115 protein-coding genes, 3 pseudogenes and 1 riboswitch (1 of these 119 only partly in view) are annotated in these 115343 nt (G+C 48.3%); of the genes and pseudogenes, 72 read left to right on the top strand and 46 right to left on the bottom strand.

Features of this window, described 5'->3' with window-relative positions; all coding sequences use genetic code 11:
* The first annotated feature begins 329 nt into the window (after positions 1-329).
* Positions 330-737: a TM2 domain-containing protein gene (locus MJO57_RS25680; RefSeq protein ID WP_252019842.1), complete on the top strand. Its 408-nt coding sequence runs from the start codon at positions 330-332 to the stop codon at positions 735-737.
* 142 nt (positions 738-879) lie between these two features.
* Here the strand turns inward: MJO57_RS25680 and MJO57_RS25675 are convergent, their stop codons facing one another.
* The 5 genes and pseudogenes from MJO57_RS25675 to MJO57_RS25655 all read right to left on the bottom strand — a co-directional run bounded on the left by MJO57_RS25675 (position 880) and on the right by MJO57_RS25655 (position 4606).
* Entirely contained in the window at positions 880-1809 is a 930-nt protein-coding gene (locus tag MJO57_RS25675) for a phage integrase N-terminal SAM-like domain-containing protein (protein ID WP_252019840.1), read from the bottom strand.
* Positions 1746-3107, bottom strand: a complete 1362-nt coding sequence (locus tag MJO57_RS25670; RefSeq protein ID WP_252017318.1) for an ISNCY family transposase — start codon at positions 3105-3107, stop codon at positions 1746-1748. Before MJO57_RS25670 ends, MJO57_RS25675 begins: the two co-directional genes overlap by 64 nt.
* Before the next feature lie 647 nt (positions 3108-3754).
* Positions 3755-4018, bottom strand: a pseudogene (locus tag MJO57_RS25665) (transposase); the annotation flags it as partial.
* 101 nt (positions 4019-4119) lie between these two features.
* Positions 4120-4347: a hypothetical protein gene (locus MJO57_RS25660; RefSeq protein WP_252017334.1), complete on the bottom strand. Its 228-nt coding sequence runs from the start codon at positions 4345-4347 to the stop codon at positions 4120-4122.
* Positions 4348-4438: 91 nt separating this feature from the next.
* Positions 4439-4606 (bottom strand): transposase, encoded by a 168-nt coding sequence (locus MJO57_RS25655; protein WP_252019838.1) that lies wholly within the window; start codon positions 4604-4606, stop codon positions 4439-4441.
* A gap of 81 nt (positions 4607-4687) precedes the next feature.
* Between MJO57_RS25655 and MJO57_RS25650 the strand changes: the two genes are divergently transcribed.
* The 9 genes from MJO57_RS25650 to MJO57_RS33470 all read left to right on the top strand — a co-directional run bounded on the left by MJO57_RS25650 (position 4688) and on the right by MJO57_RS33470 (position 11899).
* A protein-coding gene (locus MJO57_RS25650) for an IS3 family transposase (protein ID WP_252017319.1) occupies positions 4688-6258 on the top strand; the annotation gives its coding sequence in 2 pieces (ribosomal slippage) (positions 4688-5162 and positions 5162-6258; 1572 coding nt in all).
* A 214-nt stretch (positions 6259-6472) separates the two neighbouring features.
* Positions 6473-7486 carry a hypothetical protein gene (locus tag MJO57_RS25645; protein WP_252019836.1) on the top strand — a complete coding sequence of 338 codons (1014 nt, stop codon included), beginning with the start codon at positions 6473-6475 and terminating at the stop codon, positions 7484-7486.
* 105 nt (positions 7487-7591) lie between these two features.
* A complete protein-coding gene (locus MJO57_RS25640; RefSeq protein ID WP_252019834.1) occupies positions 7592-8002 on the top strand; it encodes a hypothetical protein in 411 nt (136 codons plus the stop codon).
* Between the two features lie 48 nt (positions 8003-8050).
* Positions 8051-8755, top strand: coding sequence for an IS4 family transposase (locus tag MJO57_RS25635; RefSeq protein ID WP_252019832.1), 705 nt, complete (start codon positions 8051-8053; stop codon positions 8753-8755).
* A 95-nt stretch (positions 8756-8850) separates the two neighbouring features.
* On the top strand, positions 8851-9108 hold the full coding sequence (locus tag MJO57_RS25630; RefSeq protein WP_252019830.1) for a hypothetical protein: 258 nt from the start codon (positions 8851-8853) through the stop codon (positions 9106-9108).
* Positions 9109-9282: 174 nt separating this feature from the next.
* Entirely contained in the window at positions 9283-9480 is a 198-nt protein-coding gene (locus MJO57_RS25625) for a hypothetical protein (protein ID WP_252019828.1), read from the top strand.
* Between the two features lie 34 nt (positions 9481-9514).
* Entirely contained in the window at positions 9515-10780 is a 1266-nt protein-coding gene (locus tag MJO57_RS25620; RefSeq protein ID WP_252019826.1) for a transposase, read from the top strand.
* Positions 10781-10859: 79 nt separating this feature from the next.
* On the top strand, positions 10860-11303 hold the full coding sequence (locus MJO57_RS25615) for a winged helix-turn-helix domain-containing protein (protein WP_252019824.1): 444 nt from the start codon (positions 10860-10862) through the stop codon (positions 11301-11303).
* An 8-nt stretch (positions 11304-11311) separates the two neighbouring features.
* Positions 11312-11899 (top strand): IS630 family transposase, encoded by a 588-nt coding sequence (locus MJO57_RS33470; protein ID WP_371924917.1) that lies wholly within the window; start codon positions 11312-11314, stop codon positions 11897-11899.
* A 304-nt stretch (positions 11900-12203) separates the two neighbouring features.
* Here the strand turns inward: MJO57_RS33470 and MJO57_RS25605 are convergent, their stop codons facing one another.
* Positions 12204-13637, bottom strand: a complete 1434-nt coding sequence (locus tag MJO57_RS25605; protein ID WP_252019822.1) for a hypothetical protein — start codon at positions 13635-13637, stop codon at positions 12204-12206.
* A 147-nt stretch (positions 13638-13784) separates the two neighbouring features.
* Here MJO57_RS25605 and MJO57_RS25600 point away from each other — a divergent pair.
* The 5 genes and pseudogenes from MJO57_RS25600 to MJO57_RS25580 form a co-directional block, all read left to right on the top strand.
* Positions 13785-14105, top strand: a pseudogene (locus MJO57_RS25600) (DUF6444 domain-containing protein); the annotation flags it as partial.
* Positions 14080-14520 carry a transposase gene (locus tag MJO57_RS25595; RefSeq protein WP_252019820.1) on the top strand — a complete coding sequence of 147 codons (441 nt, stop codon included), beginning with the start codon at positions 14080-14082 and terminating at the stop codon, positions 14518-14520. The pseudogene MJO57_RS25600 and the gene MJO57_RS25595, both read left to right, overlap by 26 nt.
* A complete protein-coding gene (locus MJO57_RS25590) occupies positions 14447-14911 on the top strand; it encodes a transposase (protein ID WP_252019819.1) in 465 nt (154 codons plus the stop codon). The genes MJO57_RS25595 and MJO57_RS25590 overlap by 74 nt, the downstream gene beginning before the upstream one ends.
* A complete protein-coding gene (locus tag MJO57_RS25585) occupies positions 14880-15215 on the top strand; it encodes a transposase (RefSeq protein WP_252019818.1) in 336 nt (111 codons plus the stop codon). The genes MJO57_RS25590 and MJO57_RS25585 overlap by 32 nt, the downstream gene beginning before the upstream one ends.
* An 892-nt stretch (positions 15216-16107) precedes the next feature.
* Entirely contained in the window at positions 16108-17385 is a 1278-nt protein-coding gene (locus MJO57_RS25580) for an IS4 family transposase (protein ID WP_256491693.1), read from the top strand.
* A 128-nt stretch (positions 17386-17513) separates the two neighbouring features.
* On the opposite strand, the gene MJO57_RS25575 is transcribed toward MJO57_RS25580, so the two are convergent.
* From MJO57_RS25575 to MJO57_RS25550, 6 genes and pseudogenes are all read right to left on the bottom strand, one after another.
* Positions 17514-17855 carry a hypothetical protein gene (locus tag MJO57_RS25575; protein WP_252019817.1) on the bottom strand — a complete coding sequence of 114 codons (342 nt, stop codon included), beginning with the start codon at positions 17853-17855 and terminating at the stop codon, positions 17514-17516.
* Positions 17856-18324: 469 nt separating this feature from the next.
* Positions 18325-19437 carry a plasmid pRiA4b ORF-3 family protein gene (locus tag MJO57_RS25570; protein WP_252019816.1) on the bottom strand — a complete coding sequence of 371 codons (1113 nt, stop codon included), beginning with the start codon at positions 19435-19437 and terminating at the stop codon, positions 18325-18327.
* A gap of 51 nt (positions 19438-19488) precedes the next feature.
* Positions 19489-20529 carry an IS1595 family transposase gene (locus MJO57_RS25565; RefSeq protein WP_252017335.1) on the bottom strand — a complete coding sequence of 347 codons (1041 nt, stop codon included), beginning with the start codon at positions 20527-20529 and terminating at the stop codon, positions 19489-19491.
* Between the two features lie 789 nt (positions 20530-21318).
* Positions 21319-21891, bottom strand: a complete 573-nt coding sequence (locus MJO57_RS25560; RefSeq protein ID WP_252019815.1) for a hypothetical protein — start codon at positions 21889-21891, stop codon at positions 21319-21321.
* A gap of 74 nt (positions 21892-21965) precedes the next feature.
* Positions 21966-22343, bottom strand: coding sequence for a hypothetical protein (locus MJO57_RS25555; protein ID WP_252019814.1), 378 nt, complete (start codon positions 22341-22343; stop codon positions 21966-21968).
* Between the two features lie 132 nt (positions 22344-22475).
* Positions 22476-22862 (bottom strand): annotated as a pseudogene (locus MJO57_RS25550) (transposase); the annotation flags it as partial.
* Between the two features lie 199 nt (positions 22863-23061).
* Here MJO57_RS25550 and MJO57_RS25545 point away from each other — a divergent pair.
* The 6 genes from MJO57_RS25545 to MJO57_RS25520 all read left to right on the top strand — a co-directional run bounded on the left by MJO57_RS25545 (position 23062) and on the right by MJO57_RS25520 (position 26509).
* Positions 23062-23304, top strand: coding sequence for a DUF6444 domain-containing protein (locus MJO57_RS25545; RefSeq protein WP_252019812.1), 243 nt, complete (start codon positions 23062-23064; stop codon positions 23302-23304).
* 377 nt (positions 23305-23681) lie between these two features.
* A complete protein-coding gene (locus tag MJO57_RS25540) occupies positions 23682-23831 on the top strand; it encodes a hypothetical protein (RefSeq protein WP_252019811.1) in 150 nt (49 codons plus the stop codon).
* Positions 23791-23928 carry a hypothetical protein gene (locus MJO57_RS25535; protein ID WP_252019809.1) on the top strand — a complete coding sequence of 46 codons (138 nt, stop codon included), beginning with the start codon at positions 23791-23793 and terminating at the stop codon, positions 23926-23928. The genes MJO57_RS25540 and MJO57_RS25535 overlap by 41 nt, the downstream gene beginning before the upstream one ends.
* A gap of 578 nt (positions 23929-24506) precedes the next feature.
* Entirely contained in the window at positions 24507-25193 is a 687-nt protein-coding gene (locus MJO57_RS25530; protein ID WP_252019807.1) for a reverse transcriptase domain-containing protein, read from the top strand.
* Positions 25118-25771, top strand: a complete 654-nt coding sequence (locus MJO57_RS25525; RefSeq protein ID WP_252019806.1) for a group II intron maturase-specific domain-containing protein — start codon at positions 25118-25120, stop codon at positions 25769-25771. The genes MJO57_RS25530 and MJO57_RS25525 overlap by 76 nt, the downstream gene beginning before the upstream one ends.
* 27 nt (positions 25772-25798) lie before the next feature.
* The gene (locus tag MJO57_RS25520) at positions 25799-26509 is read left to right on the top strand and encodes a transposase (RefSeq protein ID WP_252019805.1); all 711 of its coding nucleotides are present in this window, start codon (positions 25799-25801) and stop codon (positions 26507-26509) included.
* Here the strand turns inward: MJO57_RS25520 and MJO57_RS25515 are convergent.
* Together MJO57_RS25515 and MJO57_RS25510 are read right to left on the bottom strand one after the other, a co-directional pair.
* On the bottom strand, positions 26496-26945 hold the full coding sequence (locus MJO57_RS25515) for a hypothetical protein (protein ID WP_252019804.1): 450 nt from the start codon (positions 26943-26945) through the stop codon (positions 26496-26498). The genes MJO57_RS25520 and MJO57_RS25515 overlap by 14 nt on opposite strands.
* 118 nt (positions 26946-27063) lie before the next feature.
* Positions 27064-27597, bottom strand: coding sequence for a transposase (locus tag MJO57_RS25510; protein ID WP_252019803.1), 534 nt, complete (start codon positions 27595-27597; stop codon positions 27064-27066).
* Positions 27598-27735: 138 nt separating this feature from the next.
* On the opposite strand from MJO57_RS25510, the gene MJO57_RS25505 reads away from it, so the two are divergent.
* Complete coding sequence (locus MJO57_RS25505; RefSeq protein WP_252019802.1) at positions 27736-29058, top strand: transposase; 1323 nt, start codon at positions 27736-27738, stop codon at positions 29056-29058.
* Positions 29059-29264: 206 nt separating this feature from the next.
* Here MJO57_RS25505 and MJO57_RS25500 read toward each other — a convergent pair whose 3' ends face one another.
* The 3 genes from MJO57_RS25500 to MJO57_RS25490 all read right to left on the bottom strand — a co-directional run bounded on the left by MJO57_RS25500 (position 29265) and on the right by MJO57_RS25490 (position 30730).
* On the bottom strand, positions 29265-29939 hold the full coding sequence (locus tag MJO57_RS25500) for a transposase (RefSeq protein WP_252019801.1): 675 nt from the start codon (positions 29937-29939) through the stop codon (positions 29265-29267).
* A gap of 276 nt (positions 29940-30215) precedes the next feature.
* Positions 30216-30491, bottom strand: coding sequence for a type II toxin-antitoxin system RelE/ParE family toxin (locus MJO57_RS25495; RefSeq protein WP_163370563.1), 276 nt, complete (start codon positions 30489-30491; stop codon positions 30216-30218).
* Positions 30488-30730 carry a CopG family ribbon-helix-helix protein gene (locus MJO57_RS25490; protein WP_252019800.1) on the bottom strand — a complete coding sequence of 81 codons (243 nt, stop codon included), beginning with the start codon at positions 30728-30730 and terminating at the stop codon, positions 30488-30490. The genes MJO57_RS25495 and MJO57_RS25490 overlap by 4 nt, the downstream gene beginning before the upstream one ends.
* A 391-nt stretch (positions 30731-31121) precedes the next feature.
* Here MJO57_RS25490 and MJO57_RS25485 point away from each other — a divergent pair, with 391 nt between their 5' ends.
* Both MJO57_RS25485 and MJO57_RS25480 read left to right on the top strand, forming a co-directional pair.
* The gene (locus MJO57_RS25485) at positions 31122-31712 is read left to right on the top strand and encodes a nucleotidyltransferase domain-containing protein (protein WP_252019799.1); all 591 of its coding nucleotides are present in this window, start codon (positions 31122-31124) and stop codon (positions 31710-31712) included.
* Positions 31709-31909, top strand: coding sequence for a hypothetical protein (locus MJO57_RS25480; RefSeq protein WP_252019798.1), 201 nt, complete (start codon positions 31709-31711; stop codon positions 31907-31909). The genes MJO57_RS25485 and MJO57_RS25480 overlap by 4 nt, the downstream gene beginning before the upstream one ends.
* Positions 31910-31919: 10 nt before the next feature.
* On the opposite strand, the gene MJO57_RS25475 is transcribed toward MJO57_RS25480, so the two are convergent.
* Complete coding sequence (locus tag MJO57_RS25475; RefSeq protein ID WP_252019797.1) at positions 31920-32294, bottom strand: type II toxin-antitoxin system VapC family toxin; 375 nt, start codon at positions 32292-32294, stop codon at positions 31920-31922.
* 42 nt (positions 32295-32336) lie between these two features.
* Between MJO57_RS25475 and MJO57_RS25470 the strand changes: the two genes are divergently transcribed.
* Positions 32337-33395, top strand: a complete 1059-nt coding sequence (locus MJO57_RS25470) for a transposase (RefSeq protein WP_252017920.1) — start codon at positions 32337-32339, stop codon at positions 33393-33395.
* 52 nt (positions 33396-33447) lie between these two features.
* On the opposite strand, the gene vapB is transcribed toward MJO57_RS25470, so the two are convergent.
* The 3 genes from vapB to uppS all read right to left on the bottom strand — a co-directional run bounded on the left by vapB (position 33448) and on the right by uppS (position 34843).
* Positions 33448-33699 carry a type II toxin-antitoxin system VapB family antitoxin gene (vapB, locus tag MJO57_RS25465; RefSeq protein ID WP_305881897.1) on the bottom strand — a complete coding sequence of 84 codons (252 nt, stop codon included), beginning with the start codon at positions 33697-33699 and terminating at the stop codon, positions 33448-33450.
* Between the two features lie 134 nt (positions 33700-33833).
* A complete protein-coding gene (locus MJO57_RS25460; RefSeq protein WP_252019796.1) occupies positions 33834-34109 on the bottom strand; it encodes a hypothetical protein in 276 nt (91 codons plus the stop codon).
* Positions 34110-34135: 26 nt separating this feature from the next.
* Positions 34136-34843 carry a polyprenyl diphosphate synthase gene (uppS, locus tag MJO57_RS25455; protein ID WP_252019794.1) on the bottom strand — a complete coding sequence of 236 codons (708 nt, stop codon included), beginning with the start codon at positions 34841-34843 and terminating at the stop codon, positions 34136-34138.
* Between the two features lie 816 nt (positions 34844-35659).
* Here uppS and MJO57_RS25450 point away from each other — a divergent pair.
* Positions 35660-36304: an amino acid ABC transporter permease gene (locus MJO57_RS25450; protein WP_252019792.1), complete on the top strand. Its 645-nt coding sequence runs from the start codon at positions 35660-35662 to the stop codon at positions 36302-36304.
* 136 nt (positions 36305-36440) lie between these two features.
* Complete coding sequence (locus tag MJO57_RS25445; RefSeq protein WP_252027112.1) at positions 36441-37163, top strand: amino acid ABC transporter ATP-binding protein; 723 nt, start codon at positions 36441-36443, stop codon at positions 37161-37163.
* 35 nt (positions 37164-37198) lie between these two features.
* On the opposite strand, the gene MJO57_RS25440 is transcribed toward MJO57_RS25445, so the two are convergent.
* Positions 37199-37669 (bottom strand): VanZ family protein, encoded by a 471-nt coding sequence (locus MJO57_RS25440; protein WP_252019790.1) that lies wholly within the window; start codon positions 37667-37669, stop codon positions 37199-37201.
* The gene (locus MJO57_RS25435) at positions 37630-38286 is read right to left on the bottom strand and encodes a pseudouridine synthase (protein WP_252019789.1); all 657 of its coding nucleotides are present in this window, start codon (positions 38284-38286) and stop codon (positions 37630-37632) included. Before MJO57_RS25435 ends, MJO57_RS25440 begins: the two co-directional genes overlap by 40 nt.
* Before the next feature lie 92 nt (positions 38287-38378).
* Here MJO57_RS25435 and MJO57_RS25430 point away from each other — a divergent pair, with 92 nt between their 5' ends.
* Positions 38379-39827, top strand: a complete 1449-nt coding sequence (locus tag MJO57_RS25430) for a DASS family sodium-coupled anion symporter (protein ID WP_252019787.1) — start codon at positions 38379-38381, stop codon at positions 39825-39827.
* A 125-nt stretch (positions 39828-39952) separates the two neighbouring features.
* Here MJO57_RS25430 and MJO57_RS25425 read toward each other — a convergent pair whose 3' ends face one another.
* Positions 39953-40150 carry a DUF2788 domain-containing protein gene (locus MJO57_RS25425; RefSeq protein ID WP_252019785.1) on the bottom strand — a complete coding sequence of 66 codons (198 nt, stop codon included), beginning with the start codon at positions 40148-40150 and terminating at the stop codon, positions 39953-39955.
* Between the two features lie 231 nt (positions 40151-40381).
* Between MJO57_RS25425 and MJO57_RS25420 the strand changes: the two genes are divergently transcribed.
* Together MJO57_RS25420 and MJO57_RS25415 are read left to right on the top strand one after the other, a co-directional pair.
* Positions 40382-40744, top strand: a complete 363-nt coding sequence (locus tag MJO57_RS25420; RefSeq protein ID WP_252019783.1) for a hypothetical protein — start codon at positions 40382-40384, stop codon at positions 40742-40744.
* 113 nt (positions 40745-40857) lie between these two features.
* Positions 40858-42840 carry a hypothetical protein gene (locus MJO57_RS25415; RefSeq protein WP_252019782.1) on the top strand — a complete coding sequence of 661 codons (1983 nt, stop codon included), beginning with the start codon at positions 40858-40860 and terminating at the stop codon, positions 42838-42840.
* Between the two features lie 47 nt (positions 42841-42887).
* On the opposite strand, the gene MJO57_RS25410 is transcribed toward MJO57_RS25415, so the two are convergent.
* From MJO57_RS25410 to MJO57_RS25395, 4 genes are all read right to left on the bottom strand, one after another.
* Entirely contained in the window at positions 42888-43505 is a 618-nt protein-coding gene (locus MJO57_RS25410; RefSeq protein ID WP_252019780.1) for a DUF416 family protein, read from the bottom strand.
* 74 nt (positions 43506-43579) lie between these two features.
* Positions 43580-44110 (bottom strand): hypothetical protein, encoded by a 531-nt coding sequence (locus MJO57_RS25405; RefSeq protein WP_252019778.1) that lies wholly within the window; start codon positions 44108-44110, stop codon positions 43580-43582.
* A gap of 305 nt (positions 44111-44415) precedes the next feature.
* On the bottom strand, positions 44416-44982 hold the full coding sequence (yeiP, locus tag MJO57_RS25400) for an elongation factor P-like protein YeiP (RefSeq protein WP_252019776.1): 567 nt from the start codon (positions 44980-44982) through the stop codon (positions 44416-44418).
* 112 nt (positions 44983-45094) lie between these two features.
* Positions 45095-45307: a hypothetical protein gene (locus tag MJO57_RS25395; RefSeq protein WP_252019774.1), complete on the bottom strand. Its 213-nt coding sequence runs from the start codon at positions 45305-45307 to the stop codon at positions 45095-45097.
* Between the two features lie 275 nt (positions 45308-45582).
* Here MJO57_RS25395 and MJO57_RS25390 point away from each other — a divergent pair, with 275 nt between their 5' ends.
* From MJO57_RS25390 to MJO57_RS25360, 7 genes are all read left to right on the top strand, one after another.
* Positions 45583-46161, top strand: a complete 579-nt coding sequence (locus tag MJO57_RS25390; protein WP_252019772.1) for a hemerythrin domain-containing protein — start codon at positions 45583-45585, stop codon at positions 46159-46161.
* Between the two features lie 206 nt (positions 46162-46367).
* Positions 46368-48116, top strand: a complete 1749-nt coding sequence (gene ggt, locus MJO57_RS25385; protein WP_252019770.1) for a gamma-glutamyltransferase — start codon at positions 46368-46370, stop codon at positions 48114-48116.
* Between the two features lie 61 nt (positions 48117-48177).
* Positions 48178-48792, top strand: a complete 615-nt coding sequence (locus MJO57_RS25380) for a cob(I)yrinic acid a,c-diamide adenosyltransferase (protein WP_252019768.1) — start codon at positions 48178-48180, stop codon at positions 48790-48792.
* A gap of 108 nt (positions 48793-48900) precedes the next feature.
* A riboswitch (cobalamin riboswitch) is annotated at positions 48901-49080 on the top strand.
* A gap of 137 nt (positions 49081-49217) precedes the next feature.
* Entirely contained in the window at positions 49218-50288 is a 1071-nt protein-coding gene (locus MJO57_RS25375; protein WP_252019766.1) for a cobalamin-binding protein, read from the top strand.
* A 13-nt stretch (positions 50289-50301) separates the two neighbouring features.
* Positions 50302-52215 carry a TonB-dependent receptor domain-containing protein gene (locus MJO57_RS25370; protein WP_252019764.1) on the top strand — a complete coding sequence of 638 codons (1914 nt, stop codon included), beginning with the start codon at positions 50302-50304 and terminating at the stop codon, positions 52213-52215.
* Between the two features lie 133 nt (positions 52216-52348).
* Positions 52349-52570, top strand: coding sequence for a hypothetical protein (locus MJO57_RS25365; RefSeq protein ID WP_252019763.1), 222 nt, complete (start codon positions 52349-52351; stop codon positions 52568-52570).
* A 6-nt stretch (positions 52571-52576) separates the two neighbouring features.
* Entirely contained in the window at positions 52577-52906 is a 330-nt protein-coding gene (locus MJO57_RS25360) for a hypothetical protein (RefSeq protein WP_371924915.1), read from the top strand.
* 55 nt (positions 52907-52961) lie between these two features.
* Here the strand turns inward: MJO57_RS25360 and MJO57_RS25355 are convergent, their stop codons facing one another.
* The 3 genes from MJO57_RS25355 to MJO57_RS25345 all read right to left on the bottom strand — a co-directional run bounded on the left by MJO57_RS25355 (position 52962) and on the right by MJO57_RS25345 (position 57923).
* Positions 52962-56048: an efflux RND transporter permease subunit gene (locus MJO57_RS25355; protein WP_252019761.1), complete on the bottom strand. Its 3087-nt coding sequence runs from the start codon at positions 56046-56048 to the stop codon at positions 52962-52964.
* 3 nt (positions 56049-56051) lie between these two features.
* Positions 56052-57104, bottom strand: a complete 1053-nt coding sequence (locus tag MJO57_RS25350) for an efflux RND transporter periplasmic adaptor subunit (protein WP_252019759.1) — start codon at positions 57102-57104, stop codon at positions 56052-56054.
* Between the two features lie 102 nt (positions 57105-57206).
* Complete coding sequence (locus tag MJO57_RS25345) at positions 57207-57923, bottom strand: TetR/AcrR family transcriptional regulator (protein ID WP_252019757.1); 717 nt, start codon at positions 57921-57923, stop codon at positions 57207-57209.
* Positions 57924-58213: 290 nt separating this feature from the next.
* Here MJO57_RS25345 and MJO57_RS25340 point away from each other — a divergent pair, with 290 nt between their 5' ends.
* Positions 58214-59197 (top strand): CNNM domain-containing protein, encoded by a 984-nt coding sequence (locus MJO57_RS25340; RefSeq protein ID WP_252019755.1) that lies wholly within the window; start codon positions 58214-58216, stop codon positions 59195-59197.
* Between the two features lie 280 nt (positions 59198-59477).
* Here the strand turns inward: MJO57_RS25340 and MJO57_RS25335 are convergent, their stop codons facing one another.
* Positions 59478-61160 (bottom strand): hypothetical protein, encoded by a 1683-nt coding sequence (locus MJO57_RS25335; RefSeq protein WP_252019753.1) that lies wholly within the window; start codon positions 61158-61160, stop codon positions 59478-59480.
* 9 nt (positions 61161-61169) lie between these two features.
* Positions 61170-63875 (bottom strand): hypothetical protein, encoded by a 2706-nt coding sequence (locus tag MJO57_RS25330; RefSeq protein ID WP_252019751.1) that lies wholly within the window; start codon positions 63873-63875, stop codon positions 61170-61172.
* Positions 63876-64059: 184 nt separating this feature from the next.
* On the opposite strand from MJO57_RS25330, the gene MJO57_RS25325 reads away from it, so the two are divergent.
* The 3 genes from MJO57_RS25325 to MJO57_RS25315 are packed head-to-tail and all read left to right on the top strand — an operon-like array spanning position 64060 to position 66779.
* Positions 64060-65334: an FAD-dependent oxidoreductase gene (locus MJO57_RS25325; protein WP_252019750.1), complete on the top strand. Its 1275-nt coding sequence runs from the start codon at positions 64060-64062 to the stop codon at positions 65332-65334.
* A complete protein-coding gene (locus MJO57_RS25320) occupies positions 65331-66164 on the top strand; it encodes an aldo/keto reductase (protein ID WP_252019748.1) in 834 nt (277 codons plus the stop codon). The genes MJO57_RS25325 and MJO57_RS25320 overlap by 4 nt, the downstream gene beginning before the upstream one ends.
* 33 nt (positions 66165-66197) lie before the next feature.
* Positions 66198-66779 (top strand): isochorismatase family cysteine hydrolase, encoded by a 582-nt coding sequence (locus tag MJO57_RS25315; RefSeq protein WP_252019746.1) that lies wholly within the window; start codon positions 66198-66200, stop codon positions 66777-66779.
* A gap of 5 nt (positions 66780-66784) precedes the next feature.
* Here the strand turns inward: MJO57_RS25315 and MJO57_RS25310 are convergent, their stop codons facing one another.
* From MJO57_RS25310 to MJO57_RS25290, 5 genes are all read right to left on the bottom strand, one after another.
* The gene (locus tag MJO57_RS25310; RefSeq protein ID WP_252019744.1) at positions 66785-68164 is read right to left on the bottom strand and encodes a phosphatidylinositol-specific phospholipase C domain-containing protein; all 1380 of its coding nucleotides are present in this window, start codon (positions 68162-68164) and stop codon (positions 66785-66787) included.
* A gap of 178 nt (positions 68165-68342) precedes the next feature.
* Positions 68343-69794: a bifunctional D-glycero-beta-D-manno-heptose-7-phosphate kinase/D-glycero-beta-D-manno-heptose 1-phosphate adenylyltransferase HldE gene (gene hldE / locus MJO57_RS25305; RefSeq protein WP_252019742.1), complete on the bottom strand. Its 1452-nt coding sequence runs from the start codon at positions 69792-69794 to the stop codon at positions 68343-68345.
* A 271-nt stretch (positions 69795-70065) separates the two neighbouring features.
* Positions 70066-70914 carry a hypothetical protein gene (locus MJO57_RS25300; protein WP_252019741.1) on the bottom strand — a complete coding sequence of 283 codons (849 nt, stop codon included), beginning with the start codon at positions 70912-70914 and terminating at the stop codon, positions 70066-70068.
* A gap of 289 nt (positions 70915-71203) precedes the next feature.
* Positions 71204-73024 (bottom strand): lipid A export permease/ATP-binding protein MsbA, encoded by a 1821-nt coding sequence (gene msbA / locus MJO57_RS25295; protein WP_252019739.1) that lies wholly within the window; start codon positions 73022-73024, stop codon positions 71204-71206.
* Between the two features lie 575 nt (positions 73025-73599).
* Complete coding sequence (locus tag MJO57_RS25290) at positions 73600-74877, bottom strand: IS4 family transposase (RefSeq protein WP_256493378.1); 1278 nt, start codon at positions 74875-74877, stop codon at positions 73600-73602.
* A 472-nt stretch (positions 74878-75349) separates the two neighbouring features.
* Here MJO57_RS25290 and MJO57_RS25285 point away from each other — a divergent pair, with 472 nt between their 5' ends.
* From MJO57_RS25285 to MJO57_RS25275, 4 genes are all read left to right on the top strand, one after another.
* A complete protein-coding gene (locus MJO57_RS25285; protein ID WP_252019735.1) occupies positions 75350-75523 on the top strand; it encodes a hypothetical protein in 174 nt (57 codons plus the stop codon).
* 80 nt (positions 75524-75603) lie between these two features.
* Entirely contained in the window at positions 75604-75726 is a 123-nt protein-coding gene (locus tag MJO57_RS32900; RefSeq protein WP_256492297.1) for a hypothetical protein, read from the top strand.
* Between the two features lie 27 nt (positions 75727-75753).
* Positions 75754-75948 (top strand): hypothetical protein, encoded by a 195-nt coding sequence (locus MJO57_RS25280; RefSeq protein ID WP_252019733.1) that lies wholly within the window; start codon positions 75754-75756, stop codon positions 75946-75948.
* 215 nt (positions 75949-76163) lie between these two features.
* Entirely contained in the window at positions 76164-79652 is a 3489-nt protein-coding gene (locus tag MJO57_RS25275) for a hypothetical protein (protein ID WP_252019732.1), read from the top strand.
* A gap of 4 nt (positions 79653-79656) precedes the next feature.
* Here the strand turns inward: MJO57_RS25275 and MJO57_RS25270 are convergent, their stop codons facing one another.
* Positions 79657-79929 carry a hypothetical protein gene (locus tag MJO57_RS25270; RefSeq protein ID WP_252019730.1) on the bottom strand — a complete coding sequence of 91 codons (273 nt, stop codon included), beginning with the start codon at positions 79927-79929 and terminating at the stop codon, positions 79657-79659.
* Positions 79930-80168: 239 nt separating this feature from the next.
* On the opposite strand from MJO57_RS25270, the gene typA reads away from it, so the two are divergent.
* A complete protein-coding gene (gene typA, locus MJO57_RS25265; protein ID WP_252019728.1) occupies positions 80169-81986 on the top strand; it encodes a translational GTPase TypA in 1818 nt (605 codons plus the stop codon).
* 74 nt (positions 81987-82060) lie between these two features.
* Here the strand turns inward: typA and MJO57_RS25260 are convergent, their stop codons facing one another.
* Positions 82061-83092 (bottom strand): hypothetical protein, encoded by a 1032-nt coding sequence (locus MJO57_RS25260; RefSeq protein WP_252019726.1) that lies wholly within the window; start codon positions 83090-83092, stop codon positions 82061-82063.
* 301 nt (positions 83093-83393) lie between these two features.
* Between MJO57_RS25260 and pip the strand changes: the two genes are divergently transcribed.
* The 3 genes from pip (at position 83394) to dtd (ending at position 85202) form a co-directional block, all read left to right on the top strand.
* On the top strand, positions 83394-84347 hold the full coding sequence (pip, locus tag MJO57_RS25255) for a prolyl aminopeptidase (RefSeq protein WP_252019724.1): 954 nt from the start codon (positions 83394-83396) through the stop codon (positions 84345-84347).
* Positions 84348-84440: 93 nt separating this feature from the next.
* Positions 84441-84755: a hypothetical protein gene (locus tag MJO57_RS25250; protein WP_252019723.1), complete on the top strand. Its 315-nt coding sequence runs from the start codon at positions 84441-84443 to the stop codon at positions 84753-84755.
* Between the two features lie 9 nt (positions 84756-84764).
* Entirely contained in the window at positions 84765-85202 is a 438-nt protein-coding gene (gene dtd / locus MJO57_RS25245; RefSeq protein WP_252019722.1) for a D-aminoacyl-tRNA deacylase, read from the top strand.
* 147 nt (positions 85203-85349) lie between these two features.
* Here dtd and MJO57_RS25240 read toward each other — a convergent pair whose 3' ends face one another.
* Together MJO57_RS25240 and argS are read right to left on the bottom strand one after the other, a co-directional pair.
* Positions 85350-85934: a hypothetical protein gene (locus tag MJO57_RS25240; protein WP_252019721.1), complete on the bottom strand. Its 585-nt coding sequence runs from the start codon at positions 85932-85934 to the stop codon at positions 85350-85352.
* Positions 85935-86100: 166 nt separating this feature from the next.
* Positions 86101-87843 (bottom strand): arginine--tRNA ligase, encoded by a 1743-nt coding sequence (argS, locus tag MJO57_RS25235; RefSeq protein WP_252019720.1) that lies wholly within the window; start codon positions 87841-87843, stop codon positions 86101-86103.
* A 205-nt stretch (positions 87844-88048) separates the two neighbouring features.
* Between argS and MJO57_RS25230 the strand changes: the two genes are divergently transcribed.
* The 14 genes from MJO57_RS25230 (at position 88049) to MJO57_RS25165 (ending at position 99392) form a co-directional block, all read left to right on the top strand.
* The gene (locus MJO57_RS25230; RefSeq protein WP_252019719.1) at positions 88049-88672 is read left to right on the top strand and encodes an SPOR domain-containing protein; all 624 of its coding nucleotides are present in this window, start codon (positions 88049-88051) and stop codon (positions 88670-88672) included.
* 108 nt (positions 88673-88780) lie between these two features.
* Entirely contained in the window at positions 88781-89323 is a 543-nt protein-coding gene (gene hslV / locus MJO57_RS25225) for an ATP-dependent protease subunit HslV (protein WP_066014130.1), read from the top strand.
* Positions 89324-89351: 28 nt separating this feature from the next.
* A complete protein-coding gene (gene hslU, locus MJO57_RS25220; RefSeq protein ID WP_252019718.1) occupies positions 89352-90689 on the top strand; it encodes an HslU--HslV peptidase ATPase subunit in 1338 nt (445 codons plus the stop codon).
* A 99-nt stretch (positions 90690-90788) separates the two neighbouring features.
* Positions 90789-91160 carry a DUF971 domain-containing protein gene (locus tag MJO57_RS25215; protein ID WP_305881934.1) on the top strand — a complete coding sequence of 124 codons (372 nt, stop codon included), beginning with the start codon at positions 90789-90791 and terminating at the stop codon, positions 91158-91160.
* A 186-nt stretch (positions 91161-91346) separates the two neighbouring features.
* Positions 91347-92114: a bifunctional demethylmenaquinone methyltransferase/2-methoxy-6-polyprenyl-1,4-benzoquinol methylase UbiE gene (ubiE, locus tag MJO57_RS25210; RefSeq protein WP_252019716.1), complete on the top strand. Its 768-nt coding sequence runs from the start codon at positions 91347-91349 to the stop codon at positions 92112-92114.
* Positions 92114-92797 carry an SCP2 domain-containing protein gene (locus MJO57_RS25205; protein WP_252019715.1) on the top strand — a complete coding sequence of 228 codons (684 nt, stop codon included), beginning with the start codon at positions 92114-92116 and terminating at the stop codon, positions 92795-92797. Before ubiE ends, MJO57_RS25205 begins: the two co-directional genes overlap by 1 nt.
* An 18-nt stretch (positions 92798-92815) precedes the next feature.
* Positions 92816-94435, top strand: a complete 1620-nt coding sequence (ubiB, locus tag MJO57_RS25200; RefSeq protein ID WP_371924913.1) for a ubiquinone biosynthesis regulatory protein kinase UbiB — start codon at positions 92816-92818, stop codon at positions 94433-94435.
* Positions 94436-94753: 318 nt separating this feature from the next.
* Entirely contained in the window at positions 94754-94969 is a 216-nt protein-coding gene (locus MJO57_RS25195; RefSeq protein ID WP_252019714.1) for a hypothetical protein, read from the top strand.
* Between the two features lie 302 nt (positions 94970-95271).
* A complete protein-coding gene (gene hisI / locus MJO57_RS25190) occupies positions 95272-95679 on the top strand; it encodes a phosphoribosyl-AMP cyclohydrolase (RefSeq protein WP_252019713.1) in 408 nt (135 codons plus the stop codon).
* Positions 95680-95720: 41 nt separating this feature from the next.
* A complete protein-coding gene (locus MJO57_RS25185) occupies positions 95721-96056 on the top strand; it encodes a phosphoribosyl-ATP diphosphatase (RefSeq protein ID WP_252019710.1) in 336 nt (111 codons plus the stop codon).
* A 122-nt stretch (positions 96057-96178) separates the two neighbouring features.
* Positions 96179-96436 (top strand): Sec-independent protein translocase subunit TatA, encoded by a 258-nt coding sequence (gene tatA / locus MJO57_RS25180; protein WP_252019708.1) that lies wholly within the window; start codon positions 96179-96181, stop codon positions 96434-96436.
* A 226-nt stretch (positions 96437-96662) separates the two neighbouring features.
* Entirely contained in the window at positions 96663-97082 is a 420-nt protein-coding gene (gene tatB, locus MJO57_RS25175) for a Sec-independent protein translocase protein TatB (protein ID WP_252019705.1), read from the top strand.
* 6 nt (positions 97083-97088) lie between these two features.
* A complete protein-coding gene (tatC, locus tag MJO57_RS25170) occupies positions 97089-97886 on the top strand; it encodes a twin-arginine translocase subunit TatC (RefSeq protein ID WP_252019703.1) in 798 nt (265 codons plus the stop codon).
* 243 nt (positions 97887-98129) lie between these two features.
* Positions 98130-99392 carry an ankyrin repeat domain-containing protein gene (locus MJO57_RS25165; protein ID WP_252019700.1) on the top strand — a complete coding sequence of 421 codons (1263 nt, stop codon included), beginning with the start codon at positions 98130-98132 and terminating at the stop codon, positions 99390-99392.
* A gap of 861 nt (positions 99393-100253) precedes the next feature.
* On the opposite strand, the gene MJO57_RS25160 is transcribed toward MJO57_RS25165, so the two are convergent.
* Complete coding sequence (locus MJO57_RS25160) at positions 100254-101312, bottom strand: transposase (protein ID WP_252017920.1); 1059 nt, start codon at positions 101310-101312, stop codon at positions 100254-100256.
* Positions 101313-101418: 106 nt separating this feature from the next.
* Between MJO57_RS25160 and MJO57_RS25155 the strand changes: the two genes are divergently transcribed.
* Positions 101419-102129 carry a 16S rRNA (uracil(1498)-N(3))-methyltransferase gene (locus MJO57_RS25155; RefSeq protein WP_252019698.1) on the top strand — a complete coding sequence of 237 codons (711 nt, stop codon included), beginning with the start codon at positions 101419-101421 and terminating at the stop codon, positions 102127-102129.
* 131 nt (positions 102130-102260) lie between these two features.
* Positions 102261-103028 carry a DUF2059 domain-containing protein gene (locus MJO57_RS25150; RefSeq protein WP_252019696.1) on the top strand — a complete coding sequence of 256 codons (768 nt, stop codon included), beginning with the start codon at positions 102261-102263 and terminating at the stop codon, positions 103026-103028.
* A 20-nt stretch (positions 103029-103048) separates the two neighbouring features.
* On the opposite strand, the gene MJO57_RS25145 is transcribed toward MJO57_RS25150, so the two are convergent.
* Positions 103049-105391 (bottom strand): primosomal protein N', encoded by a 2343-nt coding sequence (locus MJO57_RS25145; protein ID WP_252019694.1) that lies wholly within the window; start codon positions 105389-105391, stop codon positions 103049-103051.
* A 231-nt stretch (positions 105392-105622) separates the two neighbouring features.
* Between MJO57_RS25145 and rpmE the strand changes: the two genes are divergently transcribed.
* The 6 genes from rpmE to MJO57_RS25115 all read left to right on the top strand — a co-directional run bounded on the left by rpmE (position 105623) and on the right by MJO57_RS25115 (position 111028).
* Positions 105623-105838 carry a 50S ribosomal protein L31 gene (gene rpmE, locus MJO57_RS25140; RefSeq protein WP_083232440.1) on the top strand — a complete coding sequence of 72 codons (216 nt, stop codon included), beginning with the start codon at positions 105623-105625 and terminating at the stop codon, positions 105836-105838.
* A 165-nt stretch (positions 105839-106003) separates the two neighbouring features.
* Positions 106004-107260 carry a malic enzyme-like NAD(P)-binding protein gene (locus MJO57_RS25135; protein ID WP_252019691.1) on the top strand — a complete coding sequence of 419 codons (1257 nt, stop codon included), beginning with the start codon at positions 106004-106006 and terminating at the stop codon, positions 107258-107260.
* 47 nt (positions 107261-107307) lie between these two features.
* Positions 107308-108645, top strand: a complete 1338-nt coding sequence (locus MJO57_RS25130; protein WP_252017304.1) for a transposase — start codon at positions 107308-107310, stop codon at positions 108643-108645.
* Positions 108646-109052: 407 nt separating this feature from the next.
* Complete coding sequence (locus MJO57_RS25125) at positions 109053-110348, top strand: cytosine permease (protein WP_252019689.1); 1296 nt, start codon at positions 109053-109055, stop codon at positions 110346-110348.
* Positions 110349-110350: 2 nt separating this feature from the next.
* On the top strand, positions 110351-110518 hold the full coding sequence (locus MJO57_RS25120) for a hypothetical protein (RefSeq protein WP_252019686.1): 168 nt from the start codon (positions 110351-110353) through the stop codon (positions 110516-110518).
* Positions 110519-110548: 30 nt separating this feature from the next.
* Positions 110549-111028: a nucleoside deaminase gene (locus MJO57_RS25115; protein WP_256492266.1), complete on the top strand. Its 480-nt coding sequence runs from the start codon at positions 110549-110551 to the stop codon at positions 111026-111028.
* A 41-nt stretch (positions 111029-111069) separates the two neighbouring features.
* On the opposite strand, the gene MJO57_RS25110 is transcribed toward MJO57_RS25115, so the two are convergent.
* Both MJO57_RS25110 and MJO57_RS25105 read right to left on the bottom strand, forming a co-directional pair.
* Positions 111070-111948, bottom strand: coding sequence for a LysR family transcriptional regulator (locus MJO57_RS25110; protein WP_252019681.1), 879 nt, complete (start codon positions 111946-111948; stop codon positions 111070-111072).
* A gap of 152 nt (positions 111949-112100) precedes the next feature.
* Positions 112101-114584, bottom strand: coding sequence for a penicillin-binding protein 1A (locus tag MJO57_RS25105; RefSeq protein ID WP_252019680.1), 2484 nt, complete (start codon positions 114582-114584; stop codon positions 112101-112103).
* A gap of 298 nt (positions 114585-114882) precedes the next feature.
* Between MJO57_RS25105 and MJO57_RS25100 the strand changes: the two genes are divergently transcribed.
* Positions 114883-115343, top strand: partial view of a pilus assembly protein PilM gene (locus tag MJO57_RS25100; protein WP_252019679.1) — the start only. The gene runs 604 nt beyond the window's last position; only the first 461 of its 1065 coding nucleotides appear in the window; it begins with the start codon at positions 114883-114885; its stop codon lies off the right edge, out of view.

Genomic DNA, 115343 nt, shown 5'->3' with positions numbered 1-115343 from the left:
AAACATGAGCAAAAAATACCTCGGAAATCTGTTCGATGGTACTATTTATTGTCTATGCAGCTGCACATAAACTGTCGTACAAATCATAACTGCCTCAATACTCTAGGAAATGGAATAGAGGGGCGGTAGCGTGGGTGTGCTTCAGGGAGTGGTTTTATCATTTTCTGATTTAAGCTTCCGGATAAGGGAAGCATAAACCCTGTTGTTTCTGTTGAGAAAATAGGGTTTTAAACATCAGACTTGTCTCGCATCATTTTGTTCCCTCCGTCAAGGAGCCTGTCGGACTTAAGGCTCTTCAATTACCATAGTCAATGGTTCAGGTGCTAACAATGAACGACACTCATAGTAAAGTTATCGGTTATATTCTTTGGATTTTTGGGTTTCTTGGGGCACACCGTTTTTATTATGGCAAGCCCGTAACAGGCACTATCTGGTTATTCACACTTGGTCTCTTTGGTATTGGCTGGCTGATTGATCTTTTCCTTATCCCGGCAATGGATCGGGAAGCAGATCTTCGTTTCCATAGTGGTCAGTATGATTACTCTGTTGCCTGGATATTACTGACATTCCTTGGGGTATTCGGTGTTCACCGTATGTACCTGGGGAAATGGATATCCGGAATTTTGTATCTGTTTACCATTGGCTTTTTCGGTCTTGGTGTCATTTACGACTTTTGGACGCTAAACAACCAGATTTCCATTGAAAACTGCCAAAATAGTTCTGTATCAGCAAGCTGAAACAACCGAAAACCAGGTTGCAAAATTCGAGTGAAAGAATGTAAGAATAGGCTTTTCGTCTTGGATGCCTTCGAGATACAAGAACCACCTCCGGTTTCCCGATTTCCTCAGGATTCAAAATCTGGCCCACGTTTTTCGGTTTTCATCCGCGATCAACAGGACTTAAAACTGCTTTTCCAGCATTTGGGTATTTTCTGGCCAATGCATGTGGAAGGTGAACAAAGCAGGTACCTTCTTCAAGTGCTTTTTGGTGCAGCAACCTGGATGATTCAATCTGAGCCCGTAATGCTTCAACCGACACCTTGGGCAACAAAGTCATTCTGTCTTTTCCACCCTTACCATGGCGAACGGTAATTTCCATACGCCCAAAATCAACATCCTGAACCCTGAGACGGAGAGCTTCCTTCAGCCGAAGACCGGCACCGTACATTAACTGGGCGACTAATAACGGTGTCCCTTTGAGATAAGACAAAACAGAGGTAGCTTCCGTAACCGACAACACAACAGGAAGTTTTTTGGGGCGTTTTGCTTTTAGCCAGTCATTAATCGTTAAGCTGTCGCGCCCGAGTACTTGTTTGTACAAAAAGACCAGGGCACTCAATGCCTGCTGCTGAGTACTGACAGCAACGTGCTTTTTCATTACCAGGTGGGTGAGAAAATCACGAACATCATCGCCAGTTAATAAATCGGGATGGCGCATTTTATGAAATTTTATAAAGCGTTTAGTCCAGTCCCAGTAGCTGCGCTCGGTGGACAGAGAATAACCGGCAGACCGAATGGCAATTTGAAAACGTTCTTGTAATCTAGTTCTCGTCCAAAAACGCATCAGGCAATCATAATTAGATTGTACGTGCGTTTTGATATTTCCTGAAATTCCAGAGAGCCGCAAAAACTCTTCCCTTTTTTTCTCTAATCTGGGACGGATATTGGAGAAAAACGCGAAAAGCAGGCAGAAAACATCCTCCCACCATGCTGGAAAGGTACTTTCATGTAGCGTGGAGGTGGCTATCAGGATGGTGCCGGGTGTCTGGCCAGAATCACCAGGTTGTAACAGACCACCGATAACCAGCAATGAGAATCAAAACGCTCAGAACCCTTGCAGTGGCAACGTGATAGCCCAAAACATCTCTTTAGCCACGAAATTCCCGCTTCAATACCTGCCCGGAAGCGAAAGAGCGTTTTATACACATACTGACTTTTAGTCATCTCTTCGACTTCAAGTCCGCGCTTCTTATTAAAAGCTACATCGCTGATTCCCATGGCCTTGGCTTTTTCCAAATTAGCGCGACACGCGTATCCGCCGTCACCGCTTGTCTGGCGAGGTACACGACCATAAATTTCTTTTTGTCTTTCCATCATCGGAATGAATTGGTCCGAATCCGCTGGGTTACCTTCCTCAATAACCAGGTCCAGGATCAATCGACTTTTTCCCTGAACCAGGTTCAGTTTATGGCCATACTGTACTTGCCGCCTGTCTTTTACGATGATATCCGTATGGGGTTCATACAGGCTAACCACTTTTTCCTGGGCTGGCACCTTTTCACCCTTAAAGACCCTGCGCTCTGTCTGGGAGACTATTGCATCCACCAGGGGTAACAGGTGATCCACATCGGCCTGCCACTTGTCGGCATCATCAGCCAGGAGACACTGCCCCTGCTGACGGGCGTTTGCTAGCGTGACAGTAGCTTCGATAAGTACCTTCCGGGATTTTCGGGTCAACTGCAGCAGTTTTTTATAATGCTGATGCCGCTCTTCTTTGCCAGCGTAGATGCATTTTCTGGCCGCATCTTTTACGGCTCGGTTGTGATGGGTATATTCATAAAGCGGTGTCGCTGTCAGTGTTTGTCCCCGTTCCAGCAGCCGACAAATTTCTTTAACGGAACTGGCTAAAAGATCACTGTCGCAAGGAGGTTTGATATCCGATTCGGTGACTGTGCTGTCAATAGCCACAGTGCGCCCTTTTTCAATACCCTGATCTTTAGCGGTCATTAGCTGACAGTTATTAATCCGTTCCCATGTAGATGCAGTAAGAAGGCTGATGAGCCCATGCAAACTGGAGCGACTGGGGCGCTGGTTTGGTTCGAGGCGACAAAAGTCTCGAAAGAGCATGGAGTCCATCAAAACAAACGACAAGTAGTCATAATCACAATTCAAATACTGTTTCAGGAGTGCCGCACGAAGAACGGATTCTGCTGATAGTCCGTTCCGCCCAGTGTTCTGTTTATCACCAGAACTTAAGTCCTCATAAATCCAGTCATTGAACTGTGGATGGGCGTCAAGCCATTGCGAGATACCGGAAAGCTGGGAGCAGATTTCATGAGGTACGTAATGGAGTTCCATACTACACTGCGGGTTGCGTTTTTTGCGCATTTGGAGTCCTCTGTTTTTGGCAATCCCTTATGTTTCTTGCTCTTGGGAAGTTTAGTCGCCAGATAGCAGTAGGGCTCCACTTAATTTTTCAGGATAAAATCTACAGTTTTCAATTGGTTGTGTTTTTGGACGAGAACAATCTAATATAAGTCCTACTTAATACTGTTTTTTTATACAGTATAAGTTAGTTCGTATATGCAGAAAATCAACTGAATGGTTAACCTGTTGTTTTAAATGACAATAAATCAATCTGTAATCACACAGATTGTTTGACCGAAAAATATGCGAATCACAAAATGCGAATCAGAAGAGGCTCTTTTCCAATTCCAGACTGCTATGTAACCAGCAAGTTGACTAAGGGCTGAAGAAGACTTTTGCCTCTTCGGCCAATATTATGCAAAAACTCAAAAAAGCCAAGGTAAAGGGGTAGGCTCTTTTCCAATTCCAGACTGCTATGTAACCAGCAAGTTGACTAAGGGCTGAAGAAGACTTTTGCCTCTTCGGCCAATATTATGCAAAAACTCAAAAGGCTCTTGTAGGATTTCAGACTGCTACTGGGTTGAACATTGCTGAAGCCCTTTATCTACAAAGGTTGTCAGCATATTGTCCGGTAATGTTGCTCAATCCTTGTTTTTCGTGACCTACAGTCAGTTTTCACTGTAGAGCAGTTCGTAATCAAAATAGAGCCACTCAAAAAAGCCAAGGTAAAGGGGTAAAGCCTCTTGGGATATTCCCCTGTGAGGCCTTAGCCACGAGCGTAGAAGTGACCAAAACCCCTCCATAGTATTAACATGCACCTCGTAAATACCGTCTTTGTCATCATCACGAGCATACTCACCTTTGCCGTGACAGACCGTTTTATGTCTGAAGCCCCAGCTTTCAAGGTCATCATAGATGTTGTATTCATCGGTATACGTTCGACAGCATGTTGATAATGACCTGACCTCCCCTTTGAATCATTCCCAATACCGGCGGTTTGTCTTTTTCCAGAGTCCCACGGCCCGGAGCGCCTTTAAGCCTTCTTTTTCTCGGTGGACGATCCAGATTTTTTTAATGCTTCAGGGTGTCCCTTGTGACCAGCTACAATGTAGACCTCGTCGAATTCAACTTCGCCATCAAGAATCACTTCTGGCTTTCGGTCAACAACACCATTTCGTAAGACTGTGGTCATATGGTGTGCATCACTGACACACAGATCAAGTTCCTGAGCTATCTGGCTGTTGGAGACGTTCAGCCCCATTAAATAGAGACAGGCAATCCAGACTTTGAGTGGTCGGTGGTGTCCTGCGAAAACCGTATTTGTCAGGTCATCGAAGTAGCGCTTACAGGACTTACAGTAAGTGCTGGCACTCTACCTGCACATTGTCGTGTCCATTCTTTTTGACATTCTCAGAATCACAGTGCGGACAGAGAACAGTGCCATCTGGCCAGCGGTTCTCACGGATCATCTCAAAGCAGGTGTCATTACTGATGAGATCTGAGATTCGGCCTATATTCATGGTCAATGCCCCCTGTGTCAGCATAGTTGTCGCCTCTCCTGAAATTAGAAATCTCAACAGGGGGCGGTCTATGAGTAATCAATGGCCCGCTATTCAGAAGAGTTCAAAGAGTCCATCATTCAGAAGATGATGCCACCCAATAATGTGCCAGTTTCGCAGTTGGTACGTGAGACTGGTATCTCTGATGTGACCCTGTACACTTGGCGAAAGAAAGCAGTATCTAAAGGAGTGCCTGTGCCGGGCGACGGAAAGAATCCAGATCAATGGACAACTGAAAACAAGTTAGCCGTAATCATTGAAACGGCTGCGTTAAATGAAGCAGAAATGGCTGAATACTGTCGTAAAAAAGGTCTGTTTGCTGAACAAATTCAGCAGTGGAAGGCTGCCTTTATTAACAGTGTTTCTGTCCAGCCTGAAAGTCAGTCAAAACAGCGTAAGGCGCTGTCTGACGAACACAAAAAAGATAAGAAAACCATCAAAAAGCTTGAGCGTGAACTCAATCGCAAGGACAAGGCGTTAGCAGAAACTGCTGCCTTGCTGGTACTCACAAAAAAGGCCCAAGAGATCTGGGGGGCGCCAGAGGACGATTAGTCTCTCTCCCGGATCGACAAAATGCTGTTAGCCTGATTAAACAGGCAGTTAAAGATGGGGCTCGTCAGTCAAAAGCCTGCAAAGCCCTTGGTCTTACAGAAAGAACTGTACAACGCTGGATGCAGGGTGATGACGTGCGCGCAGATAATCGCAAAAATGCTGACAGGCCAGAACCGGTTAACAAGTTTTCTGAAGCTGAGCGACAGGCGATTGTTGACGTCTGTAACAGCGAGCGGTTCAAAAGCCTTCCGCCCAGCCAGATTGTGCCCACATTGTTAGATGAAGGTCTCTATATGGGGTCTGAAAGGACATTTTACCGGGTGTTGGAGGAAACAGGGCAACAGCATCATCGGGGCAGTGCTGCCAAGCCAAACAGGTATAAGCCAACGTCCTGGTGTGCTACCGGACCCAACCAGGTCTGGTCCTGGGATATTACCTATCTGCGCTCTCCGATACGGGGGCAGTTTTATTACCTGTACCTGGTGATAGACATCTTTAGTCGTATGATTGTTACATGGGAAATTCATGAAACCGAATCAGCTGAGCATGCATCAGAAATGATCACTAAAGCCTGTATCAAACAGGGAATTGCAGCCTTGGAGTGGCCACTGGTTCTGCACTCAGATAATGGTAGTCCCATGAAGGGTGGCACTATGCTGTCAACACTGCAGCGTCTTGGGGTCGTGAGCTCATTCAGTCGTCCCCGGGTCAGTGATGATAACCCCTTTTCCGAGGCCATATTCAGAACCCTGAAATACCGCCCTGGTTATCCGCGCACGCCATTTGCTGATCTTGAAGCAGCACGTAGCTGGGTGCATGGTTTTGCCCAATGGTACAACGAAGAGCACAAGCACAGTGGGCTGAAATTTCTGACACCCGGGCAAAGGCATCGTGGTGAAACCAAGGTGCTTATGGCTAACCGCAGAAAGGTTTATGAACAAGCCAAAGAACGTCACCCAGAGCGCTGGGGAAAGAGGTCAACAAGGAACTGGGATCTGGCTGATGAAGTCTGGTTGAATCCCGACAGACCTGCTGATGATCAACTAAGCAAAGCCGCTTAAGTTGAGGCGACAACTATGTTGACAAACACCGGAATCAACTGTCCAATACAGTGTTTAGACCATTTTTTTATAGGCAAGTTCAATAAACTGGGAAATTAGTACAGCTAAACAAACCCATTGACATAGTCCATGACAGGGTGTGTGGGTTTTGTCAGGAAGGAACTTTATAATGAAGGAGTGGTCTTAAGCTGCAATTCAATAATTGAATAATTCAATGGAACCCTCAACCAAGTTGCCGTTATTCGATCTTGCTTTATCTGATCATTGTTTGGGATTATCTGATTCATTAGGGCAAACGCACAGATTTGGACTCAGTGAGCAACAAGTTACGTATAATGGAATGTCTGTTCAGACGGTGGACTCTTCTTCTGTTTACCATAACCAATCAGTTACACCCAAAGATAATGCTGATTCTTTTAACTCATTGAACGACCTTGATATTGAACATCTAACACTTTCCGGTACAAATGACTTTATCGGTGCTGATATTCCTAACATATCAGAATCCATACTTGATGAATATATACCCTGGAACCCTGAAAATGGACCCGTAAATGATACGCAGTCATCAATTCCAGACATGCCTTTTATTCTGCAGGTATGCTTACCGGGGAGTGAGCCTGAAATCAGTGCGCCAACAATAGTGAGTCATTTGAATCCGGATGATCAGTTAATCAATCTTTCTGTCGAATCCACTCACCCACAAGCTTTACGACCAGCAACTGTAGTTAATCCCCTAAACCTGGACCAAAGGCCCCAGGCCGAAGAAATTGATGGTAACGCTTTGGTTAAGTGCCCAAGTCAGGGTTGTCGTGAGGATTGTCGTGAGGATTCTGACTACGTAGGGCGACGAAGGGAGTACCGAAGAAAGTACCAGAGAAAGTACCAAAGGGAGTACTACCATAACAATCCCGATTATGCAGAGCGCCGAAGGCGACGCAGAACGGAGCGTTACAAGAATGATTTCGATCACGCAGAGCGGGAAAGAGAGAACCAAAGAAAGTACCAAAGGGAGCGCTACCATAACGATCCTGATTATGCAGAGCGCGAAAGGGAGCGCAAAAGAAAACGCCAAAGGGAACTTCGTAAAGATCCCATTTACGTTGAGGGGCAAAAAATCTATACACAAACTTACAATAGAGTTATTAAACAAAGCCTTAACAAAGAAGAAGCTGCAAAGCAAGCTGGCATTGCAAAGAGGCGGTACCTTCAATTCATCAAGAGATAACCTGTCTTACCCTGAGAGAACGGTGAGCAATCAGAAGGTAAGGTATGTACTCAAAAACTAATATTTTGAGGAAAATACCGTCTCTACAGTCTACCTTTCAGGTTCATGAATACATCGCTTGATAACCTTTCTACTGAAAAGCTGCTTACCTTCATAACTCAGCAGCAGGAACACATTGTTCAGCTCCAGGAACGGATAAAGATTCTGGAAAACGAAATCACTCGCTTGAAAAAGCTGAACCCAAAGCCCGATATAAAGCCAAACACCAAACCATCTGATAAGCACGACGATAGCGGTAATAATAATGATGACTCACAGAGTCACGATCATGAGTCAGATGAAGAACCAGAGTCTGATGACTCCGAACTATCTGATGGAAAAAGTGATGTCGATAAACCCAACCACCATACTAAACGACAAAGCACTAAACCGGATAAACCACCTGTTACTGAAGAAGCCGTGATCGCTCCGGATTCCATTCCAGAAGGTTCTACTCGTCATGGGCCTGTCTCTTGATCACAAATAGCTACCTTGTTCTATCATTTCTCACTGATAAAACAGGTCATGCTTCCACTTTCTCCTAAACCATGGTCAGAACTAACTTTTGGATGTGCTGATTTGGGTGATACTCGACGTACAAAACGACTTGTCAAAGTTGCTGCCGAGCTTTCAGCTCATACCGGTAATTCTTTGTCATCTTCATGCGAAGGTTATACCGCACTGGTAACTGGAGCTTACCGGCTGATTGAGAATGAGGCCGTAAAGCCTGAAGCAATAGCTGAGGCAGGCTTTCAGGCAACTGCCAAAATAGCGAGACAGTCTCGCCTACTTCTGGCTCTCGAAGATACAACAACCCTGGGTTATAAACATGCTGTCAGATCCGAGCTTGGTGATCTTGGAGGTCCTGAAGGCTCTAAAACCAGAGGATTCCACGTCCATCTGTCTTCTTGGTTGATGCGGATACAGAGCGAAGCATTGGGCTTATTGATCAAGAGACGATGGGTTAGAGAGGACGTTCAGCGGGGGAAAAAGAACCAACGTCGTCAGCTACCTTACGAGGGAAAGGAAAGCTTTAAGTGGCAAAGAGCCTCTGAAAACACAGAACAAAGGATGGGGGGTAAAATGCCTGACATCATCAGTGTTTGCGACCGGGAGGCGGATATATACGAATATATGCACTACAAACTGGATAACCGACAGCGGTTTGTTGTAAGAGCTACACAAAACAGAATCCTGGTGGATGCGAACTCTTTATTATTGATTCCTTAGCTCAGACTGAAGTGTTGGGGAAATAATACGATAGTGGTTCCTCAAAAAGGAGGTAGAAAGAACGAAAGGCAACGCTGCAGGTCAAAAGAAAGAAGATGACAATACAGGCGCCGCAAAGGCCAGGCGGCAGGCCGGAACCGGTAACTATGAATATTGTGTCGGCTGAAGAGATTGGCATGACTCCGAAGACCGTTTGCACTGGGTACTATTGGACAACTGAAGATATTGAAACATTCGAAGACTGTCGCTCTATCATTCGATTTTACGAGCTCCGATGGCGAATAGAAGAGTTCCATAAGGCTTGGAAATCGGGAGCAGGAGTAGAAAGGCTTCGTCCTGCAATCTCCGGATAACATTGAACGACTTGCGGTCATATTAATGTTTGTCGCTGTCAGACTAATGCAAATCCGTGAAGCATTAATGTTACCGAATGACAGGCAGCACAAAGACAGAAAGCTTTGGAGTGAAAAAAACACTCGCGAATGAGGTGGTCAGTGATGATGAATGGCAGGTTCTCTGGCTAACCTATGAAAAAAAAAGCGTTGCCCGATAAGCCGCCAACAGTCACTTGGCTGCTTCAAACGATTGCTCGGCTTGGTGGTTGGGGTGATTCAAAGCATACAGGGCAGCCCGGCTGGTTAGTGGTATGGGAAGGCTGGGCGAAATTGCAGGATCGGGTAAAAACCTGGCAGATAGCCCGGCAGTTCAGCGCTGGAGAGATGTGATCAAGAGTCAGGTCATGGGCGGGATGCGTTTTATGTGCAGGAGCTGGAGCTTCACTCCAAAACGATCTGTTACTGGCTTGAGAAGTGGGTGACTCCCGACGGTAAAGTCATCAGCGGTCTCCCGCCGAGCGCTCTTAATGGTCATCATTTCGGCCCGCAACTCCGAGCATTCATTTTGCATCAGTATTTCGCCTGTGGCGTAACACAGCCACAGCTACTGGAGTTTCTATGGGATATAGGTGTTTCTATCTCGTCAGGGGAGCTCAGTAACCTGATTACCAAAGGCCACGAATCATTCCACCAGGAAAAAGACGATCTACTGGCGACAGGCATCCGTTGTTCCCGTTACCTGCAGACAGACGACACCGGGGCGAGACATCAAGGACAAAACGGTTACTGTACTGTCATTACCAATGAGTTGTTTACCTGGTTCGGTACCACAGAGAGCAAAAGCAGGGAAAATTTCCTGGCATTACTGCATCGCCCGTACCGGACCTATGTGCTGAATGCAGAAGCCATCGGCTATCTCAGGGAGCATAAATTCGCAAAGAAATGGCAGCGTGTACTGGCGCAATATCAGGATGTCCACTTCCTGAGTGAGAAAGCCTGGAAAGCCTTTATGAACGACATCGGTCTCACAGGCTCCAGGAATCGCCAAAGAGCCAGTGAAGCCATGTTATACGGAAGCCTGATCAGCCACGGGTTCAATCTGGTGACATTCAGCGACGGAGCCGGTCAGTTCAATGTATTTGCCCATGCCCAGTGCTGGGTACACGCTGCCAGGCCAATGGAGAAAGTTATTCCGGTCAATCGCCAGCAGGTCAATGCCCAATACTGGTGCCTGAGCTGGTTCTGGAACATTTACCGGGATCTAAAGGCCTTTAGAGAATCTCCTTCGGGTGAGAAGGCAGCAGAGATAAGAGTCGCTTTCAAAAGTCTGATCCAGACACAAACCGGTTGCTCAGGTCTACAGGAAGCGCTGGCAGGTCTTGCTGTAATTGAACAGGAATTGTTGATGGTTCTGGATAACCCGGTACTGCCTCTTCATAACAACCTCAGCGAAAGCCAGATAAGAGAACACGTCAAACGGCGTAAAATCAGTGGTGGCACCAAAAGTGAGAGCGGCCGACGGAGCAGAGACACCTTTGCAAGCCTCAAGAAAACCTGTCGACAATATGGGCTTTCATTCTGGCACTATTTAACAGATAGGCTTACAGGTAGCGGAACATTCCCGAGATTGGCTCAGAAAATCGAGAGTGCTGCGCAATGGTTGTCGTGTGGATCAAGTACGGCTTTTTGAGTACATATTGTTGATCTGCGACAATTATAGGTAACTATTGACGTATGGTATTATCCGCTACCTTATAAATGAGGTAGTAATGAACAACATTGACGGACGCAGACTTTCCGATTCCATCAGGGAAGAAATTCGATTCAAAGCCATAAAAGACTGGCATTCTGGCATGAATCCTACAAATCTTGCTCGAAAGTATGGCACCTCAAGAAAAATCGTCTATCAATGGATTGATCGTTATAACCAAGAAGGCTGGGATGGCCTGAAAACCCGGACAGGTAAAACTGGACCCAAGCCCAGGCTATCGCAAGAGCAGGAACAGCAGCTTAAGATATTACTGAGAACTCGAACTCCTATTGATTATGGTTACCAGACGTCACTGTGGACGAGCCAAATCATCACCACTCTGATTGAAAAGACCTTTCAGGTTAAATACGTTCCTTCTGGAGTTGCCAGGCTCTTGAAACGCTTGGGCTTCTCTCCACAAAAGCCTCGCTGGGGAGCGTGGGAACAGGATAAAAGAAAGTAGAAGAATGGCTGAACGTCCGTTACCCGGCGATACTCCAGCAGGCAGAAGAGCAAGATGCAATCATCTTCTTTCTTGAAGAATCTACAGCAAAATCCGAGTGTCACCGTGGTCGAACCTGGGGCATAAAAGGTCTAACCCCAGTTGTAAAAACAACAGGCTCCAGGCATCGGTTAAACCTTATTTCAGTTGTGAGTTCAGAAGGTTGCCTGAGGTACAAGACATTCACCGGGAAAATGGATCGGTTTATGTTTGTTAAATATCTAAAGTCACTGGTTCGCAGCGTTGATAAGCCAGTGATCATAATCACTGATGGACATCCTGCACACCGAGCGAAGTATACGAAAGATTACGTAGAACAAGAGCCGAAGTTGCTGGGCCTACACTTGCTGCCAAGCTATTCCCCGGAGCTGAATCCTGATGAACAGGTCTGGAATCACCTGAAAGAAAAGCTTGGAAAAACCGCTTTGAAGACCAAAGCTGACTTTATAGATTTCATTCGCAGCAAAATGAGAGCACTGCAAAAAATGCCAGAAGCGGTAAAAGGTTTCTTCAGGTTGCATAACACAGGTTATGCCTGCAGGCAGTGTTACCTATAATAGTCATAAATCAATACAAGGTAAGAAGATATTTGTTGCTGTCCTCCAGACAGGCAAACAGTAAATAATTAATAGTCATAGCAATTTTTTATGTTTGTTTGCTATAAATATTGAATGGGTGTTCAAAGGAGGAACTTTTATAAGAAACTACAGCCAGTAACTGCAATTCAGTAACTCAGTAATTTAATGGATCACTTCAGTAACGTGACTTCAATCAAATCACCTGATCATGGTCTTCATTCTGGCTCAGTAGCTTTATCAGAATATTCGTTTCAATTGGGTGAAAGTCTCATATTGATGAGTACTAACGTTCAAGATCACCCTTCCCTGATGAAAATGGAATCACATTATCACTGACCATATTTACCTTAGCCCGGTACGTTACCGACAGCAGCATCCAGCCACAGTCGAACCAACCACTTTGAATTAGTGACCTGAGTGTCAGAATGCCTTGCCCCCCGGGACACCGCCAACGCATTCCCGAACACTTCATTCGCTGTGTAACCAGCGTTTTACAGGACGCCTCAATGACCCCTGAGCCTATGGGCAGGTTGCGCGACAGGTGTTCTGCATAATTCATCCGTAACCGGTTTTTTCTGAAGTACTTTAACTCTGTCTTTAATTTCGATCGGCGGGGATGCTTGCTATGCTGGTAAGCCAGTGCCTTGATTATTTTTTCAACCCCACCCGGCTCCTCCTTCAGGATATGTCGGTAGGTGCTGAATTTCTCTTTGGACTTCGCGCTATTTTCACCGTAAGCCAGGTCAAATGCCTTCTTCAGGTGTTCTGCCGCATGGTAATAATCAACAATTTCTTCTCCCTCCGGTAGCTCTTTGGTGAAGTATGTCCAATTGTCCCGGGCTCCATCTGCCACTTTGACCAGAGTCAGATTTGGCTTTTGCTGAAGCACCTTATCCAGAAGGTTTGAAAGGGATTTTTTCAATGTCGCTTTCTTGCTTTCAGGCATTCGTCCCATCCTGATCGTAGAGAGGCGATCTCCCTGGTCATCGTAAAACGACAGTGTTCCACAACTGGCCTCCTGACAACCTGCTGGCCCTCGGGTACGTTTGCCATCAGCAACACTCTTTTCACGTTTCTCCTGACGCTTGCCGTCTTTCATTGGTAGCATCACACCGTCAAGGGAAGCAGCTACCGTCACCGCGTCAGGCGGTACTGTGAGATTCTCCGCGAGAAGGGTCTCGAAAGGGTCAAGGTGCTGCTCCCATTGTTCGTTGAGTTTTTTGGGAAGACGTGCCAGAGAGCTGGTTGAGGGTGACATATTCCCCATTAGATCGAGTAAGCTTTTTACGTCCGCGGGCGGCAACTGGGCAACCATCCATGCTGCTTGCTTCGCAGCCTTTGGTAACCAGTAGCCTTCTACAACGCCAGCCTTGAGCTCTAAAGGGACAATGCACTTATCCCCGGCATTGCGGTAGAGGCTGCGCAATACCCGGACAGGTCCTGCTGCTGACTGGTAGGTTTGATAGCTGCGTAATGCCTGGTGATACACGACCCCATTCACTTCGATAGAAGCTTTATTGATGTCTAATTTTTGCAGTTCTTCTGCCAGTATTTCTCGCTCCGCCTGAATAAAGAGGGAGTGAATCTCGTTTTCATGATCCTCAAAATGCTGGATTGGATTATTGGACTGACGAAGGAGGGTCAGTTTTTGCTGCAGTTGGTCAATAGCAGGACAGGAATCATTGGCGACTTTGGTTAGTGGCTGACATACTTCCATCGGAGCGGCCTCTCACAGTTGACTCTTTGTTTGCTGTTAGAATCATAGCTGTGTTTGGCTGCTCTCCATTCAGTTTGAAAAATTTGGTGTTACGTCTGTTTGCTGTAGCTCAAGGCCTGTGGGTGTGATCAATATGAGACTTTCACCCAATTGGAAGAAAGGGTTAGCAAGAACAGTCAAAACAGCAGTAAGCCACCATCGTCTGATGGTTACCAAAAACCTTGTAAAAGCAGTGATTCCACAGATAATCCCGCCGATACCGATGAAGGTGCTGATGCATCAAATAATGACAAACCCAATCCAAAAAGTCTGAGACAGTCTTCCGACAATAAATCCGGTGGACAGAAAGGGCATCAGGGAACTTGCCTCAAGCAGGTCGATAACCCTAATTATATTGAGTTCCTTCAGGTTAAAGAATGCCATAAATGTCAGGTTTCTCTCCTTGATAAGGAGTCGGTCATATATTGAGCGACAGGTGTTTGAGCCAGGAAAGCTTGGTGAATTTGAAGTAACTGCCTATAAATCTGAGGTCAAAATCTGCACATGTGGTTGCAAAAATCAGGCTAAATTTCCCGAAGGTGTAACTGCAGCCGTGCAATATGGCCCAGCTACTCAGGCTGTGGCCGTCTATCTTAACCAATATAATTTCGTACCGTATAAGCGTGTGTCAGAGTATTTTAATACGCTCTATAAGATGAGTGTCAGCGTTGGAACGGTAGCCAATTTTGTGGCCAGGACCCATGAAAACCTGGCCTCTACTGAGGATGTCATTCGTGACGCCTTGCAGGAAACGGCAGTTGCCGGAGTCGATGAAACTGGCATGCGGGCCGAAGGCTCTCTTTGCCGAAGGCTCTCTTTATTGGTTACACGTTATGCGGGATGACCAATGGACACTTTACTACCTGGCTGAAAAGCGGGGTCGTGAAGCCATGGATGCGATGGGCATACTACTTACATTTGTCGGCGTTCTGGTTCATGATCATTGGAAATCCTACTTTTCATATGCGGCAGTTCACGTTCTTTGCAATGCCCATCACCTGAGGGAGCTTTTGGGCATTGTTGACCGGGACGGCAATCAACTGGCGTTACGTCTGATGAAATTGCTCAGGCTTTCCTGGCATTATTTCAAGGGCTTTAAGACCATCGGTATGCTACAAATGCCGGGTGTTATCCATGAACGTATTGAGAAGATTTATGACCGCTTACTTCAGCGGGCATTAACGAAAAAAGTCGCCTACCTATATGGAGAAACAGCGGCAAGAGCTCGGCCGTAAGAAAGTCAAAAATACCAAAGCCTACAACCTCTTCAAACGACTCATTGAGTTCAAAACTGAAACACTGCGGTTCATGTCTGATTTTACAATCCCCTTCGACAACAATGGTAGTGAACGGGATATTCGCATGGCCAAGTTAAAGCGGAAAATCTCAGGCTGCTTCAGGAGTGCGGACGGAGGTGCTTTTTTTGCACGGATTCGGAGCTATCTGTCGTCAGCTAGAAAACAGGGTATGGATATATACCAGTCACTACTTAGAGCTGTTCAGAATTACAGCAATATGCCTTTGCTGGGTGCTGAATAGTTACGAATTAACAGATGATACCGTTGAATCCGTAATGCGAGGAGGTCGTTGTAGATGGCGCATTGAAAATTAAACGTTTAATACCCTGAAAAATCAAGGCTATCAACTTGAGCACAATTACGGTCATGGCGAAAAACATCTGGCTACGAATTTCGCCTACCTCACTTTTCTGGCATTCCTGGTTGATCAGATACAGGAACTGGCTTGTCCAAAATTTCAACAGGCTTTAAATAAGCCAAAGAAGCCTACACGCAAGCGATTATGGAGAAAGATCACCAGTTTCTTTCTCACGTTGATGATTGATAGCTGGGACAGTTTGTTTAAAGCGATTGCCCATGGTGCTAAAGCACAGAAGATAGCTTTTGACACATTATGAATACACCGGTTTTCAGGTTAGGTCCTCTGACGTGTATTCGTCGGGAGTCGCTGCCACCTTTAAAGACGAAGCCGAAGCACCGGAGCATTACCAGCAGACGAAAAACCTGCTGGTAAGTTACGATATCAATCCCCTGGGCTTTTTCTGATCCATAAATCAATTGCCGGTTGACGTTTATTCAGCCGGCGTTTATCAACCCTGTATTCTAAACAGGTGACCCTGCCGATAACCGTTATTACTATCATTTATTAAGACGCCAAGCCATGTCATGATCGACAGGCTTTTGGATCAGGGAGAGTAATAACGATGACCACTCAATTCTCCAGCCATCTTACTCTGGATGATGTGTCGTATAGCGTTACCGATGCTGAGCCTCTTAGGGTAGACATTAAGCTCAAAAAAGGTTCGTTTCCGGCGGCAGAACCCACCTTGAACAGCCACAATAAAGCTTCGAAACCATTATCAATGGCTGAACAAGATGAGTACTGCAAATAGTAGATTAGTTGAAAAAAACTGTTGACCTGTTTCGACCGGTCAGAACTCCTAAGTATGGCGGAACAGCTTGGTTTTACTATACGACAGCGAGATATCCGTCCTTTGGATTTTATCCTCTCACTGATCGATGCCCTCGCTGGTGATGGAAACTGCGATACCCAGGCGGATCTACACCGTAAATTTAACGAGTTGACGGGGCTGAATGTCTCTTATCGTTCTTGGGCAAATCAAGCTAAAAAGGACGCGCTGCCTACTCTTATCCTGTGGCTATGGGTGCAGTGTCTGGAAATATTTTCCCGCAAAGTCATGGCGTTTGATGAAGACAGTCCATTTTCAGAGTTTGAGCACATTCTGATTCAGGACGGTTCGTCACAAGCTGTCTATGATGCCCTGAAAGAAGCATTTCCCGGCAGGTTCTCAACGGTCAGTCCTGCTGCCGTCGAGCTTCATACGACAATGGATCTTCTCACCAACAACCTGGTGCGGGTGCAGCTGACTGAAGATACCCGTTCAGAAAGAGACTGTCTGCCACCACTGCCAACATCCATGGCCTATATCCTGATGCTAATGGATGCCGGTTATTTTGAGCTGGAACTCTTTGCCGCTATTGATGACAGGGAGGGTTCTTTTATCTGCAAGGCACCTCAGAGTATCAACCCGACGATACTCAGCGCGGTACGGGAGGATGGCAAGAATCTCAATCGCTACAAAGGACAAAAACTGAAGGATGTACTGTCTGGCTTCCCCAAAGACCAGTGCCTCGACCTGGATGTAGAATGGCCGGGATTCAAAGCCTGGCCATTCCGCTTGGTTGTCCGCTGGAATGACAAAAAACAGAAGTGGGTTTTCGTTGTGACCAACCTGAACCGGGTGGAGTTCACCTTGAGTGATGTGCTCCAGGCCTATCGTCTACGGTGGCAGATAGAGCTGATTTTCAAAGAGATCAAATCCTATTCAGGGTGGCATCGTTTTAACACCAAATCAGCGACACTGGTGTTTAGCCTGATTCTGATGTCCTTTGTGGTTGTGACGTTGAAAAGGTACCTTGCCCATGCTGCACAGGCGAACCTCTGTGAAAGTGGGAGCATTGAGGAAATCTCGACGCACAAGGTGATGAAAAGTGGGACTCACCTGTTTGGTAATGTGATTTCATCGTTGATGAATGCAGGAAAGTCATTGGTCTCATGCATTAAAAAGCTACTGGACTTCTGGGGAAATAATGCGAAACGAGAACACCCTGCACGGGATGGTTGTTCAGGGCGTACAAGATTAGGCCTTTGTGCGGTGGGTGGGGCTTAATGTCTACCTTAAGAGTATCCACTACCTCTCCCAGGTACTGGCGGGCTGTGGGTCTTCATGAATTTCCCGTGGACTTTCACCCATAGGATTGGTGGGTTCCCGCATGAAAACCCGACACATATCCCTGGTTAATAAGGTGGGTACGCCAGCAGTCCCGCCTTTAATGCACCTTCTACTGTTCCATTCACGTACTCTTCACCGGGAAAGAATATTTCCTCACTGTCGTATCGTTCAGAGGAGTATTTATAAATCGCAAAAGACCAGTCATCTTCTCCGCCGTTGAACTTCAACCGGCAAACCTGTCCAGGTCCATGGGTGTCAATTTTATCGAGATACAGATATTCCCCCCGGTATCTTTCCTGATACTTACAACCATTCTCATTGTTGAACCTGTCAATAATATTCGCAACATTGTTCTTTATGGTTTGGGGGATTTTCACTACCGCCTCCAGATCATTGTTCGCCGACACCAGAATCAAATGTAAGACAGATTCGAAGCATTGCAAATCCTGTTATTACTGATCAGGAACTGAAAGTGACAACCGCTCTTTCTCCAGAGCGTTGATACGTCGTTTCAGCTTGCGAATCTCCCGGTCAATATCATCCTGTCTTTTCTTCAACTCTGGATATCGGGCATTGGGTCATACCTTGGCAAAAATGATTTCAACGGATGTTTGAGAGTCGGGCTTCCTCTTTGAATGAGCCCCAGAATAAACACGCGCCCTCACTTTTTCCAGAATAAGTCTGTGGATAAGTTGTTGGCAGGTTGTGTTTACACTGTCAGTAGTTCGTTATAACCCGTTGCAGTACGTGCCTGTCGAATTATTACCCCCTGTTTCAGTTATCCGGAATTTGTGTGGAAAAGATTGTGGATAAACGGTTAGGGAATAAAGGCAGCCTTTCAGACAGGCGGGGTAAGAATAGCTGGTTAAATATTGATCAATCAAAATCCTCATATTCCGGATACTGCTCCGGCGCTTCACCTTTACGTTCGATCACCTGGATATCAGGCGTACTCTCCTCACTGCCGTGCATGACCACGATGTCAAACTCCCAGTTATCACCATAATCAAAGACAAAGGTGATCTTCATTCCGGGAACCGGCTCAAGTTGACGCAGCCGGGTTTCAGTCACGCAGGCATCGCAGAAATCCACTGCAGGATGACCAATCATCCGGTCGGCACCAAATGGGCTCAGATACTGAAAGTGGTAAAGGTGGTCACAATCAAAGTCAAAGGCGTCAAGGATGGCTTCTGCCAGATCTTCAAGCAGGATGTCAGCGGATACTTTCAGTGTACGGGTGCACTGACTCCCCAAAGCAACGGACAGGACATAACTGGCAGCAATCATCGGCTCCGGTAGTTCCAGGTTTTTTTGAACATCTGGCCGAATTGCTTTTATCGCGGGCAGCAGATTGATGTGTTCATAGTCGTCTTCATATTCATCGTCTTTCAGCGAGTCGATAAACCCTCGCCGACAGGCGTTTAAAAACAACTGCCCCCAGGGCGTTAATTTCAGGAAATGGATTTCCCGGTTGCTATCCTCAAGCTGAAATTCAGCCATCCCGGCCATTTTGAGAATGGTCAGGTTGAACGCCTTACCCCTGCGTAACCAGAAGCCCGGATCCCTGGCCGCTTTGCCTCGCCATAGATCGGTCTCGCCGTACATCATCATAAAGCCGGGCAGAAAGCGATCATCAATCGAGCTGATGCGCTCCCCGACACTGATGGCATAACCCCGATTAATCCACGCTTCCAGCAGGGAAAAATATCGTTCCATACCATTCATGCCCTGCCAATGCTGGTAAAGCGCCTCGTTGATATGAAGTACTGTATTTCCCCTGCTATCTGGTCGAAGGGTGGCCAGCCCCGAACTGCGACTCAGCAATAAGAGCCCCATGAGCCGGGCATAATTAGTTGTCATTGGTCGTTTCAAGGTCAGTACTTCGGGACTGGAGAGCAAACCGTTCAGTGGCTCAGCCCATTTAACCGGAGGCAGGTTCTTGCTTTTCGAAACCTGAACCGGATTTTTCACCAGGTAATCCAGAAACACATCAACATCCCGGAAGAATACCTGGTGATGGTCCGACAGGGTAAATGCCGGCTAAGTTACCGTTAATGGTTGGAAGCACCAATGTTCAGTAATTCTGCTGATCAACCGGCCAACAGTTAATTTTTTTGCTGCCGTCAGTTCTCGCCTCCAGGCCAGATAATGGGGAAGGTAACGAGTTGCAACCCCTTGGAATACGCCGCCAATCCAGCGTTTTAAATGACTGTGATAAGAATTTACAGTCTGGATGTGGTAGATGCCTTCAACAACATGTTGACCTGCTGATGTCACCAGCTCCTTGAAGACAAATCCAAGCTTGTCAGCAAGTTTTTCGTGAGCGAGGTGTGCATCCGCACAGACCGTGGCCTGTATCGATATGCGGCCATTTAAATGCCTGCACAATTCATTAGCACTTTCGTTTTCTAATACACCGTCAACGGTATTTCGATTACGGTCCCGAGCCACCATTACCGGGACTTTTCGGGCTTTGTTGGGATCATTACCCCGCTTTCGGGTTGGCCGTGGAAGGCCTTCTCTTTGCCCTTTGAAGGATTCACGGAAAAATGTTTCATCAAGCTCAGTAATGCCACAAAGCTCTTCTGCTTGATCATTATTAATCACTTCAAGAAAGCGGTGACGCCAGCGGAACGCAGTTTTCAAGTCAATGGCATTCTCAGCAGCAGCTGGTCGCAAGACCATAGAGTGAGTCATACCTGCGAGGTACTTGTTCCATTTTTCAGGGTGCCTGAGCCTTGCCAAAGGCGTTCCACTAAAGGCGTTAAACGTTGAGTCGCAAGTCTTGCAGTGGTAGCGCTGTCGGCCATTTCGTATGCCCCAGCGACCAACGCTATGGCTTTTGCATTTGGGGCACCTGGGGTTTTCGGCAAATTGGGCAAGTATGCTCTTTTCTACGTCAGGTGTTGCATTATCGTTATTGGGTATAGATTCACTGTAAACAGGTTCAGAGTCAGTGGTTTCTACTACCTCGGTAACCTCTATTTGAGTACTAAGGAGCGAGTTGTTAAGAATGTCTCGCTGTTCACTGGTTAATGTTGAAATGGAATCAATAAAATTCTGGAAGAGTTCAGATTGCATATCACTCCCCTACAACGTAGATTTTATGGGAGTTTAGCTGATTCAACCATTAACGGTAACTTAGCCGTAAATGCCGCTATGGCTTCTGCCGTTTTTGGTTCAAATAACATTGGCTTCATTCTTATTGCTAACTCAGTTTTGTTGACGTAGATCAATTATTTAATTGCGGTAAATACGTAGTCTGTGCTCATTCATTGAGTGATTGCCGAAGTCGGTAACGATTGTTTCGGGGCTTGGTAATAAGAACACCAAATACTCACTCTCTGCCTAAGAATAAATACCCTTAATTCCCGCTTAAGAATGGATAGCTGATCGGATACTCTGTACCAGAAGCAAATTTGTACAGTTTTCATACAGGGTCGATAAAATGCTATCCAAATCAGCTCGTATTCATGGTGCAACCTGTGTGTTTTGCGTTCAATTATCACCCTTTAGGTAAAGCAGGGCTCCACAGCACTCTGTGTTATTCGTCAAGTCGGCAATCTTGGACTGATCAGCTGCAAATCGGCGGAGGCTTCATGTCCAGCCTGTTGCTGATCTCCAACAGCCATCCAAGATCTGCAGCCGTTTTGACGAACCACAATGTCCACTTTTTACCGCTATAGGTTAACCGGCCCACTGACCGGATCACTTTCCTGATCAGCGGGCGAATACCATGTCTTCTCTCTTTCTCTGGCAAAGCCTTGTACTGCAAAGCTCTCAGTAAAATCTGTGCCATTTGACCACAGGCGTAAAAAGCCTGATTGGCGTGAAATGAGCGACAGGGTGGATGGTGCAAATCCAGATCAATCAGTGGACCTTTCTGGGCATTCTCCTGCCCCTGCTTCTCCCGTGGCGACGCACCAGTTCTGCCAACGGCAGATCAGAGCGGCTGACCAGTATCACTGAGTAGCGGGGCACTGCCAGCCACTGTTTTCCGTCATGCCAGCGGCGGGTCACGACATACGTCTGCTGACGGTTCCACCCGGCAGGCTGGTGATAAGACAGGATCGCCTCTTCTGTGTTGTCACTGCGGATAGGCGTCCAGGCACTTTTGGGTAAACCCTCAATACAATCGAGTACTGGACGGCAGTAGTTGTCATTGGTGACGCTGATAGAGAAGTCCCACGGACGGGCTTCAAACCATTCCACAATCTGTTTTCTGTAGTAGGCATTGTCCATTCTGGCCCAAACGGGGATGTCGTCACTCACCAAAGGCACGACATCATTCTCAAGCTGCTCTTGCCAGCCATAACAAACGTCAGAAGCCCCCGGGTTGAGGCGGGCACTGGCCCACAGGTGCCCGATAAAAATACTGTGGAGCCAGTACTGCCGACTGCCGCTGTAGCCGACTTTAGCTTCCTGAAACAGATGGCCATCCACCTCAATCTCCGTTCCATCAAGAAAGATCGGAAGGTAACTTTTCTCCTTAACGACGTGTTCAATAACATCGGGGGCTACCTGTCGGCAGAGATCACGATAACGCCGTACAACGCCTTCACAGAATCGGCCTTGAACCGGGAAAGGTACTCTCCCATTCGCCTTGAGCCTCTGACATCTTCGAGGCCAAGCAGACTGACGGTTGGCCTGTCTTTTTGCAGAATATCCATATCAGAAAGGTGTCCGTTACCCGCACAGAAGTTGTAAATCAGTCCCAGCAGGCTGTCTTTATCATCACAACCTCGGTTACGTTTTTTGAGCTGGATATGGGTTGATAACTGCTCAGGCAATTTGAAACGACGGGCAAGGCGGGCGATAAAAAGAGCCCCAGCCATACCGGTTAGTTTAGCGTCAGTGAATTCGATCTCGATTTTTTCAGGCTTGGGAATTATCATCGTACTGCGTCCCTGTGTTGCACCTCGCAGGTGCTTCGTTGTTTGCACAGATATTTTACCTGAACAGCACAGAGGGCGCTCCTTCCAGCCGACACAGCCTTTCATTTTCAAATCATTAAGCGGGACTTAAGGATTAAAAGCTACATCGCTGATTCCCATGGCCTTGGCTTTTTCCAAATTAGCGCGACACGCGTATCCGCCGTCACCGCTTGTCTGGCGAGGTACACGACCATAAATTTCTTTTTGTCTTTCCATCATCGGAATGAATTGGTCCGAATCCGCTGGGTTACCTTCCTCAATAACCAGGTCCAGGATCAATCGACTTTTTCCCTGAACCAGGTTCAGTTTATGGCCATACTGTACTTGCCGCCTGTCTTTTACGATGATATCCGTATGGGGTTCATACAGGCTAACCACTTTTTCCTGGGCTGGCACCTTTTCACCCTTAGAGACCCTGCGCTCTGTCTGGGAGACTATTGCATCCACCAGGGGTAACAGGTGATCCACATCGGCCTGCCACTTGTCGGCATCATCAGCCAGGAGACACTGCCCCTGCTGACGGGCGTTTGCTAGCGTGACAGTAGCTTCGATAAGTACCTTCCGGGATTTTCGGGTCAACTGCAGCAGTTGTAACTGTTCAGCACCCCCACATAAATCTGGAATTTTCTGATTTTTATACCATCCTCTTAAGCACCATTTTTCCACAATATTCGCCAGCATGATTCCAGAACTACCCGCAACTATGTCGGCTGAGATTCTCTTGAAAGAGAATGCAGAGCTGCGGATGAGAGTTGCCTGTCTGGAAGAGCGATGTCGAGAATTGGAAGAAAAGGTTGGCAAGAACAGTCAAAACAGCAGCAAGCCGCCATCGTCTGATGGTTATCAAAAACCTTGTAAAAACAGTAATTCTCCAGATCATTCTGACGACCTTTCCGCGATAAGGTACCGATCCATCGGATGAAAAACCCAATCCTAAAAGTCTGAGACAGTCTTCTGGTAATAAAGCCGGTGGAAAGAAAGGGCATCAGGGCACTTGTCTTAAACGGTCGATATCCCTGACTATATTGAGTACCTTCCGGTTAAAGAATGCAATAAATGTCAGGCGTCTCTTCTTGATAGTGAGCCGGTCAAATATATTGAACGACAGGTGTTTTGAACCAGGGAGACCGGTGAATTTGAAGTAACGGCCCATAGAGCTGAAGTAAAAATCTGCACTTGTGGTTGTCGGAATCAGGCTGAATTCCCGGAAGGTGTTACCGCTGCCGCACAATATGGGCTCAGCCACACAGGCTATGGCCGTCTATCTTAACCAATACCATTTTCCTGCCTTTTAAGCGCGTGTCAGAGTATTTTAATACTCTCTATAAAATGAGTGTAAGTGCAGGCACTGTCGCCAATTTTGTGGCCAGAACCTATGAAAATCTGGCTTCTACTGAAGAGGTTATTCGTGACGCCTTGCGGGAATCGTCCTGTTGCCGGAGCCGATGAAACGGGTATGCGGGCCGAGGGCTCTTTGCACTGGCTACACGTTATGCGGGATGAACAATGGACGCTCTACTACTTGGTACGCCCGGCATGGGCATGAACTGATGGGGTGAAAGTCCCCTGTGGGAGAACCTACATCTGACTGGCGGTAAAGACGCCTGCTGATGACAACCACTAGCTTAAGGCAAGTGCAGTCCCGCGAGGGGCTGTGCGGAGGCAGTCTGAGTGCAAAGGTGCGAGCCGACGTACAGAAATCGCATATAAGGCTGAGTCTCTGGGCGAGTGAGCCAAGGATCACAAAGCCCTATGGTTCGTGAGACACGGTAAATGCGGCGGTTGTGCACTGAAAGTTCATGTCCTTATCCGGGGAGATCTGTTCAACATGCGATTGGTAATTCCCAGTTCTCAGCCACTGGTTACAACAGGCTCGGCGAACAGGTCTCATCATCCTGTTCGAGCAAACCCGATGGCAACCAATAGCGCCAGCAGAGGTAACTCCGCGTGGTGATTGGACAGAAGTCAGCAGAGGCCATAGTAGCTGTACGACAGAAGCCATTAACGGATGGGAAGTCGTTAGCGAAGGGCCGAACATCGACGACAAAGAGGAGACTGATTCCCTCAAGGCGATGCAGCCGTCCGGCGACTCACCGTACTTGGCGACAGAATCTTTAACCAGCTTTGAACCATGATCTACTAAATTGCGTACTTGAACCGGCTAATCTGGCAAGTGCATGGAAACAGGTCAAAAGCAACAAGGGTGCTCCGGGTATTGATGGAGTCACTATTGAAGCTTATCCAGACTTTGCCAAACAGCATTGGCCTTCAGTGCGTCAAGCCTTATTGGACGGAACCTACCAGCCATCACCCGTGCGCCGACATGTTATAGAAAAGCCGGACGGCGGTGAGCGTTTGCTGGGAATCCCTACCGTGATGGATAGGGTCATACAGCAGGCCATTGTGCAGGTGCTGACCCCTGTCTTTGATCCGGGTTTCTCTCCAAACAGCTTCGGCTACCGACCGGGACGGTCAGCACACGACGGAGTCCGTCAGGTTAAGCAGTTGATCAACCGGGGGCTTCATTACGCTGTTGACGTTGATCTGAGTAAATTCTTTGATACGGTTAATCACGACGTTTTGATGTCGAGGGTCTCCCGTAAGGTCCGCGACAAACGCCTTCTGAAACTGATTGGTAGCTACCTGCGCTCCGGTGTCATGATTGAGGGCAATGTCTACCCGACCAGGGTTGGCATGCCACAGGGTGGGCCTTTATCACCCTTGCTGTCTAATGTGTGGTCCTCGACGAACTCGACAAGGAGCTTGAATATCGGGGTCATTGCTTTGCAAGATACTGTGATGATTTTGTGATTCTCGTCAAAAGTCAGCGTGCAGGGGATCGGGTGATGCACAGCATTACCCAATTCATTGAACGCAAATTGAAACTGAAGATTAACTCCCGGAAAAGTAAAGTTGTGAAAGCAACAGAAAGCGAATTCCTGAGTTTCACCTTCACAGGGAAGAAAGTTCGCTGGGCCCAGAAGTGTCTGGACCGATTCAAATACCGGATACTCAAGTTGACCAGTCGTCGCTGGGGTGTCTCAATGCAACATCGGTTACGCAAATTGGCACAATATATCCGGGGTTGGATGGGGTATTTCCGGTTATCGGAATATCACCGACCAATTCCCCTGCTGGATCAATGGATACGTCGGCGAATCCGTTGCTGCTTTCTGAAGCAATGGCGCAAGCCGAAAACCCGTTTTAAGAATCTGGTCAGGTTAGGCGTTGATAAAATTAACGCCGCCAAGATCGCAGCCAGCAGCAAAGGGTATTACCGTCTGAGTAAAACCTATGCGGTACAACAGGCACTGAATAACAGTTACCTCGCGAAAATTGGGCTTGTTTCATTGAAAGACTTATGGATCAGGTTTCACCATCATCGTTGAACCGCCCGGTGCGGACCCGCATGCCGGGTGCTGTGGGGAGGGCTGGAGAAAGACCGGCCCTTACCCGATTCTGAAAAGCGAGGTCGTGAGGCCATGGACACGATGGGCATACTGCTAACATTTGCAGGCGTTCTGGTTCATGATCATTGGAAATCCTATTTTGCATATGCGGCAACTCACGTACTTTGCAATGCCCATCACCTGAGGGAGCTTTTGGGTGTTGTTGATAGGGACAGCAATCAACTGGCGTTGCGATTGATGAAGCTACTGAGGCTTTCCTGGCATTACTGCAAGGGCTTTAAGACCATAGGTATGCTACAGATGCCAAGTGTTGTCTGTGAACGAATCGAGAAGATTTATGACCGGTTGCTTCAGCGGGCTCTAATGAAAGAAGTCGTCTATATGGAGAAGCAACGAGAGGAGCTTAAGCGCAAGAAAGTCAAGAATACTAAAGCTTACAATCTCTTCAAACGACTCACTGAGTTCAAGGCTGAGACACTGCGCTTCATGTCAGATTTTACCATTCCCTTCGATAACAATGGCAGTGAGCGGGATGTTCGAATGGCCAAGTTAAAGCAGAAAATCTCAGGCTGCTTCAGGAGTGCAGACGGTGGTTCTATGTTTGCACGGATTCGCAGCTATTTGTCGTCTGCCAGAAAACAGGGAATGGACATATATCAATCACTTCATAGAGCTGTTCGGAATTACTGTAATATGCCTTTGCTCAGTGCTGAATAGTTACCAGCAGTTTTTTATAATGCTGATGCCGCTCTTCTTTGCCAGCGTAGATGCATTTTCTGGCCGCATCTTTTACGGCTCGGTTGTGATGGGTATATTCATAAAGCGGTGTCGCTGTCAGTGTTTGTCCCCGTTCCAGCAGCCGACAAATTTCTTTAACGGAACTGGCTAAAAGATCACTGTCGCAAGGAGGTTTGATATCCGATTCGGTGACTGTGCTGTCAATAGCCACAGTGCGCCCTTTTTCAATACCCTGATCTTTAGCGGTCATTAGCTGACAGTTATTAATCCGTTCCCATGTAGATGCAGTAAGAAGGCTGATGAGCCCATGCAAACTGGAGCGACTGGGGCGCTGGTTTGGTTCGAGGCGACAAAAGTCTCGAAAGAGCATGGAGTCCATCAAAACAAACGACAAGTAGTCATAATCACAATTCAAATACTGTTTCAGGAGTGCCGCACGAAGAACGGATTCTGCTGATAGTCCGTTCCGCCCAGTGTTCTGTTTATCACCAGAACTTAAGTCCTCATAAATGGCCCTTTTACAGGTTGGCTGATCATTTCAGAGCCTCCTGTCTAATTTTCAGATATAGGTAATCAAGGTCATTGTAGCCGCACGCTTTATAGATGATCCGTTTAATAACCCCATTGAAGGCTTCGATTTTCGCGCTGGTTATACGATGCTGACAGTATGACAGTAACCCTTCTCTAGCTTTGTCTAACCCCTTGGCGAACTTCTTTAACTCGGCTATCCCTGTTTCTTTGGCAAGTGCTATCCAGTTGTCCAGGCATTTGCTGGCGCAGGCTTTATATGTATACGTCCATAGCTGCTTAAGCATATCTTTCAGGATATATGCTTGATTGAGGTCCTCATTCATGGCTAACAATTCCTTCAGATTGCTTTTCCGTTTTGGCGTTAAATTCTCTGGATTCCTGAACAGGTTAAAACGTTGCCCCTTGATAAATGGCTTATCCTCTGCTTCTGCCTGTCGCCACTCCCTGCGCCTGATTTGGTCAATCACATCGTTGTAATTGGCAATAATATGGAACTTGTCGTATACAATATCTGCGTTTGGCAGATGCTCTTTCACTGAAGCCCTTAAGTCCCGCTTAATGATTTGAAAATGAAAGGCTGTGTCGGCTGGAAGGAGCGCCCTCTGTGCTGTTCAGGTAAAATATCTGTGCAAACAACGAAGCACCTGCGAGGTGCAACACAGGGACGCAGTACGATGATAATTCCCAAGCCTGAAAAAATCGAGATCGAATTCACTGACGCTAAACTAACCGGTATGGCTGGGGCTCTTTTTATCGCCCGCCTTGCCCGTCGTTTCAAATTGCCTGAGCAGTTATCAACCCATATCCAGCTCAAAAAACGTAACCGAGGTTGTGATGATAAAGACAGCCTGCTGGGACTGATTTACAACTTCTGTGCGGGTAACGGACACCTTTCTGATATGGATATTCTGCAAAAAGACACGCCAACCGTCAGTCTGCTTGGCCTCGAAGATGTCAGAGGCTCAAGGCGAATGGGAGAGTATCTTTCCCGGTTCAAGGCCGATTCTGTGAAGGCGTTGTACGGCGTTATTCGTGATCTCTGCCGACAGGTAGCCCCCGATGTTATTGAACACGTCGTTAAGGAGAAAAGTTACCTTCCGATCTTTCTTGATGGAACGGAGATTGAGGTGGATGGCCATCTGTTTCAGGAAGCTAAAGTCGGCTACAGCGGCAGTCGGCAGTACTGGCTCCACAGTATTTTTATCGGGCACCTGTGGGCCAGTGCCCGCCTCAACCCAGGGGCTTCTGACGTTTGTTATGGCTGGCAAGAGCAGCTTGAGAATGATGTCGTGTCTTTGGTGAGTGACGACATCCCCGTTTGGGCCAGAATGGACAATGCCTACTACAGAAAACAGGTTGTGGAATGGTTTGAAGCCCGTCCGTGGGACTTCTCTATCAGCGTCACCAATGACAACTACTGCCGTCCAGTACTCGATTGTATTGAGGGTTTACCCAAAAGTGCCTGGACGCCTATCCGTAGTGACAACACAGAAGAGGCGATCCTGTCTTATCACCAGCCTGCCGGGTGGAACCGTCAGCAGACGTATGTCGTGACCCGCCGCTGGCATGACGGAAAACAGTGGCTGGCAGTGCCCCGCTACTCAGTGATACTGGTCAGCCGCTCTGATCTGCCGTTGGCAGAACTGGTGCGTCGCCACCGGGAGAAGCAGGGGCAGGAGAATGCCCAGAAAGGTCCACTGATTGATCTGGATTTGCACCATCCACCCTGTCGCTCATTTCACGCCAATCAGGCTTTTTACGCCTGTGGTCAAATGGCACAGATTTTACTGAGAGCTTTGCAGTACAAGGCTTTGCCAGAGAAAGAGAGAAGACATGGTATTCGCCCGCTGATCAGGAAAGTGATCCGGTCAGTGGGCCGGTTAACCTATAGCGGTAAAAAGTGGACATTGTGGTTCGTCAAAACGGCTGCAGATCTTGGATGGCTGTTGGAGATCAGCAACAGGCTGGACATGAAGCCTCCGCCGATTTGCAGCTGATTAGTCCAAGATTGCCGACTTGACGAATAACACAGAGTGCTGTGGAGCCCTGCTTTACCTAAAGGGTGATAATTGAACGCAAAACACACAGGTTGCACCATGAATACGAGCTGATTTGGATAGCATTTTATCGACCCTGTATGAAAACTGTACAAATTTGCTTCTGGTACAGAGTATCCGATCAGCTATCCATTCTTAAGCGGGAATTAAGGTGAAGCCTGATAGCTTCCTCCGCGGTCAATACCAACGCATTCAATGCTTGCTTTTTGCTCTTCCGTCAGACTGGAAAGGAACTGGTCCAGAACTTCTTTCCGTTTGCCTTCTCCAAGAAACAGCGTTTCACCAGTATCGGCATTCAGAGCAACGGTTAAATAATGATGCCCCTTACCAATGGATTTTTCATCGATAAGCAGGGCACGGATACCGTCCCGCTTTGGTGCAGGCAGCATCTTCATGAGCATCTCTTTATCCCAGCGACGCGCCGTGCCACCAGAGATAGCAATGAACTCAGGAACCTTATCACATGGCATGTAACGGCATAGATGGCTGACATGCCTTTTAAGTCGCTCTGTTGCCTGGGCTTTAGGTGCGAGCCCTGGAGGCGTGACTGTTTCTATATTACCGCAATGGGAGCAACGTCCTTGAAATGCAGTGAAGAGAAGATTTACCTGAAGAGTCCCCAGTGGCAGATCCTGAACACTTCGATCTTTTGTCTTCATCTGCCCCATAGGTGTTTCGCATTTACTACATCTGACGTGTTGTATACGGCCATCCCGACGGAGATGGACAAAGGCATGTTTGATATTCCAGTCAATATCAATTCGCTCGATTACCCAGCCAGGAAATGCGAACATAGGACGTAGTGATGGGGTTGCAGACATGTCTGATCCTTCAGAAATTTTGATCTTCACATATCAATCTTCTTCTAAAGGCTATTTCTGTTGCAACCCCTTACTTTCGATCAGCCAACCTGTAAAAGCCCCTGAAAAACCGCCTTCTGATTACCCTGCAAAATGGCAATAAAACAGGCATATAAACGACAACAACCAACTACCATGCAGGGAATCATCAAATTTATTATTTTGGTGGTGATGCCCTGACAACCGATTTGCGACGGACATAAAAATAACACTGGGGGGTTAAGTAAGCTGTATTTACTATGGCCTGTCGCGATTTTGCCGGTAATGATAGATACCTTCAATTCTTACCGTATTACCAATGGTGTAGTGAATGATGTACCTGGAAGAGACTGCGGTTAATTTATAGATATTGTTTTTAATCCGCCGACCCATTTTCGGAAACCGTTCCAGACTGGCAATTGTATCAACAATCTCAACCACAACATCCTCAGACGCGATTCCCTCAACATGATTGTCTATAAACTCGCAGTGCGCTTCCAGCTGTTCAAGCGCGGCTGAACTCCATTCAATCAAGACAGCCTACCCCTTTCCTTCAGCCTCCTGACCACTTCATCATGGGGAATGGTCTCCATCTCACCGGCCTCAACCGCTGCGATAGTCGCTTCGGTTTTCTTCAGCTGCCAGTCACGGGCATCAAGCATCTCCTGAACCGCCCGCCGGATCAGCCAGGAAACATCCCTATCCTCTTGCCGGGCCAACTGGCTTAACTGCTCCAGCTGTTTTTCCTCAAACCTTACCGGTTTCGCGATCATTGCCATGGTTGTCACTCCTTATAATTGTATAACGCCGTATTACATCGTAATACAATTATAGAGCGATCAACAGATAACGCAAATCAGATACCGCTCATACCAACAAGCCAGAATGAAAAGTCTTGTTTTTTGCTGAGGATTGGTGCCCGTGTGAAGACTCGAACTTCCATGTCCTTTCATAAACCAGTATCTGAATGCTGACATTAAAAGGTGATATGTCGATAGCATCAACATACACTGATTTTATGCCGATATAATTCGGTTTTGTAAACATGGCATGGAATCCAGAACAACCCTATAACCAGCTGCCCTTCTTTCTCGGAACGTCTTGAAAAGTCCCAAAATGAGACCTATAGTACCCATAATGAGACTGAATAAAGAATAACCACCTGTGCCTGATATCGCCTCCGCATTGTTTACCAAAACCCAGCAGCGGCTGCTGACACTGTTTTACGGCAAGCCCGACGGCTCATTTTACCTGAACGAAGTCGCTCGTATGGCCGGTGTCGGCAAAGGGGCTGTGGTACGTGAAATAAAGAAAATGACCGAAGCCGGTCTGCTAAACAGTTATCAACAAGGAAACCAGAAACACTATCAGGCGAATCCTGACAACCCTGTTTTCGAAGAGTTGAAAGCCATTACCCGAAAAACCTTTGGTCTTCAGGGTGTCGTCAAAACCGCTTTGGAACCTTTGCTCGGGCAGTGTGAACTGGCCTTTATCTATGGCTCTGTGGCAAAGGGTGAAGAACATTCAGGCAGTGATATTGATGTCATGCTGGTAGGGCACAACCTGAGTTATGGCGACATCATGGAAAGGCTCGAATCCGCAGAACAGCAACTGGGCCGAATCATTAACCCTACCCTGCTCACCCCCTATGAGTTTCAACAGCGAAAAAACGAGAAACAGAGTTTTATCACCCGGGTGATGGAACAGCCCAAACTCTGGCTGGCCACGGCTCCCACGACAGGTGACAAACAATGAAAGAACTGGATAACCTGGTAAAAATAAACAAGCTCAAGCCGGAACCACCAGACGCACAGGAATTTGCAGGCATGGTTCGTGCCGCTGAAACCAAACTGAAGGATGCTGCCATCAGTGGTCTTTCTGCAGACAGCCAATTCTCGCTAGCTTACAGTGCTGCTCATGCCCCGCTGGCCGCATTGCGCTGGCATGGTTAACGCTCAGAATTCAGGAAAGCGAATCCTCTACCCAGTTTTCAATTCGCAGGCTGTCCACCCGTTTAAACTCACGGGTATTATTGGTCACTAGTACCAGACCTTCACTTCGGCAGTGGGCGGCAATATGCAGGTCATTCACACCAATCACCTCCCCCCGACGCTCAAGGTCAGACCGGATATCACCGTAATGAGCTGAAGCCTTCGGGGAATAATCAAGAACCTCAAGCCGACTGACAAAATCCTCAACATTATCCCGGTTCTTTTTGATGTTGCTGCTTTTTTCAACACCGTGGATCAGCTCTGACAAGGTGATTGCACTGATGGCAATCAGTCCGTCATTCCGATTGAATATAGCACCAACAACAGCCGGACGGTTTTTAATCACTCAAGTTACGCACCTTGCTGAAAATCAGCCATTATTGGTGGCATGAAAAATGATCTCATAGAACTTTATTCTGACTACCTGTTGTCGTCGTCTGGGAAGACCACTGCAACGGGAGTGTCAGAGCTTTTGGATAATGTCTACAGTCATGACCAATTCACCCGATTGCTTTCAAACAATGAGTTTACCAGTCGTGACTTATGGCTTTACGTTAAACCCGTCGTGCGACAGGTTGAGTGCAGTGATGGGGTTTTGATCTTTGACGATACGATTCAGGAAAAGCAGTTCAGCAAAGAGAATGCCCTGAACACCTGGCATTTTGATCATACAAAAAATCGCACCGTGAAAGGTATAAATCTGCTCAATGCACACTACCATGCCGGAGATGCGTCGATTCCTGTCGCCTATAAATTGATCGAGAAAACCATCCTGTACACCGACTTGAAGACAAAAAAGGTAAGACGATATGCAGAGCAAACCAAAAATGAAATGATGCGGGAGATGCTGATGATTTGCTGCCATAACCAGCTTATGTTCCGCTATGTCCTTGCAGATAGCTGGTTTTGCTCAAACGACAATATGATGTTTATTCGACACGACTGTAATAAACATTTCCTGATGGCGATGAAGTCAAACCGCAAGGTATCCCTCAGTCTGGACGACAAATTACAAGGCCGTTCACAGCGTATAGATACTGTTGATTTTTCAGAAGATAAGCCTGTACAAGGGTGGATAGCAGGTGTCGATTTCCCTGTTCTGCTATACCGTCAGGTCTTTAAAAACAAAGACGGAAGCACAGGCATTCTCTATCTGGTTTGCAGCGATCTTGACTGTGATGCCGAGACTCTCAAGGCAATCTACGAGAAACGGTGGAAAGTCGAGGTCTTCCATAAAACGCTGAAATCGAATGCGTCAATGGCCAAGTCACCGGCACATACTGTGAGAACACAGAGTAATCATATCTTTCTTTCAATTTACTCAGCCTTCAGGTTGGAAGTACTGTCATTGAAAGTAAATCTGAATCACTTTCAGCTCAGAGCCAAAATCTATATGGCAGGGCTGAAAGCTTCGTTGGGGCAGCTGAGAGAGCTGTTAGCTGCGTAACTTCAGTTAATCACATAAATACAAGTGTCAGTATCCAGCATGTATTTCAACATCAAAGTGACTCCCGCTCCCGCTGTTCCTGTGAAGCCCTTTCGGTCATAAAGTCATCGGTAACGCCGTCTTCAGGATTGATATTAAAAAAGGAATCCCAGCCCTTACCCACCGGAGATAATATCCTGTCCTGCCCCCGTACCCTGACATTGACCTTTTTAACACCACCGGGAAAACGGGTCTCCGCCGGTAACCGGACTGCCTGAGTCCGATTATTTTCAAAAACAGTACCTTGAGCCATATCAGTCGCCACCTTGAAGCTATATACAGGAAGTATATAGCAGCAATCCAAAGGCTGCATAAAAAGAAGTTATATTTCCGGTAAGAGGCATTACCGGTAACGTTCAGCACCACAGTAACCCGGATTTCAGCGGTTCCCGTGCTACCTCAACCATCGAAGTAGGTCACACCTTTGCGACCACCGAGCGTGGCGGCCTGACGGTTCTGGCCGAAATCGACGGCATCAAGCTGGGTGACGATCTCGACAATAAAGGCCCTGCAGTTACTGTTGGTTTTGAGCAAGCATACAATATCAACGAAAAGCTGTGGGTAGCTGCCGGTTACCAGCACGTTCTGCAAGACGGTGACTCTATTAGAGAACACAGAGGAAGCAAAGATAAAAATGCTTTTCTCTGTGTCCTTTGAGCCTTTGTGGTGAATCAAAAAACAAATCCTTAACCACACTCCCGTTACTCACTCCGCCCAAACCGCCGCTCCCGCCCCTGAAAATCAGCAATAGCCCCATCAAGATCCTGAGCCGTAAAATCGGGCCACAACGTGTCACAGAAGTAAAACTCCGCATAAGCACACTGCCACAACAAAAAGTTACTGATCCGCTTTTCACCGCTGGTACGAATCAGCAAATCCACCGGTGGTGCATCCTCCGTAGCCAGGTATTCCTCAATCTGTCCGGGCTGAATACTCTCCGGCTCAAGATCCTCAGCCTTAACCACCGCCGCCAACCTTCTGAAAGCACGAGTAAGATCCCACTGGCCGCCATAATTTACCGCCACCATCAGTGTCATCGCCCTGCATTTAGCGGTTTTGGCTTCACAACGCCCAATGGCGGCCTGAATCTGCGGGCTTAACGCTGAACAGTCACCAATAATTTTCAGGCAGATATCGTGCTGCTCCAGTTTCCCAGCCTCCTTCTCCAGGGCATTAAGCAACAGCTGCATCAGGCCGCTGACCTCATCCGCCGGGCGCCGCCAGTTTTCACTGGAAAAGGCAAACAGGGTTAGCCAGGGAATACCCAGCTCCCGACACCGTTTGATCACATCCCGCACCGTATTAATAGCCGCACGATGGCCGGAAAGCGCTGGCAGCAGACTGCGCCGGGCCCAGCGATTATTACCATCCATAATGATGGCGATATGTTGGGGAGGGTTGGAAATCATAAGAGAAAAGCGTTACCAGAAGGAGCAGGAGTGAACCGGCGCATACAAAATCATCCGGTAACTATTGTGCCAATTACCAGCCCTGTCAAAAAATAATCGTGCATTACCAAATGTTATGCAGACTATAAAAGTGACTGGAAAAAAAATCAGCCCACCACCGCCCATAACAGAAAATCGTCAATTCATCCGTTCACAGTCATCTTTCTATAGCCCGCGAAAATTCCCCTCTGATTCCCGCCTAAGCTCATTCCGTAAGCGATGAAGATTTTGTTGTCCTTCCTCATATTGCGGTTTCTGTTGTCCCGCCCACCGTGAATCCAGTGCATTAAACCTCTGGCCTATTCGTCAGGAAGGCCTGAGCCCGGGGATTACCGGATTCAAGTCGTACAGCCGTAAACAAGGATGTTACATATGAACTTTCAAGCCCAAAGGAACAGTGCTTCCCTCCGGGAACGTGTCGGAAAAAATTTAGGCTCTTGTAGGATTTCAGACTGCTACTGGGTTGAACATTGCTGAAGCCCTTTATCTACAAAGGTTGTCAGCATATTGTCCGGTAATGTTGCCCAATCCTTGTTTTTCGTGACCTACAGTCAGTTTTCACTGTAGAGCAGTTCGTAATCAAAATAGAGCCTTGTTTATCAGGCCCGCGATGAACTTCGTGCGGAGTTTGATGGCACTATTGAGTTAAGTAAGGAAAATAACGAAAGAGCAGAGCTGACACTCGTCAGTGATATTGATGGCCGTGAGCGTGTTACGGTTACCGGGTATCAGGAAATAGCTATCGGGGATGGTGATCTGATCTTCGAGGGTGATCTGTTGGCGGTTAACTATTACTGGCAGCCAGGGCCGTTAGCCAACGGGCTCTGGATGACTATCAAGCTTTCACTGGTGTCCATTGTTTTTGCGATTCTTCTTGGGGCACTGGCAGGCCTGGCGCGGATATCCCCAAATCCGGCACTGCGGCACCTTGCTACCGTTTATGTCGAGCTGGTAAGGGGAACGCCCCTGCTGGTGCAAATCTTTATTGTCTATTTCTTTATCGGCACCGTTATGGATCTGGAGCGATTCACCGCAGGGGTGGTCGCGCTGTCAGTATTCACCGGGGCTTATGTGGCAGAAATCATCCGTGCTGGTATCGAATCAATCAGCCGGGGGCAAATGGAGGCAGGGCGAAGTTTGGGGATGAGCCGTGGGATGACCATGCGCTATATCATTCTGCCCCAGGCGTTCAAGAGGGTGCTTCCACCGCTGGCAGGCCAGTTTATCAACTTGATCAAGGACTCTTCACTGGTATCCGTTATCTCTCTCACCGACCTTACCAAGGCAGGAAGGGAAGTAGTGAGTGTGACATTCAGCCCATTTGAAGTATGGTTCAGTGTTGCCTTGTTGTACCTGATTCTGACCGCCACACTTTCCTGGCTGGTTCGTCGTTTGGAGGTGAGATATGCTGTCAGAGACTGAAGGCTTTGTATCTGCAAAAGGTTCTTTATCCGCAGAAGGCTCTTTATCCGCATCCGCATCCGCATCCGCATCCGCAGATGCCTCTTTATCTGCTGATGCCTCTTTATCTGCTGATGACACTTTATCCACAGCGGGGATTATCCAGGCCACCGGAGTTGAGAAGGTCTATCCCAACGGGGTGCATGCCCTGAAGAATATTAATCAGACTATCCGGGAGGGAGAGGTCGTCGTGGTCATTGGCCCCAGCGGCTCCGGCAAGTCGACTTTCCTGAGAACCCTTAACCAGCTGGAAACCATTAATGACGGTGAGATTGTTGTTGATGATATCTCACTGACCACCCCCGGGGATGTGAATAAGCTCCGGGAAGAGGTGGGCATGGTGTTCCAGTCGTTTAATCTGTTCCCTCATCTGTCAGTGATGGACAATATCTGTCTGGCCCCGATGAAGGTTCGCGGGATCAGCCGTGCTGAAGCCGAAGAGCGGGCAAAATCCCTTCTCCTGAAAGTAGGGTTGTTGGATAAGGCTGTCAGCTTTCCTCCGCAGCTCTCGGGTGGACAGCAACAGCGTGTTGCCATCGCCAGGGCGCTGGCGATGCAGCCGCGGATTATGTTGTTTGATGAACCCACCAGTGCGCTGGATCCGGAAATGGTTGGAGAAGTGCTGGATGTTATGAAACAGCTGGCCAGAGAAGGGATAACCATGGTGGTGGTGACTCATGAGATGGGGTTTGCCCGTGAAGTGGCTGATCGGGTTCTGTTTATGGATGGCGGTGAATTACTGGTTGACAGTGAGCCAGACGTTTTTTTTGACGCGCCGGAAAATGAACGTTTGCGGGTTTTCCTGAGTCAGGTAATTTAATCACATTATGGGTGTGGAGGTGAGCCCGGTTAGCTTCAGGGATCGGGTGTTATTTTTTCAGAGAGTCTCTCTTTATACTGCCAGCGAACTCTTAACACAGGCGTTATTTTAAAAGCAGGAATCAATAACCAGTAAATACCAATGCCAATGCAGTTGGCGACCATATCCCAGAACGAGAGGTGGCGATAGTCGGTAAGGGATTGCAGGCCCTCAATCCAGATACCGTATAACACTGCGATAGACGCTTTTTTCAGGTTGAAACTGTCCTGATAACAAAAGCCATCAATCAGACCGGAAATAACCAGAAAAGCAATGCAGTGTGCTATTTTGTCAGCAGCAACCGGTAGCCTCCAGAATCTCAGATCCATACCACTGAAATTATTGACGGGTAATAGCGACAAAATGGTGACCGTTGTCAGGGTTATGGCTAATGCCGCTCTGCTGACCGGTAAGTAGTGTTGAAGAATTATTTCTTCCAGTAACGGTGCTTTTCTGATGTTTTCCACTTTACACGGTTGGATCTGTTTTTATTAAGTTTGTCTTTCAGTGAAGCAGGAATTTCCAACTCCCGCCAATGGCCTGGCTGGAGGTCGTCAATTGCCCATGGCCCTATCTGGCAGCGAATCAGTCTGAGTGTTGGATGGCCGATCGCAGCCGTCATCCTTCTTACCTGACGGTTTCTACCCTCCTTTATTGTTAATTGAATCCAGCACTCAGGAATCGACTTTCTTTCCCGTATAGGGGGCTCTCTGCGCCAGACATCAGGAGAAACAATAATTTCTGCCTGGGCCGGGAGGATGGGGCCATCGTTTAGAACTATTCTGGTACGAAGATGGTCTAAGGCTTGAGAGTCCGGGATTCCCTCAACCTGAACCCAGTATGTTTTGGGCATCTTGTGCTTTGGTGAAGCAATCAGGTTTTGCAACTGGCCATTATTCGTCAGCAGTAATAACCCTTCGCTGTCCCGATCCAGCCTGCCTGCAGGATAGATGCCGGGAATGTTGATGAAATCCTTCAGCGTTTGCCGCCCTTCCTGATCGGTAAACTGGGTTAGCACACCGTAGGGTTTATTAAAAAGCAGTAATCGGCTTTTTTGGGAAGGGCGTATAACAGAAGCATGCATGGGTAATCACTGATGAGAAAAGTCAGAATTATAAATGCTGGAGAACCTGTCGACTAGACTGTGGCCGTAGCCATATTTGAAAAGAGGTTTGTGTGAGTACACCACCAGTAAGCTGTGAACAGCCTCGGCAACGGGCAACTGATTGGAAATCCGTTTTCAGTTTTTTAACACCATTGCTATTCGGAGTAATTCTCTGGTTGCTCCCGACTCCGGAAGGTCTGGAACTGCAGGGTTGGCATATGCTGATTATTTTTATCAGCACCCTGTTGGGGGTGATGATTACCCCGATGCCGATGTCTGCAATTACGCTCATGGGGGTGACCGCCCTGGGACTGACCGAAACGGTGACACTCAAGCAAGCAATGGCAGGCTATGGTGATCCTGTTACCTGGCTGGTGGTGCTGGCGTTTTTCATCTCTCAGGGGTTTATAAAAACCGGGCTTGGGCTCAGAATTGCCTATTGCTTCATGCGCATCATGGGAAGGAAAACCCTGACTCTGGGTTATGGCCTGACCCTGACGGATATGCTGCTGGCCCCTGCAATGCCCAGCACTACCGCTCGCGCCGGTGCCGTGGTGTACCCTATTATGCAATCCATTGCCACGGTTTATGACAGTAAACCGGGAGCGACCGCAAGCAGGATGGGGGCCTTTCTGATAATGATTGTCTTCCATGCGAATGCTATTACCAGCACCATGTTTCTGACTGCCATGGCGGGTAATCCGCTGGTAGTCAAGCTTGCCGGTACTCAAGGTATTGAGTTGAGCTGGGCTATGTGGGCATTGGGGGCATTGTTACCCGGTATTGTCTGTCTTCTCTTGATGCCACTTTGTCTGTATCGCATTATCCCTCCTGACTTGAAAGAAACCCCTATGGCCGTCAAGGTGGCAAAGGATGAACTCCATCGCCTGGGCGCTTTAACAAGGAATGAATGGATTATGGCCGGTACATTCCTGTTTCTTCTTATGCTTTGGATATTTGGTCGCCAGTTTGGTCTTTCAGCGACACTGGTAGCTATGGTGGGGGTCTGCACTCTGCTCCTGAGTGGTGTACTGGACTGGGATGATGTTCGCGGTAATAAGGGGGCTTGGGATACCATGATCTGGTTTGGGGCATTTATAACCATGGCCCATTACCTCAGTGCCTATGGCGTAGTGAACTATGTCAGTGACCAGGTTGGAGTCCTGTTTGGCGATTTGCCCGCCTGGTTGGCGATGATCACCGTTTGTGGACTGTACTACTTTTTCCATTATTTCTTTGCCGCTTCGACAGCGCAGATCAGTGCCATGTATGCCGGTTTTCTGTTGATCATGCTCAGTGCTGGTGTTCCCCCACTGGGAGGAGCCCTTATGCTTGCCTATATGAGCAACATTTGTGCTGTGGTTACCCATTACGGGAATGGACCGGCTCCCATTCTTTATGGTGCTGGTTATGTATCACTTTTCACCTGGTGGAAAGCAGGGTTGATAATGAGTTCGTTATACCTGTTGGTTTGGCTGGGTTTGGGGAGTGCCTGGATGTCCTGGCTAGGCTATTTATAGCTAAAGATGTCATAACCGGAATGACATAACCACGAAGCAACTGGTAATCTGTCGTTTGCTGCGATCCTCCCTTAGAGCGGCAAAGGACGAAGCGAGAGCGGGAGTACGTTTATGAAATATCGGGGTTAAGCAATCATCCTGACAAGAAAGGTTTTGATCAGGAAACCCATGACACCAAGGCCAAGAGCTCCAAAGAGTACAAATGTACCCCATCTTCCCGCATTGGATTTTTTGGCCAGGTCATAAACAATAAAGGCCATAAATAAAACCAGCCCGCTGATTAAGACCTGCAGCATTAAGGTTTCTAACTCAGCAATATCCATAGAGCCTCCGGACTTTTCGCCAACCTTCTTGTTTGCCGATATTGTAGGCACTTTACTGTTGAGTCGCCAATATCGAATACCATCACGATACAACTTCCCCCGGTTAATGCTTCTTAATGAGGCTTTGCAATCCTGAAGCGTCAACAGACCCTACACAGATTTGTTCCCAGACCGATATAGGTATCCAGAGAGTTTCAAAATGATCTGGTCATAAGTTATCCGGGGGGAGGTATGTCGCTTAAACTCAGGCTGGTAGATATTACCAAATTACAAAAATCCAACTATCTGGCTTCTGAAGCATCAAAGGCTGCCGTTCGCGAGGCGAAACTGTTGCTGGATAAACAGGAAGCGTTTATGAAAAATGGTGGAATGGACCGGCAAAAGTTACGTGCTTTTATCAATAGTGATTACTGGACCTCTCGCCAAAAGCAGAAAGCCAGGGAAGAACTGCTCAATTTTCACAAAGAGTTTAAAAATAATATGGTTGACGAAGCATCGGCCAAGCGCAAAGAGCTCAGTAGTGCCAGCAGCCTGCTCAGTCAACGCAAAGTGAAGAAAGCAAGTACCATTAAAAAACGCTCGGGATATGTATAGGCCTTAAACGGATCGGGATAAAAAAATAACTGCTTTTCAGGGATGAGAACAGCATGAATAACGTTAATGGCGTTACCACGAATAATGATGTAAAAACTCTAAATCCAGCAGATATGAGTCAGCAGGATTTCATTGCTGCCGTTTATCTTGAGCGTGGAGAAATGCTGGACTCAGAAGTTCGAAGAATTATTGATGAAATTGATAAAAGTAATCAGTATGTAGAAGCCGTTAATACGTTGATTGGTAAGGCTAATGTTGCTGAGTATGGAACAACGCATTATTCATCCCCGACCTGGCAGGTTAATGGTAACAGTATTGTGCTTGATAATGGTTACGGGGTGAACTTCAAACCGGATGGTAATGGTGGAAATACGTTCACTCTGCTTGACAGTGATGGTAATCAGTTAATCTACCAGAACCGTACATTGATACCTGTGCCAGCGGGAACCACGGTGGATGCACTGGAAGTCGGCATTCCTGTGATGAATGACATGACTTACATATTGGATGATGGTACTGAGATTACCTTTAAGGCCGGAGCCCCGGATACGGCATTCAACTCCGCAGACTTTTCCGGAGGGTTGGCGGATATAACCAGGATTGTCATCACCAGAGATAATCAGGGAATGCAAATCAGTAATGTCAATGATGAAGGGGCAATAAGCATCGGAGCCCCTACCGTTGAGAGTCCAACTGATCCGGTATCATCTGTGGCGACGACAACCACGCAAACGGTAAACGTTGCTCGACTCGATCTGTTTACCGCTGGGGAATATGATGGTTCTGATGATTACAACACCATCGATGGTACCCATGCAGGCAGAATACTCTCCATGTGGGAGGGGCCCATTAAGAAAAAGTCCCCAGCGGAGCAGGCGGCTATCCTGGCCCAGATTGAAGCTGACGGCGGGATGGACATTTACTGGCATCTCGGTGAATCGGATAATTCGGATGATTATTATAATAAAACGTTTACCTATCAGCCCTACGCCAATGAAACACTCTACCAATTTATTGAACGTGCCGTTGATCGCTCCAAAGTGGATTTCCGCAACTATGTCAATGACGAGGAAGGCGCAATAGATATAGAGTATATCGATACCTATATTAAACTTCCCGGGTACAGTTATCAGGAAGTGGTACCGGCGACCAGCAAAACAACCAGTTCCATTTCATCCAAAAGTATCAGTGAAAGCCGGAATTTCTATGACTCTGACGATTATGGAAGTATCAAGACATTCACTAATGATTATACGTTACGAGTGAAATCTGACGTAGCAAAAATGAACCTTACCCCTGAACAAAGGAAGGGGCTTGAAAGAGAGTTGCAGGCTAATGGCTATACCCTCAACTTGACGCTGGAGGATACTGATGGGGTAAATGAAACTTATACCCGATCGTATAACTACCGAATGGTTAACGGAGAGAGTCTTGATGGTTTTTTTGAACGCGTGATGAGCCAATCAGCAGAAAGATTCAAAGCATACATCGATTTTGCAGAGAATGAAGGAGACATTAATATAGAGTCAATCTCTGCCTCCAGTACTCTGCCGGGATTCTCCTATGATAAGTATGCGGCAGTGGCCGAGGCTGAGGAGGACCCGTCCCGTCCGAACAATCGGCATAGCCTGGATATCAACAATCACGATGGCCACATCCTGTTTGAGGCCGGAGGTATGCATCAGTGGGAGTATGATGGCCGGGGTACCCAGGCAATAAGTGCTACTGACCCTAATGATTCCAGTAGCCAGGTTTCAGGGTATTTTGCCCGCAAGCTGGCGTTCAGGCAGTCAAGCAGTAATGAGTTTGACAGCACCACACCGTTTCTCACCCAGAAGGAGAAAGAGCTTCTGGGTAATATTTTGAGGATTACCTATCCGGATGCCAGTGGTAATGGTCTGCTGAACCCTGAAGAGTGGGGCGCTTTGAAGAAGAGCCTGATTAATGCACGTGATAATCTCAATGGCAACAGTCAACTACAGACCGTGCAGTTGCAAAGGGCGATGCAGACGTATAATCAAAACTATGAGGCCATGTCCAACGCCCAGCAGAAGATCTATTCCCTGCTCAGGGATATCATTTCCAATGTGAAGTAATCAGGTATGAGGGCAACCGGTATTTACCAGGTAGAGGTGAATACCGGTCAACTGAACTTACTCAAGACTGATCCCCAGTTGACTAACACCATCGTTGGCAGAAAGCAGCCGAAGCGTTTTGGTAAATTCTTTAGCGGGTTTTTTTGCCGACCGATCATGCTAATTAACTCCCTGATAAACCGACATTGAATCTCAAACAGTTCATGCTCCTCAATATACTGCGTCAGTTCTGTCCCTTTCAGCTCTGCCGCTTCGGTGTATTTAATGAACTTGCCAATCGTGCTGAGTGACACCGTCAATGCACTGGCAGCTTCGTCAACCGATGCTTTCATAGCGCAGTGGATAGCGCAGTTGAGGCTAACCGAAAAGTCCAGTGCTGGCTGAACACCAAACATATCAAAATCTTCAGGGACTGGCGTGTTTTCATCCAGTCGTTCAAGCAGACGTTCAAAGTTTTTTGCCGATTGAAGTCCGGCCGTATAGTCCCAGAGCAGGTTCAGACAGTGCCTGACCTCGACAGGCTGACCAAATTCGGCAAGCTCTGAAAAAAGAGCAAAGTTGGGCCAGGCTCTCTCAGTTACTGCGGTGGCCAACGCTGTCAGTTGCCAGGGGGAGAATAATTCAATTTGACGGGAATATTGAGCGTACAGTTTGCGGGTGTTCAATGATGATTACCATTAGGTTTGATGCTGCAGGCATTCTAGCACTTGTTAATGACAGCGACACCACCACTGTTTACTTACAGGGACCATTTAAACTGTAGCTGGACAGCGTTCAAATTGTAATTTGAATTCAGTTCAACAGAGCCGCCGTCCGATAAGCAATTGCCTGCAGTAATGCTATTGGTCTTTAAACGAAGCTCTCCACAGTGGCCGAACGAGTAACGGGTATTTTTCTTGATAAAATAGAGACCCTCTCTGACTGATTCTCCAAGCCCTATACTGTCCAGTCCGTATACTATGGCGGTAGCTGCAACCTGGTTTTGGACTTTGTTCGGGTCATCAATGGTCTTGTAAATGAATGAGCTAATGCGCCGTTCATTTATCTCTTTATTCTGTCTGAAAATAAATTTCGGTTTTTTGTCTTCAGTATGATAAGTGGGTACTTGATCAACATAATAATCGGGGGAAGAAGCATTGTTAGAAAACAGGGGGCTGTAATTCGATACCATCATAGCGGACTGATCAGCGGATAAGCAGGAAATAAAACCCACAGCCATAGGGAAACAAATTGTTCGAAAAATGCAGTGAGCAATATTTCCTAATGTCATAGCCTACTTCCTTGATTGGGTTTGTTTAACTTGTGTTCATTGGTCTGTCCAAAAGAAAGTTCTGATTTTTTGATATTGATTGGATAATTTTTATTGATTTGAAACTTATAAAACGTATTGCGTAAACCAAGAGTTTTTAAATGTATGTTTACATACTAGGTTTCTAATGATCAGAAATAACTTAAACAAAGGTATTATATTTCGATTTGATATATTATTTCGGGTGTTTTAACCAGGCTGTTGAATGAAAGTTTTTCTTATATTTTGCATAAGGTTTCCGGAGGGGCTCCGGAAACTCTTCAACGTCAGGCGCGGGACATGAATTTCCCTGTTTCCGTGTTGATTTTAATGACTTCACCGTTACTCAGGTACTCTGGGACCTGAACCTCAAGGCCTGTGCTGACCCGGGCTGGCTTTGTTCTTGCTGCTGCCGATGCGCCTTTTATGCCGGGCGCGGTATCGACGATTTCCAGCGCAACGGATGCAGGCAAGTCAATCGCCAGCAGCTGGCCATCAACCAGAAGGGCTGTCAGGCCTTCCATATTGTCAGCGATATAGAGAAGCTGATCCTCAATAGAGCTGGCATTGACGAGGTACTGGGAATAATCCTCAGAATCCATGAAAGTACACTCATTACCTTCACGGTAGAGAAGAGTTACCGCTCTTCTGTGCAGGTTCACATCGGCGAGAAGAATATCCCCGGTCAGTGTCTGTTCAAGTTTCTGGCCGCCGGGAACCGCACTGAAACGAATCTTGTACAAGGTCTGGGCGCCGCGGGCAGATGGGCTTTTCGCCTCAACCTGACGAACCTGATAATACTGGCCTTCAATGTCTACAATCTGGCCTTTTTTCAGTTCTCGAGCGTAAGGCATTGGAATCCTCGGAATAGCTGATTTGCCGGCATTTTAAATTGATTATTGTCGCTAATAAAGAGAGCAGTGAGTGAAACACTGCCCGCAGAAGGGATACTGATTCTTGGGAGTATCAATGCAAGTGTCGTGGGCTACTGGATTTGCCAACCACTTTGCCCTTGCTATCGAGAATTTTATCGCGCGAGTCCACACGATATATCTGTCTCATATACTCTTTTTTAATGGCTTTCTCATCAATGAGAGGCTTAATATCAACGCCGGCGTATTCGAGGTACTCAAGCATGTACAGGGGGTTCGGCACAGTAACCTCCGAGCCAATGACCATGAACATGGAAGCTTACCGTTCGGTATGGCTCTATTTGTTGATGCAGGACATAAAAAGGGCGTCTTGGTGTGAAAGTGTTTTGCAAGGCTGTGTAAATTAGCGATTACCGTTGTCATCTGTCAATTTCATGAAAAATAATTCATGGTATTCTCTACAATCGGGCAAAAGTCATTTGTATCAATACTCAAAAAGAGCCAGGCCTAAAAAATCGGGTCTATAAAAACCGAGACTATAAAAACGAGTATTCAAGAATAAATATCCGAGGGGGATGCTATATGACAACAGTGATTGACCGGATCATCAAAGACCATCAGCATATGGCAAGGTTGCTGGACTACCTGGATTATGAAGTATCTGGCTATCGGGAAGGCAGTGAGCACAATCCCCGGCTGAACATTATCATTGAAGCGCTGGATTATATGCACAACTATCCGGATGCATTTCACCACCCTCTGGAATCCCGGTTGATGGCCCGGCTTCGTCCCCGTCTGGCCAGTAAAGAAGAGCGGATACAGTTTGATATGATTGAGGATCAACACCGGCAGATTACGGCAATGACCCAGAAGCTTGTGGAGGCTTTCAATACCGTTGCCTCTGACCAGGTTGTTCCTATCAATCTTCTGGTGGCTGAATACGCGCTCTATAGTGAATTGCAGCGGGAGCATATGGAGCTGGAAAATCAGTTTATGATTCCGGCGATGCAGTCCTTATTGACTGTTGAAGATCTGGTGCTGGTTGATAATGATCTTAAACAGATGTCTGATCCACTTTTTGGTTCTCATTTGTGGGAGGTCTATCAAGATCTGTACCGGTATGTTACTGAGCGGGAAAACGCCCCGGAACCGGTTGTTTGATCTCCAGCTTTACTCACAACCTTCTGACGCTCCAGCAAATTGAACGCTCGGAATTTGCTGGCTTCTTTAGCTGTATTCCTGCAGTCTACAATGTGATATCACTGATATTCGTAAGGTGGTAATGGCAGGGTTCTTCGGAAGCTTATTATTTCATTATCAATCAGCGCACCGGGTTCACACCTGAGAAATGAAAGAGAGGATGAAGCGTGGGTAAACGAATAACATGGATTGTTGCAGGCATCTTCTGGATACACGTTCATTTCGTGCTGGCTGACACCATTCCTCCGGGAGAGATTGCGCCGGAGCCCGGCACCGGGAATACGGAACAGGAACTGGTGAAGGCATCCAGCTATATGGTGGCTGCAGCAAACCCCTATGCGGCGAGGGCCGGTTATGACATCCTCAAACAGGGCGGTTCTGCGATTGATGCTGTCATCGCCACTCAATTGGTGCTGAACCTGGTCGAACCTCAGTCTTCAGGTATCGGGGGAGTCGGATTAGTCGTTTATTTTGATAAGAACGCCGGGCAGCTATCAACCTGGGAAGGTCGTGAGAATGCACCGGCGTTGGCAAAGCCAGATCACTTTCTTGATAAAAACGGGAAGCCCCTGACCTTTTATGATGCGGTGGTGGGCGGGCACTCTGTGGCGACCCCGGGTCTTCTTAAATTGATGTACGAGGTGCATCAAAAGCACGGGAAACTTGCCTGGCAAACGTTGTTCAAGCCAGCGATAAAACTGGCTCAGGAAGGGTTCATTGTGTCACCAAGACTGGCCAGGCTTGTTGCCATGGATCAGGCACGTCTGAGTCGGTATGAAACCACGAAAAACTACTTTTATCCCGGAGGACGTCCTGTTCAGGAAGGTGATCTGCTGAAAAACCGGCCATTTGCCAATACTCTGTCTCTCATTGCCCGTCGTGGGATTGATCCTTTCTATCAGGGAGAGATTGGTCGCGATATTGTCACAACGGTGAACTCAGTAACCGATAATCCCGGCCTCCTGAGTATGAGTGACCTGAGGCATTATGAGGTTAAAGAGCGTGATCCGGTCTGTATGGATTACCGGGAGTATCAGGTCTGTGGAATGGGACCGCCAAGTTCAGGTGGACTGACCGTGGGACAGATGCTTGGGTTGCTGGATCACCACAAGCTGTCTGAACTGGGTAAGGACAATCCCGATAGCTGGCAACTGATTGGCGATGCAACACGCCTGGCCTTTGCCGATCGTGGACAGTATATTGCTGATCCAGACTTTGTGAATGTGCCCAAGGGGTTGCTGGATAAGTCCTATCTTCTTGGGCGAAGCCAGCTGCTTCACACTGGAAGGCCCTTGCAGGCAGTTGCCCCGGGCTTGCCGCCCGGTGTTGATCAGGTAAGCCATGCTCCCGGTGAAGCATTGGAACTCCCGGCAACTACCCATATCAGCATTGTTGATGGCGATGGCAATGCCGTGGCGATGACATCCAGCGTAGAGAATGCTTTTGGTTCACGCCTGATGGTTCGTGGTTTTCTATTGAATAATTCCATGACAGATTTTTCCTTCAGGCCATTCATTGATGGCAAGCCGGTTGCCAATCGCATAGCGCCGGGGAAACGGCCAATGTCCTCTATGTCTCCCACTATCGTGTTACGTGATGGTCAGCCCTATATGTTGCTTGGCTCAGCTGGTGGCAGCCGTATCATTGTTCATGTAGCCAAAACGATCATTGCTCATCTTGACTGGCAGTTACCCGTGAATGAGGCCGTTAGTTTATCTCACCGAATCAATATGCATGGCCATTATGAACTGGAGGCTGGAACTGACGCGGAAGCACTTGTCAAGCCTCTTAAAGCGATGGGGTATAAGGTTTCTGTCCGTGATCTTAACAGCAGCCTGCATGCCATTGTGATAAAGGCGTCCGGTCTGGAGGGAGCGGCAGATCCACGACGGGAAGGTGCCGTTATGGGGGACTGAATGCAGTATGACGTTTTTCTGAGCCGCCGGCTCGCAACAAAACCACAACAGGCCCTAAGACATGACGGAAAGAAAAGGCTACCGGCTGACCCATATCTACACCCGAACTGGCGACAAGGGCATGACCCGTATTGGTGATGGCCAGCAACTGGCGAAGTCTCACCCGAGGCTTCATGCCATTGGTTCTGTGGATGAAACCAACAGTTGGCTGGGTGTGCTGATCCACTCCCTGAAGCAAGGTAATGAAGTCACTGAAAATCAGTTGCAACAGATTCAGGATATCCAGCATCGGCTGTTTGATGTAGGCGGGGAGCTGGCCATGCCGGGATATCAGCTCATTCAGGAAGCCCATACCCAAAGGATTGAGGCTCTGATTGACCAGCTTAATGAGCCATTACCGCCACTGAAAAACTTCACGCTGCCGGGCGGTGGGCAGTCTGCCTGTTATTGCCACATGGCTCGAACCGTATCCCGCCGGGCGGAGCGGCATATCATCGAATTAAACCAGGCTCTTCAGGAAAGTGGTGAAAAGATCAATGAACCGTTGCTGAAATTTGTGAATCGTCTCTCCGATCTGATGTACGTTCTGGGTCGTCATTGTGCACTCCGGGATGAGGGTGAAGTGCTCTGGCAAGCGTCGGAGAAAAGCAGAACCGACGATCATGATCAAAAATAAGCGCCAGAAATCGGCAATTCCCTAGTGATTTAAAACGAATGTTTGATTAATATTGCGAGACTTTGTAAGGGGTATGTCAGTGATTGGTATAAATCACGACGCTTTTGATCATCCATCGCAGATAAAGGCAATGGGTCAAAAGAGGGAACAGGGTGAAAAACCCTGACTGTACCCGCAACTGTAATGGAAGAGTTTCAGCAATAATGATGTCACTGGGTAATGCCCGGGAAGGCTGCTGAGAACGACGACGCCAGAGTCAGGAAACCTGCCTTTGCAAAGCCCTAGAAAAGTAGCCTGTATGCAGGCTCAAACCGGGCGGGTAACCTGGCGGCTGGGAACACATCTCCTGCTACACGGCGCTTTTGCTGAGAAAGTGCTGTGGCCGCGTGTGCCGCCCTGAGTATTGGTTGTGACTCAGGGACACCATGAAAACACATTCTGTACCCTACAAGATACTGAAGAGCAGACTGTCCCGGTTAATGCTGGTCATGGCTATAGCGCTGGTCGATGGCGTTTTACTGCCTTTCAGCACCGCTCAGGCCAGCGAATCTGACAGCCCGAACTGTGTGACCGACATGAGTGGCCGCCCCGTCTGTCTGAGTACCCGTTCGCCCAGAATTATCAGCCTGTCGCCGGGCTCCACTGAGTTGTTATTTGCTGCCGGTGCGGGCGATCGTGTGATTGCTGTGGACCAGCACAGTGATTATCCGACAAATGTCTTTAGACTGCCCAGGGTCGGTGGTTACCCCAATATCAATGTAGAAGCTATTGTTGGCATGTCGCCGGATCTGGTGGTGATCTGGAAGGGAGGGGATTCTCCGACGGTGATCCAGCAGCTGGAATCCCTGGGGGTTAATACCTTCCATGTCAATGCAGTCAACTTTGCCGGTATCGAGCAGGCCTTGCTCGGGCTGGGAACGATTGCCGGAACCACTGAACAGGCCAGAAAAACGGTCGCTGCCTTTCAACAGCGGCTGGCCGGACTTCGTCGGCAATACAGTGAACAGCGGCCATTGTCGGTGTTTTTTGAGATCTGGCGTACGCCGCTGATGACAGTGGGTAACGGGCTGGCCATTAATGATGTGATCACCCTCTGTGGTGGTCGCAATATCTATGGTGAGCTGGCAGAACGTACCCCGAGAGTGGGCATTGAGTCCCTGATCAGTCGTAACCCGCAGGTGATCATTGGTTCCAATCCCAAAGGGGATACGCCGGAGACCCGCAAAGCGCTGCTGGACTACTGGAGCCAGTGGCAAAACCTGCAGGCGGTAGAGCGTCATCAACTGTTTTCGGTACCCAGTGATCTGATTGCCAGACCGACGCCGAGGATTCTTGACGGAGCAGAGATGATCTGTCGCCAGTTACAAGCTGTGCGCTCAGCAACAAAGCATTCCGGATATGTAGTTTCCCAGAAAAACCCTATGATGAGAGCCCATTCTGAACCCGTTCTGAGAAAGCAGGCTCCTGCAAATTATCAAGACCATCCGCTTAGATAAGGATATAAATTAAATGTCGTTTAATCAGCGTTCTGTTTTTGTACGCACCGGGCTTTCTGTTGCTGTGGCAATGTCCATGATGAGTTCTGTTACTCAGGCAGAAGAAGTTTATGAATTGGAGGAGATTGTTGTTACCGCAGCAAGGACCGCTCAAACTGTTGATGAGACGCTGGCGCCTGTGACGGTGATTGATCGGGAGCAGATTGAGCGTAGTCAGACGCAAAGTGTTACAGAACTTTTACGAACTACTCCAGGGCTTCAGATTACGGAAAATGGGGGGCATGGCTCATCAACCTCCATTTTTTTGAGAGGCACAAACTCAAATCATACTCTGGTATTGGTAGATGGTGTGCGAATCAATGATGTAACCGGGGGCATGCCATCTATTCCTTATCTGGATCCTGATCAGATTGAAAGAATTGAAATTGTCCGTGGCCCAAAATCCAGCCTCTACGGTGCTGATGCAATTGGTGGTGTTATTCAGATTTTTACTCGTAGAGGCAGCGGTGATCCGAGATTGACTGTCAAAGTTGGTGGAGGAAGTCGTACTACCGGTAATGCTGATCTAAATTATGGCGGGAAGGTTGAGAATACCAGCTTTAATGTCAACACCAGTTTTTTTGAAACTCAGGGCTTTGATCGATATGTTCCTGTAGATGCAGATGGTTATGATGATGATGATGCCTATAGAAATAAATCTGCCTCTATCAATGTACGTCACAGTTTTGAAAATAATTCTGAGGCTGGTTTTTCTATTGTTCATAATCAGGGAAAGTCTGAATATGATGCGTGGGATGCTACAGAAGCATATACCGAATTCAGCAATACGATTTATCAGTTAAATTATCGTCTTCCGGTCAATGATGTGTGGAATACTCGCTTTGAAACAGGTTACTCTGTTGATGACAATGACAACTTGATAAAAAATGCAGATACGGGGGCTATTTCCAGTACAGGCAAGTTCAAAACAAACCGAAAAACCTTTGCCTGGATTAATGATGTTGCTTGGAGTGATACTCAGTTGCTAACAGCAGGTGCTGATTATCACAAGGATGATGTTGATGATGGAAATGTCTATATCGAGCCTGATTCCGGTGAAAACATCACCTCTCGCAACAACAAGGCAGTTTTTGTACAAAATCAGTCAGATTTTGGGTGGAGTGATCTTATAGTTGGTCTGCGCACTGATGATAATGATGCCTATGGTGCACATACAACTGGAAATATCGCTTGGGGTTTTCCTTTACCCCATGACATGAAATTAATTGCTTCCTACGGAACTGCTTATCGTGCGCCAACTATGGCCGAACTCTATGCACCTGAAAGTGGAAGTGGTGATATATATTTAAGTAATCAGAACTTGAAACCCGAACAATCAGAGAGCTATGAGCTGGAGCTTAGAGGGGATCTAGCCTCTGCTTACTGGTCAGTGTCCGTATTCGAAAACAATATTGATAATCTTATTGTTAATAAAGGCATTGGCAATACGACAGGGGGCAATACTATTTATCAAAAATCTAATGTCGATAAGTCGCGTATCCGAGGAGTTGAACTGTCACTCGGTGGAAATATCTTCGGCTGGGACCTGGTCTCTAACATAACTTTCCTGGATCCCAAAGATCTGACAACTGGGGATATTTTATTGAAGCGTGCTAGACAAGAGTTTAATGTCAATCTGAATCGGCAGTTTGGCCAATTTACTGTAGGTGGCGACTTCACAGCTAGAGGTCAAACGACCCATTGGGGAGGAGACAAAGCTCCCGGTTACGGCTTTTTGGACTTACGGGCAGCAATGCAGGTAACGTCAACTGTCAAGGTAGAAGCGAAATTGGTGAATGCGTTTGATAAAGATTATCAAACGACTCTTGACTACAATCCGGAACCACGCGGTATATTCGCAACCTTTATTTGGTCCCCGCAACTGTGACCTCGTTCCCACGGTCCCCCGTGGGAATGCAGACCGAACTATCAATAAGCTCTGCAGTGTTTGCTAGCTCCCGTATGCATTCCCACGGGGGACCGTGGGAACGAGATTATCTCTGCAATAAACAGGATTTGCCATGACATTGAAGCACTCCGGTGATATCCGCGAACTTTGCTACCCATTTATCTGTGAAGACTCCCCGCTGTGTGATTATGAAATCATCACCGATGAGCTGTGTGCCACCCTCGGTGGCGTTATCACTGAGCTGGAAGGGGATGAGCGGTTTGCTGATATCTATGATTTTCTGGATCAACTGCAGCCCAGAATTTTTCACATGAATGGCTCGGTTCGGGGATAGCAGGCGATATTTGAAGAGCAGATTCAGTGGCTGGCCGGTTACTTTGACCAATACCAGAAAGAGATTCAGGGGCAGTTGCACGGTTTTGTCCTGCCCAGGGGCGGTCGACCGGTACAGTTACTGCACAGTTGTCGCTCACTCTCCAAGAAGGCGGTCAGATCGCTGGTCAAGGTGGACGCTCATGGCATTGACGTACCGGGGGAGTTACCTCGGTTTGGCAATATGCTCTGTAATCTGTTCTTCCGTTTAACCGTGGTGATCAATCGTCGGCTTGGCATTGTCGAACCGGAATACCAGAGTTTGAGTTATAACCTGAAGCCACCTTCCGGGAAGTAACAGAAAGAAGCAGCGGGATAAGTCGGCTTCAGTCAGAAGCCGACATCTGTATCGATCAGGACGCAATAGTGCGGTAATCGAATCCTTTAAAGCTGATTTTGTACAGCAGGGAGTAGATCACCGGCAGTACGATCAGTGTCAGTACGGTAGCAAAGCCCAGGCCGAAGATAATGGTCACGGCCATGGATTTGAAAAAGGCATCAAACAGCAGTGGAATCATCCCCAGCATGGTGGTCAGGGCAGCCATACAGACAGGACGCAGACGGCTGACTGAGGCATGAAAAATGGCTTCATGTTCTTCCCGGCCTTCCTCCAGCTCCAGTTTGATCTGCTCAACCAGAACGATACCGTTCTTGATAATCATGCCAGACAGGCTGAGCAGTCCCAGCAGTGCCATAAAACTGAACGGTGCGTTCAGTGCCAGCAGCCCGGCCACAACACCAATTAACGCCAGCGGAACGGTACACCAGATAGCGATAGGTTGTCGTATGGTGTTAAACAGGAGTACTGTAATCAGGAACATCCCCAGATAACCCAGCGGAATAGAGGCAAATACAGCACTCTCTGCATCAGAAGAGAGTTCATAGGCACCGCCCCATTCCAGTTGGTAGCCATCGGGCAGTGGAATGGCTTCGATCCTGGTACGTACCTTACGGAAAACGCTATCAGCGGTTTCATCACTCAGCAGTTCCGGGTCATCCATTACAGAAAGCATGCGCTTACGATCCCTGCGGATGATCAACGGGTTTTCCCATTCCGTATCAAAGCTGGAAATGGCCTGGGTGATGGGCACATAACTGTTATGGTCTGCACTCCACACCTGCAGGTCAGTGATACTGTCGGCATTCAGTCGCTCGGATTCCGGAGAGCGGACAATCAATGGCATTAACTGGCTGCCTTCCCGGTAGACCCCAACCTGACGGCCAGTGAAGTTAACCAGTAGAGCATCGTCCAGTGCCTGTTTGGATATGCCGCTGCGGCGGGCGCTGGCTTCGTCCAGATGGGGCCGAACCAGGCTGACCTGATTACGCCAACCATGTCGTATATGAGTAGCCATCGGCTCCTCACGCAGTACATTTATGGCCTGCACCGCCAGTGATCGTAATACTTCCGGATCCTCTCCATAGAAACGGGCTTCAATTTCTGCGGCAGCTGAGGGGCCATTCTGTAAGTATTTGACCCGGTACTCGACATCACCAAAGTCTTCGGTAAGACGGGTTTCCAATGTTGGAATTAGCGGGGTAATGGCGTCCAGATTATCTGTTTCGATAATCAGCTGGCCAAAACTGCTGTATTGCTTTTCCGGCATGTAAGGGAGAATAAAACGTTGTGCTCCCTGACCAATCACCGTGGTTACATTTTTTACCCCGGGTAGCGTCATTACCAGCTGCTCAAACTCCTCTACTCTTGCTTCGGTAGCGCGAATATCGCTGCCCTCGGGCATCCAGAAATCCACAAAGAACATCGGTGTGTTGGATGGTGGGAAAAAGACATTTTTCACCGAGCCAAAACCCAGGATGGCCAGTACCAGTGCCAGAACCGTCAAGCCGATGGTCATGGGTCGGTGCACCAGAGAGAACCCGAGCAGTTGTTTATACAGGGTGAACAGCGCCCCTTTGTAAGGATCTATTGCTTCACCCGCCGTTTGCCGGGCAAGCTCATCTTTCTTAAACAGCATGTTGCAGAAGAAGGGTGTCAGGGTGATCGCTGTGATCCAGCTGAGGAACAGGGATATCAACAGCACCTGGAACAACGAAAGACAGAACTCACCCGTAGCATCATCAGAGAGGCCGATGGGGGCGAATGCCATAATGGCAATCACGGTGGCACCCAGCAGTGGCCACTGGTTTTGGCTGACGACCTGCTTTGCGGCCTGCAACCGGGTGAGGCCCCGTTGTATGCCGACCTGAATGCCTTCTGTCACTACAATGGCGTTATCAACCAGCATGCCAAGGGCAATGATCAGGGCACCCAGAGAGACCAGCTGGAGCTCGATGCCGATGGCCTTCATAACAATGAACGTACCGAGTATGGTCAACAGCAGAACGGCACCCATCAGCAGGCCTGAACGTACGCCCATGGCCAGCAGCAATACGACAATAACAATGGCAATCGATTCCAGCAGATTGATCAGGAAGCCATTGACGGATTCCGAAACGGTTGCGGGTTGGTCGTATACTTTAGTCAGCTCAATACCAACCGGTTGCTCAGACTTAAGCTCATCAATACGGTGACGAACAGCGTCGCCTGCATCCACCACATTAACCCCGGATGCGAATGAGATACCCAGTGACAGGGCCTGGCGACCGTTGGAATAATAAAGTGTATCCGGTGTTTCATCGAAGTCCCGGCGAACAGTAGCAATATCACCGAGTCGAACCAGTTGTGTGCTGCCCGGTGGGCTGATGATCAGTTGTTCCAGTTCTTGAACGTTATTGAACTCGCCGGTGGGATGAATGCGGATGGAACGCCCTTCAACCAGCATATTACCGGCATTGGAAACCACATTCTGATGCTGAATCAGGGAGAATATCCAGGCCGGGTCGATGCCCAGGTTGGCCAGTTTGGCCTGGGACATCTCAACGACGACCTGTTCCTGACGGGCACCGGCGATGGTGACTTTTTTGACCCCTTCAACCAGCACCAGCTCACGTTTCAGGTAATCGGCGTAGTTTTCCAGATCTCTGGAGGTGTAGCCTTCTCCGGTAATGTTGAACAGCATGCCATAGACATCGCTGTAATCGTCCACGACAACTGATGGGTAGACACCTGGAGGCAGGCCACTCTGGCTGTCATTAATCTTACGGCGTAACTCATCCCAGATCTGGGGCAGTTGGTTTTTGTCATACCGGTCTTTCATCTCCACCATAATCTGGGAACGGCCATTGCTGCTGATGGAGTCGATGTGCTTGACATACTCCATTTGCTGTATGGCTTCTTCCAGAGGCAGTGTGACTTCTTCTTCCACCTGTTCCGGGGAGGCTCCCGGGTAGTGAGTAATCACCATTGTCTGCTTGATGGTGAACTCAGGGAACTCCAGCTGACCCAGGCCAAGAAACGACAGTGCACCACCAACCAGCAGGATAACCACAAACATCCAGCTGATCACCCGGTGGGAAATGGAATATTCAGCAATATTCATGGATTACAGCCCTCGTTCCTTGTGCAGCGGTTTGACGGTCATACCGTCGTATAGCTGACTGAGGCCTGCAGTAACGATCTGATCACCAGGGTTGAGGCCTGACAGGATCTGCACTCCCGCTTCGGTAATACGGCCGGTAACAACTTCAATCGGTGTCAGCTGTCTGGTCTGTTCATCAAAACGCCAGACCACGGTCTTGTTGTCAGCATCATTCCGGGCTACGGCGGAGATGGGCACCAGAACGTATCCGGGTTGCCCTTGAGTGTCGATAATCCGGGCAAGGTCAATAATGACCGTGGTGGTCATACCGGGAAGAATGTTCATATTCGTTGGTGCGGTCCGGGTGAAAATCACCTCGTAACTCTGAGTGCCGGGCGTTATTCGTGTAGCGTGTTCCTTGTAACTGACCGGAAACGCTTTGCCTGGTGCTCCCGGGAAGGTGGCAATGGGTTGATAGTCGTGGTTGACTGTCTTTTTGTTCACATGGGAGACGATGCTTTCCGGAATCTGGATGCTGATATCGAGCCGGTCGCTGCTTTGCAGGATGAGTACCGGTTGCTGGGCCTGAACCTGCTGATGGGTTTCAGCGAGCGTCTGGGCGACCCGACCACTGAAGGGGGCTGTCAGTGTCGTATAAGCCAGCTTGTCCCGGCTCAATTTCAGTGCAGCTTCTGCCGATTTCAGCCTGGCACTTGCAGTATCGTAGCTGGATTGTGAAATGACTTTCTTTTTCAACAGGGAGCTGGCGCGTTCAAACTCTGCCCGGGCCAGTTCATAGTTAGCCTGACGATCCTGAAGCCCATTGCGGATGTCCCGGTCATCAAGATAAGCCAGTACCTGACCTTCCCTAACCTCATCACCCTGTTTGATGTCGATCTTGTCAATCTGGCCCGGTATGCGGAAGGATATTTCAGCCTCTTCGGTCGCAGTGACTTTACCCGGAAAATAGCGTAACTGCTGCTGCTGAGGATCTTTTATCTCAAACAGTTTGACGGGGCGGATGACTTTTGTGTGTCCGGTTTGTTCCTGTTCACAACCGGTCAGTAAAGTGAACATGATTAGTATCATCACGGTTATGGTGGATCGGGATGAAGGGGGGTTATGCATTCTTATCTAGCTCCAGGCTAATAGGATAGGATTAATAAACGCTGACAGGTTTCACTGATCGATCAATGTGGCAACAACCTGCTCAGCCTGAAGTTTGCTGTTTTCAATCACTGGTTGTGAAAACGGTGCTTGCCATCCCCAGCCCTGCAGGTATTTGGCAAGGTTGGAAGTGAGTAGGCTGAAGCCGTTGTCTTTTTGCAGGGAGGGTTGTTTCAGCCCAAACCCGGACATGCTGATCTGAAACAGGCCCTCACCGAGACTCCAGATCCCCATCAAAATATCTGACAGAGTATCCTCACGACGCTCATCAGTAATGGCTGGGTTGTCTGCCATTAACTCAATAATCAATGCTGCAACCTTCTGGCTTTTCTCATGGTAGATGTCGTCCAGTGCCCGTGCCCGGCCTGTTGATGCCCGTTGCCAGATATCCGGGGTCATTGCCAGTTGACGCAGGTAATAGTGGTGAGGTTGTCTGGCATCACATAGCCAGATCGCCATATTGAGCGTCAGGAGGCGTTCCATAGCGGGTGCCGGGCTGCTGAGCACCGTATGGAATATAGACGCAATCATCCGGGAGATATGGATGGCGCACCCTAGCAGCAGGTCCTCCTTGCTGGAGAAGTGTGAATACACCGTTCCCATTGACAATTGAGCTTGTTTGGCAACTTCAGACATCTTCAGGTCCATAAAACCCTTCTCCTTGAGAATGGTCAGGGTAGACTGAATAATGGTCGTTTCTCTTTGTGCCCGTTTGTCGGATGCTGACATGACCGATAAACCGTAGTGAAGAACCAGAAATGGAAGAATAGAGTTATCTGAAATAAAAATCGAATATTATTCGAATTTTATTTCATTGGCTGGCTTCCGGGAAACCCGGGCTCTCTTTGCCCGAGAGATTATTTGCTCTGAAAGGCATAGAGAGCTAACGTAAACAGAAAATAAAATTGGTCGAAAACAATAGATTACAGGTTTTGTTTTCATGCTGGCAGACGTGCTCAACTACTTGTCCCTCAGTTAACACTGCCTGCTGCTTCATTGCTGTTGTTTTGGAGGTATGGATGCTCCTGGTTGTTCTCTTTGCGTGCCTGATTGTTGCTGCTACTGCTTTTTTATCCCTTCTTGAAGCGTCTTTGGTTGCGGTTGATGAGTTAAGGCTGGTCACGATCCTGTACAGAAGGCCCGACAATAAAGCGGCTATCCAGAAAGTCTTTCAGAAAAAGCGGGAGCACCTGTCAGCAATCGTTTTGTTAAGTACTCTGATCAGTATTTCTGGCAGCACTTTTCTTGGGGCTATGGCAGCTAAGGAGTTTAATGATCTCTGGATGGCTATATTTACGGCACTGCTCGCTTATTTTATGCTGGTATTTGCCAAGGTGCTGCCCAAGCTGCTGGCAGTGCAGATTGCTGATCGGGTCGTTGCCAGATGTTCACCATTTATCCAACTCATGTACCGAGTCACTAAACCCGTGCTGTTGTTAGCCCTGGTCTGGACCCGTCTTTTGCCCAAGCTTGAAGAGGAAGCCAGGAGCAGTGATGAGCTCCGGAGTATTATCAAGCATTACAATAAGCGTGGCGTGATTGGCAAGCGTCAGCGCAAACTGGCGGATGCCATACTGACCACCCATCAGCGGCAGCTGACCGAGCTGGTCGAGCACTCAATGCCGGCTGTTTGTCTCTCATCCGATACAACCGTGGCTTCTGTAGAAACGACGATTCGCACCTATCCCTGCAAGCGCTATGTGGTTCTGACCGATGGCAGACCTGCAGGGATTGTACTCTATCGGCATATCGCCCGCTGCCTGGTCAATGGAAAGCACGATATTTCAGTGGGCACACTCATGAGAAAAACCATTAATCTGGCACCTGCAACCACATTGCATAAAGCGATGACCGAGCTTCATAAGGCCAGGGCATCCATTATTCTGCTCCCGGGTGAGACGGTAGAGCAGACCCGTATTGTGACTGCAAAGAAGTTGTATCAGGCGTTATTGCGTGCCGATAATCAAGGTGGCCAGGCAGGTGGCGACAGCAACCTGCAGTGAGATCGCTTCGGGAAACAGCGTGGGAAAGATAAGGGAAAGAATGGGCAGAATGGCCAGACTGCTGCCACTGCCCAAGGCACCAATAATAATGCCGCCAAGTGCACCTGTTAATAGGTATACGACATAAATTAGCCTTAATTACCTTCTTACTGCCTGGGTTCTGAAGTATAGAAAGAGTCTGAGTTTGTACCACAAATGCATCACCTCTTTAACTGCAGATTTGCTCAAGAGCCCTTGAGGTGAATCAAAGTTCACTACCTGGTAAGGGAACCAAAGCCTCCTATGGTCTTACCATGCTTATCTTTTTTTGCCTTGAGTAAGCATCCTGGTGTTGGAAATAGTGAGGAAGTGTCATTTTCACAAGTTCAGAAAACCACTCAAACTCTATGCAGGGTGTGTCACAGAAATCGATGCCGCCTATTTTATCCATGAAAAATAAGTAGTCATAGTCAGGACATTTTTTTTTGATGTTCAGAAAAATACCTTTGCGAGACATTACTTCAAGCAATTCGTGAGCAAATATTTTTTCAAAATATCCATAGCGGTAAAACGTATCAAGAGTATGGCATGTTTGATGTTCATCTGTACTTTCGTCAGCTTCTGGTATGGTCCAGTTACCCTGGTAGCCATGGGCTATCATTTCATCACGCCAGCGACAAAATTCCGGATCCCTATTCGAGGGTTCTGATTTAAAAAAAACTTTCGTCAGGTTAAAAAGTACTTTTTTGGCAATACCCTCCATTATTACTGCAGCATCAGAAATAAAGTTTGCTGCCCAGTACTGAGCGTGACCACGGAGATGCTCCGGAAGCTGTTTTAGCTGGGCGTCACTCAGACGGCAGTTCACGCCGCCCATGTCACGGTATATAAAATCAACAGCTGATAAGTCGTTATTATCCATGGTCAGCTTCAGCAAAACGTTTTGTCCATGAAACTCAAGATAAAAGCGCCGCCTGTAAATGTGATCAACCATTTCCTCCGCAATGGGCTTGAGTAAGGCATCAGTGATAAACTGAGTCGGCGTTTTTTGACTTTGTTCAATCAGGGTATTGAGTAAAGGCCAGTTGTTTATACCAAACAGTGCATATAGTGGAATAATATAGTGGCCTGGAGTCGTGAATAATTCCGGAATAGGTCTATGGATCATACCAGCACCGGATAGAAGTACGGTTTTTTCTTGCTGGTTAACCAGACGGGCATCTGGAACGAAAGATAAATTTTCTTCCAGACACGTAAAGTTCTCTATTGGTTTATTTTTTAATATCACCGAATTTGCTACGCTGGCTGCACACTCTTTTTGACCAAGCAACCGGCGAACACTGCCTATTTTCTCATCCAGGCTGACTTTGACCATCGCAAATTCTGTTGTGCTGCCACCGGGCAAGGCTATCAACAAGGTTCTGAATGAACTCAACGCTAAGGCAGGAACACTAACCTGTGTATGCTGATATTTAAACATCAGGGGGGCAAACAGAGTGGTGGATTTTGGGTGTACCAGATACAGGATTTGATCCTGACCTTCCACCGTACGCGTGATTGAGCAATGCCCTTTTCGGAGGCGAAACAGCTTTCCTTCAGAGCAGGGAATCCAGTAGCCTTTCATAATGAAAGGCTGGAAAGTACCGGGATGATATTGATCATTGCTGGCTTCATAACCATGATGAAACCCGGTAACTATCTGTCGATTTTCATCAACAGCGTGCCGACTCTCTTCGGTCATTGCCAGCCGGTTTTTTTCGGCGTATAGATAGGCCAGGAAGGTATCTGGCAGTGCTTTGAAAGTATCCCAGAGAGGGTTACTATCCATTTTTTTCCGGCATGACTGGATGTCAGCCTGAAAAAACTGATCAATAAGCGATAAATTTTCCCGTCCGGATGATGGATTATTGACAGGGAGTGAAAGCTTTTCCACCTCTGTCAGCGCTGGGTAATCATGGGGGTTAACAGCTGCTGCATTTATCATTATTCTTTCCTATGATGTTTCCACTCGGTATCCGGCCTGAGCCATCCTGCTCTCTGGCTGGAAACCAAATTGACGGTTAGCTTCTGAAGGTCCGGACTCTGTTGTGCAGCCAGTGGCAAATGTGCGTCGTGGTGGGGCGATTAGCTCACTATCACTGCCCTGTGAAGTTTCCCGATGGATATATAAGCCGTCGTTCTCGTTCGCACGTTTGGCTTCTATGAATTGCTCTTTAACCAGATAGGCAACCAGGTGCTTGGGCAGATCCTGCTGAAAGAGTGCGTATTGCCAGCGATTAAGTGCATTACCCCTTACCCGGTATTGTCGATCAATTGCTTCCCGATATGTCTCATTATCAGCACCCAATGACTGATCAGTGCCAAAACCGAGCAAGTGCATCAGTTGATAAATGTCATCATCACTTCTCTCGTGATTCAGACGCCAGAACTCATCGGAAACAAAACGGTAAGCGTGTTGATAAAGTAAAACAGGGGTGTAGTAGGAATGAACAAGATGGTCAATGGTTTGCTTACTTTCATGAGATAGGTTCGCATAGGCGACAGTAGCAGTTTGGGCCCGGCCGGAGACGATGGACAGTCCCACAAAGCGGTTGACTTCCTCCTGACAGCGAGCAGCCATGGAGGATTCACTGCTGTCTCCGATCGCTCTGGCAAGGGATGCTGTCACGCTGTCTTGTAAAAATTGCTGAATACAATCCTTTATCTGGTTGTTACTGCCAGAAACCAAAGGGAGTAATAGTGATTGTATTCTGCCTGAGAAACCTTGATTGCATCCTTCTAAATCATTGCCAACGATAGCGGCAAGGTTATCCAGCGCATTGTTGATTGAGTGATCCGTCAGTCTATAAAGAACGGCATAATATAACTGGCTTACAAACGTTTCAAAATACTCAACGGACTCATCAACCATCCTGCGACCACTGGAGCCCAGTTCCCTCATCCCTGAATAGCGATTAAGCCGATCGATAAAGTTTCTTTCTAATGCGGCTAACGCCCCGTCAATACCCGGGTTGCTGGCCTGGTATTGCTGGTATGCATGGCAACCCCTGAGTGTCTGGCACAGAGCCCTGATATTCCTGTGACGCTGCCTCCCTGCGTACATGACATCCCGCTCATTATCACCATAAATATCATAGAATCGCTCCTCGTCAATGACCGGTTGATTCGTCGGGTTCCTGAAGTAGCATACTGAGTGATCCCGTAAAATAGCATGACAACGTTCAAGCGATGTCGACTCAATCCCTGAAATGTGTTGGATGTTTGCCATGGCGTTTCGAATGGAGTCTAATTCCTGCTGATTATTAGTACCTTTAATTTGTTGGTAAATCTCGTAAATTAAAGCGGTTTTATAACTTTTTAAAGAATCCAGTTCGCTCATTCCCCATTCCTTTAATAAATCAACAGCGGAGCGCAGACTTCTGGTATTCGTAAACTCTGTCAGCAATTGCTGAAGCTTTAATAGCTTATTGAGGTGCGGACAAATAAGCCGTAACTGTTCAACATTCAGATTGGTGCTGTAGGTGCCGCGCAGAAATTGCTTTGGCTCTCCGTTAGAACCATACATCGCAAGTTCTCTGTAGGTTGATTCAAATTTTTCCTTTAGATAGTCTCTGTCAACATGCCTATTAAGATTTATAGAAAGCGTATTGAACAGCACAACAGGTTGCTCCGGTGGTAAAGAGCTGATCAAATGTTGACACATTGCCGTCATCCGTAATGGATTCCTGAGCATTTCGGCCATCGATTTTTTTCCAATGCTGACAAATTGATCAGCGCTATCCCCCGAAATATCGTCTTCCACGCCCAGCAAGTCGCCGACGATGCATAAAAAATCGTCATACCATTTGTTTAACTCTTCTAAATGCTCACTGAGTTTGATCATTTGATTTTTATTTAGTGCAAACCCGGTTTTTCCATCATAATCAGCATCCCCGTCATGCAGTAGGTTCTGACTGAATAGCAGGTCAAATAAACCATAGCCCAGTGCACAATTGCCATCGGGTACTCTTATCAGGAAACGCCCCTCGGTTTCATAGGGAGCCTGTTGGTAATCAATTTCTACCGTGTACCGCTCTCTGAACTCTGGTGGTATTTCAGCAAGTTCTATTAGATGAGAGAGCTTTGCCCTGACACTATCTGCCAGATGCTTATCACTTTTGCACGCTCGATAGGTGTCTGTCAGAGTGATTCCGGCTAACTGATCGACTTCATTGTGATCCCAACCAAGCCAATGGCTGATCAGGTTTCGTTTCTCAATGTTTGCGACTTTCTCTGCCTGTTGAGCAACATGGTTGGCAATTGCGGTTTCAACGGTATTGAAATCCCCTCCATGCTCATTACAAAAATTCCGCAGGTACTCCATATGTTCTGCAATTTGCTGTCGCAATGGTTGCAGCTGGCTGAATTTTGATGGGTCTTCAAGAAGAGTGATCACTTTGGTCTTGATCTTTAAATCAAAACATTGAGTGAGATGGTCAATGCTTTGCAGTGACCAGATTCTTGATAAGTTTGATGTACTGATAATTTGCTGAACAATACTTCCATAATCAATATCAGGGATTGATTCCCGTGGGGGGGCTATATCAGTGGCTGCAGCTAATGTTGGATCAGTAAAGGGAGCGAATGCTGATGGTTGCGCCCCGGTGGATAGCAGTTGAGAAATTGACGGGATAAAGGGGGCTCCATGAATATGAGGCATAGATACATCCAGAAAAATGAAACAATTAAGTTCATTGACTCGGGAATTGATAAAAAGTTCTTCAGTACTATTCTGCTTATCAGTCAGAGCTGTCGATCATAGTATTTTCCTGCTGACTATTAATACTGCGAGCTATGTTACAATTCAGCCTGTTTCAGGTCATCTCAGATAGTTGAACTCTCTTATGTCTCAAACTGTTGAAGCCGATGTGGTAGTGATTGGCGGTGGTATTGCCGGTCTCTGGTTATTTCGCACGTTGAATACCCTGGGTTATCGAGCCCTGTTGTTGGAGCAGGATTCTCTGGGTGGTGGTCAGACCATCAAGTCTCAGGGCATTGTTCACGGGGGGACCAAATATACCCTTACCGGTCAGCTGACCAATGCCTCCCAGGCCATTGCCGGGATGCCCGAGCGCTGGCGTAATGCCCTGGCTGGAAAGGGTGGGGAGGCGGATCCGGATCTTCGTTCGGCTCGTGTTTTATCTGAATACCACTATCTATGGTCGCCGGGTGATATCGGCTCACGAATGACCTCTTTCTTTGCCAGCAAGGCGCTGAGAGGGCGGGTAGATGCACTGACCAAAGCGCAGTTTCCAGCCATTTTCAAGCATGATGGTTTTCGCGGAAAGGTTTATCAGCTCAATGAGATTGTTCTGGATATTGCTACCGTTACTCAAGCCCTGGTCAATGGTCTGGAAGATAAAACCATTAAAGTGGACTGGAGTGAACAGGGTAATGCCCGGTTGTTAATGAATGCTCAGGGCGAAATTGAGGCTGTTGAGTTAGTTGATAACTCACTTAATAGCTCAATTAATAGCTCGATTAATAACAATGACCATAAAACCCTGCTAAAAGCCAAACGCTTTGTGTTGGCTGCCGGTGAAGGCACTGAGGCACTTCTGAATACCTGGGGGGTTATTGATCCGAAAATGCAGGTACGTCCCCTGCAGATGGTGATGGTTCGTCATAAGCATCCTGAACCCGTCTATGCACATTGTCTGGGTACAACACCACTCCCGAGAATGACCATTACCAGCCATCCGGATAAAGATGGGAAGTGGGTGTGGTATCTCGGCGGGGGCATTGCTGAAGATGGGGTCAAACAGTCTGCTGAGGCGTTGATTGCGACAGCGAAAAAAGAGCTGAAAGCATTGTTGCCCTGGGTAGACTTGAGTCAGGCTGAGTGGGATACCCTGCGGGTTAATCGTGCTGAGCCTAAACAGAGCCGTCTGCTTCGCCCGGATGCGGCATTCTGTCAGCCGTTTGCCAATGGTATTGTAACCTGGCCCACTAAATTGGCACTGGCTCCCAACCTCTCTGATGAAGTAATTCGCTTGCTGCGAGAAGATAATATTCTTCCCGCAGGTAATGACCATTTCTCAATGCCTGCAGGATTTTCCCGGCCTGAGATCTGTCCAAACTTCTGGCAAGGGCACTTTGCAACGGGGAACGCATCATGAGCAAGCGTCTTGGCAGAAAGCGAATAGCCGGCACGGATCTTGACGTATCGCCACTGGGGTTTGGCACTGTCAAGTTTGGCCGGGATCAGGGGGTAAAATACCCGGAACATTTTGCGATTCCTGATGACCGTGAAATGGCAAATTTGCTTACCCTTGCCCATGATCTTGGCATGAACCTGCTGGACACGGCTCCAGCCTATGGCACCAGCGAAGAGCGTCTTGGCCAGCTGTTTGCCCGATACAAAGGGTTGCGTAAACAGTGGGTCATCTGCAGTAAGGTTGGCGAAGAGTTTGTCACGGTTGAAAATGGCCAGGGAAGGTCTCATTTCGACTTCTCTGAACAACATATTCGATTCAGTGTTGAGCGAAGCCTGAAGCGCCTGAATACCGACGTGATTGAGTTGATGCTGGTTCATTCCAGTGGTGATGATGTCGGTATTATTGAGCAGACAGGCTGTTTGGACGTGCTTTCGGATCTGAAAAAAGAAGGAAAAATCCTCGCTTCGGGTATGTCCACCAAAACGGTGGCAGGTGGCATTCTGGCGCTGAAGCATTCAGACGTTGCCATGGTGACTTATAACCTGAACGTACAGGGTGAAAAGCCGGTATTGGATTTCGCGTTAGCGCATGGGAAAGGTATCTTTATCAAGAAGGCCTTTGCCAGTGGTCATGCCTGCCTCCCTGGACATCTTGCTGCAGAGAATCCCGTGCTGGAAAGTATGAAACTGGTTTTTTCACATTCTGCCGTTTCTTCGGCTATTGTTGGATCGATCAATCCCGCTCATATGCAACAGAATGTAGAGGCGTGCCTGGAAGCCTGTCTGAGTTAAGGTGGTTCTGTTGCTTCTATAGATGAGGCTCCCATGCGCAATGCTCTGGTGGTTATCGACTATATCAATGATCTGGTCCACCCGGATGGCAAGCGAGGGATATATGCACGTCAGGTTTCAGATAATAAGGTGTTGGCCCAGGTGAATAAGGCCATTTCCTGGGCCAGAAAAACCTCCGCGCTACTTGTCTTTGTCAAGGTTGGCTTCTCTGCGGACTACCGGGACCTGCCAACCAACTCTCCATTCTTTTCATCGCTGGCTGAGGCCGGTGCCCTGCGCCTGGGAAGGTGGGGAACGGAGTTTCATCAAGATCTGGCTATACAGCCAGATGACCTTATTGTAATTAAACCCCGCATCAACCCTTTTTACAGCACTCGCCTGGAAGCGATCCTCCGGGCAGCAAAGGTGACCGATATTTATTTCAGCGGTGTGGGTACCACCTGGGCAGTACAGTCGGCCGTCAGAACAGCCCATGATCTGGATTACCATGTTTTCGTGATCAGTGATGCCTGTGCTGCGGCTTCGGAAGAGGAGCACCTGCAGTCACTGACAACCCTTTCCCATTTATCAACACTCTGTACTGCTGATGATTTAAAAGGATCATTTCTGCGCTGATTCTTTTACATCGAGTGGAATGATTCATAAGAGATATCCATCATGTTCTCACGCATGCAGGCTGGATAAATATAATCGTCCTCCGGAAAGTCAACGGTCACTATATTTACTCTGGTATGGTGATTGCGGGCAGCATTGGCTGCATAGCGTAACAATCCGGATGGGTAACGTAGCGTTCTGACAAATGATCGCAGGCTTGATGGCTGCCCCGGGATTACCCCCTGCTTTAGATCATCAGGACTTTCTGTCATGGTCATCTGGGTGATATGAAGCCGGTTGTTTTTGCGATGAGCAAGATGGCTGACAATACTTTCCAGAAGTGGGTAGGGGCGGTTTTTGTTATGCCACAGGTTGGAGAGTGTGTCGTGGGTCGACCAGCCAGATAACACGGGTGAATGAAGCGTGGATAAAACAATAACCTGGTAGCCACTGTCTTGGAATTGCCGGATGCTTTTTGAAGGGGTCATCTGTGACGGGGCAATACTGCTACCAAAATTTTCATGTAAAACCTGAAATAATTCATCGATATCCGCCTGAGACATTCCAAACGGCTCATGGATATGAAAAATGATGATTTCTTTAGGGTTTTCGTTCAGAAACCGCTTGATATCGATGATGATGTTATCGATTGATGCACCCGCAAGCCCGTGGACAGTGACCAGCTGGCCATTGATCTTTCTGGGGCGAATATCAAGGTAGCGAACACCTGCTGCTAATTGTTGATACGTGTTTAGCCCCTGGGTTACTGCCCACCATCGAACCAGCTCTTTAAATAGTGTCAAAAAATAGCTTCCGGAGTAATGAGCAAACAACGTCTTCAAACTTTCCCACATGTGAGGGTCTTCATCGGATAACCTCGTAATGTCATAGCTGCCGCTGTCGTGGGTGCCCGGGATGCATATCTGATTCAGCGGCCTGTCACTGCTTTGATAGAGTTCTGTCATCCACTGATCAGGTTTTGGGAACTGCCCGGTCGCAGCAAAATCCTGAACCAGATTGATGCCATAGAGTTCACTGATTCGCCCTGATTGGCCAAATTCGATGCGGATCCCGTTCAGTAATGAGGTGGGGAAGGCTTTTCTGAAGTGCCATTTTTTGAAGAATCGGGACTCATGAATGATCAGGCTTTCTTCCGGCCTGATATCACGGCACCAGTGCTGGCCTCGTTGCAACGTCATTGGCTTTCCATCGGCAGGAAAAACCGTATACCCACGGCTTTCGATGGTAATGCCAATGCTGACATTGCTCGCGATGGCAGAGTAGACCTGAGAAAGCTGATTATCCAGACAGAATTTATCTTCCTGGAATCCAGAGCATGACAACACTGTTCCCATTAAGATCAGGGACACGATCCATCGTGTAACCACAAGTAAATTCTTGAGCATTGGCCTGAGCGATATATCGACTCTTGATATGTCCGGTTAATGAGTACTTTTTATTTGACCTGCCGATCCTGTCGACATCGTTGAGTCAGACAGTGAGGATAGTAGAAGAGAGGATAGTTTGCCGGGTCTTCACGGCAAACTATTCAGGGGATTACCTGCCTGGCTCCCGAGACAGTCATCAGGCAGGTTGGACTTCTTTTTCATCGCGTTCATCGCGGATTTTATCCACAATGGCAGTCGTTGAGCAGTTCTCCAGAAAAGCCAGCACTTTTACTTCACCACCGTATCCATGAACAATAGGGGCGCCGACCACTTCATCCAGTGAATAGTCGCCACCTTTTACCAGGACATCCGGCTTGATTGCCCGAATCAGGTTTTCCGGTGTATCTTCATCAAAGCTGACCACCCAGTCCACCGCTTCCAGACCAGCAAGTACTGCCATTCGGCGGTCCACAGGATTAATCGGGCGCCCTTCACCTTTCAGGCGGGTGACAGACGCATCGCCATTAATGGCAAGAATCAGTCTGTCCCCCTGCTTGCGCGCCTGCTCCAGGTAGCCAACATGGCCGGCATGGAGAATATCAAAACAGCCATTGGTAAATACGATCTTTTCACCATGGGCCCGGGCATCTTCAATGGCAACCATCAACTGTTCTGCAGAAACGGCCCCTCTTTCCGCACCCAGCTCCCGGTTTACTTCGCGTCTCAGCTCTGGCATGGAAACACTGGCGGTGCCCAACTTGGCAACCACAATGCCGGCGGCAATATTGGCAAGGCCTGCAGCCTGGGGCATATCACAGCCTGCGGCCAGAGAGGCGGCAAGGACTGATATGACCGTATCTCCGGCACCTGTCACATCGAAGACTTCTCTTGCTCTTGCCGGGAAGTGAACTTCAGGTTCATTTTCCCGGATCAGGGTCATGCCGTGTTCACTGCGGGTAATCAGCAGCGCTCCCAGCTCAAGGTCTTTTAACAGTTGTTGACCTTTATTGACCAGCTCTTCTTCGCTGCGGCATGGGCCAACGATGGTCTCGAACTCTTTCAGGTTGGGTGTTATCACCGTTGCGCCACGATAGCGTTCAAAGCTGCTGCCTTTGGGGTCAACGAGTACCGGGATATTATGGGATCGGGCCAGACGAATCAGCTGCTGGCTGCCTTGCAGAGTGCCCTTGCTGTAATCAGAAAGGACAATAGCGCCCAGGTTGTGGATAAGCTGGGCGGCTTTTTCTTCAATGACATCGGGGCTCAGGCCGTCAAAGGCTTCTTCATGATCCAGGCGAATCAATTGTTGATGCTGGGAAATGACCCGTAACTTGGTAATGGTCGGCACGCCCGGGATTCGGGCAAAGCTGCAGTAAATGCCTGCGGCTTCGAGTCGGGTCTGAAGAGTATCCGCAGCTTCGTCATCACCGGTTGCCCCGATAACCCATGCCGGTGCACCCAGTGTGGCAATATTGAGTGCAACATTGCCTGCTCCACCGGGGCGGTCTTCTATCTGCCCAACTTTGACTACAGGCACCGGCGCTTCCGGTGAAATCCGGGAGGTGGCACCATGCCAGTATCGATCCAGCATGATATCGCCAATTACCAGGACTTTGGCCAGATCAAAACGGGGAATAGTCAATTTCATCAATGATGTCCAGTCAGATTAATGACAGTTTTTTACCATATCACAGTCGTGCGATCAGTACCTTGACGTCATATGACGGGTATTTTGTACAGGCTGGGTAGCACACGCAGGTACACCTTTTGTTGCTCGTTTTACGTTTCTGAGCTTGGGAACAGTGCGGCTGTTTCACGGTAAATCTGCTATTTTACCATAGATGATTTTTGCAGTGTAAGAGAGAGAACATTAATCGTGTGACGTCCAATGGTCGCCCTGTTACTCAGCTATTTTTTGCTCAAGCAGTTTTGCTCAATCGGTATTGCTCAAGCAGCTGCGAAAGTAGGTTCAGGTTATCTGTCTTGAGCATTTCCAGTATCTCTATCGATAAGATGATGGTATCTGGCGTAATCTTACCTTGATTGAACTCATGCTCCAGGGATTGTCGGAGTAAAGACTCCACTTTGGTGAAATATCGGGTTGCTTTTGAGCGGGAGGGCTGGCTCTCAGTGTCGCCAATCACCCTATCGATATCATCAATCAATCCATCAGCAATCTGACGTTTAATAAGACGATTGGTGTATTCCGTGAACAGTTGAACCCCTTTTTCTTCCATAAACTCCGATAATCGCTTCAGAAAAAACTTTTGCACGATATCATGTGGCCGGGCTATGTGTTTATCCAAGCCTTCGTTGTATTGGTCCGGAAAGTATTCTGCTTTTCTGGCGATGTTTCTGGCTAATGAATCAGCAAATTTGTAGACATAGTCTACATCCTCAGGGCTCTCTGGATCAGAAGTCAGCCCATTTTTTTCCGCAAGCCTGGCTATATGGTCTGTGATGCGTTGTTTGTCTTTACCAGGTTCACTTTCAGAGAAACTCCAATCAATTCCGTCTGCCTCTGTTGCAGAGGCCGAGAGCGACGACCTTTCTGAGGCATAACCACTGTCAGGATCTATCGCCTTTATTTGCCGTCGCCGGTTTTCCGGAAGGGCGTGTGTTCTTCTGCCTTCCGGGGGGGCTGGAACGTATTTTTTTTCCGTACGTTGTTTATTTTTGGAGTCGTGGTATCCGTTTTTCTGGTTTCTATTTTCTATTTGCTGGAAATTACTGCCTGATGAGGGGGTAGGTTTGCTTGGTCCATCCATGTCAATATGCTCCTGTATTATTTTTCATTATAGGGCTTATTGAGGCTTCGTTGTGTGCTCGGTGAGATGAGTAATCCAGAGGGGAGAAAAGCCTATGGGGGCGAAAGGCTGACAGCGCGTAGTTATTCCAGGTCAATCCTGACAAAGCATGTGGAGGGGGACACCAGGCTGCGCGTCACGCCCTTCGGGCGTACCAGGACACCCTGATACGCTTTCCCGCATTGAAACGCCAACTGGCCCTTGGGGCATTATTCACACAATCAGGGTGTGGTTCCGCGTTCTTTGGTCGTTAAGCGGGGATCTGCTGTACGGCAACAGGCAGTTCATCCTGAAACTGCATCTTGTGCAGTTTGGCGTAATGCTCGCCTTTCGCCAGCAGTTCTGTATGAGTACCCCGTTCAATAATTCGACCATGCTCCATCACCAGGATGCAGTCGGCATTCTCAATGGTTGACAGGCGGTGGGCAATCACCAGGGTCGTACGGCCTTTCATGATGTCATCCAGGGCTGCCTGTATATGGCGTTCGGATTCCGTATCCAGGGCTGAAGTTGCTTCATCCAGAATCAGGATTGGCGCATCTTTAAGCACCGCGCGGGCAATGGCCAGACGCTGACGCTGACCGCCGGAGAGAAGTACGCCATCTTCGCCAACAAGCGTGTGAATACCATCAGACATGTCTTTGATGAACTCTGTGGCATGGGCCGCTTCAGCAGCCAGGCGGATATCCTCCTCATCAGCCGTATCCCCCAGGGCACCATAGGCAATATTTCTGGCGACGGTATCGTTGAACAGGGTAATGTTCTGGCTGACCAGGGCAATATGGCTGCGCAAGTTTCTCAATTCAAAGTCATTCAGGGAGACGCCATCAATCAGGATGTCGCCTTCGGTATGGTTATAGAACCTGGGAACAAGATTGGCTAGGGTGCTTTTTCCGGAACCGGATCGACCCACCAGGGCGTAGGTTTGTCCGGGCTTAATGGTGAAGTTGATGTCTTGCAGTGCGGGTGATTGAGCACCTGGATAGGTAAAGCCAACCTGCTTGAACTCAACACAGCCAGTTACCCGGTCACAGGTGTACTGGCCATTATTGGCTTCTGGTGTTTCATCCACCATGGCGAAAATACTTTCTGCCGCCGCTATGCCTTTCTGGATATTGGCATTCACTTCACTGAGCTGGCGGATCGGTTTCGGTAACAGGGCTGCTGCCGTCACATAACCGACCAGGGTTGCTGTGGTGGAATCACCTTTGACAAACAGCACCATAAACAGCAAAAGGGCAAGGGCTATGGAGACAATAAATTGCAGAATCGGCGTATGGACCGAGCCTGCTTTGGCCAGCTTAAGGTTCTGGCGGGTATTGGCTGCACTGGATGCCCGGAAACGGTCACATTCATAATCTTCGCCACCAAACCCCCTGACTTCCCGATAGCCATTAATGGTTTCCGAGGTCACATGGGTGAGGTCACCCATGGAGTTTTGAATATTTCTGCTGATCCTGCGGAAGCGTTTGCTGGCATAAGCAACCACCATGGCAATGATTGGCAGTGCTGCAATAAATATCAGGGTCATCTGCCAGCTGGTGTAAAACAGGAAACTGAGCAGAAAGACAACGGTCAACCCTTCCCGGACGGCAATCCGGATGGCATCGGTAGCCGCAGAAGTGACAAGGCTGACGTTATAGGTAATGCGGGCAATCAGGTGACCGGAATTGTGGTTATCAAAGAATGCATTGGGCAGGTTGATCATGCGCTCGAACATCTCGGTTCTCAGGTCATGGATAACAAAGTTCGCGACCTTGGAGATGTAGTAATTACCCAGATAAGAGCCAATACCCCGGAAGATGGCGATAATAACCATCAGGGCCGGGATCAGCCAGATGGATGAGATGCCTGAGCTGGCAAGCCATTCCCAGTTCTGCAGCAGGGTGACCTCTTCGCCTTCCAGTGCCTGAACAAAGTATTCAAGAAGCTTGGCAAAGGCGGGCTGGGTCAGGGCAAAAATGGCCAGGCCAAGAAGGCTCAGGGCAAAAAAGCCTGTGTAGGGTTTTACGTTAGTCAGCAGTCGAAGGTAAATCTGCAGACTGCCGGCATTAGGGTTCTGTTCTGACATGGTATCGGATCATTTTCCGGCTTTAGGAGCCCGTCGGACTAAGATTGTCCTGCTGCGCTTGCGATGAAAAAATCAACCGGAAAGGATAACAGTGAAATCAGCCATTTAAAAAGCTTTTTTACCGAGCTTTTGCGGAAGCGCCTCAGGAAAAATAGCAGGTTTGCTTATTCGGTTGCGGGAAGAAGTTGGCCGTTTAGTACATTATGGCGTAGGGGGGGTGGCCGGGATGAGGTAAGATTACGCCCTTTTTGCAGAAAACTGCGACTAACCTGGTTTCGCGACCTCCCGATACTACTTAAATGAGCCAAAAAAGGGCGGGATTTTCTCAGATATTACCAGTCGAAATCCACACTAAAGGACGAGGAACCATTTTTTTGGATACATGGCTGCTGGCTATTCTGCATAGGATTGGTATCTATCAATAAGCACTTCAGAGGGTTCAAGCAAAACAGAATGGTTGTTCAACCTGACCGGAGTGTACTACTTATGTCGTGTAATGAGATTCTGGTAATAAGTAGCTGGCCATATGGAATCGAATATTTCTGGCTACTTAATGATGCTTCTTAAGGTAGACATTAAGCCCCACCCACAGCGCAAAGGCCTAATCTTGTACGCCCTGAACAACCATCTCTTGCAGGGTGTTCACGTTTCGCATTATCTCCCCAGAAGCTGAGCAGCTTTTTAATACATGAGACCAGTGACTTTCCTGCATTCATCAAAGATAGAATCAGACTGCCAAACAGCCTCGTCCCGCTTTTCATTACCTTGTGCGTCGAGATTTCCTCAATGACACCACTGCTGTAGAGGTTCGCCTGCGCAGCGTGAGCAAGATACCTTTTCAACGCCACAACGACGAAAGACATCAGAATCAGGCTAAACACCAACGTGGCAGAGTTAGTGTTAAAACGATGCCACCCTGAATAGGACTTGATCTCTTTGAAGATAAGCTCTATTTGCCACCGCAGACGATAAGCCTGAAGCACTTCGCTCAAGGTGAACTCCACCCGGTTCAGGTTGGTCACAATGAAAACCCATTTCTGCCTTTTGTCATTCCAGCGGACAACCAAACGGAATGGCCAGACTTTGAACCCCGGCCATTCTACATCCAGGTCGAGGCATTGATCTTTCGGGAAGCCAGACAGAACCTCCTTCAGTTTTTGTCCTTTGTAGCGATTAAGATTCTTGCCATCCTCCCGTACCGCGCTGAGTATCGTCGGGTTAATACTTTGAGGAGCCTTGCAGATAAAAGAACCTTCCCGGTCATCGATAGCAGCAAAGAGTTCCAGCTCAAAATAACCGGCATCCATCAACATCAGGATGTAGGCCATGGAGATTGGCAGTGGTGGCAGACAGTCTCTTTCTGAACGGGTATCTTCAGTGAGCTGCACTCGTACCAGATTGTTGGTGAGAAGGTCCATTGTCGTATGAAGTTCGACAGCAGCAGGGCTGACTGTTGAGAACCTGCCGGGAAATGCTTCTTTCAGCGCATCATAGACAGCTTGAGATGAGCCGTCCTGAATAAGAATGTGCTCAAACTCTGAAAATGGACTGCTCTCATCAAACGCCATGACTTTGCGGGAAAATATTTCCAGACATTGCACCCATAGCCACAGGACAAGAGTAGACAGCGCGTCTTTTTTAGCTTGATTTGCCCAGGAACGATAGGAGATATTCAGCCCCGTCAACTCGTTAAATTTACGGTGTAGATCGGCTTGGGTATCGCAGTTTCCGTCACCAGCGAGGGCATCGATCAGTGAGAGGATAAAATCCAAAGGACGGATATTTCGCTCTCGTATAGTAAAACCAAGCTGTTCCGCCATACTGAGGAGTTCTGTCCGATCAAAACAGGTCAGCAGTTTTTTTTAACTAATCTACTATTTGTAGTACTCATCTTGTTCAGTCCACAGTAGTGGTTTGAGAAGCTTTATTGTGGCTGTTCAGGATGAGTTCTGCACTGGGAGTGCTGCTTTTTTGGGCTTAATGTCTACCCTAAGATGAATCGTCAACCGATTTGGTCAAGATAATGTTTAATAGAGGCAAGCATGGCGATGGCTTGGTTCAGTTTCTCGTAAAGCCCAGCAAAATCATATTATTTACCTGGAACTCAGGAAAGTACCGAACCTGTACAAACTGACTATTCAAGATATACAAACCGGGCTGCACATTATTACTGGCAGTAACCTGGATGAGCTGAATACTGAAATGCTTTCACGCCTGGAAAGCTTTAGGAAAAAATACCGTATACCTCATCATAATCCGCGTGGCTATCTTAAGGGTCGGGGTTTCACCCAGCTATCACACAGTAAAATTGCCAAACTGGAAGATATGCAACTGTTTCCTGAGTCAGCACTGACCGTTAAAGATATCATGACCAATCCGCCAGCCAGTCTTCAGGCAATTGATGTTGCAAACACCAAGGCATTAATCGAAAAATACCTGGCGGAAGTCAGTAAGAAATGTTGGCGAAAGACTGACAAACGTCGTTGGGCAGATATCTAAAAAGGTAGGTGAGAAATTTGGGAAGAAACTTGGGGAAAAACTTGGCAAGGAAGTCGGAAAGAAAGTTGGGGAAAAAGTCGGTGAAGAAACTGGGGAAGAAGTCGGAGAAAAAGCTGGGGAAGAAGTTGGAAAAGAAGCTGGAAGCAAAGCCCTTAAAAAGGGGGCAGAGAAAGCCGGTGAGGAAGTCGGCAAAAAATTATTAAAACAGGCCCTTAAATGCAAACGGTCAATTGGCGGCTGTAGCCGTCAGGGAGACGGCGATGGTGAGGGCGGTGAAGGTGGTGGCGGAGGTGGTGCAGCCGGAGCGGGCGTTGGAACAGGCGCAGGCGCTGGAGCTGGAGCTGGTGCCGGTGCCGGTGCTGGAGTCGGCGCTGGTGGCGCAGCCGCTGGTGGTATCGCGGCACATAAAGCAGCCAAAGCATTAGGAAAGTCGGTCAAGGGTGTAAAAGACGCTATTGAAAAACACAAAAACGATCAACAAAAACAGTCTGAAAAGCAAACCACTCAAGGCTCAGTGGCAAAAACTCAGCCACCAGTAAAACAGGCAATCATCGCAGAGCACACCACGCTGCAGTCAATAACAGAGCCAGTGACATCATCAACCTCCGGGAACAGCAACAGTGCAAATGCAGGTATTGCAATGGTTCCAGATAGCACAACGGCTGCTTCACCAGTGACAGAAACCTCAACATCCACAGGAACAACTGAAGACGCCACCATCGAAAGTGACACAACCACTTCGTCAACCAATCAACCAACCACAGCAACAACTGAAGACACCATCAGAGCAGGGGTCACCACACCAGCAAGCACAATAAGTGAGACCACTAGCGGACAGTTTCCATCTGCCCGTCACTCCACTGCCAGCGATACAATCGTTTCACCAACTACTCAGGCAGCTACATCAACAACCAAAGAGACGATCATCACCGGAACCACAACATCAGCAAGCACTACTGGCGAGACCACCACTGGACAACTGTCATCTGCCCGTAACTCCACTGCCATTGATACCTCCGTTTCACCAACCACTCAATCAGCCGCATCAACAACAAAAGAGACGACCATCACCGGAATCACAACATCAGCAAGCACTACAGCCGAGATCGCCACCGGAGAACTGTCATCTTCCCGTAACTCTACTGCCAGTGATACAACCGTTTCACCAACCACTCAGACAGCTACATCAACAACCAAAGAGACGATCATCACCGAAGCCACAACATCAGCAAGCACCACTGGCGAGACCACCACCGGACAGCACTCATCTGCCCGTAACTCCACTGCCAGTGATACAACCGTTTCACCAACCACTCAGGCAGCCGCATCAACAACCAAAGAGAGAGCTGGCAGCGAAGCCCCAACTGCAACAAATACGACCAGCAAGCCAACTCCTCAAGACGATGTACAGAACTTATTGACCTTCCCCCGAATGGTTAAGGCATTTTCCGCCAGGAATGAACAGATCAAAGATCGGTTTAACAGCACCATCAGCAAAACTTCTGAACAGGCTTTGGCACATATCCAGCAGCTAACCACTGCCAATAAGGAACAAAAGAGTATCCAAACCCGGGTGATACTGGGAGAGACCCTCAATACCTTGAATGATGTGTTCGATAAGGGGTTCCTGAGTACTTATAAACATGCTCACAGGACACTAAAGTCGTTACGCTCTGTGTCGGTGGACAATGACCATAAACGCGCGGCAGCTCGAACGATCATCACCGATACCCTGACCAGAACATTTCAGCAGATGTATGCCTCACTGAACCAGCAGCGGCTGCAGCTGTTTATTGATGTGGGCTATATTGACCCCGGTAAACTGAGCCGGGACGAAATACTGAAACTCCGGGTCGCTGCGTCCAGCCAGGAGGGAAAAGAAGCCTTAAAGCCAGTCAATTTGCTCAAGATAATCACCGATATCCAGCGACGCGCATCATCTGATACCTCCAATCAGTTTGACCGATTTCTTGCTGATCTCACAATGTTTCTGCAAGGCACAAGCAAAGTTGACGAATTGGAACAGCAGGAAAGAGAGTCCGGTACTACAAGCCCGATTTTGCAACAACACGAAGATCTTCGGTCGTCTATTGCGAAATTGGGCAGCAAAATGGTCAGCGGCGATATCATTGCCCCACAGTCTGCCCCCTATAACCGGCAATTGCTGGCCTCGGTGATGAAACAGGAGAAAGAGCTGTTTATTGACGATCTTCAGGCTCTGCATCTGCGGGATAAGGGGCACTTTAACGATGAAGTTTCCCTGAGTGAGGCACAAGGCTCTGTACTCTTTGACCCGCGAACATTTCTGGATGTCATTAAAGAACAGCAGGACTACCGGATAGTTCTGGATGCTTATGATTCATCGCCAGTCCAAAACCATACGGAGTCTGAACCGGCTGAAACCACCACGCACCACGGCAGAAAACGCAGGAATATCGACACTGCTCCCACGCTCCCACAAACCTCTTCGGCTACTCGGCAAACAGGCATACTGAACGACATTAAAGAGGGACTTGGCAGGCTGTTCGGATCCATTAGGCCGATGATGTCACCACAATCCGTGGTGGCTTCCCCTGCACTGGCAGGAATTGCTGATCAGGAGACGTTCCATAATAGCAATCGCCGCCAGGCACCTGGAAAAGCGAATAGCTCCCAATACACCGCCAATTCCAGCCTGCTTCTGGCAACCCTGTTGGCCTCCAAATACAATGGGCAGAAGTTACCGTCCGGCAAAGACACAATGCCCCCTGCTGGCCATCAAGAGTTGTTGAGTCGGTCACCAGGTATGCAACTATTAAACGACGGTTTGGCGATCACCCCTCAGCTGCACAGTGAAGTGACTGCTTTTATCCAACACCTGAAAAGTCATGTCAGCCCTATTACCAGCCAGTGGAGCCGCAATGATCTGGTCAATATGGCCATCTTGCTCTCAACCCCGGCAACACCCGGCAAAATGCCGGCCAAACTGACAGAAACCTTTTTGCAGCAAGCCCTCACGTCATCTGCCATCGGTATACACCAGGAGCAGCCGGATAATATCTTCAGTGCCGCTGGGCTGATTCAGGATGCAACAAATGCCAAGGAGGAGGCGCAGCCAGTTTTCCATAATCTGTCAACGGGTCAAACAACTACCAAGGGTCCGGCCATGGGGCTGGCACAAGCCATGTTACAAGCCATGGCCATCAATCGCCTGACCCGTTATTCGGCGGATCACAACCTGCCCGACTCCCTGCACCGACAGATTATCCGTCAGGCAGTCCAGTTGCAGAATCGCCAGAAGCAAAATAACGCCACCCAATCTGGTGAACTGAGCCATAACAAAGATGCCATCCCTGATATGATTGACCAGCGATTAATGCCTGCGCCTGTCCTGCAACCGGAAAAATCCCTGCATAATCCATTGATTAATGCCCTCACCAGAGGCCAGTACGAATCCAGCAGAAAATTGTTTATGCAACAGTCTCTGCAACATCAGCTGGAAATGGTGGATAAGCTGGCTGAACTGCCAGACTACCTGGGTGTGGATTATTCTGCCGAACCGTTGGCAAAACTTAAGTCTGATCTGCAAAAAGCAACCAGTCGCCAAACCACAGGCAACGACGAGATAACGGACCTGCAATCATTTGCTCTCAGCCAGAGAGCCTGGCAGCTGTTCAACAACCTGTACGATGCCAAAATTGCGGTACCTAAAGAAGCTATGAATCGGGTAAAAATTCAGGCCATGATCAACCGTCGAGGTCTTATTGGACCCCGGGAAACCAGTCTGCTTCAGCAGCTGGTGGTGGATTTGCTGCCACGCCAGGCCAGTGCCAGTGATCACGCCAAACTGACCATCAAGACGGATCAAGCCATTCCGTCGCCGGCAAAGCTTCATCATTATTCTCCTGAACGGATTGCCAGCATCATCAGTGGTTACGCAACGCTGAAGTCATTTGTTGCTGAACAGTTTCCCCGGGTATTTGACAATACCCGCATTGACCCTGAGTTGAAAAATGAGCTGATCAGCCACGCTGCACTGATCAGTCTGGACGCATTAAAAGGGAAGATCACCGACAACAGTTGGCAGCAAACGGCTATGGAAACACTAAAGCAAGAGTACAAAGAATTTAAAGAGCAAATAGGGAAGTAACAGCTCAAGAGTCACCAGCAAAAACTGCCATTTCGCCCTTAAAACCCGGCAAAATCACAGGGAAAACATCTAAATCTCGTTTTTTTTCGTCAAATAAAGCTATTCTATGAAGATTTTGATGTGTATAAAAACTGTAATCTATTATTGCCCAGTGTGCAGGCTGTTCACTCACCAATTCAAAATTAAGCGGGAGTTGAGGATAGGGGTTTTTAAAGCTTGCGTCGCATTGGCCAGATAGATAGCATTGCGGCCATTTTAATTGTCGGATTTCAGGCATAACAGGTTTAGCCCGGATATTTCATAAACCTGCTCCCGCTCTCGCTTGTCCTTTGCCGCTCTGAGGGGGTTATGCTCAGTCGACCGTACTCCCCGGTACGGCACTCCTTCACAAAATCCCTTAGAGCGACAAAGTCCTGCGCGAGATTCGGGGCAGTTTATGAAATGTCCGGGTTAGAAAGTGTGTACATATATGTGTGCATATTCTTTAAGAATTCAGATTGAGAGGTATGAAAATCCTTGGAAATTAATAAGCTAAGAAATGTTGCCATTATTGCCCACGTTGACCATGGCAAGACAACGCTTGTGGATAAGCTGCTGCAGCAGTCCGGTACACTGGGGCGTAAGGACCAGGGTGCTGAGCGTGTCATGGACTCCAATGATCAGGAAAAAGAGCGTGGCATTACCATCCTGGCCAAGAACACCGCGATTGAGTGGCGCGACTTCCATATCAATATCGTGGATACTCCCGGCCACGCTGACTTCGGTGGTGAAGTTGAGCGTGTACTCTCCATGGTTGATTCGGTGCTGCTGTTGGTGGATGCCGTTGATGGTCCGATGCCGCAGACCCGCTTTGTTACCCAGAAAGCCTTTGAGCAGGGTTTGAGCCCGATTGTGGTTATCAATAAGGTTGACCGCCCGGGTGCTCGGCCTGACTGGGTTATGGATCAGGTATTCGATCTGTTTGATCGTCTGGGTGCCACGGATGAACAGCTGGATTTCCCGGTCATTTACGCCTCCGCGCTGAACGGTGTTGCCGGTCATGACCCGGACCATCTGGCCGATGACATGACCCCGCTGTTTGAGATGATCACTGAGCGTGTACCTGCACCGCCGGTAAATGTTGATGGTCCTTTCCAGATGCAGATCAGCGCCCTGGATTACAACAGCTATGTAGGCGTTATTGGTATCGGCCGTATCACCCGTGGTGTCCTGAAGCCGGGGCAGCAGATTGTGCTGGTGGATCGCGACAACAAGCAGCGTAAGGCCAAAGTGCAGCAGGTGATGGGCCATCTGGGGCTTGAGCGTGTTGAAGTGGCTGAAGCCCGCGCCGGTGATATCGTCTGCATTACCGGAATTGATAAGCTGAACATTTCGGACACGATCTGCGATCCCGATTGCCCGGAAATGCTGCCTCCGCTGTCGGTCGATGAGCCAACAGTGAGCATGACCTTCCAGGTGAATGATTCGCCGTTTGCCGGCCAGGATGGCAAGTTCGTCACCTCCCGTAATATCCGTGAGCGTCTGGATCGAGAATTGATCTCCAATGTGGCTCTGCGTGTTGAGCAAGGTGATGATGCGGATAAGTTCAAGGTTTCCGGCCGGGGTGAACTCCATCTGTCCGTTCTGATTGAAACCATGCGTCGTGAAGGATTTGAGCTGGCGGTTTCCCGTCCACAGGTCGTGGTCAAGGAAATCGACGGCGTTAAGCAGGAGCCCTTTGAGCATGTGGTGGTGGATATTGAAGAACAGCACCAGGGACCGGTTATGGAAGAACTCGGCCAGCGCCGTGCTGAGTTGAAGGATATGGTACCGGATGGTAAAGGCCGTGTGCGTCTTGATTTTATCATGCCTGCCCGTGGTCTGATCGGCTTCCGTTCCCAGTTCCTGACCATGACTTCAGGTAGCGGTATCCTGACTTCAATCTTCGACCACTATGGCGAAGTCAAGGGTGGAGAGGTAGGTCAGCGCAATAACGGTGTTCTGATCTCTATGGTGAATGGTAAGGTACTGGCTTATGCACTGTTCAGTTTGCAGGAGCGTGGCCGCCTGTTCATTAACCCTAACGTTGATGTCTATGAAGGTCAGATTATCGGCTTGCACAGTCGCGATAATGATTTGACCGTAAACCCCACCAAAGCCAAGCAGCTGACCAACGTTCGCGCTGCAGGTACGGATGAAAATATCATTCTGACGCCACCAGTCCGTCACTCTCTGGAGCAGGCTCTGGAGTTTATTGATGACGATGAGCTGGTTGAGGTGACACCAAACCATATCCGTATCCGCAAGAAGTTCCTGAAGGAACACGAGCGGAAACGTGCCAGCCGTTCCAGGTAACACCCGGCGACAGATTGAAAAAGCGCAGAGTACCCACTTGGTTGTTAAGTGGGTTTTTTGATACTCATTGTATTTTATGAGCCTAACCAGGGATTGCCAGGGTATGGGACCATAGTAAATACAAGGGTAATAATTACTGAAAGAGCAAGGCTTCCGGCAATAGTGTAACCCGGCGATTTAATCCACTCATCCGGCCAGACCGGGTCATGTTTGCCATACGATAAAAAATGCCTGCTCTTTTGATGTTTGCTCTGGTTCCCTTTTCTGCTCTTAAAACGCTGTCGAAGTTTTTCAATGTCAGACTCTGTCAGAGGTGATACCGGAGGCCTGTTGGTTTTCTGGATTCTTTTACGGTGAGAAACGAGGAAACCTTTTTCCAATGGTGATGTGAATAATATGACCGGGTTGGTTTGTGGGTTGTCGTAGAGTTCAGGAATGGTTGAAAACGGATATTCGCTATTGTCCAAAACCGTTGCTGGTAAGGATGTCAGGTCGGTGCTGACAGGCGCGGGACCCAGTATTTTGGCAGTGGCTATTCGGTTGTGGCTGATATCAATATCAACAATATACAACTTCACCGACAGGGCTATGCACTGCAAAACCGCATGCCGTTTCTCCTTTACGCCCTTGAAACTCTCCAGCATTAACATTTCGGGACACTGCTGAGTGTTGCTTATGACGGTTCTGGTTAACAGTTCAAACAGTTGTGAATAGAGTTTGTCATCATTAGCAAGACGCTTTTCCAGCTCCATGTAATGGCTTAACCAAACAGAAAGATCACTCTTATTCTGTTCAAGGATGAAAGTATCAAAGACGTTTCTCTGTTTTTTGTTTAAGTTTAATACTGGCTGAAGCAGTTGATTCAGTGCATCATCCCCCGTACTGCCCGCCAAAATAAGAAGTTCTGAAAGATAGCGGTAAAATTGTTCGGGTCGTGACATATGCAGGGCTTGTAAAGTGTCCTGGGTATATTGCCAGCGATCACTCTGTTGGATTTGGTGAGGATTGGCTGAGTAAATTTCAAAGCCTACCTTATTTATCCATTGCTGAACCATTATTTGATCATTATAAGAAAAATACTGAAATGCTTTGGCAGGTATTGCCATTATAGCGATCCAGAAAGCCAATACGGTTTTCACTGCTCTGCCTGGTTGATGTGTCATGTTCTTAGGGCTGTTACTGTTGTCATTACCATATCCCGGGAAGTCAGCGTAAATTACTGAATGGTGTGGTTTGTCAGGAACTAAAGCTGAAAGTGTTTATGGGACTGTTTATGGCTCTAAGACAGGTGGTCACCGAATTAGTTCCTGCTATGATTTCTTCAAAGTGAGGATATGCCCTTTGCTGCAATAACCGTTTAAGGTTAAGGTAAAGCATTGTTCTGGTGTTTTCCTGAAAGGATTTTCCATGCGCACCCTGTATCCTGCCATCAAGCCCTATGCTACCCGGCACCTGCAAGTTGATGATATTCATGAGGTATACATTGAAGAGTGTGGTTCTCAGGATGGGATACCGGTTTTATTTGTTCATGGTGGACCGGGTGCCGGCTGTACAGAACGGGATCGCCGCTTTTTTGATCCGGAAAAATACCGGATTGTTCTTTTTGATCAGAGGGGGTGTGGACGCTCCAGACCTCATGCTGAACTGGAGCAGAACAATACCCCGCTGCTGATTGACGATATGGAGCTGATTCGCAAAAGTCTGGGGGTTGAGCAGTGGTTGGTGTTTGGTGGCTCATGGGGCTCAACACTCTCGTTGCTTTATGCCCAGGCTCACCCGAAGCGAGTGTCAGGGCTGGTTGTCAGGGGGGTTTTTCTTTCCCGGTCGCAGGATCTTGACTGGCTTTACAAAAATGGCGCCAGTAGAGTATTTCCGGATCATTGGGCGCACTTCCTTGAGCTGATACCAGAGAGTGAAAGAGGCGATCTTCTGGAGGCTTATTATCAGCGGCTTTTTGGAGAGGATGAGCTGGCAAGAATGAATGCTGCCAAGCATTGGTCTCTGTGGGAAGGAAACACGGCAACGTTGCGACCCAATCATGAACTGGTGGATCACTTTGCTGACCCGCATCTGGCATTATCCCTGTCGCGGATAGAGTGCCATTACTTCAGACATAATTCCTTTATTACACCGAATCAGATTATTGACAAAATGAACCTGATATCGGCCATTCCGGGCGTGATCGTTCATGGACGCTATGACATGATCTGTCCACTTGATAATGCGCAGACACTGGCGGATCATTGGCCGGAAGCGAATCTGCAAATTATTCGGGATGCCGGTCATGCCTCCTGTGAGCCGGGCATTGTTGATGCACTGGTCAGAGCGACGGATGACTTTGCCAGGCGACTTTCTCCATAGCGTTCGGTTTGTAAAAGTCTGCCCCGTGTTAATGTGGGGTTAATTTTATAGTGTATCCTGATGATCTGATGTTGATGGCGGATTACTATTTCTGTGACAGTTTCAGTGACATTGGGAGAAATTGCCATTGCTTACCTTGTAACCCCCTATGGTTATGGTTGTCCTGCAAGTGCCGGTTTTTCTGCGGCGCACAGAGCGAATTGGGCAGAGCAACTGCTCGTTCAGACTGTTAATGCATATGGTGGTGGCAGTGCCTATATGGGTAAAAAGCTCTCGGTCGTAAAAAAAGTAAATCCTTTCTTTTCGCTGGACTTAACGACGTGTCAAATACCTGAGGTGTTTCCTTATCGTTTTCACGTGCGTCAAATATCTACGACAGGTCCGGAAATAAAAGAATTTTTATCTTGAGAACGTTTAATGAAAGGTCTGATTCAACGTGTCAAGTATGCCAGTGTCATGGTTGATGGGGAAACGATTGGAGCGATTGGTTCCGGCATTCTTTTGTTATTGGGTGTGGAAAAAGGGGATGACCCGGCTGTAGCGGATAAGCTGCTTGATAAAGTACTGAAATACCGAATTTTCAGTGATGAGCAGGGTAAAATGAACCTCGGTTTGAAAGAGGTGGGTGGTGGTTTATTAATTGTTTCCCAGTTCACTCTGGTTGCCGATACCCGCAAAGGGTTACGACCCAGCTTCAGTTCCGGTGCTTCTCCTGAGCAGGGAGAGCAGCTTTATAACCACTTTGTAGAACGTGCCAATACTTTGCACCATAATGTTGCTACAGGCCGCTTTGGCGCGGATATGGAGGTTTCCCTGCTCAATGATGGTCCCGTAACGTTTCTTCTGGAGTTCTGAGTCCGGATATTGGGTATGGGGTCCGCCATGGAAGGCTGGTTATCAAAACAAAAGCATTCAGGGCAACATTCAGGGCAACATTCAGAGCAAAAAAGTGGATCCTCATGCCTTAAACACAGGTATGAGAATCCGTATATCGGTTAAATGTTACAGGACCGTTTCCTCAACGCCTGATCCATCTGTTATAGCTGCTTTGTAAGTGTTCATTTCGAACTGGTCACACTTGCCAGAAGCGAGCATTGGCAGTTTTGGTAAGCTGTCAGCTTCTTTTTTATCAATGATGCTGTATGTTGACAGATCAACGGGGACTTTGTACGAGCATTTCATGAAGCCATCTTCAGTTTCCTTTACTTTCAACAGACTTCCATCGAAGTGGATTCTACGAAGTTCGGCTTGATAATTACGATGGTGACAGTGCTTATGGATTGTCTCTGCGATCTTGCCGGGCCCCGGGCAAACAGCCGCAATACTGGAACCCAGTAGTTGGCCGGCAGGATAGTAATACTGGCCAAACGCTGCATTCAATGACTGTTGGTAAAAGAACCGGGCAAAATAGCCTGACGTAGTGTGATTAACTACGGCTTTAACTGCCCATGGGCCAAATTGAGCACCAAGGCCTCCGGCAAGATATCCGGCAGCCATCACTGTTGCAGGTCGTGCTATAGGAGCCACGGCGCTGGCAAGCGTCCTGGCAGCGTGGGCTAATCCGTTAAACATGGCAGAACCATTCATGGTTGACCTCCTTAAATTTTCATCTGAACTACAGTTCTAGACTACGAGATTTTGGAAAAGTTCCACCAATGTTGGCTTATTGGGCAAAAAACGTTGCTTATTGGGCAAAAAGTTGTGGGTGATGTGGGGTGAGCCTGACACCGGGTGTCAGGCGGGTATCAAGTGATTACATCTGCTCGACGGTTTCAATACCGAGCAGGCCGAGGCCCAGTTTCAGGGTTCTGGCGGTCAGAGCACAAATCTGCAGGCGGCTGTTGCGCAGCGCATCAGAAACGCCTTCCTTGTTAACGGGGCAGGCTTCATAGAACTTCATAAAGGCGCCGGAGATGTCGTATAAATAGGCACACAGTTGATGTGGCAGGCCTTCTCTGGTAACCGATTCAATGGTTTCACTGAAGCGGCACAGCTGCAGAGCCAGCTCGTGTTCAGCACCGTTCTCGATCAGGATGTCACCGGTGAGGTCAGACTCGCTGATGCCCGCCTTGCGGAAGATGCTCATGATTCGGGTGTAGGCATAGAGCAGGTAAGGAGCCGTGTTGCCCTCAAATGCCAGCATGTTATCCCAGTCGAAGACATAATCACTGGTCCGGTTCTTGGACAGGTCTGCATACTTTACCGAGCCAATAGCCACAGAACGGATCACATTCACCTTCTGCTCTTCTGAAAGGTCGCCGGATTTGCTGGCAATCAGGGCGGCTGCCCGTTCTTCTGCTTCATCCAGAAGATCTGCCAGTTTGATGGTGGTGCCGGCACGGGTCTTGAATGGCTTGCCATCTTTGCCCAGCATCATGCCAAAGGCGTGGTGCTCAAGTGAAACGTGGTCAGAAGCAAATCCTGCCTTGTGGGCAATGGTGAAAACCTGCTCAAAATGCTGTCCCTGGCGTGCATCGACATAATAGAGAATCCGGTCAGCGTTTAGCGTATGGCAGCGGTGACGAATAGCCGCCAGGTCGGTGGTGGTGTAGAGGAAGCCGCCACCGGATTTCTCGACGATGACGCCCATTGGGTCACCATCCTTGTTTTTGAATTCCTCCAGAAAGACCACTTTCGCACCATTGTCTTCACTTAACAGTCCTTTTTCATCCAGCAGCTGGATGATGACTGGCAGACTGTCGTTATAAGCGCTTTCACCCATCACGTCAGCAGCGGTCAGCGAGACATTCAGACGATCGTAGGTATCCTGGTTGTGCGACAGGGTGATATCGACCAGTTTTTTCCACAGCTTCAGGCAGTACTCGTCACCGGCTTGCAGGCGGACTACATAGCTTCTGGCGCGGGTAGCGAAGTCCGGGTTGTCATCAAAATGCTTCTTGGCTTCGCGGTAGAATGTTTCCAGGTCAGAAAGCTCCATGCTCATGGCTTCCTGGCTCTCTTTCTCAAGCTCCTCCAGGTGGGCGATCAGCATGCCGAATTGAGTACCCCAGTCACCCAGATGATTCTGACGGATCACCTTGTGCCCAAGAAACTCAAGGGTTCTTGCAGTTGAGTCGCCAATAATGGTGGAGCGCAGGTGGCCAACGTGCATCTCTTTGGCAACGTTCGGTGCTGAATAATCAACGACAATGGTTTGCTTGTTATCGGTTTCAGCAACACCTGCCCGGGGATCTTTGATGGCAGACTGCAGACTGCTGGCCAACCATTGTGGGGTGAGATGAATGTTGATAAAACCGGGGCCGGCAATATCAACCTTGCTGGCAATGCCCTCAAGGTCAAGATTGTCAATGACTTTTTGAGCCAGTTCCCGTGGGTTCATGCCCATTTTCTTGGCAGCAGCCATCACGGCGTTGCACTGGTAATCACCAAAATTCGCCCGTGCACTGGGGCGAACCATGGCCGGGGTATCTTCTGGAGCACCCGCAGCAATAAGCGCTTTGATGACGTTGTCTTCAAGCAGCTTGAGAATATTCATGCATGAGTCCTTGGTTAAAACTCGCTGGTAAATGGCGGGAATGCTATCGAAAAAGGACATTTGTCTCAATAGAAGTACTTCCTTATTGGAATAGCAGTGCCAGAACTTATATCAGTAAGGTCAGAGATAATGATATCTTTACCACATTGTGTTCACTAAAGAGCCTGGCTGAAAGGCAGACCTGACGAAGCAAAAGTTGAGAGATATGACATCCAGACCAAACAATAGCAGGCGGGGAGCCAGTAAATCGAAAAGCACCGGTAAATCAGCCGGTGTGTCTCTACCAAACTGGGCCTGGCTATTGGCAGGTTTGCTGATTGGTGTATTTGCTGCATTTCTGGCAGGGCTGACGCCCTCTGCCAAAGATGTGCGGACCGTCGCTGAGCAGGTCAAGGCATCGTCCGGGGATGACCAGAAAAAAGACAATCAGCCGGTATTTGATTTTTATACTCTGCTTCCCGAGTCAGAAGTGACAGTATCCATAGTTGACCCGGAACTGAGAGCGGAACCGAGAGCGGAACCGACAGCGGTCTCTACTAAAGCGCAGAAAAGTAAGCCGGGGCAGAAACCGGCAACAACTGCGGTAACCAGGCCGGAAAAATATCTTCTGCAGGCCGGTTCCTTCCGAAGCGCCAAGGATGCTGAGCGACTCAGGGCCCAATTGCTGCTGGAGGGTTTGGCACCCAGAGTCGAGAGAGTCAATGTTGGCGGAGGTGAAACCTGGCACCGGGTTCAGCTGGGGCCATTTGCCGACCGGGTCTCACTCCAGAATGCCCAGAAAGTACTGGCCAGCCAGAACATTGATAGTCTGCTTTTACAGCTGAAATAGAAAAAAGCGGAATCCCGGGCGGGTTTCTCTCCCGCTCCCTCTTGATAATTCATTCTTCTTCCCCCATATAGGCCCTTGTTATCCGTTTTTTTACTAAGGAGCGAGCCCTTGGAACAGTATCGTGGCACAACTATCCTGTCGGTACGTCGTGGCGGCAGTGTCGTGATCGGTGGTGATGGCCAGGTTTCGCTGGGTGATGCCGTAATCAAGGGCAACGCTCACAAAGTACGCCGACTGTATCAGGGTAAAGTGATTGCCGGGTTTGCCGGTGGTACCGCTGATGCCTTTACCCTGTTTGAGCGTTTTGAAGCCCAGCTGGAAAAACACCAGGGACGACTGACCAAATCGGCAGTTGAGCTGGCTAAAGAGTGGCGAACCGAGCGAGCCCTGCAACGGCTGGAGGCCATGCTGATTGTTGCTGATGCCACTGCCTCCCTGATTATCACGGGCAATGGCGATGTGATGGAGACGGAAGATGGCATTCTGGCCATCGGTTCCGGTGGTTTTTATGCCCAGGCAGCTGCCAAGGCACTGTTTCACAACACGGAAATGGGTGCCCGGGACATCGTTGAAAAGAGTCTGGGTATCGCCGCAGATATCTGTGTTTACACCAACTCAAACCAAGTCATCGAAGAGCTTCCTGCAGCTTGAAGCAATAGCTATATAACGAGTTTCTGATATGTCAGATATGACACCCCGTGAAATTGTCCATGAGCTGGATAAACATATTATTGGCCAGGACGAGGCTAAACGCGCCGTTGCCATTGCTCTTCGTAATCGCTGGCGCAGAATGCAGTTGAGTGAAGATCTGCGTAACGAGATCAGCCCGAAAAATATTTTGATGATCGGCCCGACCGGCGTTGGTAAAACCGAGATTGCCCGCCGTTTGGCCAAACTGGCGAATGCACCGTTTATTAAGGTAGAAGCCACCAAGTTTACTGAAGTGGGTTATGTGGGCCGCGATGTTGAGTCCATTGTCCGTGACCTGATGGATGCGGCCATCAAAATGCTTCGCGAAATGGAGATGGAGCGCGTTCGTCACCGTGCGCTGGACGCTGCAGAAGAGCGAATACTGGATGCGCTGCTGCCGCCTCCCCGTACTTTTGGTGAAGAGTCCAAGCCCCAGGACAACTCAACCCGTCAGGTATTCCGCAAAAAACTCCGTGAAGGTGACCTGGACGATAAAGAGATTGAAATTGATGTTCGTGAAGCGGCCATGGGGGTTGAAATCATGGCGCCTCCCGGTATGGAGGAGATGACCAGCCAGCTTCAGAATATGTTCTCTAACCTGAATACCGGCAAATCCAAAAAGCGTAAGCTGAAAGTCAAGGATGCCATGCGCCTGGTTCAGGAAGAAGAAGCGGCCAAGCTGGTCAATGAAGACGAGATTAAGACCAAAGCCGTCGATGCTGTCGAGCAGAATGGCATCGTCTTTATTGATGAAATTGATAAAGTGGCCAAGCGCTCCGGTACTGCCAATGCCGATGTCTCCAGAGAGGGCGTTCAGCGTGACCTGCTGCCATTAATTGAAGGTTGTACCGTCTCTACCAAGTACGGCATGGTGAAGACAGACCACATTCTGTTTATTGCCTCCGGTGCGTTCCACCTGGCCAAGCCTTCCGATCTGATTCCGGAACTACAGGGACGTCTGCCCATCCGTGTTGAACTGAAAGCACTTTCTTCTGAAGACTTTATGCGCATTCTGACTGAGCCGGACGCCTCTCTGACGGAACAGTACCAGGCACTGATGGCGACAGAATCACTCAATATCGAGTTTGCCGACGATGCCATTCGCCGCCTGGCTGAAGTTTCCTGGCAGGTGAATGAGCGTACTGAGAATATCGGTGCCCGTCGTCTTCATACGGTTATGGAGCGTCTGCTGGAAGAGGTATCCTTTGGTGCCGCAGATCTGGCGTCTGCCCAGGATGGAGCGCCACTGAAGATTGACGCGGCTTATGTTGATAAACACCTGGGTGAACTGGTTCAGGATGAAGACCTGAGCCGTTATATTCTCTAATGCTTGACAGGGAGTGGTCAGCCTCCTAGCTGGTCACTCTTTCCTTACGCTTTGGTAATAAGCGGATGCCCTGTCAACAATGACACCATTTAATTGACCATGATGATTCCTTCCGCCATTAAACTGCACAAACGCTCTAAAACTTTGGAGATTCAGTTTGGTCATGAAATTTTCCAGCTGGAAGCGGAATTTCTAAGAGTATTAAGCCCCTCTGCGGAGGTTCGTGCTCATGGCAACCCTATCTTGCAGACCGGAAAACTGAATGTGGCCATCAATGGCGTGGAAATGGTTGGCCAATATGCCGTCAAGCTGATTTTTGATGATGGTCATGACAGTGGAATCTATGACTGGAGTTACCTGTATGAGCTGTGCCATAACAAGGATTCGCTATGGGATGATTATCTGCAGGCTCTGAGGGATGCTGGTGCCAGTCGTGATCCCAGTGTTTCTGTGATTCGCCTTTTTCAATAGGGCAAAAGCGCATTCTTTTAGTTCCATTTACTTCCAATTTTCTTGAGCTTTTCCTGAGTTGACTCAATTCTTGATAGATACTGTGATCTCGTCAGAAATGGGCTCCTTTCTTATGCTTACACCCCAGGCCATTTGCCTTTACAATAGCCAGCCAAAAGATTGATCGAATGAATGCCGGGAAGGGTCATGACAGACAGTGGCAAGCAAAAGCAGGATGGCACGACGCACTTTGGTTATCGCGATGTGCCAGAGAGTGAGAAAGAAGGGCTGGTAGCTGGTGTCTTTCACTCCGTAGCCAGCAGCTATGATGTGATGAATGACCTGATGTCCATGGGCATTCACCGTCTCTGGAAACGTTTTACCATCGAGCTTTCTGCCGCCAGACCCGGTCATGTGATACTGGATATTGCCGGGGGGACGGGCGATCTGGCCAGGCAGTTTTCCCGTATTGTTGGGGAGAATGGGCGGGTAGTACTGGCAGATATCAATGAATCCATGTTGCGCGTTGGTCGGGATCGACTAATTGATCAGGGCATTGTTGGCAATTTGGAGTTTGTCCAGGCCAATGCTGAATGTCTGCCTTTTCCTGATAACATCTTTGACTGCATTACCATCTCTTTTGGTCTGCGCAATGTGACGGACAAGGATGCGGCACTGAGATCCATGTGCAGGGTGTTAAAGCCGGGTGGCAGGTTGCTGGTTCTTGAGTTTTCCAAAACCAATAATCCACTGCTGACCAGGGCTTATGATGCCTACTCGTTCAGCCTGCTGCCAATGATGGGCAAGCTGGTGGCGGGTGACTCCGAAAGCTATCAGTATCTTGCGGAAAGTATTCGTATGCATCCGGATCAGGAAACGCTGGAAGGCATGATGCAAGAGGCCGGGTTTGTGAATACTGCCTACCACAATATGACCGGAGGTATTGTGGCACTGCATAAGGGGGTTAAGCCCTGATGGCAGGCTCTTATAACAGCTCTTATAACAAACCTTATGACAAGATCGTCATCAAGACGGGGCTGCTGGCAGCCATCGAACGTCAAGTCAATGCACTGTTGACCCTGGACCCGGTCACCATCAAAAAAATGTCACACTGGTTTGGCAAGGTCATCAATTTTCAGTGCATATCGCCACAGTGGTCATGTTATGTCCATTTTGAACAGGATCGCATTCGTCTGGCAGGCTCCTTTGAGGGATCATTGGATGCCACCTTTACAGGGTCGAGCGTTGCATTTGCCACGCTGGCAACACGCAGAAACCTCCCGTTCGCTGATGTTACCGGGTTGAGCGTCTCTGGTGATGAAGCGCTGATTGCTGATTTGCAGACAATTCACCAGCAGATGGAGATCGACTGGGAAAGGCCACTTTGTCAGACCTTTGGTGATATCGCCGGGCATATGATGGCCCAGGGACTACGTTTTGTTGGTGACCATGCTAACAGAGGACGGGCGCTAGTTATGGATAACCTTGGGGAATACCTTCAGGAAGAGCTTCGCCTGATTCCTTCAAGGGTGGAAGTGGAAGATTTTGCCGGGGAAGTGGGGCTTCTTGTTGAGTCGATGGACCGGCTGGAACATCAATGGCAGGCAGCTCACCATGCTATTGACCATAGTAACAACGAAACTGATGCCAAATCATAAGTCGGGGGCCTGACGTTGATCCGTTTGTTGAAAATTGTGGCAGCTGTCGCCCGTAACCGGCTGGATAATCTGATTGATCCGGACCGCTCGCCGTTCTGGTTACGATGCTTACTGATCTTGCTGCCCTGGCGCTACTTTATCCATAACAATGCTCCCCGTGGTGAGCGTATTCGCCTCTCTCTGGAAGCTCTTGGACCGATCTTTATCAAGTTCGGGCAAATCCTTTCAACCCGGCGGGATCTGTTGCCGGATGATGTCAGTGATGAACTGTCCCGGCTTCAGGACGATGTTCCGCCGTTTCCCGCCGAAGAGGCGATTGGCATTATTGAGTCCAGTCTTGGCGGCGCTTCTGAAAAGAGGGTCGATACCCTGTTTGCCCGTTTTGATCGTGAGCCATTAGCTTCCGCTTCTATTGCCCAGGTCCATACCGCTCAGCTTCATACCGGGGAAGAGGTGGTGGTCAAAGTGATTCGTCCGGGTATCGACCGGGTGATTCGCAAAGACATTGGATTAATGTATCTGTTTGCGCGTTTGCTGATCAATCTATCAAAAGAAGCCCGCCGTTTACGTCCGGTAGAGGTGGTAGCGGACTATGAACGGACCATCTTTGACGAGCTTGACCTGTTGCGAGAAGCGGCTAACTGTTCCCAGCTGCGGCGCAACTTTCTGGCGTCTCCCCTGTTGTATGTGCCCCACGTTCACTGGGATTACTGCCGCACAAAAGTGATGGTTATCGAGCGGATTTATGGTGTTCCTGTTTCTGATATTGCCACACTGAAAGCTCAGAACGTTGATATGAAAAAGCTGGCAGAACGAGGGGTTGAAATATTCTTTACCCAGGTGTTTCGCGACCGCTTTTTCCATGCCGATATGCACCCGGGCAATATATTTATTGATACCAGCAATCCGGCAGAGCCCAGGTACATCGGGATCGATTGTGGCATCATCGGCACGCTGGAGCCGGAAGATCAGCACTATCTGGCCAGTAACCTGCTGGCTTTTTTTCGGCGGGACTACCGCAAGGTTGCCCAGTTGCATGTGGATTCCGGCTGGGTGCCCAGAGAAACGCCGGTAGGGGAGCTTGAAGCTGCGATTCGTACTGTCTGTGAACCGATTTTTGAAAAGCCCCTTAAGGACATCTCATTCGGTCAGCTACTGGTCAGACTCTTTCAAGTGGCCCGTCGCTTTAATATGCAGGTTCAACCACAGCTGGTGCTTCTGGAGAAGACATTGTTGAATGTCGAAGGATTGGGGCGGCAGCTGTACCCGGATCTCGATCTCTGGGCCACTGCCCAGCCCTATCTGGAAAAGTGGATGAAAGACCAGGTAAGTCCAACCGGTATTCTCTGCAGTCTCAGGGAGCAAAGTGCTGATTGGCTGTTGAGTACACCGGTGATGGCCCAGAAAGTGATGTCTACGGTGCGAACACTGGTTGATCAGCAACAGGCGTTTCATCATCAGCAGGTGAGGGCGGAAAAGCGTCGGCAAAAGCAGAGGCGTTTTGGTGCTCTATTACTGCTGGCAGGAGCAACGGTAGTGGCTACTTCAGGCTCTCTTTTTGTGGAAAAAGAGCTGCTGGATCAGACAGCGCTTGGATTACTGGCTGTGGCAATGGGGGGTTGGCTGATTGTGCGATAAGAAGGTTACCTGTTTACACCTTTGTCGTGAAACAAGCCGGGCCAGGTAGGAATCCCGAGCATGAACTTTTTCTCATTCCGTGGGTCAAATAATTGGTATATATCAGCCAGAATGAGTTGCTCTATGAATTCGGTTCAGGACAGTTTTGCAAGCCAGGCTCAATCATCTGGCTACGGTGCGACCCAAGCGCCTGGTCAAGCGCCTGGTCAAAGCCCAAGCATAGACGCATCTGGACGTTTCTCGGGGCATATCGTCGTTACTTCTCAGCCTTGTCGCCTATGCGCTCCCGCTTCGCCCCCGCCGCCCTATTCGGAAGCTATGAGGCAGGCTCAGCAAGGTGTTCCTGGCCGTAATAACGCGCTGGTACTCAATGAAGTCATGAAACTGATGAGAGAAGATGCTTTCCAGGTAGAGCGGCGTGCTAACCATAAAGGGTGTTGTGAACGGCTGATGGGCAATGGCTGTTGTGGTGATCTTCTCGAAACCTGTTGTGTTTCTGCCTGCATGATAGCTTTGTCATGCCTTAGTGGGTAACAGGGTATGAGATCTGATCAGCCGCGTGAGTATGTGAACGGGTAAAATGATTTCTCTGGCCTGATATGCAAAATATTAAAAACTGACCAGTTGATGGTTTGCACAGCTTGTGCGGTAATTACCCCTGTTTTTGTATTAAATCCTGCTTTGCCATTTAACGTTCAGCCAGGTCACATTTTCCGGAAAGTACATCAAATACCGGTGGCCTTAAACCTGTTCCTGAGTGCTGACATGTGGAGGGCGATCCTGACTATTAACAATATGTTCTGCCCAACGATGGATACTAATGTGCGGATAGTGTTATGAAAACAAATCACTGGCTGGATGAGGTTCAATGGAATGATGATGGTCTGGTAACGGCCATTGCCCAGGACCATAAAACCGGAGAGGTATTGATGCTGGCCTGGATGAACCGGGAATCACTGGAACTGACCCTGAAAGAAAAGGTTGCCACATACTGGTCCCGTTCACGGGGCAGACTGTGGCGTAAGGGTGAAAGCTCTGGTCATACGCAGCGGCTGGAAGAATGCCGTCTTGACTGTGATGGTGATGCGATCCTGCTCAAAGTGGAACAAATTGGTGGCATTGCCTGTCATACAGGACGAAAGTCTTGTTTCTACCGTCGCCTCAGGGATAACAATGGAAAGGTATCGTGGAATACCGAAGACCCGGTGTTGCGGGATCCAGAAACGATTTATGGAGATCAGTAAAGACTGTTTTCTTTGCTGTAAATCATCCTACGGGCTAAAAGATGAGCGATATAATCGAGCGATTAACTGAAGTGTTAAGCAGTCGCAGGCAGGCTGATCCGGATTTCTCTTACGTTGCACAACTTCATAATAAGGGACTGGATCATATTCTGAAAAAAGTGGGTGAAGAGTCAGCAGAAGTGCTGATTGCTGCCAAGGCTTTGGGATATGAACATAAGGACCATAACCGGGAGGCTGTCATTTATGAAACCGCAGACCTCTGGTTCCATTCCATGGTCATGCTGTCTCATCTTGGGCTTGAGCCTGCTGACGTGCTGAATGAGCTGGATCGTCGTTTCGGGCTTTCCGGCATAGAAGAGAAGGCATCCCGCGGATAACCCTATTCCCCATTTTCCTGAACGATCTTGCAAAATGGCCGCGCCACAAGTGGAAGAATGGGGTAATATATCTGCCTTGTATATTATTTGATCAGTTTCATGGAAAGCTGAAGGAGTAGAAAATGGGTTTTGGTGGCATCAGTATCTGGCAGTTACTGATCATCCTGTTGATCGTGGTTATGCTTTTTGGTACGAAAAAACTCCGTGGAATGGGCAGTGATCTTGGCGGAGCAGTAAAAGGCTTCAAAAAAGCACTGAGCTCTGATGATGAGCAGGAAGATGAAAAGAGTAATGAAAAGGGCATGGGAAAAGCTGAACTGAAGGCTGACTCTATTGAGCAGCGTAACCTTGAGTCTGACCGGGAAAAGTCCAGGCACTAAGGCCTGTTGACGCTTCGTTGTGGGTTCAGTTTATCAGGGCGTTCCTGTGACGAGGCACGGTATTGGATGAAAAGGCTTCAGGGTAAATTTGCCTGGCTGAACGTATTTTTTTGAATTCAGTGTGTCCCTCCTGTGGGGGGAGGCTGCAGCAACCAGCTGGCAAATGCCGCTACTGTTATCAATGGTAGTTACAGGTTGCTGTCATCGAGAGGTGCGATAGTTCGCTGTGCTTGATATAGGTTTTACAGAGTTATTATTGGTTGCCGTGATTGCTCTGGTGGTATTGGGGCCCGAGCGTCTGCCTCAGGCTATCCGAACAACCGCATACTGGGTGGGTAAGATCCGTCGCAGTTTTCAGTCCGTTAAAGAAGAGCTTGAGCGGGAGATTGATGCTGATGGAATCAAGCAGCAATTGCACAATGAAGCTGTCATGAAAGAGTTGAATAAAACCCGTGAACAGTTTCAAAGTCAGATCAATGATCTGAAAAAGTCTGTGAGCATCGATACTGTGGAAGATCAAACGTCTTCCGATGTGAATACCTCACCTGAAAGGGATAGTCGCTCAGTGGGCCCAGATGACAGCGTTGAGAGAATGGCGGTGAATAAAACCTCTAGTCATCTGTCTCAGGAAAAGGACAGGCAGTAAGTAACTATGTCAGGAAAAAAGTCGGAAACAACGTCAGATCAATCTCAGCAGACATCGAAAGAGACAGAGCAGGATAAAGAACAGCCTCTCGTTCAGCATCTCCTTGAGCTGCGTGGACGCATCCTGAAAAGCCTCATTGCTATTCTGGTGGTCTTTGCAGGATTGTTTTACTTTTCCAACGATATTTACGTTTATATATCGGAACCGTTGCGTGCCAGTCTGCCAGAGGGCAGTACCATGATTGCTACTGAGGTAGCTTCTCCCTTTCTGGCTCCCTTTAAGCTGACCATTGTATTGTCGCTGTTTATTGCGATTCCTTTTATTCTCCATCAGGCATGGGGATTTATTGCTCCGGGCCTTTACCGGCATGAGAAGATCATTGCGATTCCCCTGCTGATTGCCAGTATTTTGCTGTTTTACCTGGGCATCGCCTTTGCCTATTACGTGGTCTTTCCGTTGATTTTCTCATTTTTCACCACGGTTGGCCCTGAATCAGTCACCGTGATGACGGACATCAACAGTTACCTGGATTTTATCCTGAAACTGTTCTTTGCCTTTGGTATCGCTTTTGAGATTCCGGTGGCGACGGTCCTGCTGGTGTGGTCGGGTGTGACTACCGTAGCAAGCCTTAAAGATAAGCGCCCCTATGTGGTGGTTGGCTGCTTTGTGATCGGGATGATTATGACGCCTCCTGACGTCATTTCCCAGTCTCTGCTGGCTATTCCGATGTGGCTGTTGTTTGAGTGCGGGATTCTCTTTGCCCGGTTTGTGAAGAGTCGGAGGCCTGACGAGGCGGAAGTATAATGCTCTGTCTCAATACGTTGTTCTCATAAGCTGCATTTAATCCTGTTTATTGTGAATTGTTCAGTGAGCCCCAATATCAGTTCACATGATTTCTTAGCTAATCATCCCCATACGTTTGCTAGAAAGCACGCATCGAATCAGTGTAGGCGAAAGAAGGGTTGAACCTTTACCTGTTTTTTTGGTCAAATTTTTAAAAGTAAAAAAATCAAAATAGACGATGATCACACAAACAGGAGGTGACGAATGAATCTTTCAGATCTGTGCAGATCTATTGCCCCACAACTGCAAGCCGCGAATTCAAGGCTAAGGCAATACTCAAACCCGTCAAATGACAATTCTGGCAGAGTGAGTGCATCACATGTTACGACGGCCATTCCTCCGACGGGTCAGCCAGCCAGGGAGTTGTCTCTTGCCTTACAAAATCATGCAGTGGTTAATCTTGAGCAGGTTCAGTCTTATCTTGCCCGAGGGGCAGAACTGAGTGCCGGGGTTACCTTAGGTGACTTGAGAGAGTCTAGCCCACTGCACGCTGCGGCCCAATCGGGTAACGGATCGGCAGTGGTTGCTATGATTGCCACGGGGCAGTTGGCAGACATTAATGGTGTCGATGGGAATGGTTTTACGCCGCTGGCTTTGCTTTGTGGTGCTCAGGTTAAAACCAGATTTGGGGGGGCGCGCGAGACAGAACCGCTCATTGAAGCGGGTCGAGTTGAGGCTCTGGAGGCCTTGCTTGGTGCAGGCGCTGATCAGCGCATGGCAATCAGAGGCTTCTGGCCTATTCACTATGCTGCCCGTCACAATTTCCCCGAATTGATCACACGTTTGGTGGAGCGTGACCGGCCTGCTGGCATTGACAGTGCCGCCCGTTCGATCAATATGGTTGATTGCCGGGATCGTCATGGCAATACACCGCTGCACATTGCAGCGAGAAATAATCAACGGGAGGTTGTAATTGCTTTATTGCAGATGGGCGCTAATGTCAATATCCTCAATAAGGCTGGACAGACACCGTTGCATCAGCTGTGTATGAATCGAGGAAATAATAATGTTGATGGCGGCAGGATTGCCGTTTTGTTGCTGCAGAGTGGCGTCAATATTGAACAAATAGACAACATGAAAGGATTTACATGGAGTCAACATGCGGGCCAGAACGGTATGGATCAGCTTTTGAGGGATATGACAGATTACGATCGTTCGGTACTGTCAGACTTAAAGGATAGGCGCGCCGTGGCCTTGGCTGCCAGAGACAATGTGAGCACGGGTTTTAAACACAACATCACCCCAAAAAAATGTCAGCAAATTGTCAGCTTTCTCGATTCACTGCCATATAATAGTGAGAAGTTACCTACCCTGAAGCAATGCTGTCATGTAGTTATTCTCGATACGCTCAAGAAGCAGATTCAAAAAACTGATCGTTCGGATATCCCGTCGTCTATGAATGACGCTATTGCCCAACTACCCCTGCCTACCCGGGTGAGATCAGACTTGACGGATGTGGTGTATTAACTTTAGGGAGCTTACGAGGGTAGCCTGCCTTAGCAGCATGGCTGTTGCATTTCTCCAGCTCCTGCATCAATGCGGTTATTTAGCTGGCAGCAAATTGGTATAAAATTTCGCCTCCCCTGCTTTACGTGGGAATGTATATAGGATTCTGCAGGGGGTGAAATAACCAGTTTTCTGCCCGGAATTATCAGCGTTTATGAGAGAATAATTTAACAGAGAGGTTTGGTTTGCATTGTCCTTTGTAACAGATGCTTCAGGGAGGAAGTATGCCATATCCCCACTTCTCAAATGCACAGGAAGTGTCTTGTTCTGTCCATGTCTGTCATCATTCGCCGTTTCACGTTCCTATTGAAGTGATCCAGAACGGTCAGTTCTGGCTGCTCCCTGTTCCGGGTTTTCACCCCCTTAAAGCACTGCTCTCGGCACATTTTTCGTCTGTGGATGAGTTAAGGAATGAGCTGGCTAAGTTCCCTTTAATGGTTGGTGGTAGTTTTAATAGCTGTAGATATTCAGGTATTAAACAGAAATACTGAAACGCTATTAAAATTAAATATCAGCCATTGCCAGCTAAGAAATCCACTGAGCAAGGTCTTTCACTGCTCTTCCCAAGCCCTATGCTCTGTTGGTTTTTCTCAAGTACCTATAATAAATCTAAGTACTTATTACTCCAAGGTATGAAGAAAAAAACAACGCCAACCACTAAAGGGAACATAGCCGAATGAGCTGGTATCTGGTAATATTAAGCTTTCACCGTCAGCTATTGATCAGGTACTTGATGAGATTGATCGGCTTGTGGATGATTATCGTAGAGGTGACGCTTTTTAAGTTGTCTGAATTCCCTGATTTTTCTTTTATTGACTGAAGTTACGCAGCTAACAGCTCTCTCAGCTGCCCCAACGAAGCTTTCAGCCCTGCCATATAGATTTTGGCTCTGAGCTGAAAGTGATTCAGATTTACTTTCAATGACAATACTTCCAACCTGAAGGCTGAGTAAATTGAAAGAAAGATATGATTACTCTGTGTTCTCACAGTATGCGCCGGTGACTTGGCCATTGACGCATTCGATTTCAGCGTTTTATGGAAGACCTCGACTTTCCACCGTTTCTCGTAGATTGCCTTGAGAGTCTCGGCATCACAGTCAAGATCGCTGCAAACCAGATAGAGAATGCCTGTGCTTCCGTCTTTGTTTTTAAAGACCTGACGGTATAGCAGAACAGGGAAATCGACACCTGCTATCCACCCTTGTACAGGCTTATCTTCTGAAAAATCAACAGTATCTATACGCTGTGAACGGCCTTGTAATTTGTCGTCCAGACTGAGGGATACCTTGCGGTTTGACTTCATCGCCATCAGGAAATGTTTATTACAGTCGTGTCGAATAAACATCATATTGTCGTTTGAGCAAAACCAGCTATCTGCAAGGACATAGCGGAACATAAGCTGGTTATGGCAGCAAATCATCAGCATCTCCCGCATCATTTCATTTTTGGTTTGCTCTGCATATCGTCTTACCTTTTTTGTCTTCAAGTCGGTGTACAGGATGGTTTTCTCGATCAATTTATAGGCGACAGGAATCGACGCATCTCCGGCATGGTAGTGTGCATTGAGCAGATTTATACCTTTCACGGTGCGATTTTTTGTATGATCAAAATGCCAGGTGTTCAGGGCATTCTCTTTGCTGAACTGCTTTTCCTGAATCGTATCGTCAAAGATCAAAACCCCATCACTGCACTCAACCTGTCGCACGACGGGTTTAACGTAAAGCCATAAGTCACGACTGGTAAACTCATTGTTTGAAAGCAATCGGGTGAATTGGTCATGACTGTAGACATTATCCAAAAGCTCTGACACTCCCGTTGCAGTGGTCTTCCCAGACGACGACAACAGGTAGTCAGAATAAAGTTCTATGAGATCATTTTTCATGCCACCAATAATGGCTGATTTTCAGCAAGGTGCGTAACTTGAGTTATTGAATATGCCAGTTTAAGTTCCTCACGGATAACTGGCTTTTCAGCATATGGCTGTTTTGATGAACCTTCTTCTCCTTGAGCAACAACACTTTATTGATGAGCAGCATGCAGAGCTGGATCAGCGGCAGATAAAGCATGTGCTGGGCGTTCATCAAGCCAGTGAAGGTGATGAACTGCGTGTTGGTATGGTTAATGGTAAGATTGGAAAAGGGGTCATCACGCAATTGTCTTCAGAGAAAATGCAATTGGAGGTAGAGCTGGATAGCCCTCCGCCTCAGGCTCTGCCTTTGACTGTTCTGCTGGCTTTGCCACGTCCCAAAATGCTCAAGCGTTCACTACAACATCTGACGTCACTTGGTGTTAAGAAAATTATTCTGATGAACAGCTACAGGGTCGAGAAAAGCTTCTGGCAGTCTCCCTGGTTGAGCCCAACAAAAGTGCGCGAGCAATTGATACTGGGCCTTGAGCAAGCCCGGGATACGGTCATGCCAGAGGTGATTGTTGAGAGACGCTTCAAGCCTTTTGTCGAAGATCGTTTGCCAGCATTAGTTCAAGGCCGTCGAGGTCTTGTGGCTCACCCGGTAGGTGGCGAGGGCTGTCCCCATCAGATTGCAGAACCCGCTGTATTGGCAATAGGCCCTGAAGGGGGCTTTATTGAGTATGAAGTCGACAAGCTTGAACAGGCAGGGTTTCAGCGGATTCATCTTGGGCCGCGTATTTTACGGGTAGAAACAGCCGTAACTGCCATTGTCAGTAAGCTTTACGACTGATACTCAACAGAGTATGGTAAGTGTAGGCGTCTCAGTGATAAGACAGTCACTGTCGCTCACTTCAGACAGTGAGTTGGTATGTATTTACTGACACCTGTTTCACTATAAACAGTATCAACACGGCTCTGACTATGGACGGAAAGAGATTAGTAGTTGCATGTTTGTTCGCTTCCCTGCTTTTTGTTGCCAATGCACAGGCATCTCCTGCAAAGCATCAGCTGTTAGATCTGCTTTATGACCAGGCAGGGCTGGAGCGCCAGCTTGTCTGGATACATGACAGTATGACGCTTCAGGAGCAGACCTATCCGATTCCCGAACCGGTTTTGGATACGGTCAATCAGGTGGTCAAGATACGCTACAGTCCCGACTTTTTCAGGGCCTCCATGAAAGTGACCCTGGATGAAGCGTTATCGGTTGGTGAGTTGGACCGATTGATTGACTGGTTCGGATCGCCCCTTGGTAAGGAAATTCTCCGTCTGGAAGCTGAAGCCAATGATCCGGTCAATCAGGCGCAAATGGAAGCGTATATCCGGGAAAAACTATCGGCAGAGCAGCCTCGAAATAGCCGGATAACCTTGATAGAAGCATTAATGGAAGCACTTGATGCTGTTGAGTTGAGTACAGAACTGGCTGCCAGTGCTTCAGTAGGAGCCCAGAGAATACTTCGGGAGGTCATGCCAGCGGGTGCTGAGCAGCCAATGCGGCCAGCCCAGGTGTTGAAAGCTCAGGAGAAGCTCTATATCCGTAAAGATATGCTGGAAAGAATGCGGAATGTCTTTCTTTACACCTATAGAACCCTGCCGGATAGTGATCTCAAGCGATACCTGAAGTTTGCCCGGGAAAGAGCCATGCAGAACTTTCAACGTGGGCAGATTCAGGCCATATCGCGGATGCTTTAGTGGCCAGGCAGGCTTTGACGTCAGCTCATCTCTTGAGGATCAATATCCACAGTCCACTTCAGCTGCCTGGGAAGCCGATGGCTTTCCAGGTAGCTGACAACGCTATTAACCACAGCATGTAAATGATTTCTGCTTTTTCCATAGATAAGAAGGTGCCAGCGGTACCGTCCCTGGCGCTTTTCCATGGGAGCCGGAATTGGACCCAGCAAGCGAACATTGCTGCTGTCCTGCTGCAGCTCGGTTTGTTCAGCTGTTTGTTCAACTGTTTGTTCAACTGTTTGTTCAACATAGTGTCTCAATGCGGAGAGCAGAACTTCACTTTCCCTCTGGTTAAAGGACTCTGATCGAATCAGGGTTAAATATCCCTCCGGAGGAAGATTCAGGCTTTTTCTTTCAATAAACAGACTGCTGGCAAAACGGCTGTAGTCGTTCATGGACAGAAGCTGGAGAGCAGGGTGTTGCGGGTTATAGGTTTGAATAATCACCTGTCCGGGCTTATCTCCCCGTCCCGCTCGTCCAGCCACTTGCATAATCAGTTGTCCTGTCCTTTCAGACCCCCTGAAATCAGAGCTGAACAGCCCCGCATCCGCATTGATGATGGCAACCAGGGTAACATTTGGAAAATGGTGACCTTTCGCCAGCATCTGCGTGCCCAGCAATATGCAAGGTCTGCCGGACTGTACTTGCTCCAGCATATCGCTCAATGCCTGTTTTTTTCGAGTGGTGTCCCTGTCGATTCTCAGTACAGGATGGCCGGAGAAATGCTGGCTGAGGACCTGCTCAGTCCGCTCTGTACCCTGGCCAACAGGTTGGAGCTTTCGGCTCCGGCACGATGGACACTGCCATGGGATAGCCTGTTGCAGATCGCAATGATGGCAGTGCATATGAGGGGGGTGGCGGTGAATGGTCATATGCGCATCGCAATGGGGGCAGTCAATAATGGTGCCGCAGTCATGACAGATCATGGATGGCGCGTAGCCACGTCGATTCAGAAAAACCATCACCTGGTTGCCTCGTCCAAGATGGGCCGCCATTCTTTGCAGCAGTTCTGTGGATAATCCGTCTTTCAGAACCTGCTTTCGCATATCCAGCAACTCCATGGCTGGCGGGCGGGCTTTCCCCGCTCTCTGCTTCAGGTGAAGCTGAGTGTATTTTCCTTGATGGGTATTGTGCAGTGTTTCCAGAGAGGGCGTTGCAGATCCAAGGACGACCGGGCAGTGGCACTGGCTGCCACGAATAATTGCCAAGTCTCGAGCATTATAGCGAAGGCTTTCCTGCTGTTTATAGGAACCGTCATGCTCTTCATCGACAATAATCAATCCAAGATGCGGCATTGGGGTAAAAATGCCTGAACGGGTGGAGATCAGGATGCCTGCAGAACCCCTTGCGGCTTCGAGCCAGCCTTGCAACCGTTCACCATCACTGAGCCCTGAATGAAGGCAGGCAACCGGTACATTGAATCGGTCGCGAAAGCGCCTGAGGGTTTGAGGTGTGAGCCCGATTTCCGGAATTAATACTAATGTCTGCTTACCGTTGGCCAATGCTGCTGAAATGGCTTGTAAATACACTTCGGTTTTGCCGCTGCCCGTAACGCCTTCAAGCAGATAGGTGCGATAGGAACCGAGGCCATCCTGAATGGCTTCACAGGCAAATGCCTGCTCTTCATTCAGCTTCAGATGCGCTGATTTCAGCGGTGTTTTGGTTTCTGTAAACAGTAATGGGGAGGGCTCAACATCCCGGAAATGGATCAGTTCTTTTTTGGCAAGTTCTTTCAATGTGCTCTTGCTGAAGCCATACTCATGAAGTTCGGTGGCACTGATGCCGTCAGGATATTCAGAAATCAGCGCCAGAGCAGCTAGCTGCTTTTTTGAACGTTTCAGCTGGTCCCGTAGTTCATTGTCCAGTGGAACCAGAGGGTACCAGAAGGGAATGGTGCCTGAAGATGCCGGTTTGCCCAGACGGAGATTTTTCGGTAGAGCCTGGAGCAGTGTTTCTCCCACACTGTGATGGTAATAGCGGGCTGCCCACTGGCATAACTGGATAATATCCTCCGGTACAAGTACCTCTTCATCCAGAACAGAGATGATGGGCTTCATTTTACTGGCAGGAATGTCAGTGCTGGACTCGATTGAGAAGACAATACCCACCAGTTGACGCGGCCCAAAAGGAACGACAACTCTGCTGCCCGGATGAATGATGGCGTTAAAGTGTGTGTCTGGCGGTAAGTAGTCGAATAGCTGCCTCAGAGGTGTGGATAGAGCGACTCTGATAAACTTTTCTGAGATGAGCTTACCGGTGACGGATGGTTCAGTCGTTGATTGATCATGTTCTGCGTCAGAAGTGCCTGCCGGTTTGTTGCTCATTCAGGTTCCATCGTGGTATTTCTATGGGGCAAATGATACAGGAAGTGAAAGCTGGCATGAACCATAAGACGGTTTCCCTTAGCCACAATCTCTGGTAATATCCCCGCCTCTTTACCCTCTCAGCTTGATATGCTGAGGTGGATACCGTTTGCGGTGCCTGTCTCCAGAGCCTGAAAAAAGAAGGTTCTATTGAGGTCAGGTGGCGGCATACACCAGTTCGAGGAAGCTCAAATGAAGCAGGATATCCATCCTAACTACGAAGCCATCGAAGTTACCTGCAGCTGCGGTAACAAAATCAACACTCGCTCTACGCTGTGCAAGCCTCTGAGCATTGAAGTCTGCTCCAAGTGCCACCCATTCTACACCGGCACTCAGAAGGTGATGGATACCGGTGGCCGTATCGAGCGCTTCAACAAGCGTTTCGGCAAGCTGGGCGCTCGCAAGTAATCGAGCTGGCAGCACAAAAAACCGAAAGGTTTTAAAAAGGCGACTGTTTCTACTGTCGCCTTTTTACTATATGCTTGTTACTTTTCAGGATTGACCTTGTCCCCCCTATTTCCATCATATATTCTGGGTTTTCATATAACCTCCTCCCCATATCAGTAAAAACTCATGGAAATGAAGCAAGCTGCTCTTGATTATCACGCTCTGCCAAAACCTGGAAAGATTTCGATTGAAATTACCAAGCCGGCAGAGACGGTGCTGGATCTTTCGCTGGCTTATAGCCCGGGTGTTGCGGAGCCGGTGAGAGCGATTGCCGAAAATCCAGAGGATGCCTATCGATATACCGGCAAGGGTAATCTGGTTGCGGTGATTAGTAATGGTTCAGCGATTCTCGGTCTGGGTAACCTGGGTGCGCTGGCCAGTAAGCCGGTTATGGAAGGCAAGGCGCTGCTGTTTAAGCGTTTTGCCGGTGTTGATGCGATCGATATTGAAGTGGAATCCGAGAGCCCCCAGGCATTCATTGATACCGTAAAGCGAATTGCCTGTTCCTTTGGTGGTATTAATCTGGAAGACATCAAAGCGCCTGAGTGCTTTGAAATTGAGCGTCGTCTGATTGAAGCTTGTGATATTCCGGTTTTCCATGATGACCAGCACGGTACTGCGATAGTGACGGCAGCGGCCATGCTCAATGCGCTCGAAATTGCCGGAAAGAATATTGAAGCAGCGAAGTTAGTCTGCCTTGGTGCTGGTTCTGCTGCCATTGCCTGTGTGAAATTGCTGATCAGCTGTGGCTTCAAGCCAGAAAATATTCTGATGCTGGATAGCAAGGGTGTTATCCATTCAGAGCGCAATGATCTGAACCAGTATAAGGCCACGTTCGCTGTTGAGACTTTTTGTCGTACATTGGATGATGCCATTGATGGTGCGGATGCGTTCCTTGGTGTTTCCGGTGCTAACTTGCTGTCTCCGGAGCAGCTGGCAAAAATGGCTGAAAGTCCGATCGTTTTTGCCTGCGCAAACCCCGATCCTGAGATTCGGCCTGAGCTGGCCAAGGAAGTTCGCCCTGATGTCATTATGGCTACTGGTCGATCAGATTATCCGAATCAGGTGAACAATGTCCTTGGTTTCCCGTTTATTTTCAGGGGGGCTCTCGATGTTCGAGCTTCACGCATTAATGAAGCGATGAAAATTGCGGCTGTTAACGCCATCCGGGAGCTGGCAAAAGAGCCCGTTCCTGATGCAGTTATGAATGCGTACGGCGGTATTAAACTGAGTTTTGGTCCGGACTATATTATTCCCAAGCCTATGGATTCCCGACTGCTTGGTAAGGTTTCTGCCGCTGTGGCCCGGGCTGCCGTTGACTCTGGTGTTGCCAGGACAGAATATCCCGCCCATTACCCTTTGAACTCGACTTTAGAGTTTTAAGAGCACAATAGTTCCGGCGCATAATCTGCTAAAAGCAACCATCCCCAATGACGAAATTCGAGATGGTTGCCATGCTCACTTCAGATCATCAAGTAATCCTCAGGGAGCTCGCTTCATATACAACCTTTCTTGCTGGAGCGCTATCATCAACTGCAGTACCAACGTTCTGCGAACTGCTGTTCGGTTGCATGCTTTCAGCCGACGGCTTTGTTACACAGGCGTTGTTAACAATTGATTTTCATTGTGTGTGGAGCAGCTACCACCACTGGCTATCTCAGGGCAAGTGGCAATGGAAGAACTTGGCACGCCACTTGATCCGTCTGGTCTGCTCCAAAGCTCCTGAGAATCAACCTGTGGTCCTGGGGCTTGATGACTGGGTAATCGAACGGTTTTCCGACAAAGCCCCTGCTTGTCGTACACATCATCAACACAGCAAGAAACGCAATCGGCCGACGTACATCTGGGGGCAGTGTTGGGTTTCCCTGGCCATCATATTTGAGCGGGCTGCAGATGAAGTATTTACCGCCATACCGGTGATCTCATTTCCGACACCAGCTTCAGGTAACACCAGCAAACTGAAAATTGCCGTGGCCATGCTCAGGGTGGTACGCAATGAAGTGAAGGATCGAGTGCTACGCCTGCTAACCGATTGCTGGTATATGAACTGGACACTGATAAAGCCAGCTCTGGAAATGAACATAGAAGTTGTTGGTCAGATACCTTCAAATCGGGCCCTCTATGCTTTGCCGCCAGCACCCACCGTAAAGAAGCGAGGGCGCCCAAAAAAGTACGGCATCAAGATGACGACAGAACAGGTTAAGAAACTGCCGGAAGAAAAAGCAACAGTATGGATGTACGGCAAATTTCGCAAAATACGTTATCGTACCCTGATCTGTCGCGCCAGATTCCTTAAAGGTCGTGAAGTACGCGTCGTCTGGAGTCGCTTTGAAAATGACAAAGGTCTGACCGAAAGCAGAATATTCATCTCGACCAATCCGGAACTTGAGGGACTGGAGGTGCTTCGTGCCTATTCCCGGAGATGGCCGGTAGAGCCAATGTTTCACCAACTCAAACATGCTTTTGGCTGTTGCCATTTATGGCAGCAGAAATTGCGAACACTGCTTCGATGGATGCATTTGAAAATGGCAGGCTATGCATTATTGCAGTTATTAACCGTTTGTAAAAATCAGGCATGTCTGAATATTTCTCGGATACCCTGGAGAAGCCCGGATACAACCACTGCAGGCATGATGAAAATTGCTCTTTCAGGAATTATTCCGAGGTTCTCTATTCGCAAGGGCTGGAACAGATATAAGCAAAAATATGAGTTCAATTTTCGCGATCTGATCGACCAGTTAATACCGGATAATTCAGAAGCAGCATAACTAAAGGCTTTTAGGCAAAAAACGGAAGTAATAACGAACTTGGAAAAACAGTTCACTGATTTCGGCTTGCTTCACTATAAAAAGCTGACCGAATTATCGTTTTATACAGACTCTAAAGTCGAGCCTTTGAACTCTGTTTCGGATATTTGATCAACACCGCTTGTTGATCGATTTTTAAAGCGAAGCCTGTCTCTACTGCGTTGAGTGAGATGCCTTCGCTTTATTTATTTTGGCTTTGCGGTATTGCAAAAAATCCCATCTATACGCTCACCATTTTATGACCTATCAGTTTTTCTGATAAATCCTATCTTTTCTCCCCTGTCTTTTTGACGTTTTATGTCGCCTGTCGCTGCGATTTTCACGTTGATTACAACGGTTATGCCCCCTGACGGCATTGGAGAATAATAATGAGTGACTATGAGCGAACAGCGGTTCCACGAGATGCCAGGAGAGGGTTCTGGCAAATCACCTCTGTGTGGGTGGGGTATGTCTTTATTCTGGTCAGTATGATGGCCGGTGCGGGTATGGCGGCAGGGATGCCGTTGGATACCTTGTTCTGGGCCATTCTGGTGGGAAACCTGTTTCTCACCATTGTGTCATCACTGATGTCGATCATTGCCTATAAAACCGGCTACACCTTTGCCCTGATTTGCAGGTTCAGTTTTGGCAGCCTGGGGGCAAAAATTCCTGCCATTATGTACGCCTTTATCCAGTTGGGGTGGTATGTCATTCAGGCTGCACTGTTTGGTCACTTGATTGCGGTTTACTTTGAACTCAGTCCGTTTTTTGAAGCACTGGCCATGATTGGTTCTTGTCTCTTTATGGGGCTGTTTGCTCTGAAAGGCATGCGCTGGATGAGTATCGTGGGGCTGGTGTCAATACCGACCATGATTATGCTCTGTCTGGCAACCGCCATTCGCTCAATTCAGGATAGCGGGGGCTGGGCAACAGTAGCCGTATTTTCTGGTGAAGAAACCATGAGTTTTATGACCGCCGTTGGGTTGGTTCTGGGTACCTGGATTTTCGGTGCCTCCACGACTGTTGCGGACTTTAACCGGTTTGCCCGCTCGACCAAACATGTCATCGCTGGTTGTGTCACAGGGCTGTTAATTGTTAACAGCTTTATTATCGGAGTGGGCGCTATTGTGGGGGCAGCTTCTCAGCAATGGGACCTGGTTGAAATTCTTTTTGGTCTGGGGCTGGTTGTGCCTGCCTTTGTGCTTCTTTCTACCAATTTATGGACAACCAACAGTGCCAATCTCTACAGCGTTGGTCTGACCCTGAGCAGTGTTTTCCCAACAGTCTCAAGGCAAACCATTATGATCGGTATAATGATGCTAGCCTCTGTGTTGTCATTGTTTAAACCTTATGAGATCGGAGCTGTTTTTGGCATGCTCACGGGCCTGTCGATTATTGTTCCGCCACTGACTGGTATAGTCCTTGTTGATTTCTATTATCTCTGGAATAAACAGTACCCGGATCATATCGAAAGTCTTTCCTTTAAAACGATTAACCCTTACGCAATTCTTGCCTGGCTGGTTGGTATTGGTGTTGCGCTAGTTATTGATATTGGCTTTGCATCGCTGAATGCCATGTTGGGTGCCGCGCTTTTATACGCCCTGATTATGAAGGCCAGCCATCTGAGAATGCTGAACAGCGGTAATGAGCATCTGGTTACCCATCAAAAAACGCAGGAAGCCTGATTATGTATAAATTATTGGCGTTGGGTGGAATTGTTGTGCTGAGTGTTGGGTCTTTCATGAGTTGTCTTGGTGCTGGTCCGGTTGCCATGACGGGCGATGTCATTCTGCTTTCAGGGTGTGGGATCTCAACATGGGGATTCTGTTACTGGCAGCCAGACAGCCAGGTGTGAATATTAATTTCTAAAAAAGGGAAAGAGAAAATGCGGAACGACGAAGATTTAATGCGTCATGTTATCAAGGCGGCAGAACGTTCTGTGGCCAATGGTAATCACCCTTTTGCCTGCATTCTGGTGAGTCCGGAAGGGGAGATACTTCTGGAGGCGGAAAATACGGTAGTGACTACGGGTGACAGAACCGGACATTCTGAGAGAAATCTGGCAACAGCTGCTTCCATGAAATACAGTGAGGAATATTTGAATCAATGCTCCATCTATATTAATGGTGAACCTTGTGCCATGTGCTCAGGCAGTATCTACTGGTCTGGCATTGGTCGTGTTGTCTATGGCTTCACAGAAAAGCAGTTGCTTGAATGCACAGGCAATCATCCGGAAAATCCGACCTGCAGTCTTTCCTGTGACACGGTATTAAACAGTGGGCAGCGTAAGATAGAAATCACAGGGGGAGTATTGGCAGAAGAGTGTCTTAAACCCCATTACACATTCTGGAAACAGGTTGCCTGATTCTATAAAGCACTATGCCTGAAGTTTTTACTTGTTTAGCTTCAGGCACAGTATATAGGTTCTCTGGCAAAGCGCTCCTGCAGCCAGAGGCCTCCTTTCCCAACGTTTGCAAGCGAGTTCCATACCATATCAATGCTGACCTCCCACTGCGTGTAAGGGTACATTTCGTGCTTGATTCGCTTCAGCTCGCCACTTTCCAGCCTCTCCTTGACCAAGCTGTTAGGAATGGCTGCCCACCCAAGTCCCTGGTTAATCATGGCGATCAGGGCTCCATAGTTATCACAAAACCATTGTCTTGTAGATAGCAGATGTTCCTGCTTTAGCAGTGTATTTAAAGAGCGGCTATAGATCAGCTGTCGGTATTCAACCAGATCGCCCGTGGTAACAACTGTACGAGATGCCAAAGGGTGGCTGCAGTGAATGACTTCGGATATTAACATGCGTCCGATGCGCTGGAATCGCAGCGGCTGTTTATATTGATCCTGGCTTAAGAGGATCGCGATATTGAGACTGCGGTCACTCAGTCGAGCCATAGTCTGAATGGAAGAAGTGTGTTCAATGTTAATTGATACATCGGGGAATACCTCGGCAAACTCTTTGAAAATGGCTGAGACACTGGCGTAGGGTAGTGATTCATCCAAGGCGAGATTGATCGTCTCCTCTTCCTCCCCTGCACTTAACCGGTAGGCGTGTTCTTTTAATCGGGTTGCCTGCATCAGTGCCGCTTCTGCTTCTCTTAACAGTGCTTTGCCCGCCGGAGTTAACTCCGGGACTCGATGAGAACGGTCAAAAAGCTCAACACCAAGGTCGATTTCAAGGTTGCTGATGGCGGTGCTGACACCGGACTGAGCCTTGCCCAAACTTCGGGCAGCAGCCGAGAAAGACCCTTTTTCTGCGACAGCAACAAACGTATTCAGCATATCGAGGAAGGATGACACGGTGTGCAGCTCCATTCACTGTAGAGCTGAACACTATGTCTGGTTTATAAGAGCAGGGTGTTGATCTACACCAAACTAATGTCGTAAATAGCTTTGGGGATGACATTAGCTATTTACGAGTGATTATAGACTGATCAAAAAAGATCTTCGGGTGAAAATTGGTCCATCTCGCCAAGAGATGGCAGACCTTCATCACTGAGTTGTTGTGGAGCGTTTTCCTGGCGGAAAATCTCGAAAATAGCGTTGGGGTCTCCGGGTACGGCAAGCATTCCGGTTTCTGGTGAAATTTTGAGGGTGATCATGCCCTTCGGCTGGGGTGGTTTATATTCCGGTTTGCCGTCAAGGGCGGTGTGCATAAATTCCAGCCAGATGGGCAGGGCTGCATTTGCTCCATATTCCCAGCGCCCCAGTGTTGAAAAGTCGTCCATGCCCATCCAGACGGCAGTCAGGACATCCGGGTTGAATCCGACAAACCATGCATCTTTACTGTCATTGGTGGTTCCGGTCTTGCCACCTATATCATGCCGCTTTAATGCCCGGGCCCGCTTCCCTGTACCTTTCCAGATTACATCGTTCATGATGTCATTCATGATGTAATTAACCTGAGGTGACATAACGGATTTGGCGATTACCGGTTGGTCGCTGGATTCAGTTTGTGAAGGAATTTTCTGAATCAGCATTTCCTCATTCTCTGGATTGCTGGAAACGGTGTTGTCTTCTTCACCTTGAATCGCCACGATGTTTTTATTCAGGCTGGCAATACAGCTTTCATTGCAGGCTGTTGCCGGGTTGGCCTGAAAAAAGAGCTCATCGATGGTTTCAATTCGTTGGATGAACCAGGGTTGAATACGAAAACCGCCGTTAGCCAGAACGGCATAGCCAGAAGCCAGTTCAAGCGGTGTCATGGAAACATTGCCCAGAGACAGTGACAGGTCCCGGCTTAAAGACTCTTCCTTGAAGCCAAGTTGTTTCAGGTAGTTGACGGTTTTACTGATACCCACCTGACGCAGAACGCGGATAGACACAAGGTTTCTTGAGCGATAGAGACCTTCACGCAGTCGCATGGGGCCATTGAACTTCATGTTGTCATTATTTGGACGCCAGCTGTCTTCAAGGTTTGCGTCATCAAAGACAATCGGCGCATCATTGACAATGGTTGCCGCAGTCATGCCGTTGGCAATGGCCGCAGCATACACAAAGGGTTTGAAAGAAGAGCCTGCCTGACGAATGGCCTGAGTAGCCCGGTTATACATGCTGTTATAGAAGTTATACCCACCTACCAGAGCCAGAATGGCACCATTCTCAGGATTCATTGAAACCAGAGCTGCCTGTGCCTGAGGTTCCTGGGCCAGACGGTAGCTGCCATCTTTGGTGACCCTAACCCATATCTGGTCTCCAATTTTCAGAACATCGGAAGGCGTTTTGGGCGTGCGACCAAAACTGTTTACAGCCAGAAAGGGTTTTGCCCAGTTCAGATTATCCCAGCTGATTTTCCCGCTATCGCCATTTTTCAGGCCAATTTCCACATCTTCTTCGCCGACCCGGGTGACCATGGCCGGTAACAAAATGCCAGGAGATGGGGTTTTGTTGATTCGCTGCTGCCAGCCTTCTTCCGGAATATCATCAAACAGGTTGGTAACCGGTCCCTGGTAGCCATGGCGTTCATTGTAGGCCATTAACCCATTGGCTACTGAAAGGTTGGCCGCCTTCTGGAGATCGCTGCTGACGGTGGTGTAGACTTTAAAGCCTTCAGTGTAGGCATCCGGGCCATATTGCTCGACCATGTGCTGTCGAACCATCTCGGCTATATAAGGTGCTTCCAGTTCGATTTTTGCACCATGATAGCGTGCAGTTACCGGCTGGCTGACAGCATCGACATACTCTTCATGGGTAACATAGCCCAGATCTTTCATTCTGCCCAGAATCCAGTCTCGTCGGATCAGGGCTCGCTTGGGGTCATTGATCGGGTTATAGCGGGAAGGTGCTTTTGGCAGACCGGCAATCATGGCAATCTCAGCCAGATTTAACTCATTGATGGCTTTGCCATAGTAAACCTGTGCGGCGGCTTCTACACCATAAGAGCGGTTTCCCAAATAAATTTTATTGAGATAGAGTTCAAAGATTTCATCCTTGGACAGTCGTTGTTCTATTTGCAAAGCGAGCAGGATTTCATTGAACTTTCTTGAAAACACCCGTTCCTGGCTCAGGAAGAAGTTCTTGGCCACCTGCATGGTTATTGTACTGCCGCCAGATTGAATACTGCCTGTACTGACCAGTTGAACAGCGGCCCTTATCAGGCCCATGATGTCAACGCCGGGGTGGTAATAAAAGCGGTCATCTTCGGCAGCCATAAAGGCTTTAATCAGGTGTGTGGGGGCATCTTCAAACTGAATGGGGGAGCGGCGCTTTTCGCCGAACTCGGCAATTAGCAGATTATCTTGAGAGTAGACTCGCAGAGGTGTCTGTAATTTGGCGTCTCGCAACGATTCCACAGAAGGTAGTGAAGGACTGAGGTATAAATAGGCGCTTGCACTGACAAGCAGAGTCCCACTGGCTACTGTTAATAGTGACCAGAACAGGAACTTTATGAAGTTAACCAATTTAACCGACCGTTTCATGCTGTTAGGGCATCCTGATAAAGCGAAGGCCACCGGCTGAAGTTGTGACATTGTTAAACTGTCTTGTCATAACAAGAGTCGTCCTGACAGCCGTTCGTGACTGAGTATTATACGGTTAAATGGCCTTCAGCTGAAAATGTGGTTTTCCTGTACATGGCGCAGTCTTTGGTTGCAGAAGGATTTCCTTATAAATCCAGTGTTTAGGGTTGGCTGAATGGCGGCTTTAATTGCGAAATTATACAGACTGTTATTTAATTAGGGCAGTTGTTTTCATAACTAATAATCAAGGATTGCACCAGTGTTTGGGCTGCTGAAAAAAAAATCAAGTGCCGTTTTAGGGGTGGATATAAGCTCGACATCTGTCAAGGTCCTTGAATTAGGGCTGAGGGGCAGCGGTTACCGAGTCGAAGCTTTCGGTGTTGTGCCCCTTCCGCCGGGGGCTGTTGTCGAAAATAATATCCATGAAGTCGATGTCATCGGTGAAGCTATATCAAGGGCTCTCTCCCAATCAAGATCAGGCCTGAAAAACGCTGCAGTGGCTGTATCAGGATCTGCCGTCATTACCAAAACCATTGATATGGATGCTTCCCTCAGTGAAGATGAGATGGAAACCCAGATCACTGTTGAGGCAGACCAGTACATCCCCTACGCCATGGATGAAGTGGCTATTGATTTTGAAGTTCAGGGCCTGAACGAGAAAAACCCCGAGCGGGTTGAAGTTTTGCTGGCGGCCTGTCGTCGTGACAATGTTGAAATGCG

The organism is Endozoicomonas sp. SCSIO W0465 (assembly GCF_023716865.1).
Taxonomy (GTDB): Bacteria; Pseudomonadota; Gammaproteobacteria; order Pseudomonadales; family Endozoicomonadaceae; genus Endozoicomonas.
Note: the sequence above shows the minus strand (reverse complement) of the source record. Positions and strands in the feature narration are given on the sequence as shown.

Bases quoted from the DNA above. Each gene is read 5' to 3' on its own strand.
- MJO57_RS25680 (WP_252019842.1), top strand. From the start codon at position 330: ATGAACGACACTCATAGTAAAGTTATCGGTTATATTCTTTGGATTTTT.
- MJO57_RS25670 (WP_252017318.1), bottom strand. From the start codon at position 3,107: ATGCGCAAAAAACGCAACCCGCAGTGTAGTATGGAACTCCATTACGTA.
- MJO57_RS25660 (WP_252017334.1), bottom strand. From the start codon at position 4,347: ATGGGGCTGAACGTCTCCAACAGCCAGATAGCTCAGGAACTTGATCTG.
- MJO57_RS25655 (WP_252019838.1), bottom strand. From the start codon at position 4,606: ATGAATATAGGCCGAATCTCAGATCTCATCAGTAATGACACCTGCTTT.
- MJO57_RS25645 (WP_252019836.1), top strand. From the start codon at position 6,473: ATGGAACCCTCAACCAAGTTGCCGTTATTCGATCTTGCTTTATCTGAT.
- MJO57_RS25640 (WP_252019834.1), top strand. From the start codon at position 7,592: ATGAATACATCGCTTGATAACCTTTCTACTGAAAAGCTGCTTACCTTC.
- MJO57_RS25635 (WP_252019832.1), top strand. From the start codon at position 8,051: ATGCTTCCACTTTCTCCTAAACCATGGTCAGAACTAACTTTTGGATGT.
- MJO57_RS25630 (WP_252019830.1), top strand. From the start codon at position 8,851: ATGACAATACAGGCGCCGCAAAGGCCAGGCGGCAGGCCGGAACCGGTA.
- MJO57_RS25625 (WP_252019828.1), top strand. From the start codon at position 9,283: ATGAAAAAAAAAGCGTTGCCCGATAAGCCGCCAACAGTCACTTGGCTG.
- MJO57_RS25615 (WP_252019824.1), top strand. From the start codon at position 10,860: ATGAACAACATTGACGGACGCAGACTTTCCGATTCCATCAGGGAAGAA.
- MJO57_RS25605 (WP_252019822.1), bottom strand. From the start codon at position 13,637: ATGGAAGTATGTCAGCCACTAACCAAAGTCGCCAATGATTCCTGTCCT.
- MJO57_RS25590 (WP_252019819.1), top strand. From the start codon at position 14,447: ATGAAACTGGCATGCGGGCCGAAGGCTCTCTTTGCCGAAGGCTCTCTT.
- MJO57_RS25585 (WP_252019818.1), top strand. From the start codon at position 14,880: ATGGAGAAACAGCGGCAAGAGCTCGGCCGTAAGAAAGTCAAAAATACC.
- MJO57_RS25565 (WP_252017335.1), bottom strand. From the start codon at position 20,529: ATGCAATCTGAACTCTTCCAGAATTTTATTGATTCCATTTCAACATTA.
- MJO57_RS25555 (WP_252019814.1), bottom strand. From the start codon at position 22,343: ATGATAATTCCCAAGCCTGAAAAAATCGAGATCGAATTCACTGACGCT.
- MJO57_RS25545 (WP_252019812.1), top strand. From the start codon at position 23,062: ATGATTCCAGAACTACCCGCAACTATGTCGGCTGAGATTCTCTTGAAA.
- MJO57_RS25505 (WP_252019802.1), top strand. From the start codon at position 27,736: ATGATAATTCCCAAGCCTGAAAAAATCGAGATCGAATTCACTGACGCT.
- MJO57_RS25500 (WP_252019801.1), bottom strand. From the start codon at position 29,939: ATGTCTGCAACCCCATCACTACGTCCTATGTTCGCATTTCCTGGCTGG.
- MJO57_RS25490 (WP_252019800.1), bottom strand. From the start codon at position 30,730: ATGATCGCGAAACCGGTAAGGTTTGAGGAAAAACAGCTGGAGCAGTTA.
- MJO57_RS25480 (WP_252019798.1), top strand. From the start codon at position 31,709: ATGAAAGAACTGGATAACCTGGTAAAAATAAACAAGCTCAAGCCGGAA.
- MJO57_RS25470 (WP_252017920.1), top strand. From the start codon at position 32,337: ATGAAAAATGATCTCATAGAACTTTATTCTGACTACCTGTTGTCGTCG.
- uppS (WP_252019794.1), bottom strand. From the start codon at position 34,843: ATGATTTCCAACCCTCCCCAACATATCGCCATCATTATGGATGGTAAT.
- MJO57_RS25435 (WP_252019789.1), bottom strand. From the start codon at position 38,286: ATGCATGCTTCTGTTATACGCCCTTCCCAAAAAAGCCGATTACTGCTT.
- MJO57_RS25425 (WP_252019785.1), bottom strand. From the start codon at position 40,150: ATGGATATTGCTGAGTTAGAAACCTTAATGCTGCAGGTCTTAATCAGC.
- MJO57_RS25420 (WP_252019783.1), top strand. From the start codon at position 40,382: ATGTCGCTTAAACTCAGGCTGGTAGATATTACCAAATTACAAAAATCC.
- MJO57_RS25415 (WP_252019782.1), top strand. From the start codon at position 40,858: ATGAGTCAGCAGGATTTCATTGCTGCCGTTTATCTTGAGCGTGGAGAA.
- MJO57_RS25405 (WP_252019778.1), bottom strand. From the start codon at position 44,110: ATGACATTAGGAAATATTGCTCACTGCATTTTTCGAACAATTTGTTTC.
- yeiP (WP_252019776.1), bottom strand. From the start codon at position 44,982: ATGCCTTACGCTCGAGAACTGAAAAAAGGCCAGATTGTAGACATTGAA.
- MJO57_RS25395 (WP_252019774.1), bottom strand. From the start codon at position 45,307: ATGGTCATTGGCTCGGAGGTTACTGTGCCGAACCCCCTGTACATGCTT.
- MJO57_RS25390 (WP_252019772.1), top strand. From the start codon at position 45,583: ATGACAACAGTGATTGACCGGATCATCAAAGACCATCAGCATATGGCA.
- MJO57_RS25380 (WP_252019768.1), top strand. From the start codon at position 48,178: ATGACGGAAAGAAAAGGCTACCGGCTGACCCATATCTACACCCGAACT.
- MJO57_RS25375 (WP_252019766.1), top strand. From the start codon at position 49,218: ATGAAAACACATTCTGTACCCTACAAGATACTGAAGAGCAGACTGTCC.
- MJO57_RS25370 (WP_252019764.1), top strand. From the start codon at position 50,302: ATGTCGTTTAATCAGCGTTCTGTTTTTGTACGCACCGGGCTTTCTGTT.
- MJO57_RS25365 (WP_252019763.1), top strand. From the start codon at position 52,349: ATGACATTGAAGCACTCCGGTGATATCCGCGAACTTTGCTACCCATTT.
- MJO57_RS25355 (WP_252019761.1), bottom strand. From the start codon at position 56,048: ATGAATATTGCTGAATATTCCATTTCCCACCGGGTGATCAGCTGGATG.
- MJO57_RS25350 (WP_252019759.1), bottom strand. From the start codon at position 57,104: ATGTTCACTTTACTGACCGGTTGTGAACAGGAACAAACCGGACACACA.
- MJO57_RS25345 (WP_252019757.1), bottom strand. From the start codon at position 57,923: ATGTCAGCATCCGACAAACGGGCACAAAGAGAAACGACCATTATTCAG.
- MJO57_RS25340 (WP_252019755.1), top strand. From the start codon at position 58,214: ATGCTCCTGGTTGTTCTCTTTGCGTGCCTGATTGTTGCTGCTACTGCT.
- MJO57_RS25335 (WP_252019753.1), bottom strand. From the start codon at position 61,160: ATGATAAATGCAGCAGCTGTTAACCCCCATGATTACCCAGCGCTGACA.
- MJO57_RS25330 (WP_252019751.1), bottom strand. From the start codon at position 63,875: ATGCCTCATATTCATGGAGCCCCCTTTATCCCGTCAATTTCTCAACTG.
- MJO57_RS25325 (WP_252019750.1), top strand. From the start codon at position 64,060: ATGTCTCAAACTGTTGAAGCCGATGTGGTAGTGATTGGCGGTGGTATT.
- MJO57_RS25320 (WP_252019748.1), top strand. From the start codon at position 65,331: ATGAGCAAGCGTCTTGGCAGAAAGCGAATAGCCGGCACGGATCTTGAC.
- MJO57_RS25315 (WP_252019746.1), top strand. From the start codon at position 66,198: ATGCGCAATGCTCTGGTGGTTATCGACTATATCAATGATCTGGTCCAC.
- MJO57_RS25310 (WP_252019744.1), bottom strand. From the start codon at position 68,164: ATGCTCAAGAATTTACTTGTGGTTACACGATGGATCGTGTCCCTGATC.
- hldE (WP_252019742.1), bottom strand. From the start codon at position 69,794: ATGAAATTGACTATTCCCCGTTTTGATCTGGCCAAAGTCCTGGTAATT.
- MJO57_RS25300 (WP_252019741.1), bottom strand. From the start codon at position 70,914: ATGGATGGACCAAGCAAACCTACCCCCTCATCAGGCAGTAATTTCCAG.
- msbA (WP_252019739.1), bottom strand. From the start codon at position 73,024: ATGTCAGAACAGAACCCTAATGCCGGCAGTCTGCAGATTTACCTTCGA.
- MJO57_RS25285 (WP_252019735.1), top strand. From the start codon at position 75,350: ATGCAACTGTTTCCTGAGTCAGCACTGACCGTTAAAGATATCATGACC.
- MJO57_RS25275 (WP_252019732.1), top strand. From the start codon at position 76,164: ATGGTTCCAGATAGCACAACGGCTGCTTCACCAGTGACAGAAACCTCA.
- MJO57_RS25270 (WP_252019730.1), bottom strand. From the start codon at position 79,929: ATGCCTGAAATCCGACAATTAAAATGGCCGCAATGCTATCTATCTGGC.
- MJO57_RS25260 (WP_252019726.1), bottom strand. From the start codon at position 83,092: ATGGCAATACCTGCCAAAGCATTTCAGTATTTTTCTTATAATGATCAA.
- pip (WP_252019724.1), top strand. From the start codon at position 83,394: ATGCGCACCCTGTATCCTGCCATCAAGCCCTATGCTACCCGGCACCTG.
- dtd (WP_252019722.1), top strand. From the start codon at position 84,765: ATGAAAGGTCTGATTCAACGTGTCAAGTATGCCAGTGTCATGGTTGAT.
- MJO57_RS25240 (WP_252019721.1), bottom strand. From the start codon at position 85,934: ATGAATGGTTCTGCCATGTTTAACGGATTAGCCCACGCTGCCAGGACG.
- argS (WP_252019720.1), bottom strand. From the start codon at position 87,843: ATGAATATTCTCAAGCTGCTTGAAGACAACGTCATCAAAGCGCTTATT.
- MJO57_RS25230 (WP_252019719.1), top strand. From the start codon at position 88,049: ATGACATCCAGACCAAACAATAGCAGGCGGGGAGCCAGTAAATCGAAA.
- hslU (WP_252019718.1), top strand. From the start codon at position 89,352: ATGTCAGATATGACACCCCGTGAAATTGTCCATGAGCTGGATAAACAT.
- MJO57_RS25215 (WP_305881934.1), top strand. From the start codon at position 90,789: ATGATGATTCCTTCCGCCATTAAACTGCACAAACGCTCTAAAACTTTG.
- ubiE (WP_252019716.1), top strand. From the start codon at position 91,347: ATGACAGACAGTGGCAAGCAAAAGCAGGATGGCACGACGCACTTTGGT.
- MJO57_RS25205 (WP_252019715.1), top strand. From the start codon at position 92,114: ATGGCAGGCTCTTATAACAGCTCTTATAACAAACCTTATGACAAGATC.
- MJO57_RS25195 (WP_252019714.1), top strand. From the start codon at position 94,754: ATGAGGCAGGCTCAGCAAGGTGTTCCTGGCCGTAATAACGCGCTGGTA.
- hisI (WP_252019713.1), top strand. From the start codon at position 95,272: ATGAAAACAAATCACTGGCTGGATGAGGTTCAATGGAATGATGATGGT.
- MJO57_RS25185 (WP_252019710.1), top strand. From the start codon at position 95,721: ATGAGCGATATAATCGAGCGATTAACTGAAGTGTTAAGCAGTCGCAGG.
- tatA (WP_252019708.1), top strand. From the start codon at position 96,179: ATGGGTTTTGGTGGCATCAGTATCTGGCAGTTACTGATCATCCTGTTG.
- tatC (WP_252019703.1), top strand. From the start codon at position 97,089: ATGTCAGGAAAAAAGTCGGAAACAACGTCAGATCAATCTCAGCAGACA.
- MJO57_RS25165 (WP_252019700.1), top strand. From the start codon at position 98,130: ATGAATCTTTCAGATCTGTGCAGATCTATTGCCCCACAACTGCAAGCC.
- MJO57_RS25160 (WP_252017920.1), bottom strand. From the start codon at position 101,312: ATGAAAAATGATCTCATAGAACTTTATTCTGACTACCTGTTGTCGTCG.
- MJO57_RS25155 (WP_252019698.1), top strand. From the start codon at position 101,419: ATGAACCTTCTTCTCCTTGAGCAACAACACTTTATTGATGAGCAGCAT.
- MJO57_RS25150 (WP_252019696.1), top strand. From the start codon at position 102,261: ATGGACGGAAAGAGATTAGTAGTTGCATGTTTGTTCGCTTCCCTGCTT.
- MJO57_RS25145 (WP_252019694.1), bottom strand. From the start codon at position 105,391: ATGAGCAACAAACCGGCAGGCACTTCTGACGCAGAACATGATCAATCA.
- rpmE (WP_083232440.1), top strand. From the start codon at position 105,623: ATGAAGCAGGATATCCATCCTAACTACGAAGCCATCGAAGTTACCTGC.
- MJO57_RS25135 (WP_252019691.1), top strand. From the start codon at position 106,004: ATGGAAATGAAGCAAGCTGCTCTTGATTATCACGCTCTGCCAAAACCT.
- MJO57_RS25130 (WP_252017304.1), top strand. From the start codon at position 107,308: ATGACGAAATTCGAGATGGTTGCCATGCTCACTTCAGATCATCAAGTA.
- MJO57_RS25125 (WP_252019689.1), top strand. From the start codon at position 109,053: ATGAGTGACTATGAGCGAACAGCGGTTCCACGAGATGCCAGGAGAGGG.
- MJO57_RS25120 (WP_252019686.1), top strand. From the start codon at position 110,351: ATGTATAAATTATTGGCGTTGGGTGGAATTGTTGTGCTGAGTGTTGGG.
- MJO57_RS25115 (WP_256492266.1), top strand. From the start codon at position 110,549: ATGCGGAACGACGAAGATTTAATGCGTCATGTTATCAAGGCGGCAGAA.
- MJO57_RS25110 (WP_252019681.1), bottom strand. From the start codon at position 111,948: ATGCTGAATACGTTTGTTGCTGTCGCAGAAAAAGGGTCTTTCTCGGCT.
- MJO57_RS25105 (WP_252019680.1), bottom strand. From the start codon at position 114,584: ATGAAACGGTCGGTTAAATTGGTTAACTTCATAAAGTTCCTGTTCTGG.